The organism is Pseudomonas sp. NY8896 (assembly GCF_039634505.1).
Genome location: NZ_CP132350.1, coordinates 6,302,501 through 6,417,843, shown reverse-complemented (window position 1 = coordinate 6,417,843; position 115,343 = coordinate 6,302,501). Strand labels below are relative to the sequence as shown.

General features: G+C 62.4%; 98 protein-coding genes, 1 tRNA gene and 1 pseudogene (2 of these 100 running past the window's edge). 44 read left to right on the top strand and 56 right to left on the bottom strand.

Annotated features, from left to right (window positions below; all coding sequences use genetic code 11):
• The 3 genes from Q9451_RS29065 to aceE all read right to left on the bottom strand — a co-directional run.
• On the bottom strand, positions 1-1,382 hold the 5' portion of the coding sequence (locus tag Q9451_RS29065; RefSeq protein ID WP_012270135.1) for an EAL domain-containing protein. It extends 1,309 nt beyond the left edge of the window; 1,382 of the gene's 2,691 nt are visible here — the first part of the coding sequence; it begins with the start codon at positions 1,380-1,382; its stop codon lies off the left edge, out of view.
• A 272-nt stretch (positions 1,383-1,654) separates the two neighbouring features.
• On the bottom strand, positions 1,655-3,292 hold the full coding sequence (aceF, locus tag Q9451_RS29060; protein ID WP_012270136.1) for a dihydrolipoyllysine-residue acetyltransferase: 1,638 nt from the start codon (positions 3,290-3,292) through the stop codon (positions 1,655-1,657).
• Between the two features lie 13 nt (positions 3,293-3,305).
• Complete coding sequence (gene aceE, locus Q9451_RS29055; protein WP_012270137.1) at positions 3,306-5,951, bottom strand: pyruvate dehydrogenase (acetyl-transferring), homodimeric type; 2,646 nt, start codon at positions 5,949-5,951, stop codon at positions 3,306-3,308.
• Between the two features lie 383 nt (positions 5,952-6,334).
• Between aceE and glnE the strand changes: the two genes are divergently transcribed.
• The 8 genes from glnE to Q9451_RS29015 all read left to right on the top strand — a co-directional run bounded on the left by glnE (position 6,335) and on the right by Q9451_RS29015 (position 16,362).
• Positions 6,335-9,268, top strand: a complete 2,934-nt coding sequence (gene glnE, locus Q9451_RS29050) for a bifunctional [glutamate--ammonia ligase]-adenylyl-L-tyrosine phosphorylase/[glutamate--ammonia-ligase] adenylyltransferase (RefSeq protein WP_012270138.1) — start codon at positions 6,335-6,337, stop codon at positions 9,266-9,268.
• A 133-nt stretch (positions 9,269-9,401) separates the two neighbouring features.
• Positions 9,402-10,451 carry a lipopolysaccharide heptosyltransferase II gene (gene waaF / locus Q9451_RS29045; RefSeq protein ID WP_012270139.1) on the top strand — a complete coding sequence of 350 codons (1,050 nt, stop codon included), beginning with the start codon at positions 9,402-9,404 and terminating at the stop codon, positions 10,449-10,451.
• Entirely contained in the window at positions 10,452-11,510 is a 1,059-nt protein-coding gene (waaC, locus tag Q9451_RS29040) for a lipopolysaccharide heptosyltransferase I (RefSeq protein WP_012270140.1), read from the top strand. It abuts the gene before it with no gap.
• The gene (locus Q9451_RS29035) at positions 11,510-12,634 is read left to right on the top strand and encodes a glycosyltransferase family 4 protein (RefSeq protein ID WP_012270141.1); all 1,125 of its coding nucleotides are present in this window, start codon (positions 11,510-11,512) and stop codon (positions 12,632-12,634) included. The genes waaC and Q9451_RS29035 overlap by 1 nt, the downstream gene beginning before the upstream one ends.
• The gene (gene rfaP, locus Q9451_RS29030; protein WP_012270142.1) at positions 12,631-13,437 is read left to right on the top strand and encodes a lipopolysaccharide core heptose(I) kinase RfaP; all 807 of its coding nucleotides are present in this window, start codon (positions 12,631-12,633) and stop codon (positions 13,435-13,437) included. The genes Q9451_RS29035 and rfaP overlap by 4 nt, the downstream gene beginning before the upstream one ends.
• Positions 13,437-14,171 carry a lipopolysaccharide kinase InaA family protein gene (locus tag Q9451_RS29025; RefSeq protein WP_012270143.1) on the top strand — a complete coding sequence of 245 codons (735 nt, stop codon included), beginning with the start codon at positions 13,437-13,439 and terminating at the stop codon, positions 14,169-14,171. Before rfaP ends, Q9451_RS29025 begins: the two co-directional genes overlap by 1 nt.
• Positions 14,168-14,920 carry a lipopolysaccharide kinase InaA family protein gene (locus Q9451_RS29020; protein ID WP_012270144.1) on the top strand — a complete coding sequence of 251 codons (753 nt, stop codon included), beginning with the start codon at positions 14,168-14,170 and terminating at the stop codon, positions 14,918-14,920. The genes Q9451_RS29025 and Q9451_RS29020 overlap by 4 nt, the downstream gene beginning before the upstream one ends.
• Positions 14,920-16,362, top strand: a complete 1,443-nt coding sequence (locus Q9451_RS29015) for a lipopolysaccharide kinase InaA family protein (RefSeq protein ID WP_012270145.1) — start codon at positions 14,920-14,922, stop codon at positions 16,360-16,362. The genes Q9451_RS29020 and Q9451_RS29015 overlap by 1 nt, the downstream gene beginning before the upstream one ends.
• 44 nt (positions 16,363-16,406) lie before the next feature.
• Here the strand turns inward: Q9451_RS29015 and Q9451_RS29010 are convergent, their stop codons facing one another.
• From Q9451_RS29010 to Q9451_RS28980, 7 genes are all read right to left on the bottom strand, one after another.
• Positions 16,407-16,583, bottom strand: coding sequence for a hypothetical protein (locus Q9451_RS29010; RefSeq protein ID WP_012270146.1), 177 nt, complete (start codon positions 16,581-16,583; stop codon positions 16,407-16,409).
• Entirely contained in the window at positions 16,580-17,692 is a 1,113-nt protein-coding gene (locus Q9451_RS29005; RefSeq protein WP_012270147.1) for a PepSY-associated TM helix domain-containing protein, read from the bottom strand. Before Q9451_RS29005 ends, Q9451_RS29010 begins: the two co-directional genes overlap by 4 nt.
• Before the next feature lie 56 nt (positions 17,693-17,748).
• Positions 17,749-20,181, bottom strand: a complete 2,433-nt coding sequence (locus tag Q9451_RS29000; protein ID WP_012270148.1) for a TonB-dependent siderophore receptor — start codon at positions 20,179-20,181, stop codon at positions 17,749-17,751.
• 218 nt (positions 20,182-20,399) lie between these two features.
• Entirely contained in the window at positions 20,400-21,356 is a 957-nt protein-coding gene (locus tag Q9451_RS28995; RefSeq protein WP_012270149.1) for a FecR family protein, read from the bottom strand.
• On the bottom strand, positions 21,353-21,871 hold the full coding sequence (locus tag Q9451_RS28990) for an RNA polymerase sigma factor (protein WP_012270150.1): 519 nt from the start codon (positions 21,869-21,871) through the stop codon (positions 21,353-21,355). The genes Q9451_RS28995 and Q9451_RS28990 overlap by 4 nt, the downstream gene beginning before the upstream one ends.
• A 202-nt stretch (positions 21,872-22,073) precedes the next feature.
• On the bottom strand, positions 22,074-22,784 hold the full coding sequence (locus Q9451_RS28985; RefSeq protein ID WP_012270151.1) for a 3'-5' exonuclease: 711 nt from the start codon (positions 22,782-22,784) through the stop codon (positions 22,074-22,076).
• Entirely contained in the window at positions 22,781-24,718 is a 1,938-nt protein-coding gene (locus Q9451_RS28980; RefSeq protein WP_345960831.1) for a DUF294 nucleotidyltransferase-like domain-containing protein, read from the bottom strand. Before Q9451_RS28980 ends, Q9451_RS28985 begins: the two co-directional genes overlap by 4 nt.
• A 116-nt stretch (positions 24,719-24,834) precedes the next feature.
• On the opposite strand from Q9451_RS28980, the gene Q9451_RS28975 reads away from it, so the two are divergent.
• A complete protein-coding gene (locus Q9451_RS28975) occupies positions 24,835-25,371 on the top strand; it encodes a response regulator (RefSeq protein WP_012270153.1) in 537 nt (178 codons plus the stop codon).
• 37 nt (positions 25,372-25,408) lie between these two features.
• On the opposite strand, the gene Q9451_RS28970 is transcribed toward Q9451_RS28975, so the two are convergent.
• From Q9451_RS28970 to Q9451_RS28950, 5 genes are all read right to left on the bottom strand, one after another.
• Positions 25,409-27,586: a malate synthase G gene (locus Q9451_RS28970; protein ID WP_012270154.1), complete on the bottom strand. Its 2,178-nt coding sequence runs from the start codon at positions 27,584-27,586 to the stop codon at positions 25,409-25,411.
• A gap of 356 nt (positions 27,587-27,942) precedes the next feature.
• Entirely contained in the window at positions 27,943-29,307 is a 1,365-nt protein-coding gene (locus Q9451_RS28965) for a hypothetical protein (RefSeq protein ID WP_345960830.1), read from the bottom strand.
• 272 nt (positions 29,308-29,579) lie between these two features.
• On the bottom strand, positions 29,580-30,554 hold the full coding sequence (locus tag Q9451_RS28960) for a serine/threonine protein kinase (RefSeq protein WP_012270159.1): 975 nt from the start codon (positions 30,552-30,554) through the stop codon (positions 29,580-29,582).
• 157 nt (positions 30,555-30,711) lie between these two features.
• A complete protein-coding gene (locus Q9451_RS28955; RefSeq protein WP_345960829.1) occupies positions 30,712-31,476 on the bottom strand; it encodes a TOBE domain-containing protein in 765 nt (254 codons plus the stop codon).
• 58 nt (positions 31,477-31,534) lie between these two features.
• Complete coding sequence (locus Q9451_RS28950; RefSeq protein WP_012270161.1) at positions 31,535-32,266, bottom strand: ComF family protein; 732 nt, start codon at positions 32,264-32,266, stop codon at positions 31,535-31,537.
• Between the two features lie 89 nt (positions 32,267-32,355).
• Between Q9451_RS28950 and bioB the strand changes: the two genes are divergently transcribed.
• The 9 genes from bioB to Q9451_RS28905 all read left to right on the top strand — a co-directional run bounded on the left by bioB (position 32,356) and on the right by Q9451_RS28905 (position 42,718).
• The gene (gene bioB / locus Q9451_RS28945) at positions 32,356-33,414 is read left to right on the top strand and encodes a biotin synthase BioB (protein WP_012270162.1); all 1,059 of its coding nucleotides are present in this window, start codon (positions 32,356-32,358) and stop codon (positions 33,412-33,414) included.
• A gap of 1 nt (position 33,415) precedes the next feature.
• Positions 33,416-34,588, top strand: coding sequence for an 8-amino-7-oxononanoate synthase (gene bioF, locus Q9451_RS28940; protein ID WP_012270163.1), 1,173 nt, complete (start codon positions 33,416-33,418; stop codon positions 34,586-34,588).
• Positions 34,581-35,312, top strand: a complete 732-nt coding sequence (locus Q9451_RS28935; RefSeq protein WP_012270164.1) for an alpha/beta fold hydrolase — start codon at positions 34,581-34,583, stop codon at positions 35,310-35,312. The genes bioF and Q9451_RS28935 overlap by 8 nt, the downstream gene beginning before the upstream one ends.
• Positions 35,305-36,123, top strand: coding sequence for a malonyl-ACP O-methyltransferase BioC (gene bioC, locus Q9451_RS28930; RefSeq protein ID WP_012270165.1), 819 nt, complete (start codon positions 35,305-35,307; stop codon positions 36,121-36,123). Before Q9451_RS28935 ends, bioC begins: the two co-directional genes overlap by 8 nt.
• Positions 36,124-36,133: 10 nt before the next feature.
• Positions 36,134-36,814: a dethiobiotin synthase gene (gene bioD, locus Q9451_RS28925; protein WP_012270166.1), complete on the top strand. Its 681-nt coding sequence runs from the start codon at positions 36,134-36,136 to the stop codon at positions 36,812-36,814.
• A gap of 142 nt (positions 36,815-36,956) precedes the next feature.
• On the top strand, positions 36,957-37,253 hold the full coding sequence (locus Q9451_RS28920) for a hypothetical protein (protein WP_012270167.1): 297 nt from the start codon (positions 36,957-36,959) through the stop codon (positions 37,251-37,253).
• A gap of 289 nt (positions 37,254-37,542) precedes the next feature.
• Complete coding sequence (locus Q9451_RS28915; RefSeq protein WP_012270168.1) at positions 37,543-39,348, top strand: phenylacyl-CoA dehydrogenase; 1,806 nt, start codon at positions 37,543-37,545, stop codon at positions 39,346-39,348.
• Between the two features lie 183 nt (positions 39,349-39,531).
• A complete protein-coding gene (locus tag Q9451_RS28910; RefSeq protein WP_012270169.1) occupies positions 39,532-40,815 on the top strand; it encodes a GGDEF domain-containing protein in 1,284 nt (427 codons plus the stop codon).
• A gap of 124 nt (positions 40,816-40,939) precedes the next feature.
• The gene (locus tag Q9451_RS28905; protein ID WP_012270170.1) at positions 40,940-42,718 is read left to right on the top strand and encodes an acyl-CoA dehydrogenase C-terminal domain-containing protein; all 1,779 of its coding nucleotides are present in this window, start codon (positions 40,940-40,942) and stop codon (positions 42,716-42,718) included.
• A gap of 368 nt (positions 42,719-43,086) precedes the next feature.
• Here the strand turns inward: Q9451_RS28905 and Q9451_RS28900 are convergent, their stop codons facing one another.
• Positions 43,087-44,010 (bottom strand): LysR family transcriptional regulator, encoded by a 924-nt coding sequence (locus Q9451_RS28900; RefSeq protein WP_012270171.1) that lies wholly within the window; start codon positions 44,008-44,010, stop codon positions 43,087-43,089.
• A gap of 209 nt (positions 44,011-44,219) precedes the next feature.
• Between Q9451_RS28900 and Q9451_RS28895 the strand changes: the two genes are divergently transcribed.
• Complete coding sequence (locus Q9451_RS28895) at positions 44,220-45,500, top strand: aminotransferase class III-fold pyridoxal phosphate-dependent enzyme (protein WP_012270172.1); 1,281 nt, start codon at positions 44,220-44,222, stop codon at positions 45,498-45,500.
• A 151-nt stretch (positions 45,501-45,651) separates the two neighbouring features.
• Entirely contained in the window at positions 45,652-45,810 is a 159-nt protein-coding gene (locus Q9451_RS28890; RefSeq protein WP_003177654.1) for a YqaE/Pmp3 family membrane protein, read from the top strand.
• 33 nt (positions 45,811-45,843) lie between these two features.
• Here Q9451_RS28890 and Q9451_RS28885 read toward each other — a convergent pair whose 3' ends face one another.
• The 10 genes from Q9451_RS28885 to Q9451_RS28840 form a co-directional block, all read right to left on the bottom strand.
• Positions 45,844-47,667, bottom strand: a complete 1,824-nt coding sequence (locus Q9451_RS28885; RefSeq protein WP_060493148.1) for a S9 family peptidase — start codon at positions 47,665-47,667, stop codon at positions 45,844-45,846.
• The gene (gene pqqE / locus Q9451_RS28880) at positions 47,633-48,793 is read right to left on the bottom strand and encodes a pyrroloquinoline quinone biosynthesis protein PqqE (RefSeq protein ID WP_012270174.1); all 1,161 of its coding nucleotides are present in this window, start codon (positions 48,791-48,793) and stop codon (positions 47,633-47,635) included. The genes Q9451_RS28885 and pqqE overlap by 35 nt, the downstream gene beginning before the upstream one ends.
• Positions 48,765-49,040 (bottom strand): pyrroloquinoline quinone biosynthesis peptide chaperone PqqD, encoded by a 276-nt coding sequence (pqqD, locus tag Q9451_RS28875; RefSeq protein ID WP_012270175.1) that lies wholly within the window; start codon positions 49,038-49,040, stop codon positions 48,765-48,767. Before pqqD ends, pqqE begins: the two co-directional genes overlap by 29 nt.
• Positions 49,037-49,792, bottom strand: coding sequence for a pyrroloquinoline-quinone synthase PqqC (gene pqqC / locus Q9451_RS28870; RefSeq protein ID WP_012270176.1), 756 nt, complete (start codon positions 49,790-49,792; stop codon positions 49,037-49,039). The genes pqqD and pqqC overlap by 4 nt, the downstream gene beginning before the upstream one ends.
• Before the next feature lie 9 nt (positions 49,793-49,801).
• Positions 49,802-50,713, bottom strand: coding sequence for a pyrroloquinoline quinone biosynthesis protein PqqB (gene pqqB, locus Q9451_RS28865; RefSeq protein WP_012270177.1), 912 nt, complete (start codon positions 50,711-50,713; stop codon positions 49,802-49,804).
• A gap of 79 nt (positions 50,714-50,792) precedes the next feature.
• The gene (gene pqqA / locus Q9451_RS28860) at positions 50,793-50,864 is read right to left on the bottom strand and encodes a pyrroloquinoline quinone precursor peptide PqqA (RefSeq protein ID WP_003243383.1); all 72 of its coding nucleotides are present in this window, start codon (positions 50,862-50,864) and stop codon (positions 50,793-50,795) included.
• 159 nt (positions 50,865-51,023) lie between these two features.
• Positions 51,024-53,324 carry a pyrroloquinoline quinone biosynthesis protein PqqF gene (pqqF, locus tag Q9451_RS28855; RefSeq protein ID WP_012270178.1) on the bottom strand — a complete coding sequence of 767 codons (2,301 nt, stop codon included), beginning with the start codon at positions 53,322-53,324 and terminating at the stop codon, positions 51,024-51,026.
• Between the two features lie 62 nt (positions 53,325-53,386).
• Positions 53,387-54,181, bottom strand: coding sequence for a carbon-nitrogen hydrolase family protein (locus Q9451_RS28850; protein WP_012270179.1), 795 nt, complete (start codon positions 54,179-54,181; stop codon positions 53,387-53,389).
• Between the two features lie 14 nt (positions 54,182-54,195).
• Positions 54,196-55,878 carry an NAD(P)/FAD-dependent oxidoreductase gene (locus Q9451_RS28845; protein ID WP_012270180.1) on the bottom strand — a complete coding sequence of 561 codons (1,683 nt, stop codon included), beginning with the start codon at positions 55,876-55,878 and terminating at the stop codon, positions 54,196-54,198.
• Between the two features lie 169 nt (positions 55,879-56,047).
• A complete protein-coding gene (locus Q9451_RS28840; RefSeq protein WP_012270181.1) occupies positions 56,048-56,509 on the bottom strand; it encodes an Lrp/AsnC family transcriptional regulator in 462 nt (153 codons plus the stop codon).
• Positions 56,510-56,643: 134 nt separating this feature from the next.
• Here Q9451_RS28840 and Q9451_RS28835 point away from each other — a divergent pair, with 134 nt between their 5' ends.
• A complete protein-coding gene (locus Q9451_RS28835; protein ID WP_012270182.1) occupies positions 56,644-57,198 on the top strand; it encodes a serine acetyltransferase in 555 nt (184 codons plus the stop codon).
• 179 nt (positions 57,199-57,377) lie between these two features.
• Complete coding sequence (locus tag Q9451_RS28830; protein ID WP_012270183.1) at positions 57,378-58,055, top strand: hypothetical protein; 678 nt, start codon at positions 57,378-57,380, stop codon at positions 58,053-58,055.
• A gap of 290 nt (positions 58,056-58,345) precedes the next feature.
• Here Q9451_RS28830 and Q9451_RS28825 read toward each other — a convergent pair whose 3' ends face one another.
• From Q9451_RS28825 to rpsU, 7 genes and pseudogenes are all read right to left on the bottom strand, one after another.
• Positions 58,346-59,110: a hypothetical protein gene (locus tag Q9451_RS28825; RefSeq protein WP_223296395.1), complete on the bottom strand. Its 765-nt coding sequence runs from the start codon at positions 59,108-59,110 to the stop codon at positions 58,346-58,348.
• Between the two features lie 253 nt (positions 59,111-59,363).
• A pseudogene (locus Q9451_RS28820) lies at positions 59,364-59,686 on the bottom strand (site-specific integrase); the annotation flags it as partial.
• 125 nt (positions 59,687-59,811) lie between these two features.
• A tRNA-Ile gene (locus Q9451_RS28815) sits at positions 59,812-59,888 on the bottom strand.
• 16 nt (positions 59,889-59,904) lie between these two features.
• Entirely contained in the window at positions 59,905-63,648 is a 3,744-nt protein-coding gene (locus tag Q9451_RS28810; RefSeq protein ID WP_012270186.1) for a bifunctional diguanylate cyclase/phosphodiesterase, read from the bottom strand.
• A gap of 127 nt (positions 63,649-63,775) precedes the next feature.
• Positions 63,776-65,626 (bottom strand): RNA polymerase sigma factor RpoD, encoded by a 1,851-nt coding sequence (gene rpoD / locus Q9451_RS28805; protein WP_012270187.1) that lies wholly within the window; start codon positions 65,624-65,626, stop codon positions 63,776-63,778.
• Positions 65,627-65,693: 67 nt separating this feature from the next.
• Positions 65,694-67,676, bottom strand: a complete 1,983-nt coding sequence (gene dnaG / locus Q9451_RS28800) for a DNA primase (protein ID WP_012270188.1) — start codon at positions 67,674-67,676, stop codon at positions 65,694-65,696.
• A 303-nt stretch (positions 67,677-67,979) separates the two neighbouring features.
• Positions 67,980-68,195: a 30S ribosomal protein S21 gene (gene rpsU, locus Q9451_RS28795; protein ID WP_003255575.1), complete on the bottom strand. Its 216-nt coding sequence runs from the start codon at positions 68,193-68,195 to the stop codon at positions 67,980-67,982.
• A gap of 204 nt (positions 68,196-68,399) precedes the next feature.
• Here rpsU and tsaD point away from each other — a divergent pair, with 204 nt between their 5' ends.
• Entirely contained in the window at positions 68,400-69,425 is a 1,026-nt protein-coding gene (gene tsaD, locus Q9451_RS28790; protein ID WP_012270189.1) for a tRNA (adenosine(37)-N6)-threonylcarbamoyltransferase complex transferase subunit TsaD, read from the top strand.
• Between the two features lie 17 nt (positions 69,426-69,442).
• Here tsaD and plsY read toward each other — a convergent pair whose 3' ends face one another.
• On the bottom strand, positions 69,443-70,012 hold the full coding sequence (gene plsY / locus Q9451_RS28785; RefSeq protein ID WP_012270190.1) for a glycerol-3-phosphate 1-O-acyltransferase PlsY: 570 nt from the start codon (positions 70,010-70,012) through the stop codon (positions 69,443-69,445).
• Positions 70,013-70,086: 74 nt separating this feature from the next.
• Here plsY and folB point away from each other — a divergent pair, with 74 nt between their 5' ends.
• Positions 70,087-70,443 carry a dihydroneopterin aldolase gene (gene folB / locus Q9451_RS28780; protein WP_004375185.1) on the top strand — a complete coding sequence of 119 codons (357 nt, stop codon included), beginning with the start codon at positions 70,087-70,089 and terminating at the stop codon, positions 70,441-70,443.
• Positions 70,434-70,943: a 2-amino-4-hydroxy-6-hydroxymethyldihydropteridine diphosphokinase gene (folK, locus tag Q9451_RS28775; protein WP_012270191.1), complete on the top strand. Its 510-nt coding sequence runs from the start codon at positions 70,434-70,436 to the stop codon at positions 70,941-70,943. Before folB ends, folK begins: the two co-directional genes overlap by 10 nt.
• Positions 70,944-71,061: 118 nt before the next feature.
• Here folK and Q9451_RS28770 read toward each other — a convergent pair whose 3' ends face one another.
• From Q9451_RS28770 to Q9451_RS28720, 11 genes are all read right to left on the bottom strand, one after another.
• Entirely contained in the window at positions 71,062-72,168 is a 1,107-nt protein-coding gene (locus Q9451_RS28770; protein ID WP_012270192.1) for a multifunctional CCA addition/repair protein, read from the bottom strand.
• A gap of 55 nt (positions 72,169-72,223) precedes the next feature.
• The gene (locus Q9451_RS28765; protein ID WP_012270193.1) at positions 72,224-73,792 is read right to left on the bottom strand and encodes a SpoVR family protein; all 1,569 of its coding nucleotides are present in this window, start codon (positions 73,790-73,792) and stop codon (positions 72,224-72,226) included.
• Positions 73,789-75,063: a YeaH/YhbH family protein gene (locus tag Q9451_RS28760; protein ID WP_012270194.1), complete on the bottom strand. Its 1,275-nt coding sequence runs from the start codon at positions 75,061-75,063 to the stop codon at positions 73,789-73,791. Before Q9451_RS28760 ends, Q9451_RS28765 begins: the two co-directional genes overlap by 4 nt.
• 141 nt (positions 75,064-75,204) lie before the next feature.
• A complete protein-coding gene (locus Q9451_RS28755; protein ID WP_012270195.1) occupies positions 75,205-77,127 on the bottom strand; it encodes a PrkA family serine protein kinase in 1,923 nt (640 codons plus the stop codon).
• 283 nt (positions 77,128-77,410) lie between these two features.
• Positions 77,411-77,743 (bottom strand): thiosulfate sulfurtransferase GlpE, encoded by a 333-nt coding sequence (gene glpE / locus Q9451_RS28750; protein WP_012270196.1) that lies wholly within the window; start codon positions 77,741-77,743, stop codon positions 77,411-77,413.
• Positions 77,744-77,757: 14 nt separating this feature from the next.
• On the bottom strand, positions 77,758-78,624 hold the full coding sequence (locus Q9451_RS28745) for a symmetrical bis(5'-nucleosyl)-tetraphosphatase (RefSeq protein ID WP_012270197.1): 867 nt from the start codon (positions 78,622-78,624) through the stop codon (positions 77,758-77,760).
• Positions 78,624-79,004, bottom strand: a complete 381-nt coding sequence (apaG, locus tag Q9451_RS28740) for a Co2+/Mg2+ efflux protein ApaG (protein WP_012270198.1) — start codon at positions 79,002-79,004, stop codon at positions 78,624-78,626. The genes Q9451_RS28745 and apaG overlap by 1 nt, the downstream gene beginning before the upstream one ends.
• Positions 79,005-79,149: 145 nt before the next feature.
• Positions 79,150-79,950 (bottom strand): 16S rRNA (adenine(1518)-N(6)/adenine(1519)-N(6))-dimethyltransferase RsmA, encoded by an 801-nt coding sequence (gene rsmA / locus Q9451_RS28735; RefSeq protein WP_012270199.1) that lies wholly within the window; start codon positions 79,948-79,950, stop codon positions 79,150-79,152.
• Positions 79,947-80,936 carry a 4-hydroxythreonine-4-phosphate dehydrogenase PdxA gene (gene pdxA, locus Q9451_RS28730; RefSeq protein WP_012270200.1) on the bottom strand — a complete coding sequence of 330 codons (990 nt, stop codon included), beginning with the start codon at positions 80,934-80,936 and terminating at the stop codon, positions 79,947-79,949. Before pdxA ends, rsmA begins: the two co-directional genes overlap by 4 nt.
• Positions 80,933-82,258 carry a peptidylprolyl isomerase SurA gene (gene surA, locus Q9451_RS28725; protein ID WP_012270201.1) on the bottom strand — a complete coding sequence of 442 codons (1,326 nt, stop codon included), beginning with the start codon at positions 82,256-82,258 and terminating at the stop codon, positions 80,933-80,935. The genes pdxA and surA overlap by 4 nt, the downstream gene beginning before the upstream one ends.
• Entirely contained in the window at positions 82,233-85,031 is a 2,799-nt protein-coding gene (locus Q9451_RS28720) for an LPS-assembly protein LptD (RefSeq protein WP_012270202.1), read from the bottom strand. Before Q9451_RS28720 ends, surA begins: the two co-directional genes overlap by 26 nt.
• Before the next feature lie 130 nt (positions 85,032-85,161).
• Between Q9451_RS28720 and Q9451_RS28715 the strand changes: the two genes are divergently transcribed.
• The 3 genes from Q9451_RS28715 to Q9451_RS28705 are packed head-to-tail and all read left to right on the top strand — an operon-like array spanning position 85,162 to position 87,618.
• The gene (locus Q9451_RS28715; protein WP_012270203.1) at positions 85,162-86,181 is read left to right on the top strand and encodes a phosphotransferase; all 1,020 of its coding nucleotides are present in this window, start codon (positions 85,162-85,164) and stop codon (positions 86,179-86,181) included.
• A complete protein-coding gene (gene murU / locus Q9451_RS28710; protein WP_012270204.1) occupies positions 86,178-86,849 on the top strand; it encodes an N-acetylmuramate alpha-1-phosphate uridylyltransferase MurU in 672 nt (223 codons plus the stop codon). Before Q9451_RS28715 ends, murU begins: the two co-directional genes overlap by 4 nt.
• A gap of 1 nt (position 86,850) precedes the next feature.
• The gene (locus Q9451_RS28705) at positions 86,851-87,618 is read left to right on the top strand and encodes a TerB family tellurite resistance protein (RefSeq protein WP_012270205.1); all 768 of its coding nucleotides are present in this window, start codon (positions 86,851-86,853) and stop codon (positions 87,616-87,618) included.
• 101 nt (positions 87,619-87,719) lie between these two features.
• Here the strand turns inward: Q9451_RS28705 and Q9451_RS28700 are convergent, their stop codons facing one another.
• Complete coding sequence (locus Q9451_RS28700; RefSeq protein WP_012270206.1) at positions 87,720-88,718, bottom strand: alpha/beta hydrolase family protein; 999 nt, start codon at positions 88,716-88,718, stop codon at positions 87,720-87,722.
• 95 nt (positions 88,719-88,813) lie between these two features.
• Between Q9451_RS28700 and Q9451_RS28695 the strand changes: the two genes are divergently transcribed.
• The 9 genes from Q9451_RS28695 (at position 88,814) to trpE (ending at position 99,693) form a co-directional block, all read left to right on the top strand.
• On the top strand, positions 88,814-91,201 hold the full coding sequence (locus Q9451_RS28695; protein WP_012270207.1) for a sensor histidine kinase: 2,388 nt from the start codon (positions 88,814-88,816) through the stop codon (positions 91,199-91,201).
• A gap of 10 nt (positions 91,202-91,211) precedes the next feature.
• On the top strand, positions 91,212-91,841 hold the full coding sequence (locus Q9451_RS28690) for a response regulator transcription factor (protein WP_003255549.1): 630 nt from the start codon (positions 91,212-91,214) through the stop codon (positions 91,839-91,841).
• A 304-nt stretch (positions 91,842-92,145) separates the two neighbouring features.
• Positions 92,146-93,270, top strand: a complete 1,125-nt coding sequence (locus Q9451_RS28685; protein WP_012270208.1) for an ABC transporter ATP-binding protein — start codon at positions 92,146-92,148, stop codon at positions 93,268-93,270.
• A gap of 40 nt (positions 93,271-93,310) precedes the next feature.
• Positions 93,311-94,345, top strand: coding sequence for an ABC transporter substrate-binding protein (locus Q9451_RS28680; RefSeq protein ID WP_012270209.1), 1,035 nt, complete (start codon positions 93,311-93,313; stop codon positions 94,343-94,345).
• A gap of 66 nt (positions 94,346-94,411) precedes the next feature.
• On the top strand, positions 94,412-95,659 hold the full coding sequence (locus tag Q9451_RS28675; protein ID WP_012270210.1) for an ABC transporter permease: 1,248 nt from the start codon (positions 94,412-94,414) through the stop codon (positions 95,657-95,659).
• 10 nt (positions 95,660-95,669) lie between these two features.
• On the top strand, positions 95,670-96,497 hold the full coding sequence (locus tag Q9451_RS28670; RefSeq protein WP_003260880.1) for an ABC transporter permease: 828 nt from the start codon (positions 95,670-95,672) through the stop codon (positions 96,495-96,497).
• A gap of 155 nt (positions 96,498-96,652) precedes the next feature.
• On the top strand, positions 96,653-97,327 hold the full coding sequence (rpe, locus tag Q9451_RS28665; RefSeq protein ID WP_003255539.1) for a ribulose-phosphate 3-epimerase: 675 nt from the start codon (positions 96,653-96,655) through the stop codon (positions 97,325-97,327).
• On the top strand, positions 97,324-98,142 hold the full coding sequence (locus tag Q9451_RS28660; protein WP_012270211.1) for a phosphoglycolate phosphatase: 819 nt from the start codon (positions 97,324-97,326) through the stop codon (positions 98,140-98,142). Before rpe ends, Q9451_RS28660 begins: the two co-directional genes overlap by 4 nt.
• A gap of 69 nt (positions 98,143-98,211) precedes the next feature.
• Entirely contained in the window at positions 98,212-99,693 is a 1,482-nt protein-coding gene (gene trpE / locus Q9451_RS28655) for an anthranilate synthase component I (protein ID WP_012270212.1), read from the top strand.
• A gap of 32 nt (positions 99,694-99,725) precedes the next feature.
• Here the strand turns inward: trpE and estP are convergent, their stop codons facing one another.
• Positions 99,726-101,606, bottom strand: coding sequence for an esterase EstP (gene estP / locus Q9451_RS28650; RefSeq protein WP_012270213.1), 1,881 nt, complete (start codon positions 101,604-101,606; stop codon positions 99,726-99,728).
• 367 nt (positions 101,607-101,973) lie between these two features.
• Here estP and Q9451_RS28645 point away from each other — a divergent pair, with 367 nt between their 5' ends.
• The 4 genes from Q9451_RS28645 to Q9451_RS28630 all read left to right on the top strand — a co-directional run bounded on the left by Q9451_RS28645 (position 101,974) and on the right by Q9451_RS28630 (position 105,330).
• Entirely contained in the window at positions 101,974-102,567 is a 594-nt protein-coding gene (locus Q9451_RS28645; RefSeq protein WP_012270214.1) for an aminodeoxychorismate/anthranilate synthase component II, read from the top strand.
• A gap of 9 nt (positions 102,568-102,576) precedes the next feature.
• Positions 102,577-103,626, top strand: a complete 1,050-nt coding sequence (gene trpD / locus Q9451_RS28640) for an anthranilate phosphoribosyltransferase (protein ID WP_012270215.1) — start codon at positions 102,577-102,579, stop codon at positions 103,624-103,626.
• Positions 103,623-104,456: an indole-3-glycerol phosphate synthase TrpC gene (gene trpC / locus Q9451_RS28635; protein ID WP_012270216.1), complete on the top strand. Its 834-nt coding sequence runs from the start codon at positions 103,623-103,625 to the stop codon at positions 104,454-104,456. Before trpD ends, trpC begins: the two co-directional genes overlap by 4 nt.
• Positions 104,457-104,625: 169 nt before the next feature.
• Positions 104,626-105,330, top strand: a complete 705-nt coding sequence (locus Q9451_RS28630) for a lipoate--protein ligase family protein (RefSeq protein WP_012270217.1) — start codon at positions 104,626-104,628, stop codon at positions 105,328-105,330.
• On the opposite strand, the gene crp is transcribed toward Q9451_RS28630, so the two are convergent.
• The gene (gene crp, locus Q9451_RS28625; RefSeq protein ID WP_012270218.1) at positions 105,327-105,971 is read right to left on the bottom strand and encodes a cAMP-activated global transcriptional regulator CRP; all 645 of its coding nucleotides are present in this window, start codon (positions 105,969-105,971) and stop codon (positions 105,327-105,329) included. The two genes, Q9451_RS28630 and crp, sit on opposite strands and share 4 nt — an antisense overlap.
• A gap of 191 nt (positions 105,972-106,162) precedes the next feature.
• Here crp and Q9451_RS28620 point away from each other — a divergent pair, with 191 nt between their 5' ends.
• Complete coding sequence (locus Q9451_RS28620; protein ID WP_004376171.1) at positions 106,163-106,585, top strand: OsmC family protein; 423 nt, start codon at positions 106,163-106,165, stop codon at positions 106,583-106,585.
• Between the two features lie 94 nt (positions 106,586-106,679).
• Here the strand turns inward: Q9451_RS28620 and Q9451_RS28615 are convergent, their stop codons facing one another.
• The 6 genes from Q9451_RS28615 to hemJ all read right to left on the bottom strand — a co-directional run bounded on the left by Q9451_RS28615 (position 106,680) and on the right by hemJ (position 111,106).
• Positions 106,680-107,720, bottom strand: coding sequence for a DUF2157 domain-containing protein (locus Q9451_RS28615; protein WP_345960828.1), 1,041 nt, complete (start codon positions 107,718-107,720; stop codon positions 106,680-106,682).
• Between the two features lie 10 nt (positions 107,721-107,730).
• Positions 107,731-108,378 carry a 2-polyprenyl-3-methyl-6-methoxy-1,4-benzoquinone monooxygenase gene (gene coq7, locus Q9451_RS28610; protein WP_012270220.1) on the bottom strand — a complete coding sequence of 216 codons (648 nt, stop codon included), beginning with the start codon at positions 108,376-108,378 and terminating at the stop codon, positions 107,731-107,733.
• Between the two features lie 65 nt (positions 108,379-108,443).
• A complete protein-coding gene (locus Q9451_RS28605) occupies positions 108,444-108,782 on the bottom strand; it encodes a histidine triad nucleotide-binding protein (protein ID WP_003255518.1) in 339 nt (112 codons plus the stop codon).
• 63 nt (positions 108,783-108,845) lie between these two features.
• Positions 108,846-109,628 carry an SDR family oxidoreductase gene (locus Q9451_RS28600; protein WP_012270221.1) on the bottom strand — a complete coding sequence of 261 codons (783 nt, stop codon included), beginning with the start codon at positions 109,626-109,628 and terminating at the stop codon, positions 108,846-108,848.
• A 67-nt stretch (positions 109,629-109,695) separates the two neighbouring features.
• Complete coding sequence (locus Q9451_RS28595; protein WP_012270222.1) at positions 109,696-110,652, bottom strand: nitronate monooxygenase family protein; 957 nt, start codon at positions 110,650-110,652, stop codon at positions 109,696-109,698.
• Between the two features lie 28 nt (positions 110,653-110,680).
• The gene (gene hemJ / locus Q9451_RS28590) at positions 110,681-111,106 is read right to left on the bottom strand and encodes a protoporphyrinogen oxidase HemJ (RefSeq protein WP_012270223.1); all 426 of its coding nucleotides are present in this window, start codon (positions 111,104-111,106) and stop codon (positions 110,681-110,683) included.
• 142 nt (positions 111,107-111,248) lie between these two features.
• Between hemJ and argC the strand changes: the two genes are divergently transcribed.
• On the top strand, positions 111,249-112,283 hold the full coding sequence (gene argC, locus Q9451_RS28585) for an N-acetyl-gamma-glutamyl-phosphate reductase (protein WP_012270224.1): 1,035 nt from the start codon (positions 111,249-111,251) through the stop codon (positions 112,281-112,283).
• Positions 112,284-112,430: 147 nt separating this feature from the next.
• Positions 112,431-112,781 (top strand): iron-sulfur cluster insertion protein ErpA, encoded by a 351-nt coding sequence (gene erpA / locus Q9451_RS28580; protein WP_003255511.1) that lies wholly within the window; start codon positions 112,431-112,433, stop codon positions 112,779-112,781.
• 59 nt (positions 112,782-112,840) lie between these two features.
• Here erpA and Q9451_RS28575 read toward each other — a convergent pair whose 3' ends face one another.
• A complete protein-coding gene (locus Q9451_RS28575) occupies positions 112,841-113,932 on the bottom strand; it encodes an anhydro-N-acetylmuramic acid kinase (RefSeq protein WP_012270225.1) in 1,092 nt (363 codons plus the stop codon).
• Between the two features lie 3 nt (positions 113,933-113,935).
• On the bottom strand, positions 113,936-115,343 hold the 3' portion of the coding sequence (locus tag Q9451_RS28570; RefSeq protein WP_012270226.1) for a peptidoglycan DD-metalloendopeptidase family protein. 14 nt of this gene lie beyond the right edge of the window; the window shows 1,408 of its 1,422 coding nt (coding positions 15-1,422); its start codon lies beyond the right edge, outside the window — the gene reads right to left on this strand; it ends in the stop codon at positions 113,936-113,938.

The following is a 115,343-nucleotide window of genomic DNA, read 5'->3' as shown; positions in this document are numbered from 1 at the left end:
TGGGCCAGCTTGGTCTGGGTGACGTCTTCGTAGATGCCGATGTAGTGGGTCAGCTCACGGTTGTCACCGTACACCTTGGAAATCGACAATTGCCCCCAGTACGGCTCCAGGTTCTTGCGCCGGCTCTTGAACTCGCCCTGCCAGCTGTTGCCCATGGCCAGGCTCGACGGCGAGTCGAACAGCAGTTCGCTGAGGTTTTCCAGCGCCGGCAGCTCAGCCAGCTGGCGGCCCTGCACTTCGTCGGTGCTGTACTGGGTGATGGCGGTGAAGCTTGGGTTGACGTACTCCACCCGGCCGTCGCGGTTGACCAGCAGGAAGGCGCTGGCGCTTTGCTCGACCGCACGTTGGAACAGGTGCAGGGCGTTGGTGGCGGCGCGGCGGTTGTGGTTGGTGATGACCTGGGCGAACTGGTCGGCCAGCTCGCCGGCAAAGGCAATTTCGTCCGACTGCCAGGCCCGTGCCTGGCCGGTCTGCTCCAGGCACAGCACGCCGACCACCTGGCCATCGACGCGGATACTGGCGTCGAGCATGGCCTTGTTTTCCGGGCGCATGCTTTGCGCCAGGGCGCGGGTGCGTGGGTCGTGGCCGGCGTTGTGGGCGTCGATGGCGCGGCTGGCGTGCAGCGCGTCGAGGTAGTCGGGGAAGCGGCTGGCATCGATGGCTTCGGGCTGGCGATGCTCCTGCGCATCGCGGTACCAGGCGATGATCGGTTCCAGGCGCTGGTCTTCCAGGTGCCAGATACTGGCGCTGTCGACCTTGTAGATTTCGCAGGCACTCTGGGTAATCAGCTGGGCCGCTTCCAGCAGCGAGTTGCCGGCGCTGTAGCGCTGGCGGGCCAGGCGCAGGATAAGGTCCTGCTGGCCACGCACACGCTCCAGGTGTTCCAGTTGTTCTTGCTGGGCGCGCTGGTTCAGTTGCAGGGCCAGTTGCAGGCGGTTGTTGCGTGATTCCAGGTCGCTGGCGCCGGGTTCGCCGGTGTCGTCCTGTTGGTCGTCGAGCACGCTCAGGTAGCCGCGCAGCAACTGGCGGTTGTGCTGCTTGTAGGCTTCACCGGCCTCCAGCAAGCGCATCGACGCACTTGGGGTGTGCAGGGTATAGCGCACGCGGTAGTAGCCGCGCTGGGCCAGCTGCAGCTGGATCTCGTCGTGCAGCCGGTAGCGTGCTTCGGGCTCCATCAGGCTGGCGTACGGGGCGTCTACCAGGGCGCACAGGTCGCCGGCCTGCAGGCCGAACTGGCGCTCGCAGGCCGGGTCCAGGTAGAGCATGGCCCAAGTGGCTTCGTTGAGCCTTTCGAAACGCAGCATGCCCAGCCGCGAAGGCACGGGTAACTGCGTCACGACCTCGGCCGCCACACGGCTGGCGGCATCGGGTTGGCTTTTCATCGAAGACTCGCTTGAAGAGGGAACGCGGCCCTTGGGCGGCGTTGGATCTGGCAAGGTTGCATCATGTCCCGAGGGCTGGCAAGCGGCCATGTGCGATGCTGTGGACGGGTTATCGGCTGTCTGGTCGGGAATATTAGTTCGCCTTGAGATTTTTGGCGTCCGGGGATCCCAATCGGCGGACAAAAAAAAGCCCCGCCAATCGACGGGGTTGAGGTACGAGCGTGGCAGCTCGAAAAGGGTACTGCCCCTGCACGCAGGGGCAGTGGGCAGCTTTACAGCAGCATGGTGCGGATATCGCCCAGCACGTCGCCCAGGCGCTTGGTGAAGCGCGCAGCGGCAGCGCCGTTGATCACACGGTGATCGTAGGACAGCGACAGCGGCAGCATCAGCTTCGGCTGGAACGCCTTGCCATCCCAGACCGGCTGCATGGTCGCCTTGGAGACGCCCAGGATAGCCACTTCCGGCGCGTTGACGATCGGCGTGAAGCCGGTGCCGCCAATGTGGCCGAGGCTGGAGATGGTGAAGCAAGCGCCTTGCATCTCGTCGGCCGACAGCTTCTTGGTGCGGGCTTTTTCAGCCAGCGCCGCGGCTTCGGCGGCCAGTTGCAGCAGGCTCTTCTGGTCGACGTTCTTGATCACAGGGACCAGCAGACCATCCGGGGTGTCCACGGCGAAGCCGATGTTCACGTACTTCTTGCGGATGATGGCCTTGCCGCTTGGCGCCAGCGAGCTGTTGAAGTCCGGCAGTTCCTTGAGCAGGAAGGCGCAGGCCTTGAGCAGCAGTGGCAGCACGGTCAGCTTCACGCCAGCCTTCTCGGCCACGGCCTTCTGCGCAACGCGGAAGGCTTCCAGCTCGGTGATGTCGGCGGAGTCGAACTGGGTCACGTGCGGCACGTTCAGCCAGCTGCGGTGCAGGTTGGCGGCACCGACCTGCATCAGGCGGGTCAGGGCCACTTCTTCCACTTCACCGAACTTGCTGAAGTCCACGGCAGGGATCGGCGGGATGCCAGCGCCGCCGGTTGCACCAGCAGCTGCCGGCGCTTCCTTGGCCTTCTGCATCATCGCCTTGACGTAGACCTGCACGTCTTCTTTCAGGATGCGGCCGTGCGGGCCAGTGGCCGCGACTGCGCCCAGGTCGACACCGAATTCACGGGCCAGCTGACGAACAGCCGGGCCTGCGTGAACCTTGGCGTTGCTGCCTGCGGCCGGTGCGGTAGCAGCCGGTGCAGGGGCTGCAGCCGGGGCGGCAGCGGCAGGTGCGGCGGCCGGAGCAGCCTCAGCCTTGGCCGGGGCAGCAGCTGCGGCAGGTGCCGGAGCGGCAGCAGGTGCAGCGCCAGCAACCTTGAGCTTGAAGATCAGGTCGCCAGTGCCGACTTCGTCTTCCAGCTTGCACAGGACTTCTTCGACCACGCCGGCAGCCGGCGACGGGATTTCCATGGAGGCCTTGTCGGACTCCAGGGTAATCAGCGACTGGTCGGCTTCGACGGTGTCGCCGACCTTGACCAGCACTTCGATGATCTTGGCCTTGCCCGACGAGCCGATGTCCGGCACGTGGATGTCCTGCACGCTGGCGGCAGCCGGAGCTGCGGCGGGAGCAGGGGCGGCTTCGGCAGCAGGCGCTGGAGCAGCAGCCGGCGCAGCGGCAGCGGCCGGAGCCTCAGGGGCCGCAGCAGCGGCGCCCTCGGCTTCCAGAACCAGCAGCTCGTCGCCTTCTTTCAGGCGATCGCCCAGCTTGACCTTCAGTTCCTTGATGACGCCGGCCTTGGGGGCCGGGATTTCCATGGAGGCCTTGTCGGACTCCAGGGTCAGCAGGCTCTGGTCAGCCTCGATACGGTCACCGACCTTGACGAACAGCTCGATGATTTCACCTTCACCGCTGCCGATGTCAGGTACGCGAATGAGTTCGCTCACTTAAAAATACTCCTCAGCAGTCCAGTGGGTTGCGCTTGTCCGGGTCGATACCGAACTTGACGATAGCGTCTGCAACAACCTTAGGTTCGAGCTCGCCACGGTCAGCCAGGGCTTCCAGGGCAGCCAGCACCACGAAGTGGCGGTCGACTTCGAAGAAGTGACGCAGCTTCTTGCGGCTGTCGCTGCGACCGTAACCGTCGGTACCCAGGACTTTGAACTCTTTGCTCGGTACCCACTGGCGAATCTGCTCGGCGAACAGCTTCATGTAGTCGGTAGAGGCAATGACCGGGCCTTTGCGGCCGTTCAGGCATTCTTCGACGTAAGTCTGCTGTGGCTTCTGGCCAGGCTTCAGGCGGTTGGCGCGTTCCACGGCCAGGCCGTCGCGACGCAGTTCGTTGAAGCTGGTGACGCTCCACACGTCGGCACCGACGTTGAACTCTTCACGCAGGATCTTCGCCGCTTCGCGGACTTCGCGCAGGATGGTGCCGGAGCCCATCAGCTGTACGTGGTGCGCGGCTTCGCGGGTGTCTTCTTCGAGCAGGTACATGCCCTTGATGATGCCTTCCTCGACACCGGCCGGCATGGCTGGCTGCTGGTAGGATTCGTTCATCACGGTGATGTAGTAGAAGATGTCCTGTTGCTCTTCGGTCATCTTCTTCATGCCGTCCTGGATGATCACCGCCAGCTCGTAGCCGTAGGTTGGATCGTAGGTGCGGCAGTTCGGGATGGTGCCCGCCATCATGTGGCTGTGACCGTCTTCGTGCTGCAGGCCTTCACCGTTGAGGGTGGTACGGCCGGCGGTACCGCCGATCAGGAAGCCACGGGTGCGGCTGTCGCCAGCGGCCCAGGCCAGGTCGCCAATACGCTGGAAGCCGAACATCGAGTAGAAGATGTAGAACGGCAGCATCGGCTGGTTGTGGCAGCTGTACGAGGTACCGGCAGCGATGAACGACGACATGGCGCCGGCTTCGTTGATGCCTTCCTCGAGGATCTGGCCCTTCTTGTCTTCGCGGTAGAACATCACCTGGTCTTTATCGACTGGCTCGTAGAGCTGGCCGACCGAGGAGTAGATGCCCAATTGGCGGAACATGCCTTCCATACCGAAGGTACGGGCTTCGTCCGGGATGATCGGGACGATGCGCTGGCCGATTTCCTTGTCCTTGACCAGCTGCGCCAGAATACGCACGAAGGCCATGGTGGTGGAGATTTCACGGTCGCCCGAGCCGTCCAGGATCGCTTTCAGCGTTTCCAGGGATGGGGTCGGTACGCTGAAGCTCTTGGCACGGCGCTGCGGCACGAACCCACCCAGGGCTGCGCGGCGCTCGGCCAGGTACTTGGCTTCGGCGGAACCTTCTTCCGGCTTGAAGAACGGCAGGTTCTCAAGGTCGGCATCCTTGACCGGGATGTCGAAGCGGTCACGGAAGTGACGCAGGCTGTCGACGTCGACCTTCTTGGTGTTGTGCGCGGTGTTCTTGGCTTCGCCAGCACCGGTGCCGTAACCCTTGATGGTCTTGGCCAGGATGACGGTCGGCTGCTCTTTGTGGTTAACAGCCTGGTGGTAGGCCGCGTAGACCTTGTACGGGTCGTGGCCGCCACGGTTGAGCTTCCAGATCTCTTCGTCGGACAGGTCTTCGACCATGGCCTTGAGCTCTGGGGTGTTGAAGAAGTTCTCACGAACGTACGCGCCGTCTTTGGCTTTGTAGTTCTGGTACTCGCCGTCGATGACTTCGTCCATGCGGCGCTGCAGGGCACCGTTGGTGTCCTTGGCCAGCAGTGGGTCCCAGAAACGGCCCCAGACGACTTTGTTGACGTTCCAGCCACCGCCACGGAACACGCCTTCGAGTTCCTGGATGATCTTGCCGTTGCCGCGAACCGGGCCGTCGAGGCGCTGCAGGTTGCAGTTGATGACGAAGATCAGGTTGTCCAGCTTCTCGCGGCCGGCCAGGGCGATTGCGCCCAGGGATTCCGGCTCGTCGCACTCGCCGTCGCCCATGAAGCACCAGACCTTCTGCTTGCCGGCCGGGATGAAGCCACGGGCTTCCAGGTACTTCATGAAGCGTGCCTGGTAGATAGCCTGGATCGGGCCCAGACCCATCGATACGGTCGGGAACTGCCAGAAGTCAGGCATCAGCCATGGGTGCGGGTACGAAGACAGGCCGTTGCCGTCCACTTCCTGACGGAAGTTGTTCATCTGGTCTTCGTTGATGCGGCCTTCCATGAAGGCACGGGCGTAGACGCCTGGCGAAGCGTGGCCCTGGAAGAAGATCAGGTCGCCACCGTGTTCTTCGGTCGGGGCCTGGAAGAAGTAGTTGAAGCCGATGTCGTACAGGGTGGCACTGGAGGCGAAGCTGGAGATGTGTCCGCCCAGGTCCGAGTCTTTCAGGTTGGTGCGCATGACCATGGCCAAGGCGTTCCAACGCACCATCGAGCGAATGCGGCGTTCCATGAACAGGTCGCCAGGCATGCGTGCTTCGTGGGTGACAGGGATGGTGTTGCGGTATGGCGTGGTGATCGCATACGGCAGCTGGGAGCCACTGCGGGTGGCCAGCTCGCCCATACGGGTCATCAGGTAATGAGCGCGGTCTTCGCCTTCTTTGTCGAGGACCGACTCCAGGGCATCCAGCCATTCCTGGGTTTCGATTGGATCGAGGTCTTGCATGGCTTGCTCCAGGGCGGAAAGGCAACCAGAATCGATTGCCTGAGATTGCGACTGGCCTTATGGGCAGACGTCGTGAATTCTTGGATTACCGGGGTGTCTTCCGGCGCGTTGTAGTTTTACTACATTTGCGTTCGCATTTCATGCTTTTGCACGACGCGAGTAGTAGTAAAACTACATTTGTGCGACGTTTGGTCGCACCTTGGCTTGTGAGGAAAAACGTTCATGTTGGTTGGCATTGTGTCGCGAACGGGTGGTTCTTGATGTTTGTTGCCAAGTTTTCTTTTTTTTCAGCTATTTCCAACTTTTGTACGACAGTCCAACCGTGGTCCGGCTTCCCCTTGGCCGCTTTTCCCCCTCTATTTCACGCCGATCAAGGATAGACCATGCGCCTACCTTTGCCCTCCGATCTGCCCGTCACCCTGCAACCACTGGTCGTTCGCAACCGGCAATTCATCAGCGATGCCGTGGCTGCCCACCCCGATCTTGACCTGAACGGTTGGAGCCCAGCCCATCGGCAACAGTTCGATCAGGTTGCCGCCGCCAGCGATTATGTCCTGGGGGTGGCCCAGCGCGACCCGGCCATGCTGTTTGCCCTGCTGGCCAGTGGCGAGTTGGAGCGGCGTTACGCCCCGGGTGAGTTGCGCGGGCAAATTGCCGAGGCTGCCCAGGCGGCGCAGAGCGAAGACGAACTGGCGCGTAACCTGCGCCGCGCGCGCAACCGCCAGCAGCTGCGCATCATCTGGCGCGACATCACCCGCCAAGCCGAGCTGGGCGAAACCTGCCGCGACCTGTCGGACCTGGCCGATGCGGCCATCGACGAAGCCTACCAATGGCTGTATCCGCGCCATTGCCAGCAGTTCGGCACGCCCATCGGCAACCGCAGCGGCCAGCCGCAGCACATGGTGGTGCTGGGCATGGGCAAGCTTGGGGCGGTGGAGCTGAACCTGTCGTCGGACATCGACCTGATCTTCGGCTTCCCCGAAGGCGGCGAAACCGAAGGGGTGAAGCGCTCGCTGGATAACCAGGAGTTCTTTACCCGCCTTGGCCAACGGCTGATCAAGGCACTGGACCCGGTGACCGTCGACGGCTTCGTGTTCCGCGTCGACATGCGCCTGCGCCCGTATGGCTCGGCTGGCGCGCTGGTGCTCAGCTTCAACGCACTGGAGCAGTACTACCAGGACCAGGGCCGCGACTGGGAGCGCTACGCGATGATCAAGGCGCGGGTCGTGGCGGGCGACCAGGCCGCCGGCGCGCAGTTGCAGGAAGTACTGCGCCCGTTCGTGTACCGCCGATACCTGGATTTTTCCGCGATCGAAGCGCTGCGCACCATGAAGCAACTGATCCAGCAGGAAGTGCGGCGCAAGGGTATGGCCGACAACATCAAGCTGGGTGCCGGTGGCATCCGAGAGGTGGAATTCATCGCCCAGGCCTTCCAGCTGATCCACGGCGGGCGCGACCTCAGCCTGCAGCAGCGGCCGTTGCTCAAAGTGCTGGCCACGCTGGAAGGCCAGGGTTATCTGCCGCCGGCAGTGGTCGCCGAGCTGCGCGAGGGCTATGAATTCCTGCGTTACACCGAGCACGCCATCCAGGCCATCGCCGACCGCCAGACGCAGATGCTGCCCGAGAGCGAGACCGACCAGGCGCGGGTGGCGTATATCCTTGGCTTTGCCGACTGGCAGAGCTTCCACGACCAGCTGATGTACTGGCGTGGCCGTATCGACTGGCACTTCCGCCAGGTCATCGCCGACCCGGATGATGAGGACGGCGAAGGCGAGCTGGTGGTCGGTGGCGAGTGGTCGCCGCTGTGGGAGCAGGCGCAGGATGAAGAAGCCGCTGGCCGGCAGCTGCAGGAAGCCGGCTTCAAACAGCCCGTCGAGGCCTTGCGGCGCTTGGCCGGGTTGCGCTCCAGCCCACAGCTGCGCTCGATGCAGCGCATTGGCCGTGAGCGCCTGGACGCATTTATTCCACGGTTGCTGGCCCAGGCGGTGGAGCATGACAACCCCGACCTGGTGCTGGAGCGGGTGTTGCCGCTGGTCGAGGCCGTGGCGCGGCGCTCGGCCTACCTGGTGCTGCTGACCGAAAACCCAGGTGCCTTGCGCCGCCTGCTGACCCTGTGCGCTGCCAGCCCATGGATTGCCGAGCAGATCGCGCTCTACCCGCTGCTGCTTGATGAGCTGCTCAATGAAGGCCGCTTGTTCAGCCCGCCCTTGGCGCCAGAGCTGGCCAGTGAGCTGCGCGAACGCCTGACGCGTATCCCCGAGGACGACCTCGAGCAGCAGATGGAAGCGCTGCGCCACTTCAAACTGGCCCATAGCCTGCGCGTAGCTGCTTCGGAAATCAGCGGCAACCTGCCGCTGATGAAAGTCAGCGACTACCTGACCTGGCTGGCCGAAGCCATTCTCGACCAGGTGCTGGCCCTGGCCTGGCGCCAGACCGTGGCCCGCCACGGCCAGCCCAAGCGCAGCGACGGCAGCCTGTGCGACCCCGGGTTCATCATCATTGGTTACGGCAAGGTCGGCGGCCTGGAGCTTGGCCACGGTTCGGACCTGGACCTGGTGTTTATCCATGACGGCGACCCGCAGGCCGAAACCGACGGCGCCAAGCCGATCGACAGCGCGCAGTTCTTCACGCGCCTGGGCCAGCGCATCATTCACTTGCTGACCACCCAGACCAACTCGGGCCAGCTGTATGACGTGGACATGCGTTTGCGCCCGTCCGGTGCCTCTGGGCTGCTGGTCAGCTCGCTGGGCGCGTTCGAGCGTTACCAGCAGAACGAGGCCTGGACCTGGGAACACCAGGCGCTGGTACGGGCGCGGGTGCTGGTGGGCTGCAAGCAGGTCGGCACGGCGTTCGAAGGTGTGCGCGCCAAGGTGCTCGGCCAGGCCCGCGACCTGGAAAAACTGCGCGGCGAAGTGAGTGACATGCGCGCCAAGATGCGTGACAACCTGGGTACCAAGGCGACGGCTGCCGGTACTGCGGCCAACGCCTTCGAGGCCGGTGTGCCCTTCGATATCAAGCAGGATGCAGGCGGTATCGTCGATATCGAATTTATGGTGCAATACGCCGCTTTGGCCTGGTCCCACGACCACCCGGCCATACTCCGATGGACCGATAACATCCGCATTCTGGAAGAGCTGGAGCAGGCGAACTTGATGCCGGCCAGTGACGCGGTGCTGTTGCGTGAAGTGTACAAGGCGTTCCGCTCGGCCTCGCACCGCCAGGCTTTGCAGAAGCAGGCCGGGGTGATCGATGCGGCGCAGTTTGCCGACGAGCGCCGCGAAGTGCGGCGGATCTGGGGTGAATTGGGGTTGGCTTGAAGGCCCCGCAGGGGCCGCGATCAGCCATGGACCTGCCTGAGTGGTACACTGTCCGCCACATAGCCTGAATATAAAGAGGGGAGGCCAGGCTGTACCACAGCCTGTAGCCTCCCCGAGCGTTTCTGGACTAAGCATGAGAATACTGATCATTGGCCCCAGCTGGGTCGGCGACATGGTGATGGCGCAGACCCTGTTCCAGTGCCTGAAACAGCAGCACCCCGACTGCGTGATCGACGTACTGGCCCCCGAGTGGAGCCGGCCGATCCTGGAGCGCATGCCTGAAGTGCGCCAGGCCTTGAGCTTCCCGCTCGGCCACGGCGCGCTGGAGCTGGCCACGCGCCGGCGCATCGGCAAGTCCCTGGCCGGCCAGTATGACCAGGCCATTTTGCTGCCCAACTCGCTGAAGTCGGCATTGGTGCCGTTCTTTGCCGGCATCCCCAAACGCACCGGCTGGCGCGGCGAAATGCGCTTCGGCCTGTTGAACGATGTGCGCAAACTGGACAAGGCCCGCTACCCGCTGATGATCGAGCGCTTCATGGCCCTGGCCTACGCCCCCGGCGCTGAGCTGCCGCAGCCGTACCCGCGCCCCAGCCTGCAGATCGAAGCGCAAAGCCGTGACGCCGCCCTGGCCAAGTTCGGCCTGGAGCTGGACCGCCCGGTGCTGGCGCTGTGCCCTGGCGCCGAGTTTGGCGAGGCCAAGCGCTGGCCCGCCGAGCACTATGCCGCCGTGGCCGACGCGATGATCCGCCAGGGCTGGCAGGTGTGGCTGTTCGGCTCGAAGAACGATCACCCGGTCGGCGAGCAGATCCGTGACCGGCTGATCCCGGGGTTCCGTGAAGAATCGTCCAACCTGGCCGGTGAAACTTCGCTGGCCGAAGCCATCGACCTGATGTCCTGCGCCCATGCCGTGGTGTCCAACGACTCCGGCCTGATGCACGTGGCCGCAGCCCTGAATCGCCCATTGGTGGCGGTGTACGGCTCGACCTCGCCCGGCTTCACCCCGCCGCTGGCCGAACAGGTAGAAGTAGTGCGCACGGGCATCGAGTGCAGCCCATGCTTTGACCGCACCTGCCGCTTCGGCCACTACAACTGCCTGCGCCTGCTGGAACCGGGCAAAGTCATCGCCGCCCTGCACAGCCTGAGCGGGCCGGACCTGATCGATACCGTGGCCGAGGTCGACTAAGTGCGGGTACTGATCATCAAGACCTCGTCGCTGGGTGATGTGATCCACACCCTGCCGGCACTCACCGATGCCGCTCATGCCATTCCGGGTATCCGTTTCGACTGGGTAGTTGAAGAAGGCTTCGCCGAAATCCCCAGCTGGCACCCGGCGGTCGACCAAGTGATCCCGGTGGCCATCCGCCGCTGGCGCAAGAACGTGTGGCAAACCATCAAGAGTGGTGAGTGGAAGGCGTTCAAGCAACGGGTGCGCGAGCGCAAGTACGATCTGGTGATCGATGCCCAGGGCTTGGTCAAGTCGGCCTGGCTGACCCGCTACGTGAAGGCCACGGTCGCCGGCCTGGACCGTTATTCGGCACGCGAAGGCTGGGCAAGCCGCTTCTACGACCGACGCCTTTCGGTTGCCACCGGCCAACACGCCGTGGAACGGGTACGCCAGCTGTTCGCCATGGCCCTGGCCTACGACCTGCCGGAGGGCATTGGCAACTACGGCCTGGACCTAGACCGCCTGCAGTTGCCGCCGGCTGCGCCTTATGTGGTGTTCCTGCACGGTACCACCTGGGCGACCAAACATTGGCCCGAAGCCTACTGGCGCGAACTGGCCGAGCGCATGGGCCGGCGTAAGCTGGAAGTGCGTCTGCCCTGGGGCAACCCGGCCGAGAAGGCGCGGGCCGAGCGTATCGCCCAGGGCTTGAACAACTGCCAGGTGCTCCCCAAATTGAACCTTGCCGGCGTCGCTCGCGTACTGGCGGCGGCAAAAGCCTGCGTGGCGGTCGACACCGGCCTTGGCCACCTGGCGGCGGCACTCGATGTGCCCACCATTTCGCTGTTCGGCCCGACCAACCCGGGCCTGACTGGCGCCTACGGACGGACCCAGATTCACCAGGCCAGTGACTGGCCATGCGCTCCCTGCCTGCAGAAGAAGTGCACCTACAAACCGAGCGCCGACGACCTGCGCCGGTTCGATCTGAAACGCGAGTGGCCGCTGTGCTTCACTCGCCTGAATCCCGAGCATGTGGCGGGCCGCTTGAGCGCGTTGCTGCTGGCTGAGGATGTCCGTTGATGCAACTGGCTTTCGTGCTTTACAAATATTTCCCCTTCGGCGGGCTGCAGCGCGATTTCATGCGCATTGCCCTGGAATGCCAGAAGCGGGGCCACCAGATCCGTGTGTACACGTTGATCTGGGAGGGTGACATTCCGCCGGGCTTCGAAGTGCTGGTGGCGCCGGTGAAAGCGATTTTCAACCACCGCCGCAATGAGAAACTCAGTGCCTGGATGGCCGCCGACCTGGCCAAGCGCCCGGTCGACCGCCTGATCGGCTTCAACAAAATGCCGGGCCTGGATGTGTACTACGCTGCCGACGGCTGCTTCGAGGACAAGGCGCAGACCTTGCGCGGTGGCTTGTACCGCCGCTGGGGCCGCTACCGGCACTTTGCCGAGTATGAGCGCGCGGTGTTCGCCAAGGACGCCCATACCGAAGTGTTGATGATTTCCGAAGTGCAGCAGCCGCTGTTCATCAAGCACTACGGCACCCCGGTGGAACGCTTCCACCTGCTGCCACCGGGTATTTCCCAGGACCGCCGTGCGCCGGCCAATGCCGCCGAGATTCGCGCCGAGTTCCGCAAGGAATTCAACCTGGGCGAGGATGACCTGCTGCTGGTGCAGATTGGTTCGGGCTTCAAGACCAAGGGTGTGGACCGCAGCCTCAAGGCCCTGGCCGCGCTGCCGTCGGCCCTGCGCAAACGCACGAAGCTGATGGTGATCGGCCAGGACGACCCCAAGGTGTTCCAGCTGCAAAGCGCCACCCTGGGCCTGGGCGACCAGGTGCAGTTCCTCAAGGGCCGCAGCGACATTCCGCGCTTCCTGCTGGGTGCCGACCTGCTGATTCACCCGGCGTACAACGAGAACACCGGTACAGTGCTGCTCGAAGCGCTGGTGGCCGGTCTGCCGGTGCTGGTGTCCAAGGTGTGCGGCTACGCCCACTACATCGCCGAGGCCGACAGTGGCCTGGTGCTGGACGAGCCGTTCGAGCAGGAACAGCTCAACGGTTACTTGCAGCGCATGCTCGAAGACCCGCAGGCCCGCGCCAGCTGGTCGCGCAACGGCCTGGCATATGCAGAAACCGCCGATCTGTACAGCATGCCGCAGCATGCTGCCGACGTGATCCTGGGGCAGAAAACCGCATGAAGCTGATAGTGGCCGAACCCTTCAAACGCCTGTGGGCCGGGCGTGATGCCTTCGACGCCGTAGAAGCGCTGCAAGGCGAGGTCTATCGCGAACTGGAAGGGCGCCGCACGCTGCGTACCGAGGTGGAGGGCGAGGGGTTCTTCGTCAAGATCCACCGCGGCATTGGCTGGGGCGAAATCTTCAAGAACTTGTTCACGGCCAAGCTGCCAGTGCTCGGCGCCGGCCAGGAGTGGCGGGCCATCCAGCGCCTGCATGAGGTGGGTGTGCCGACCATGACCGCCGTCGCCTACGGCGAGCGCGGCAGCAACCCGGCCACGCAGCACTCGTTCATCATCACCGAAGAACTGGCGCCAACCATCAGCCTTGAAGACTACAGCATCGACTGGGTCAAGCAGCCGCCCGAGCCGCGCCTGAAGCGCGCGCTGATCGCCGAAGTGGCGAAGATGACTGGCGGTATTCACCGCGCTGGGGTCAACCACCGCGACTGCTATATCTGCCATTTCCTGCTGCACACCGACCGACCGGTGACGGCGGATGACTTCAAACTGTCGGTGATCGACCTGCACCGCGCGCAAACCCGGGCGACAATCAGCCGCCGCTGGCGTGACAAGGACCTGGCCGCGCTGTACTTCTCGGCGCTGGACATCGGCCTGACCCAGCGCGACAAGCTGCGTTTCCTGCGCGGTTACTTCCAGCGCCCGCTGCGCCAAGTCCTCAAGGACGAAGCCGCGTTGCTCGCCTGGTTGGAGCGCAAGGCGCAGAAACTCTACGATCGCAAGCAACGCTATGGGGATGCACTCTGATGGCGAGTTGGACACTGGCGCCGGGTTACGAACACCTGGCGACGGACTTCGGCAGCCTCGATGCGGTATTTGCCATCCAGGGCGAACGCCTGACCCGCGACCCGCTCAGCGAAGTGGTCCGTATCGAACGCAGCGGGGTCAACTACTACGTCAAGCGCTACACCGGGGCCGGCAAGCACATGCGTCGCTACCTGGGCCGGCCGCGCATCAAGGCCGAATGGCAGAACCTCAAACAGTTCGCCAAGTGGGGCATCCCCACTGCTGAGGTGGTGGCCTGGGGCCTGGAGCGCAACGGCCTGGCCTTTGGCCGTGGGGCGATGATCACCCGTGAACTGCCGCGCACCGAAGACCTGTCGGCACTGGCCGAGCGCCACGATGCGCGCCTGGCCGACCGTGCCTGGGTCGACCATGTCAGCCGTCAGCTGGCGCGCCATACCCGGGTAATGCACGAGCACCGTTTCGCCCACAACGACCTGAAGTGGCGCAACCTGCTGGTCGATGACCAGGGCACGCTATTCTTCATCGACTGCCCCACCGGCGACTTCTGGCGCGGTTTCATGTGGCGACACCGGATGATCAAGGACCTGGCATGCCTGGACAAGGTGGCCAAATACCACCTGTCCGCCACCCAACGCCTACGCTTCTACCTGCAATACCGTGGCCGCGACCGGCTGAATGTGCGCGACAAGAAGCGCATTCGCCAGGTATTGGGCTTTTTCGAGGGAAGGGAATGACCGATTACCTGGCCAGCGCGGACCTCGCGCTGCTCAAACGCCATGGCCTGGACGACTTCGAGGCGCTGTGGGCGCTGCAACTCGAGGCTGTGGACGAACCCAACACCGGCCGTGGCGGCTGGAGCAGCGTGTTTCGCCTGGAACTCGAAGGCAAGGGCTACTACCTCAAGCGCCAGAGCGACTACCTGACCCGCACCCTGCACCGGCCGTTCGGCGAGCCGACCTTTGCCCGTGAGTTTCGCAACATCAGCCGCTACCAGAAGCTGCACATTCCTGCGTTGCAGGCAGTGTTCTATGGTGAGCGCAAGCAGGGCGGCAAGCACCGGGCCATCCTGATGACCCGCGCTTTGGACGAGTGGGCCGACCTCGACGGCCTGCTGGCCCAATGGCCACAGCTGGGCGACGCCGAACGCAACGGTATCCTGCAGGCCTGCGGCCAGCTGGCGCGCACACTGCACAGCGCCGGCCAGGTGCATGGCTGCTTCTACCCCAAGCACATCTTCCTGCGCCAACGCCGCGACGGTTGGGACGCGCAGTTGATCGACCTGGAAAAGACCCGGCCATTGCTGTTCGGCATGCGCGACCGCCTCAAGGACCTGGAGCCGCTGCTGCGCCGCGCCCAGGCCTGGAGCGAGCAGGATGTGCGTACCTTGCTGGCCACGTACCTGGCACAGCCGGCCGATGGTTCGCTGGTGAATACCTGGCTGCAACGCCTGACGCAACGCCGTCGTGAAAAAGAGGCCCGCTGATGCGTTTGTCTGAATTGAAAGATGCCGGCCGCAACCCGTCGTTGCCGCTGAGCATCACCCTGGCCGATGCCGCTGGCAGCGCTGACCTGCAACTGCTCAGCTTGCTGCGCGTGTTGCCAGGCCAGCGTTATGTGGGCGCTGGTGTGTGGCGCGGCACCCCGGTGCTGGCCAAGTTGCTGGTAGGCGGCAACGCGGCTAGGCATTTCCAGCGCGAGCTGCAAGGTGTGAAGTTGCTGGCCGAGCAGGGCCTGACCACGCCCAAGCTGCTGGCCGACGGCCTCAAGGAAGGCGAAGGCGGCTGGCTGCTGTTCGAATTCCTCGACGGTGCCGAAAGCCTGGCCGATGCCTGGGCCGCAGTTGAAAACCTGCCCGTGCTGGCTGACGAACAGCACCTGGTGCTAGGCGAAGCGCTCACCGCCGTTGCGCACATGCACGCCCAAGGCCTGTGGCAGGAAGACTTGCACCTGGACAACCTGCTGCGCCATGGCGGCAAGTTGTACTTGATCGACGGCGCTGGCATCAAGGCCGAAACACCTGGCCAACAGTTGTCGCGTCCGCGTGTGCTGGAAAACCTCGGCGTGTTCTTCGCCCAATTGCCCAAGCGCCTGGAGCCGTTCATCGAAGAGCTGCTGGTGCACTACCTGCTGGCCAATGCCGAGCATGCGCTACCGCTGGAAGCCCTGCAGAAACAGGTAGACAAGGTGCGCAACTGGCGGCAGAAGGACTACCTGGAAAAGGCCGGCCGCGAGTGCAGCTTGTTCAGCGTCCAGCGCAGCCTCTCGGGGTTGCAGGCGATCCGCCGCAGTGAAGTCAGCGCCATGCAGCCGGTGCTGGCGCAGGCCGATACGCTGATCGACAAGGGCCATCTGTACAAGACCGGTGGCGCCGCCAGTGTGGCACGCATCGAAGTGAACGGCCGTCAGCTGGTGCTCAAGCGCTACAACATCAAGAACACCGCGCATTGGTTCAAACGCTTTTGGCGCCCGAGCCGTGCCTGGCATTCGTGGATCGAGGGCCATCGTCTGGAATTCCTCGACATTGCCACACCCAAACCGTTGGCGGTGCTGGAGCAACGGGTCATGGGGCTGCGCAGCCGTGCTTACCTGGTGACCGAGTACGTCGATGGCCCGGACCTCACCGCGTGTTTCGCACCGTTCGTGGAGAACGGCGATGCACCGGAGGAACAGGTAGACGCCCTGGTGCATGTGATGCAGCAGCTGATCCGCGAACGCATCAGCCATGGCGACTTCAAGGGCCATAACCTGTTCTGGGACAACGGCCGGTGGTCGCTGATCGACCTCGACGCCATGTGCCAGCACGCTACCCAGCTCAGCTTCGCCCCGGCCTACGCCCGTGACCGGGCGCGGCTGCTGCGTAACTGGCCGAGCGGCAGTGCCTTGCATCAGCGGCTAGACCGGCTGCTGCCCAAGCTGGCCGAATGATCCGCGGGTAATCGTTCGGCAACACCCGGTTTCAGCGGGCTACCTCAGCGGCGCCACAGGCCGCGTATCGAGAACCACGCAGGTAGCCCAAGGCCAAGCCAGGACAGCCCGTCCCACCCGCCGTCACCGAGCAAGGCGGCGAACAGCCCCAGGGCCCCCAACAAGGCGATCAGCGCCGGCCAGGCGAAAATGCGCGCAGTGGTTTGCGACTTGTGGCTCATGCACGCGCCTCCCTGGGTTTGCGCTGCTTGCCCCACCACAGGTACAGGCCGCTGCAGAGCACGATGATGGTCAGCACGTCGAGCACAGCCCAGAGGATTTGCATCGGCCGCCCGCCGTAGTCGCCGAAATGCAAGGGTTGCGACAGGCCCATGGCGTCCATGTACCAGGGGCGCTCGCCGACCGCTGTCACCTCAAGGGTGCGGGCATCGATCAGTACCGGCGTGAACAGGTGCGAGCTCAGGTGCGTGGCACCGTTCATGAACACCGCATAGTGGTGCTCGCTGGAGAAGCGCGTGCCGGGGAAGGCGATGAAATCCGGGCGCATGCCGGGGGCGGCCTGTTCGGCAATTTCCAGCAGGCGTGTGGCGGGTGCGCGCTCGGTGAGCGGCGGGGCGTCGCGGTAGGGGGCAACCATGGCGGCCAGGCTGTCGTTGCGCCAGGCCGCGATGACCAGGTCGGACAGGGCGCTGATCACACCGGTCACGCCTACCGTCAATGCCCAGGCCAGGGTGACCACGCCGATCAGGTTGTGCAGGTCCAGCCAGCGCAGGCGGCGGGACTTTTCGTGGCGCACGGTGCCGAAGTCCAGGCGGCGCATGAACGGCGCATAGAGCACGGTGCCAGAAACGATCGCGACGATGAACAATACGCCCATGAAAGCCAGCAGCAGTTTGCCGGGCAAGCCGGCGAACATGTCCACGTGCAGGCGCAGCATCACCATCATGAAGCCGCCATTGGCGGCGGGCATGGCCACTGCTTCGCCGGTGCGGGCGTCGAGCATGAAGGTGTGCGACAGGTTGGGGTCGGTGCCAGCGGTGGCGGCGGTGATGGCCACCACGCCGTTGGGTTCGTCCTCTTCGTAGCCAAAGTACTGCATGACCTCGCCGGGTCGGTGCTGCTGCGCTTTGAGTACGAGCTGCTGCAAATCGAGGTGTGGGGTGCCTGCTGGCATTTCACGCAGTTCGGGGGCGTCGCCGAGCAGGTGTTCGAGTTCGTGGTGGAAGATCAGCGGCAGGCCGGTGATTGCCAGTAACAGCAGGAACAGGGTACAGACCAAGCTGCTCCAGGTGTGGATCACGGACCAGCGGCGGATGGTTGGGCTTTTCATCACGGTACCGATTGTTGTCTGTTGGAGCCTGGGGCCGCTAAGCGGCCCCAGCTCACTCAGAACTTGTAAGTGGCGCTGGCGACAACGCTGCGCTCATCGCCGTAGTAGCAGTAGTACGAGTCACAGGTAGAGAGGTAATCCTTATTCAACAGGTTGGTGGCAGTGACCGCCACCGACGCGCCCTTCAGGCTGGTGTCCAGGCGACCCAGATCGTAGTGCACGGATGCATCGAACACCGTGTAGGCCTTGGCCTTGCCCAGGTAGGTATTGCCTTGGTCGCCATAGGTATTGCCGGTGTAACGCGCGCCTAGGCCAATGCCAAAGCCGTCGAGCACGCCGGAGTGCCAGGTGTAGTCACCCCATACCGAGGCTTGCTGGTTCGGCATCAGCTGGAGGCGGTTGCCTTTGTACAGGCCGTCCTGTACTTCAGATTTTGCCAGGGTGTAAGCGGCAATCACTTTCAGGTTTTCGGTAACGTCGGAAACCGCTTCAAGCTCCAGGCCGTGAACTTTCACTTCGCCGGTCTGGCTGGTGACGGTTACGCCACCGACGTTGTTGGTGACCGAGACGTTCTTCTGGGTCAGGTCATACACGGCTGCCGACAGCAGGGTGTTGGAGCCCGGTGGTTGGTACTTGATGCCCAGCTCCCACTGCTGGCCTTCGGTCGGCTTGAGCGACTCGGTCGCTGAAGCGCTGGCATTGCTGGTAGGTTGGAACGACTCGGCATACGACAGGTACGGCACGAAGCCCGAATCGAAGACATAGCTGATGGCCGCGTTGCCGCTGAACTTCTTGTCGCGCTGGGTATTGGTGGCATCGCCCTGGTTGAAGTACTTGGTACCGGTATGCACCCAGTCCTCACGACCGCCCAAGGTCAGGCGCCAGTTGCCAAGCGCCATCTGGTCCTGGACATACAAGCCGGTCTGACGGGATTTCTGGTTGTAGTCGTAGAACGCCGTGGAGCGGTCCGGGCGAGTGATTGGCACCCCGTAGACCGGGTTGATGACATTGCTGTCCGGCACGTTGAAGCCGAAGATCGACAGGTAATTGGTGTTGATGCGCTGGTGGTCCAGGCCGAGCAGCAGGGTGTGGCTGATGTCGCCAGTGGTGAAGTCGGCCTGGAAGTTGTTGTCCACGGCGAACTGGCTGATGTCTTCGTCCGTGTTGGTGGACATGCGGCTGACCGTGCCATCGTCTTTCACCGGGCCACCGGGCTCGTAATAGCTGCCGGGCGTGATGGTCTGGAACGACAAGTCCGTCTTGGTGTAGCGCAGGTTCTGACGGAACTGCCAGACGTCGTTGATACGGTGCTCGAAGGCATAGCCCAGCGCGTAATAGGTGCGGTCGTAGAACTCGTAGTCCGGGTCACCGAGGTTCTTGTGGTGCGAGATCTTGCCGAATGGCATGTCGATCTTGGTGCCCTGGATAGGGCGGAACTGGCTGGTGGCACCGGTATCGTCGCGGGTGAACTGGGTGAGCAAGGTCAGCGTCGTGTCCTCGTCGATGTTCCAGGTCAGGCTCGGGGCAATGTTGTAGCGCTTGTCGTCGATGTGGTCGATCTGCGTGCCGCCGTCGCGGATTACCCCACTGACGCCATACAGAAAGCGGCCATCATCGTCGATTTTGCCGGTGCTGGCGAAGTTGATCTGGCGATGGTTGTCGCTGCCGTACTGCAGTTCGATCTCATGCTCGCTTTCTGCTTGTGGGCGACGGCTGACCATGTCCAGCAGGCCGCCGGGTGGGGTCTGGCCATACAGCGAGGACGCCGGGCCGCGCAACAGGGCAAGGCGGTCGAGGTTCCAGGTTTCGGCTTTCGGGTTGGCGTACACACCGCGTGGCAGTGGCAGGCCGTCGAGGAACTGAGTGGGCTCGAAACCGCGCACGCGCATCCAGTCGTAGCGCGTGTCGCTGCCGAAGCTGGCGGACACGATGCCAGGCATGTAGCGCACGGCATCATCCAGGCTGTGCACGCCGCGGTCTTTCATCTGCTCGCGAGTGGCGACGGAAATGGAGCGAGGGACTTCGACCAGCGCGGTATCGGTCTTGGTGCCAGCGGCGGTGCGCTTGGCCAGGTATCCGTCTACCGGGCCCCAGGCGCTTTCAGAAACGCTCGCCGCGTCTACTGTGGTTTCTGGTAGCGCCAGGGTGCCATCCGGGACGGCCACCAGGCTGTAGCTGCCCGCGCTGCTCTGTTGCAACTGCAGGCCAGTACCGCGCAGGGCGGCTTGCAGGGCGCCGAGGCCGTCGTACTGGCCGCTTACCGGGGCCGAGGAGCGGCCGCTGACCAGTGCCGGGTCGATGGCCAAGGCAATACCGGCCTGGCTGGCGATCTGGTTGAGGGTGGTGGCCAGTGGCGCGCTGGGCAGGTTGTAGGCGCGCGGAGCGGACTGCTCGGCGGCGAACAAGGCAGTGCTGGCCAGCGGTGCGGCCACGGCGATGGCCAGGGCCATCAGGCTGGGGCGCAGGATACGATCTACGGCACGGGACATGCGGCGGTTCCTCGACGGGTAAGTGCTTGCTGCTTCCTTGCCGAGCGAGATTTGAAAAGTGACAGGGTGAATCTGAAAAAAAGTGAGAATTATTTGAAATTGGTTTTTGCCTGCATTGGCCGCTTCGCGGTTAACCCGCCCCCACAGGTGTTTCACACGGCCTGAAACGGGTGGGGGGCTGTGGGAAAGGGGTCACCCGCGATGAGGGCGGTGCGGGTTTATTTGGGAACGACGTTGACCCACCACTGGGTATGCCGCTCGATCTTCACCGGTAATGCCGGCACTAGCGATGCCAGCGCCAGATCGGTGTCGGTCAGCGGGAAGCTGCCGGTCACGCGCAGGTTGGCGACCCTGGCGTCCACCCCGAGGTAGCCGCTGCGGTACTGGCCCAGCGCGGCCAGCAGGTCGCCCAGGCGCACGTTGTCGACCACCAGCATGCCGCGGGTCCAGGCATCGGCACCGGCTGGCACCGTGCCGACCTGGCCGAGGCCGTTGGCATTCATCAGCACTTGCTGGCCTTCACGCAGCACGTGTTCGTCGCCGCTGTTATGCGGCATGGCGGCGACCGAGGCTTGCAGCACTTCCAGGCGTGTACCTTCAGCTTCGCGGCGTACCAGGAAGCGTGTGCCCAATGGCCGCAGGCGACCGTCGTCGGTGCGCACCAGCAGCGGGCGCGGGTCCTGGTGGCCGGTTTCGACCGAGATTTCGCCCTGGTGCAGCACAATCACCCGTTGTTCGCCGGCATAGTCGATATCCACGGCGGTGTGGGTGTTCAGGCTCAGCAGTGTGCCGTCTTCCAGGCGCAAGGTACGCAGTTCGCCCGTGGCGGTGCGCTGGTCGGCCAGCCAGTAGCTGGGCGCCAGCGACGGGGCACCGACCCAGGCCAGCAGCGAACCGAGCAGGAACATACCGGCCAGCCCGCCGCCAACCTTGCCGATGCGTCGCCGCAGGCCGACACGCGATTGCAGCAGGGCCTGGCGTGCCGGGCCGGCCGCAGCACTGACACGTTGGTCCATGGCGCCCAGCTGGCGCCAGGCACGCGCGTGTTCTTCGCTGGCGGCATGCCAACGCATGAACGCGTTGCGCTCATCCGGTGTGCCGCTGGCGTCGTCGAGGCTGAGTTTCCAGGCGATGGCGGCTTCCAGTACCCGGGACGAAACCGGTGCGTTGCTCACGTCGGCTCCCCGTACAGGGCCACGTAGCACTGGCGCATGCCTTGGGCGATGTACTGGCGCACACGCGATACCGAAACGCCCAGGCGCTCGGCGATTTCGGCATGGCCCATGCCGTCCAGCCGGTTATGCAGGAACGCCGCGCGGGCCTTGCTCGACAGCTTGCCGAGCAGGCGGTCGATGGCCTTGAGGTCTTCGAGGATCAGGTGCTGCACTTCTGGCGAGGGGTGTTCGGCTTCCGGGATCAGCGCCAGCTCGGCCAGGTAGGCCTGTTCCAGCGCGGCGCGGCGAAAGTGGTCGAACATCAGCCCCTTGGCCACGGCGGCGAGAAAGGCGCGGGGTTCGCGGGGTGTGTCCAGTCGCTCGCGGCCCAGCAGGCGCACGAAGGTGTCCTGGCTCAGGTCTTCGGCACGTTGGCGGCAGGCCATGCTGCGTTGCAGCCAGGCGAGCAGCCAGCCGCGATGGTCGCGGTACAGCGAATCGACCAGATCGGCGTGTGGGCTCTGTGCAGAAGACAAGCAGTGTCCCCCCGGAACGAATGTATTAACTAACGATAATTATTCGCGATTGTTGCAGAGGGGAGGGGGTGGGTGCAATGGACGCTTATCGGATTGCCATCATGGGGAAGGGTGATGGGATTGGCTTGAGTGTTTTAGCGCCTGTGAAATCGAGCGCCGCCCGGGCGGCGCTCGATTTCACAGGCCCCGCCGCACTCAAACCCTACAAACCGTGACTTTGCACGTTGCGCCGCCGCCACCTGCGCAGTCGCTGTTCCAGCTGCAACGGGCTGTCCAACTGCTGGCGCCGGGCCTGGCTGAACAGGATCAGTGCCAGCTCTGCAGTCACCTGGGCATCGGCGCTGGCGTGGTGGCGCTCTTCCACTTGCAAGCCGAAGCGCGCCACCCAGTCATCCAGCCCGGCTTCGCGCAACACCGTGTCGGGGTTGAGCATCGGCGCAAGCTCGGCAACGTCGAGAAAAACAGATTGCAAGCGATGACCAAGGCTTTCTTTCAACGCCCGTGCCAGCATGCGCTGGTCGAATGGTGCGTGAAACGCCAGCACCGGGCTGTCGCCCATGAAATCGAGCAAATCCAGCAAGGCCTCGGCTGGGTCGCAACCGGCAGCCAGAGCGCTGGGGCCCAAGCCGTGGATCAGCACGCTGGCGTTGGTTTTCTGCAACGGCCGGTGCAAGGTGCGCTCGAACTGCTGGGCAAAGTCGATGGCACCGTCCTCGATGGCCACCGCCCCGATCGACAGCACCTGGTCACGGTTGGGGTTGAGCCCGCTGGTTTCCAGGTCCAGCACCACCCAGCGCTGCTCGCGCAAACTGCACACACCCAGGGGCGCCGGCTTGGCGTGTCGGGCCAGGCGCTGGCGCGTGATGGAGTCCAGCTCGGGCGCACTGGGGCGCAGCCAGGCGAACAGGCTCATAGCTGATACCGCAAGGCCAGACTGCTTTGCAGGCGCTGGGCCTGACGCAGGGATTCGCGCAGGATGCGCCGGTCCAGGTGGTTGAGGTTGTCCGGGTCAAGCCGGTTGGAGTACGGCAGGTTGTCGCGGGTCTGGCGCTGGTGCTGCTGCATGCGGGTCTGCTGGATGAAGTGGTAGGCCTCTTCATAGGCGGCGCCGTCCAGCGGCTCGATCACGCCCTTGGCCACCAACTGGCGCAGGCGTTCCAAGGTATTGCAAGCGCCAATGCCATTGGCCAGGGCCAGCAAGCGGGCGCCATCGACGAAGGGCGTCAGGCCCTGGACCTTGAGGTCGAGTGTGGCGGCCTTGTCATTACCTTGGCGGGTCAGCACGAACTCGCGCAGGCGGCCTACCGGCGGGCGCTGGCGCAGAGCGTTATCGGCCAGCATGCGTTGGAAGATGCGGTTGTCGGCGACCTGCTGAAGCAGGCCCTGGCGCAGTTGCTCGCAGCCTTGTTCGTCGCCCCACACCACCCGCAGGTCGAAGTAGATGCTCGAACCCAGCAGGTTTTCCGGGCTGGCTTCACGGACGAAACCGGCAAAGCGCCGCGCCCATTCGTTGCGCGACAGGCACAAGTCAGGGTTGCCGGCCATGACGTTGCCCTTGCACAGGGTAAAGCCGCACTGGGCCAGACACTGGTTGATGTATTGCGCCAGTGGCAGCAGGCGGGCGCGGATGGCGTCGGCCTCGGCATTGTCGGCGGCTTCGAAGAGGATGCCGTTGTCCTGGTCGGTATGCAGGGTCTGTTCGCGTCGCCCTTCGCTGCCAAAGCACAGCCAGCTGAATGGCACGCCCGGGTCGCCACGCTCGGCCAGGGCCAGTTCGATTACCCGGCACACGGTGTGGTCGTTGAGCAGGGTGATGATCTGGGTGATCTGGGTCGACGATGCGCCATGGGCCAGCATGCGCTCGACCAGTTGGCTGATTTCACCGCGCAGCGAGACCAAGGTATCCAACCGAGGCGCATGGCGAATAGTGCGGGCCAGGTGTACCAGGTCGACCCGTTGCAGGGAGAACAGGTCGCGCTCGGAAACCACCCCGCACAGACGCCGGTTTTCCACCAGGCAGACATGGGCGATATGCCGCTCGGTCATGGCCATGGCCGCGTCGAAGGCGCTGGCCTGGGGGCTGAGGTAGAACGGCTTGGCGGTCATGTGACGGTCGATGGGCGCTCCCAGGTCGGCATCCTCCGCAGCCACCACCTGGCGCAGGTCGCGCAGGGTGAATATGCCGATGGGGTAGCGCTGCGGGTCGACCACCACGATGCTGCCAACCTGTTGCTCGTGCATCAGCCGCACGGCTTCGCGCAGGGACGTGTCGCCGCTGCACACCACCGGGTGACGCATGGCCAGTTCGCCCAAGGGCGTGTTCAACGAGTACTGGGTACCGAGGGTTTCCACCGCACGCTGGCGTACCTGTTGGTTGACCTGGTCAAGCAGGCTGCTGACCCCGCGCAGTGCAAAATCCCGAAACACTTCAGACATCGAGAACACGCGGATGAAAGCGGCCTTGTTCAACTGCAGGCAGAAGGTGTCCTCACCGGCCAGGTGCTCGGTGCGGGTTGCCCGCTCGCCCAACAGGGCGGCCAGCGGGAAGCATTCGCCACTGGTGATTTCGAAGGTGGTCTCCACGCCAGGCTTGACCAAGTGCTGGCGCTCGCCAACCACGCGGCCCTGCTTGACGATGTAGAAGTGCTCGACCGGCCCGTCGGCAGGTTTGACGATGCTTTCTCCACAGGCGTAGAAGCGCAGCTGGCACTGCTCGACCAGGTAGGCCAGGTGGTTGTGCTCCATCTGGTTGAACGGCGGAAAGCGCTGCAGAAACTGCAGGGTGCCTTGAATGTTCTGCAGTACTGCTGTCCTGCCCGCCTGGCTGTAGGCGTCCTTTTTGCTCATGAAACTGACCGTATCGCTACGCCGAACTATATATATCTATATATAGGTGCCGGCCCTGTTGTTTTCTGCCTCCATGGTCGGCTTGCGGCGGGGTGGTGCCCATTGGACGTAAGTCTATGAGTACCCCTGTCAGAGACCCGACGAAAGGCGAAACGGGTTACGCAAGTAATGCGGTCCTAATGCTGAAGCAGAATTTTTTTGACGAGATGGCCATGCCTGAGCAAACCGACATCCTGAGCGACGCCGAACGCGAGGCATTGGCCGTGGTGAGTGCGCCTGTCGCGCCCAGGCCGTTGGTGCTGGTGGTGGATGACAACGCGGTGAACCGTGAGGCGTTGATCCTGTACCTGAAAAGCCGGGGCATCGATGCGGTAGGGGCCGACGGGGCGGAGGAAGCCAGGTTGTACCTGTATCACCAGCCGCGCATCAGTTTGATGATCACGGATTTACGCATGCAGCCCGAGGATGGCCTGGACTTGATCCGGACGATTCGTGAGTCGGAGCGGGCGGCGTTGTCGATCATCGTGGTGTCGGGCGACACCGATGTGGAGGAGGCGGTGGACGTGATGCACCTGGGGGTGGTGGACTTCCTGCTCAAGCCGGTAGACCTGGGCAAGCTGTTGGAACTGGTGAAGAAAGAATTGAAAATGTAGAGATGTAAAAAGGGGCCGCAATGCGGCCCCTTGTGGTTTACAGCCCGTTACGCGCCTTGAACTCGCGGCGACGGCGGTGCAGCACCGGCTCGGTATAGCCGTTCGGCTGCTTGCCACCTTCCACTACCAGCTCCACGGCCGCCTGGAACGCGACGTTGTCGTCGAAGTTCGGCGCCATCGGACGGTACAGGGCGTCGCCAGCGTTCTGCTGGTCAACCACCACGGCCATGCGCTTGAGGCTTTCCAGCACCTGCTCCTGGCTGACCACGCCGTGGCGCAGCCAGTTGGCCAGCAGCTGGGCGGAGATGCGCAGGGTGGCACGGTCTTCCATCAGGCCGACGTTGTTGATGTCCGGCACCTTCGAGCAACCCACGCCCTGGTCGATCCAGCGCACCACGTAGCCGAGGATGCCCTGGGCGTTGTTGTCCAGCTCGTTGCGGATTTCTTCGGCCGACCAGTTGGTGTCGGCGGCCAGCGGGATGGCCAGAATGTCGTCCACCGAGGCCGGGGTACGCGAAGCCAGTTCACGCTGACGCGCCTGCACGTCCACCTTGTGGTAGTGCAGGGCGTGCAGGGTGGCGGCAGTCGGCGACGGCACCCAGGCGGTGTTGGCACCGGCCAGTGGGTGGGCGATTTTCTGCTCGAGCATGGCTGCCATCAGGTCAGGCATGGCCCACATGCCCTTGCCGATTTGCGCACGGCCTTGCAGGCCGGTGGCCAGGCCAACGTCGACGTTGTTGTTCTCGTAGGCGCCGATCCATTTCTCGTTCTTCATGGCGCCCTTGCGCACCACGGCGCCGGCTTCCATCGAGGTGTGGATTTCATCGCCAGTGCGGTCGAGGAAACCGGTGTTGATGAACGCCACGCGCTCGGCGGCCGCCTTGATGCAGGACTTGAGGTTGACCGTGGTACGGCGCTCCTCGTCCATGATGCCGACCTTGACGGTGTTGCGCGGCATGCCCAGCAGCTCTTCGACCTGGCTGAAGATTTCGGCGGCGAAGGCCACTTCTTCCGGGCCGTGCATTTTCGGCTTGACGATGTACACGCTGCCGCTGCGGGTGTTCTTGCGGCTGGTGTTGCCGTTGAGGTTGTGCAGGGCGATCAGGTTGGTGAACAGGCCGTCCTGGATACCTTCGGGGATTTCGTTGCCTTGGGCATCGAGTACCGCCGGGTTGGTCATCAAGTGGCCAACGTTGCGCACGAACAGCAGCGAACGGCCGTGCAGCGTCACGCTGCCACCGTTGGGCGCGGCGTACTCGCGGTCCGGGTTCATGGTGCGGGTGAAGGTTTTGCCACCCTTGCTCACGGTTTCGGCCAGGTCACCTTTCATCAGGCCCAGCCAGTTGCGGTAGACAACGACCTTGTCGTCGGCGTCGACGGCGGCAACCGAGTCTTCGCAGTCCATGATGGTGGTCAGTGCCGACTCCATCAGGATGTCTTTCACGCTGGCGGCGTCGGTGCTGCCGACCGGGGTGTTGGCATCGACCTGGATTTCGAAGTGCAGGCCGTTGTGCTTGAGCAGCACAGCGGTCGGTGCGGCGGCGTCACCGTGGAAGCCGATCAGTTGGGCGTCGTCGCGCAGGCCGCTGTTGCTGCCGCCTTTGAGGGCAACAACCAGCTTGCCGCCTTCGATGCGGTAGCCGGTGGAGTCGACGTGCGAGCCAGCGGCCAGTGGCGCGGCTTCATCGAGGAAGGCGCGGGCGAAGGCGATGACCTTGTCGCCACGGACCTTGTTGTAACCCTGGCCTTTTTCGGCGCCGCCTTCATCACTGATGGCGTCGGTGCCGTACAAGGCGTCGTACAGCGAACCCCAGCGGGCGTTGGCGGCGTTCAGGGCGAAGCGGGCGTTCATCACCGGAACGACCAGCTGCGGGCCGGCCATGTGGGCGATTTCTTCGTCCACGTTCTGGGTGGTGGCCTGGAAATCGTCAGCTTGTGGCAGCAGATAGCCGATTTCCTGGAGGAATGCTTTGTAGGCTACGGCGTCGTGGGCCTGGCCTTGGCGTGCCTGGTGCCAGGCGTCGATCTTGGCTTGCAGCTCGTCGCGCTTGGCGAGCAGGGCTTTGTTCTTTGGAGCGAGGTCATTGATGATCTTCTCTGCACCCGCCCAGAACTGCTCGGCGACGATGCCGGTCCCTGGGATGGCTTCGTTGTTCACGAAGTCGTACAGGACCTTGGCGACCTGAAGGCCACCGACTTGAACGTATCCAGTCATTGCTTGCCTCACTCTGCTCAGCTATTTCGCTCTTCTGTATTAAGCCTGTAGCGCTTCTCTAAACACGGCACCAGTGCGTGCTCCCGGGTTGTCGGGCGCGGCTGGGTGCGGCCTGCCAGGGTGGCTGGCGGGCAGTGTGCGTATTTTCACAGGCGCCTTGGCAGACATCCAAACGACGTTTTGTAGTCCGCGCCACGGGATACTACATGAAGCAGTAGGCGGGGCAAAATCAGACTAAAAGCGCCGTTCTGCGACCCGTTGGTCGCGTATGGTCACGCTGGGAGTGGGTATGTTCGCAAAAAACAGGTGGATTGTTCCAGATAAATCTTGAAACAGTACACGATTCGTTGTGCGGATTACCGTTCGTAGCAAAGGCGGTATACTCTTTCGCCATAATGCACGTGTTTCCCAAGGTCTCCGGTGGCCATCAAGTTATAGGTGTAGTCCTGTTTGGTTTTTTCGAGTGCCAGCGAATGCTTGCCTTCAATTGTTTCAATGGTGAACTTGTATTCAAGGCGTATGCTCCAGCTGTTTACAAATTCGCCGTCCTCTATAATCGGATCGAGACCCGAGCGCGGTGTATATGCCCTTCCAGCTGCGCGATGTTCGTCGTTCCAATCGACGATCATTAGGTCGTTTTTGAAAGTTATTCTAAAATTTTTGGCTGTGTCATGTTCGGGGGGGCAGGTGTAGGTGGCGTTGTATTTGGTGAATGTTGTGACGTTTGGCCCAGCGTTGTCATAAAATTCAAAGCCATCAATAGAGAGTTCTCCCGTTGCCCTGTAGCCTAAGCCGCCTGTAAGTAGGGGTGCCCAGTCAAGTAGACTGATACCCGAAGCAGATTCCTTCAGTTGTTTGATTATCAGATTTTTCGTTATGAAATCAGAGTTGATCAGCACGTTTGCACTGTAACCGTCTGGCAAGAGGTATGGCAGCTTGTCGTTTCGATCGGGTGGGATGGCATTCGAACTGTCGAACCCTTCGAGCTCTACAAATAAAACAACGGCCCCGTCACCAAAGGACGCCTGGTTTCTAAGCCGTGTGCCGGGTGCGCCGTGGGTGCGAATCTTGAAATCCTTTGGCTTGAGTATAAGGTCTGCTAGATTAGCCAGTTCACCCAGTGTGTACTCGATGATTTCTCGCTGTCCGGGTTGTACCGTGTAGGCTTCAAAGTATTCTTTGAAATGCAACCCCAGTTTGTCTAGTTCGAATTGTGTTGTGCCACCGTAGAAGGCATAGTTAGTACCTGCAGCATAGCTGAAGTAAACTCTGCCATTCTCCGATACTGCATTCCTAGTGTTTTTCAACTCGATATCGAATACAAGCGATGGCCCATTGATAGGGGAAGCCTTCGCCAAGCGTGTGACCTGCCGGCGCGTGCTGCCTACCGCTTGACTTAGCTGAAGCTGCTTGCCTCTGACCGTTCGCATCATCAGCGTAGCTTTAGAATCGCTGAGGTCTGCATTCTCAAATGTCAGCCTTGGCTGGTCCAGGCAGAAGTCACTCAACTGATGATAAGAAACGCCTTGTTCGATATCGACCTCACTGTTCATCGGGTCCAGGAATAGCTCTCCCGTGTAGCGCTCAATAAACTCCTGTTTCAGTACATTGTTTGCTGTTTTTCTATCGAATGCCACGATCACGGGGTAGCCAAAATTTTTCCGTGCTTTGGCTATCTCGTTCAGAAAATCTTCAAGTGACTGGCGTACAAAATTATTCATCGTCTTCTCTCTTTAATTAAGCTGCCTGCAAGGCGCCCCGTTCCAGCCTGGTTATGAGGCGGCCAGTGGTAGCCGACAGGGGGCGCTAGTTGGCTTGCCAACATTAATTTGAGTGGTCCGCTTAATATTTTCTACGCCTGCTTTAATTATTTGCCTACTGGCAAAAATGCTAGGTGTTCAGCCCATAGAGAAGTTTCAGGTGGGGTGCCGGCATCTCGCCTGCCGGCTGGCGTGTCAGGGTATTGCTAGCTAAATCATTTCTGATGCAAGCACTAGAACAACTTCAGCGGTGGTTCGTCCAACGCGGCCATCTGCTCGCGCAGGGCAAGAATCTGGTCGCCCCAGTAACGTGGCTGGCCGAACCACGGGAAGCTGGGTGGGAATGCCGGGTCGTCCCAGCGCCTTGCCAACCAAGCGCTGTAGTGCAACTGACGCAGGGCGCGCAGGGGCTCGATCAAGGCCAGTTCGCGCGGGTCGAAGTCGTGGAACTCGTTGTAGCCGTCGATCAGCTCGGCCAGCTGCCCAAGGCGCTCCTCGCGGTTGCCGGCCAGCATCATCCACAGGTCTTGTACCGCCGGGCCCATGCGGCAATCGTCGAGGTCGACCACGTGGTACACCTCGTCGCGGTGCATCAGGTTGCCGGGGTGCAGGTCGCCGTGCAGGCGGATGAGCTGATGCGGTGTACGGGCGTAGATGTCCTCCACCCGCTTGAGCAGGTCGCGTGCCACGGACTCGAAGGCCGGCAACAGTTCGCGAGGGACAAAACCACCTTCCAGCAGGGTGTTCAGCGAGGCGTGGCCGAAGTTGTCCACAGCCAGGGCTTCACGGTGCTCGAATGGCCTGCTGGCACCCACGGCATGCAGACGGCCGAGCAACTGGCCAAGGCGGTAAAGCTGATCGAGGTTGCCTGGCTCCGGGGCATGGCCGCCGCGGCGGGGGAACAGTGTGAAACGGAAGCCCTGGTGTTCGAACAGGGTGCGGCCGTCGTGCTGCATCGGCGCAACCACCGGCACTTCACAGTCGGCCAGTTCAGCGGTGAAGCTGTGTTCCTCAAGAATGGCCGCATCGCTCCAGCGGCCTGGGCGGTAGAACTTGGCGATCAGCGGCTGCGCGTCTTCGATGCCCACCTGGTAGACGCGGTTCTCGTAGCTGTTCAGCGCCAACACGCGGGCATCGCTGAGGAAGCCCAGGCTTTCCACGGCGTCCAGGACCAGGTCGGGGGTGAGGGTGTCGAAGGGGTGGGACATGATGGCTCCGGGGATAGGCGGCATGGAGCCCATGGTACAGCGTTATACCTGTACCGGCCTCTTCGCGGCTAAAGCCGCTCCCACAGGTTTTGTGAGCATCCTTCAGGCGACGCGGTCCCTGTGGGAGCGGCTTTAGCCGCGAAGAGGCCCGCCCAGGCTATGCAGGTACCCCGATCAGCACAACGGACGGATTAAACTGCACCCGCACCGAACTACCAGCCGCCACTTGTAGCCCGGCCAACCAATCCGCTTCGGCAATGGCACACAGCGTCTGCCCATTACTAAATGCCAGTCGGACCTCGCTGGGCCCGTCATCCGCTGCCAACACTTCTTCCACCGTAGCACTCAAGCAGTTGCTGCCGACCTCGGCTTGCTCCCCCTGCGCCAACAACCGCACCCACCCGGCCTTGAGCAGCGCTACTACCATCGTCCCCAGCGTCAGCTCCAGCCGCGCGGTACTGTCGTGTGTGATCAGCGCGTCGATCTCCAGCCCGCCGCCCAATGCCAGGCTGACGCGGTCATACCGGCCTTCGCGGCGCAGGCCGCTGACCTGGCCCTGCAGCTGGTTGCGCGCGCTGGTGCGCAGCATCAGGCGCCCGAGCAGGTCGAGGTCGCTGGACTCTTCGGCGGCTTCGAGGATTTGCGCCTGCAGGGCCTGCAGCCTTTGATACAGGCGCAGCACCCGCTCGCCTTCCGGCGACAAGCGCGCACCGCCGCCACCTCGACCACCGGTGCTGCGCTCGACCAGGGGTTGGCTGGCCAGGTTGTTGAGCTCGTCGATGGCATCCCAGGCCGCCTTGTAGCTGATGCCCGCTGCCTTGGCGGCGCGGGTGATCGAGCCTTGTTCGGCAATGTGCTGCAGCAGCGCGATGCGCTGGGGGCGGCGGGCGATGTGCTGGGTAAGCAGAGTAGGCAGCGGCATGAGCATTGAGTCGTTGTAGGTGATGGGCCTGAAGGTGAATTGTGTAGGACTGCACAGGTCATGCATACCCTGGTTTGGGCGTGCGTGCCAGGCAATACACATCTACCTGTCGCGCTCCGGCCTTGCGCAGCACCTGAGCAATGGCCTGCGCGGTGGCACCGGTGGTCAACACATCGTCGACAACAGCGACATGCTTACCTGTCAGCTTGCCAGTGACCGCAAACGCCTGACGCAAGTTGCGTCGCCTTGCCTTGGCAGTCAGCTGTTGCTGCGCAGTCGTTTCGCGCGTGCGCATCAGCAATCGCTCATCGCAAGGTAGCCGCAGTTGCGAAGACAACCAACGCCCAAGCATCCCCGCCTGGTTGAACCCTCGTTCCCGCAGTCGACGGCTTGCCAGGGGCACAGGCAACAGCAGGTCTGGGCGGGGTAGCCCTTCGGCAAAGCGGTGCAGCAGCCCATGCCCGAGTAACTCGGCCATCAAACGCCCCACTGGCCATTGACGATTGTGCTTGAAGCGACTGATCAACGTGTCCACCGGAAAGCCGTAGTGCCACAGGGCAATGACCTGATCGAAGGCCGGCAAGCGGCGGCAGCACTGGGCGCAAGTCAGCCCGGCCATGGGCAAGGGCAGGGCACAATGCTGGCAGTGATCACCCAGCCAGGGCAGTTCCTGCTCGCAGGCGGTGCACAATGGGTAGCGCTGCTCGGCAGGCTCATCGCACAGTAAACACGTTTGATTAATAAGTGAGCACTTGTAAACCAGCCTTTTCCAGTGTGGTTGACAGTTCATAGGCCTTCCATGACTATGCGAGCTATCCGTGATGCGCTGGCGGGCTTTCCTGTCCCGGCGCCAGCTACAGCCTAAACAAGGAAACGCCGATGAGCGCCAGCACAACTGCAACAACACGTCACGACTGGTCCCTGGCCGAGGTCAAGGCGCTGTTCCAGCAACCGTTCAATGACTTGCTGTTCCAGGCGCAGACCGTACACCGCGCGCATTTCGACCCAAACCGCGTGCAGGTTTCGACTTTGCTGTCGATCAAGACCGGTGCCTGCCCGGAAGATTGCAAATATTGTCCCCAGTCCGGCCACTACAACACCGGGCTGGAAAAACAGAAACTGATGGAAGTGCAGAAGGTGCTGGAAGAGGCCGCCCGGGCCAAAGCCATCGGTTCTACCCGCTTCTGCATGGGCGCGGCTTGGAAGCACCCGTCGGCCAAAGACATGCCCTACGTGTTGGAGATGGTCAAAGGTGTGAAGGCCATGGGCCTGGAAACCTGCATGACCCTCGGCAAGCTCGACCAGGATCAGACCCTGGCCCTGGCCCAGGCTGGCCTGGACTACTACAACCACAACCTCGACACCTCGCCGGAGTTCTACGGCAGCATCATCACCACCCGCACCTATGGCGAGCGCCTGCAGACCCTGGCCTACGTGCGCGATGCTGGAATGAAGATCTGCTCCGGTGGCATCCTGGGCATGGGCGAGTCGCTGGACGACCGCGCCGGCCTGCTGATCCAGCTGGCCAACCTGCCCGAGCACCCGGAATCGGTACCGATCAACATGCTGGTCAAGGTGGCCGGCACACCGCTGGCCGAGGAAGAAGACGTCGACCCGTTCGACTTCATTCGCATGCTGGCCGTGGCCCGTATCCTCATGCCCAAGTCGCACGTGCGTCTGTCCGCAGGCCGCGAGCAGATGAACGAGCAGATGCAGGCCTTGGCCTTCATGGCTGGCGCCAACTCGATTTTCTACGGCGAAAAACTGCTGACTACCGCCAACCCGCAGGCCGACAAGGACATGCAACTGTTCGCACGCCTGGGCATCAAGCCCGAAGCGCGGGAAGAGCACGCCGATGAAGTGCATCAGGCGGCGATCGAGCAGGCGCTGGTCGAACAGCGCAGCAGCGAGATGTTCTACAACGCTGCATCGGCCTGATATGGCCTTCGACCTGGCAGCGCGCCTGGCCGAACGGCGCGCCGCAGACCTGTATCGGCAGCGGCCACTATTGGAAAGCCCACAGGGGCCGGAAGTAGTGGTCGATGGCCAACGCCTGCTGGCCTTCTGTAGCAATGACTACCTGGGTTTGGCCAACCACCCCGAGGTTATCTCTGCCTGGCAGGCCGGCGCCGAGCGCTGGGGTGTGGGCGGCGGTGCCTCGCACCTGGTGGTCGGCCACAGCACGCCGCACCACCAGGTTGAAGAGGCGCTGGCCGAACTGACCGGGCGTCCGCGCGCGCTGTTGTTCTCTACCGGCTACATGGCCAACCTGGGCGCCATCACCGCGCTGGTGGGGCAGGGTGACACGGTGCTGCAAGACCGACTGAATCATGCCTCGCTGTTGGATGGCGGGTTGCTCAGCGGTGCGCGCTTCAACCGCTACTTGCACAACGACTCAGCGAGCCTGGCCAGCCGCCTGGACAAGGCCGTCGGCAATACCCTGGTGGTGACTGATGGTGTGTTCAGCATGGACGGCGACCTGGCCGACCTGCCGGCGCTGGCCGATGTCGCCCGTGGCCGTGGCGCCTGGTTGATGGTCGACGATGCCCATGGCCTGGGTACCTTGGGCGCACAAGGCGGCGGTATCGTCGAGCACTTCGGCCTGGGCGTGGCTGATGTACCGGTCTTGATCGGCACGCTGGGCAAGGCCTGCGGTACCGCAGGTGCCTTTGTTGCCGGCAGCGAAGATCTGATCGAGGCACTGGTGCAGTTCGCCCGGCCCTACATCTACACCACCAGCCAGCCACCGGCGCTGGCCTGCGCTACGCTCAAAAGCCTGGAGCTGCTGCGCCGCGAAACCTGGCGCCGTGAGCACCTGGCCGCGTTGATTCGCCAGTTCCGCGAAGGCGCGCAGCAGATCGGGCTGCAACTGATGGACAGCCCGACGCCGATCCAGCCCATCGTGATCGGCGACAGTGCGCAGGCCTTGCGCCTGTCACGCATGCTGCGCGAGCGCGGCTTGCTGGTGACGGCTATCCGTCCGCCTACCGTGCCGGCGGGTAGCGCCCGTCTGCGGGTAACCTTGAGCGCCGCGCACAGCGAGGCGCAGGTGCAGCTATTGTTGAATGCATTGGCCGAGTGTTATCCACAACTGGAGAACGCCGATGCGTAATCGACTTGTTCTGCTGCCTGGTTGGGGCCTGGGCATTGCTGCCCTTGAGCCGCTGGCAGCCAGCCTGCGCGCCCAGGACGCCCGCCTGCAGGTAGAGCTGATGCCCTTGCCGGAATTGCCTCACAGCGATGTGGAGGGCTGGCTTGACCACCTCGACCGCAAGTTGCCGGCGGATGTCTGGCTGGGCGGCTGGTCGTTAGGCGGCATGCTCGCCAGCGCCCTCGCGCACAAGCGTGGCGACCACTGCTGCGGCCTGCTGACCCTGGCCAGCAACCCCTGTTTCGTGGCCCGCGCGGACTGGCCGCATGGCATGGCCGAAGACACCTTCGGCACCTTCCTCGACGGCTGCCGCAGCCATACCCAGGTCACCCTCAAGCGCTTCCGTACCTTGTGCAGCGATGGCGCCCTGCAACCACGCACCTTGCTGCGCCAACTGGGTGTCGGCGTGCCGGACACCGACCCGCTGTACCTGGCCACCGGCCTTGAGGTGCTGGCCAAGCTGGACACTCGCGAAGCCCTGCAGGCCTATGGCGGCCCGCAGTTGCACCTGTTCGCCGGCAGCGATGCGCTGGTGCCGGCAGAGGCGGCGAAGGCCTTGAGCGAGCTGTTGCCCGATGTGGAAGTGGGCCTGGTCGAAGACAGTTCCCACGCCTTCCTGTTGGAGTACCCGCAGGAGTTGGCGGCGGGCATCAAGAGTTTCCTGCATGAGAGTGGCGATGACTGATCTTTCCCGTCCGACCCTACCCGGTGCATTGCCCGACAAACGCCAGGTAGCGGCTTCGTTCTCCCGCGCGGCAGCCAGTTACGACAGCGTGGCTGCCTTGCAGCGTGCGGTAGGTGCGAACCTGCTGGAGCAGTTGCCTGCAGGCCTGCAGCCGTTGCATTGGCTGGACCTGGGCAGCGGCACCGGCCACTTCAGCCGCATGCTTGCTGAGCGTTTCGCCCAGGCCAGCGGCGTGGCGGTGGATATCGCCGAAGGCATGCTGCGCCATGCACGCCATGAACAGGGCGGGGCGCAGTATCACGTGGCTGGCGACGCCGAGCGCCTGCCGCTGCGTGATGGCAGTGTCGACCTGGTGTTTTCCAGCCTGGCGGTGCAGTGGTGCGACCAGTTCGCCAGTGTGCTGGCCGAGGCGCAGCGCGTGCTGCGCCCAGGCGGTGTGCTGGCCTTCAGCAGCTTGTGCGTGGGCACCCTCGACGAACTGCGCGCCAGTTGGCAAGCGGTAGATGGGCTGGTGCATGTGAACCGCTTCCGCCGGTTCGAAGACTACCAACGCCTGTGCGCGGCCAGCGGCTTCGAACAGCTTGAGCTGCAGCGCCGCCCGCATGTGCTGCATTACCCGGACGTTCGTAGCCTGACCCACGAGCTGAAGGCTTTAGGGGCACACAATCTGAACCCTGGGCGCCCTTCCGGCCTCACCGGCAGGGCGCGCATGCAGGGCTTGTTGCAAGCCTATGAGGCATTTCGCCAGCCTGCGGGGCTGCCAGCTACCTATCAAGTGGTCTATGGTGTGTTGCGCAAGCCACAGGCGTAAGGGGAACACGATGAGCCAGGCCTATTTCATTGCCGGCACCGACACCGATGTCGGCAAGACCACCATCGCCGCCGGGCTGTTGCATGCGGCGCGCTTGCAGGGCATGAGCACGTTGGGCGCCAAGCCGGTGGCCTCTGGCTGCACGATGACGCCCAAAGGCTTGCGCAATAGCGATGCCCAGGCGCTGATCGACGAAAGCACGATCAAGTTGCCCTACGAGCAGGTCAACCCGTTTGCCTTCGAGCCTGCAATTGCCCCACATGTGGCCGCGCGCGAGGCGGGGGTGACGCTGGCGGTGCCAGAGCTGTTGGCGGCTATGCGTAATGTGCTGCAACAGCATGCCGATTTCACCTTGGTGGAAGGGGCCGGTGGCTGGCGCGTGCCGCTGTCGGGCCTGGAGAACCTGTCCGACCTTGCCATTGCCCTGCAGTTGCCGGTGATTCTGGTGGTAGGCGTGCGCTTGGGTTGCATCAGCCATGCCTTGCTCAGCGCCGAGGCCATAGAACGTGACGGGTTGCAGCTGGCGGGTTGGGTGGCAAACATCATCGAGCCGCGTACTTCACGGCTGGAAGAAAACCTGGCCAGTCTGGCTGAACGCTTGCCGGCGCCTTGCCTGGGGCGGGTGCCCAAGTTGAAGCAGGCCAGCGCCGATATGGTGGCTGAGCATTTGCAGTTGGACCTGCTGGATTAGCCGTTTCCAGGCCTGGTTCTTTTGCGGGAATACCCCAGGCCTATCGACTGGCACCAGGCCATTAGGGATTTAAACGGGCCTTTTCACGCCTGGCCTGCTTTAATTGGGGCTGTTCGTCATCCAGCGTCAATGGAGTCCTGACATGGAAATCACCGGTAGCTCCGCTTATTACGCGGGCCTGAGCGCAATCCAGGCCGGCCAGAGCCGCGTTGATCAGGCCGCCGCCCAGATCGCCAACACCACCGCCGAACGTACCGCCACCAGCCAGTCCAGCGATTTTCAGGCCGAACGCCTGCGCGCGGTCGACCGCAGCCAGCAGATGGACATGGCCACCAGCATCGTGCAACAGGCAGTGGGCAAAACCGAAGTCGAACTTGGCGCAAAAGTGGTCAAGGCATCCGACGAAATGCTCGGCCGGATCATCGACACCTACGCCTGAATTCTCGGCGTTTCCCCTGCATCGCGACCCACCCCTGTGGGAGCGAGTTTGCCCACGAATGCGTTTGACCAGATACCTCTGTTTTCTGGGCGGGCCTATTCGCGGGTAAACCCGCTCCCACAGGGGTTTTTGTCATGCGATGGCATATTTGCCATTTTTCGCGGCGTAAATGGCACCATAGTCCAACCTTGACAGAACGCGGTGCTAAACGTAAGTTTCAAACAACTGTTTGATAGACGGCCGCCAAGAGCTGGTCACCCCCACAGAACTGACCCAGAGGTTCATCGCAATGCCTGATTACAAAGCCCCCTTGCGTGATATCCGCTTCGTTCGCGACGAGCTGCTTGGCTATGAGGCGCACTATCAGAGCCTGCCGGGCTGCCAGGACGCCACGCCCGACATGGTCGACGCGATCCTCGAAGAAGGTGCGAAGTTCTGTGAACAAGTGCTGTCGCCGCTGAACCGTGTGGGTGACCAGGAAGGCTGTACCTGGAGCGAATCGGGCGTTAAAACCCCGACCGGCTTCAAAGCGGCCTACGAGCAGTTCGTCGAAGGCGGCTGGCCGAGCCTGGCGCATGACGTAGAACATGGCGGCCAGGGCCTGCCGGAATCGCTGGGCCTGGCCCTGAGCGAAATGGTCGGTGGTTCGAACTGGTCGTGGGGCATGTACCCAGGCCTTTCGCATGGCGCGATGAACACCATTTCTGCGCATGGCACCCATGAGCAGCAAGAGACCTACCTGACCAAGCTGGTGTCCGGTGAGTGGACCGGCACCATGTGCCTGACCGAACCCCACTGCGGTACCGACCTGGGCATGCTGCGCACCAAGGCCGAACCACAGGCCGACGGCAGCTACAAAGTGTCGGGCACCAAGATCTTCATTTCGGCCGGTGAACACGACATGGCCGACAACATCGTCCATATCGTCCTGGCCCGCCTGCCGGACGCACCGGCTGGCACCAAAGGCATTTCGCTGTTCATCGTGCCGAAGTTCCTGCCTAACGCCGAAGGCGGCGTGGGTGAGCGCAACGGCGTGAGCTGCGGCTCCATCGAACACAAAATGGGCATCCACGGTAACGCTACCTGCGTGATGAACTTCGATGCTGCCACGGGCTACCTGATCGGCCCGGCCAACAAAGGCCTGAACTGCATGTTCACCTTCATGAACACGGCTCGCCTGGGTACCGCGCTGCAAGGCCTGGCCCACGCCGAAGTGGCGTTCCAGGGTGGCCTGAAGTACGCCCGCGAGCGCCTGCAGATGCGCTCCCTGACCGGCCCGAAAGCACCGGACAAGGCTGCCGACCCGATCATCGTCCACCCGGACGTGCGCCGCATGCTGCTGACCATGAAGGCCTTCGCCGAAGGCAACCGCGCCATGGTGTACTTCACTGCCAAGCAGGTGGACATCGTCAAGTACAGCCAGGACGAAGAAGAGCGCAAGAAGGCCGATGCCCTGCTGGCGTTCCTGACCCCGATCGCCAAGGCGTTCATGACCGAAGTCGGCTTCGAAGCCGCCAACCACGGCGTGCAGATCTACGGCGGCCACGGCTTCATCGCCGAGTGGGGCATGGAGCAGAACGTGCGCGACAGCCGTATCTCCATGTTGTACGAAGGCACCACCGGTATTCAGGCCCTCGACCTGCTGGGCCGTAAAGTGCTGATGACCCAGGGTGAAGCACTGAAGGGTTTCACCAAGATCGTGCACAAGTTCTGCCAGGCGCAGGAAGGCAACGAAGCGGTCAAAGAGTTTGTCGAACCGCTGGCGGCCATCAACAAGGAGTGGGGCGAGCTGACCATGAAAGTGGGCATGGCCGCCATGAAGGACCGCGAAGAAGTCGGTGCGGCCTCGGTCGATTACCTGATGTATTCCGGCTACGCCTGCCTGGCCTACTTCTGGGCCGACATCGCCCGCCTGGCGGCTGAGAAACTGGCTGCAGGCACCAGCGAAGAGGCGTTCTACACGGCCAAGCTGCAGACTGCGCGCTTCTACTTCCAGCGCATCCTGCCGCGTACCCGTACCCATGTGGCGACCATGCTGTCGGGTGCCAACAACCTGATGGCAATGGACGAAGAGCACTTCGGCTTGTCGTACTGATCCATCGGCTGTACCAAAAACCCGCCTGCCTTCACCGGCAGGCGGGTTTTTTGCTTTTGGGGTGCTACTGCGAATCCTGTGTAGGCGTGGCCTTGTGTCTGAACTGAATTCAACTGTTCATGTGCACTGCCGATGAAGTAGGGGCACAATGCCATTATTGATCTGCCGGGTTGGAGATTACCCTTGTTTCGTCTTAACGCTGTTCGCGCAAGCCACTTCCTGCCTTCGCTGTTCCTGTTGCTGGCAGGGCTCGCCGCAGCCTATGTGAGAGACCTCAGCGTCTTTTTCACATCGCTGTTCAATGTCTTGCCTACCTTGGTTCTGCTGCTGGGCGGCGCCTACTGCGCGGTGTACCGCCGCCAGCGTGAGCTGTTCATGATGCTTACGGTGTACATCGCCTACTTCCTGCTCGACACCCAGACCGACTTCTACCGTGACCATGGCCGCGTGCGCGAGGACGCAGCGGTAATCTTCCACCTGGTGTGCCTGCTGCTGCCGGCGCTGTTCGGGCTGTATGGCGCCTGGCAGGAACGCACTCACCTGCTGCAGGACCTGGTGGCCCGCGGTGCCGTGCTGTTTGCCGTGGGCAGCGTGGCAGTAGCCCTGGAGCAAAGTTACCCCGAGGCGTTGCTGACCTGGTTGGCTGAAATTCGCTGGCCGGCCTTGCATGGCCAGTGGATGAGCCTGATTCAGATGGTATACCCCTTGTTCATCGGCGTGTTCATCCTGCTGGTGGTGCAATACCTGCGCGCACCGCGGCCGCTGCACGCCGCGTTGATAACGGGCCTGCTGGGCATTTTCTGGATGCTGCCGCAAACCTTCATCCTGCCGTTTACCCTGAACATCATGTGCAGCCAGGTGATGCTGATGATCGCCGCAGCCGTGGCGCACGAGGCTTATCAGATGGCTTTTCGCGATGAGCTGACCGGCCTGCCGGGGCGTCGTGCGCTGAACGAACGCATGCAGCGCCTGGGGCGCAACTATGTGATCGCCATGACCGATGTCGACCACTTCAAGAAATTCAACGACACCCACGGCCACGATGTGGGCGACCAGGTGCTGCGCCTGGTCGCCAGCCGCTTGTCCAAGGTCACCGGCGGTGGTCGCGCCTACCGTTATGGTGGCGAGGAGTTCGCCCTGGTCTTCGCTGGCAAGACCGCCGAAGAATGCGTACCGCATGTGGAAGCCGTGCGTGAAGTCATCGCCAACTACGTGATGCATCTGCGCGACCAGCATAACCGCCCGCAGGACGATACGGCCGGGCGTCAGCGCCGCGCTGGCAGTGGCGGCGGCACGGTCTCGGTCACCATCAGTATTGGCGTGGCCGAGCGCCATGCCGATCATCGCAACCCCGAGGCGGTGCTCAAATCCGCCGACCAGGCGCTATACAGCGCCAAAGGTGCGGGGCGCAATTGTGTCATGGTGCATGGGCAACAATCGCAGCGTGGGGCCGTGCGGACGGCGTGACCGAATAAGACTGTATGGTCGAGTGATGACCCTATGTCTCGTAAAAGTTGTTCGGTTACACTGCCAGTAACCCCAGTGTCGCGGTTCCCCGAGACCGCCCCGACCCGACTAGCGAGAGGTTGTCATGGCTGACTATAAAGCGCCCCTGCGCGACATGCGCTTCGTACTGAATGAAGTCTTCAACGTGGCCGAGCAGTGGGCGCAATTGCCCGCGCTGGCCGAGGTTGTCGACGCCGACACGGCCATGGCCGTGCTGGAAGAAGCCGGCAAAGTCACCGCCAAAACCATCGCGCCGCTTAGCCGCGCCGCCGATGAAGAGGGCTGCCACTGGGACAATGGTGCAGTGCGCACCCCAGCTGGCTTCATCGAGGCCTACAACACCTATGCCGAAGGCGGCTGGGTGGGCGTGGGCGGCGACCCGCTGTTCGGTGGCATGGGCATGCCCAAGGCCATCTCGGCGCAGGTCGAGGAAATGGTCAACGCTTCCAGCCTGGCCTTCGGCCTGTACCCGATGCTGACCGCTGGCGCCTGCCTGTCGATCAACGCCCACGCCAGCGAAGCCTTGAAGGAAAAATACCTGCCGAACATGTACGCCGGTGTGTGGGCAGGTTCCATGTGCCTGACCGAGCCACATGCCGGTACCGACCTGGGCATCATCCGCACCAAGGCCGAGCCCCAGGCTGATGGCAGCTACAAGGTCAGCGGCACCAAGATCTTCATCACCGGTGGCGAGCACGACCTGACCGAGAACATCATCCACCTGGTGTTGGCCAAGCTGCCAGATGCACCGGCGGGGCCAAAAGGCATTTCGCTGTTCCTGGTGCCGAAGTTCCTGGTCAATGAGGACGGCAGCCTCGGCGCGCGCAACCCGGCCACCTGCGGTTCGATCGAGCACAAGATGGGCATCCAGGCCTCGGCTACCTGCGTGATGAACTTCGACGAGGCGGTCGGCTACATCGTCGGTGAGCCGAACAAGGGCCTGGCGGCCATGTTCACCATGATGAACTACGAGCGCCTGGGTGTTGGCATCCAGGGCCTGGCCTCGGCCGAACGCTCCTACCAGAACGCCGTGGAGTACGCCCGCGACCGCCTGCAGAGCCGCGCCCCGACCGGCCCGCAAGCCAAGGACAAGGCCGCCGACCCGATCATTGTCCATCCAGACGTGCGCCGCATGCTGTTGACCATGAAGGCGCTGATCGAGGGTGGCCGCGCCTTCTCCACCTACGTGGCCATGCAGCTGGACAGTGCCAAGTACAGCGAAGACGCCAACGTACGCAAACGCAGCGAAGAGCTGGTGGCACTGCTGACGCCGGTGGCCAAGGCGTTCCTCACCGACCTGGGCCTGGAGTGCGCGGTGCACGGCCAGCAGGTATTCGGCGGGCATGGCTATATCCGTGAGTGGGGCCAGGAGCAGCTGGTGCGTGATGTGCGTATTACGCAGATCTACGAAGGCACCAACGGTATCCAGGCGTTGGACCTGATGGGGCGCAAGGTGGTGGCCAGCGGTGGGGCGTACTACCGCTTGTTCTCCGACGAGATTCGCCAGTTCATTGCCAGCGCAGATGGCGCACTAGACGAATTTGCCAAGCCTTTGGCGGTCTGCCTCGACCAGCTCGACGGGTTGACCGAATGGGTGCTGGAACAGGCCAAAGGTAACCCGAATGAAATTGGCGCGGCTTCGGTCGAGTACCTGCATGCTTTTGGCTATGTCGCGTATGGCTACATGTGGGCACTGATGGCGCGGGCGGCCAAGGCGGGTGAGGGCGATGAGGCGTTCTACTCGGGCAAGCTGGGGACGGCGCGGTTCTACTTTGCGCGCTTGCTGCCACGGGTGGATTCGCTGGTGGCTTCGGTGAAGGCGGGGAGTGAGTCGCTGTACCTGCTGGATGCTGAGCAGTTCTGACAGATCTTGGGGCCGCTTTGCGGCCCATCGCGACGCAAGTCCGCTCCTACAGGGCGCAAGGCTTACGCGGTCCTTGTAGGAGCGGCCTTGTGTCGCGATGGGCTGCGCAGCAGCCCCAATTCCCGGTGTATCTGGGAATAGGCTCTCTTTGTAAGCTTTTTCCTACACGACGTGGTGACTTTTCACCACTGGTCTCAGATTGGATCCACGGTTAATCTTTACCACATGGACGTTGCGCAGGAAGCGCAAAGGACAGATCAAGGAAGACGACGAAGGACCACCTGCCAGGATGGCGGGGCGATACGGATGTCACAGGGAAACAGTCTGGAAAACCCCGCTTCGGCGGGGTTTTCTTTGTGCGCGTTTTTTCAGGCCAGCACATCCAGCGGTGACGCCCCCAAAAGGCGGGCATCGGTCTCTTCCTCCAGCAGCGTGCGCAACAACTCCACAGAGGCCTGCTGGCGCTGGGCATCGCGGAACACCAGGCCAACCTTCAGCGGCACGCGCGGCTCGCTCAACGGCTTCCACAGCAGCCCCTGGTCATCTTCGGCGGCCTCCTTGGCCCGCCCCGGCAGAATAGTGGCCAGCGCCGTGTGCGCCAGGCTGTCGAGAATCCCCGCCATGTTGTTCATCTCGGCCTGTACCTGCGGCCGTCGGCCCTGACTGGCCAGCTGCGCCTGCCAGATCTGTCGGATCTGGAACTCCTCGCCCAACATCAGCATGGGCAGCTCGGCGGCCTGGCGGATGGACACCTTCTTGAAGTCCTTCAATGGGTGGGTATCGGGGATCACCAGTTGCAACTCATCTTCGTACAGCAGCAGGCCATGCAGCCCTGGCTGGCGCGGCGGCAGGTAGCTGATACCGATGTCCAGGCTGCCGTTGAGCAAGCGCCGCTCGATCTCCAGCCCTGACAATTCGTAAATCTGCACCACCAGATGAGGCTGAGCCTTGCGCAGCCGTTCAAGCAGCTGCGGTACCAGGCTGGGGCGCACGGTTTGCAGCACACCGATGGCCAAGGTACGCAGCGACTGGCCTTTGAAATTGCGCATGGCCTCGTGAGCACGCTGCAGGCCGTCGAGCAACGGCAAGGCATGGTTGTACAGGGTGTGGGCGGCCAGGGTCGGTAGCAGGCGCTTGTTGCTGCGCTCGAACAGGCTCAGGTCGAGGCTGTGCTCCAGCTGACGGATCTGTTGGGAAAGCGCAGGCTGGGACAGCGACAGGCGTTCGGCGGCACGGCCCACGTGGCCTTCTTCATACACCGCGACGAAATAACGCAGTTGGCGGAAATCCATAAGTAACGCTTATCGAAAATGCTGGAAAAACGAAATGGTCGAAAACCCTTGTGAAGCCTAGTCTATCGCCGTATTCCAAAGGGTTACAGCGATGAATAGGTCGATTGTTACCCCGGATGAAAAACACTTTTGATAGGCAAGGCAAAATATCGAGTGTCGGCGACAAGACCGCACCGTGCCGCCCTTTACCGTGATTGGTTGGAGCCCTGATGAACCTGTTCAACCTGCGCCGCTCGGCCCCTGCCGCCGTCGCCGAGCCTAAGCGTGCGCCGGTGATCGTGCCGCAAGCTTCCGAGCTGTCGCGTGATCGCCTGATGCCCAGTGCCGAGCGTGCGGCGCAGGTATTCGTGCGTGGCCAGGGCTCCTGGTTGTGGGACAACGAAGGGCACGCCTACCTGGACTTCACCCAAGGCGGCGCGGTCAACAGCCTGGGCCATAGCCCCAGTGTGCTGGTAAAGGCATTGGGTAACCAGGCCCAGGCGCTGATCAACCCAGGCTCGGGTTTCCACAGCCGCGGCCTTTTGGACCTGGTCAATCGCCTGTGCCAAAGCACCGGCAGTGACCAGGCCTACCTGCTCAACAGCGGTGCCGAGGCCTGCGAAGGTGCGATCAAGCTGGCGCGCAAGTGGGGCCAGCTGCACCGCAACGGTGCCTATCACATCATCACCGCCAGCCAGGCCTGCCATGGCCGCAGCCTGGGTGCGCTGTCAGCATCCGACCCGCTGCCGTGCAATCGCTGCGAACCGGGCCTGCCCGGTTTCAGCAAGGTGCCGTTCAATGACTTGGCGGCGCTGCACGCGGCGGTGGACTCGCGCACCGTGGCAATCATGCTGGAGCCGATCCAGGGCGAGGCGGGCGTTATTCCGGCTACCCAGGAATACCTCAAGGGCGTGGAAACGCTCTGCCGCGAACTGGGCATCCTGCTGATCCTCGATGAGGTGCAGACCGGTATTGGCCGCTGTGGTGCGCTGCTGGCAGAAGAGACCTATGGCGTGCGCGCCGACATCATCACCCTGGGCAAGGGCCTGGGCGGTGGCGTGCCGCTGGCCGCCTTGCTGGCCCGGGGCACGGCGTGCTGCGCCGAGCCTGGTGAACTGGAAGGCAGCCACCACGGCAATGCGCTGATGTGCGCCGCCGGCCTGGCTGTGCTGGGCACCGTGCTGGAGCCTGGCTTCTTCGCTCAGGTGCAGGACAACGGCCGCCACCTGCGTGAAGGCTTAAGCCGCCTGGCTGGGCGTTATGGCCAGGGCGAAGTACGCGGGCAAGGCCTGCTGTGGGCCTTGCAACTGAAAGAAAACCTGGCCCGCGAACTGGTGGCGGCCGCCCTGTACGAAGGCCTGCTGCTGAACGCACCGCAAGCGGATGTAGTGCGTTTTTCGCCAGCGCTGACTGTGAGCAAGGGCAACATCGATGAAATGCTGTTGCGCCTGGCCCGCGCCTTTGCCCGCCTGCATGCCCAGCAGCAGGCCCGCCGCGAGATGCCGGCGTAGCTGTTTAGCAAGACCGAGAATTCTACGAACCGTCTGGCGTTCCTGCGCATCGCCCCTGGCCTGTTTCATTCGGCCCGGGGCGTTTTTTTTGCCTGTGGAACCTCTGTGGCGCGCGGCTAGTCTTTGATGTAACCCTTCAGGAGAGACTCGCATGGACTTTATCCGCATCATTATCGCAATCCTTCTGCCACCGCTGGGTGTGTTTCTGCAGGTGGGGTTCGGCGGAGCATTCTGGCTGAATATCCTGCTGACGTTGCTGGGTTACATTCCGGGGATCGTGCACGCGGTCTATATCATCGCCAAGCGATGAGGTTTTCCGGGGCCGCAAAGCGGCCCCAAACTCTCAGTGCTTCAACACCCGGCAATAGAATTTCCACTCTTCTTCCAATGCATGCGCCAGGTTCTCCGCTTTGCGGAACCCATGCCGCTCTCCGGCATAGAAGTGCCCCTCAGCCTCGATCCCGTTAGCCTGCAGCGCCGCCAGCATCGCGCGGGTCTGTTCCGGCACCACCACCGCATCCAGCTCGCCCTGGAAGAAAATCACCGGCACCTTGATCTGCCCTGCATGCAGCAAAGGCGTGCGCTGGCGATAACGCTCGGCGTCCTGCTGCGGGTCGCCGATCAGCCAGTCCAGGTAGTCGCCCTCGAACTTGTGGGTGGCACGGCCCAGGGCCACCGGGTCGCTGACCCCGTACAGGCTGGCGCCGGCACGGAACACATCATGGAATGCCAGGGCGCACAAGGTGGTATAGCCACCGGCGCTGCCGCCGCGGATGAACGCCTTGTGTTTGTCGACCCAGCCCTGAGCCGCCAGGTATTCGACCGCTGCGCAGGCATCGGCCACATCGCTTTCGCCCCAGCGCAGGTGCAGTGCCTGGCGGTACTCCCGGCCATAGCCGGTGCTGCCCCGGTAGTTCAGGTCGGCCACGGCAAAGCCGCGCTGGGTCCAGTACTGGATGCGTGGGTCGAGCACGGGGTAACAGGCCGAAGTCGGCCCACCATGGACGAACACCACCAGCGGTGCGGCGCCTTGCGACTGCACTGGCGGGTAGAAGAAGCCATGGGCCTGCTCGCCGTCACTGCCATAGTGGATGGGCTGCGGCAGGCTGATGCGCCCTGCCGGTAGCACCTCGGCACCACCGGCCAGCACACGGACCTCGTGGTTGCCGCGGTCGATGGCAATCACTGCCGGCGGGCTGATAGGCGAGGCGGCAATGGCATAGAGGTGTTCGGCATCCATGGCCAGGTTGCGAAAACGAGTATAAGCACTGGCAAACCGCGCCATGCGGCCATCTTCGCCACGCAGCCCCAATTGCCCGAAGCCATCCTGGAACCAGCTGGCCAGGTAGCTTTGCGGCCCCAGTGGCAGCCAGGTGCAGGTGCCCAACTGCCAAGGCGCTGCTGCATGGTCCGCCGACTTGGCGGGCAAGGCTTGCCAGTGACCCTCGACCTCTCCCCAGGGCTGCCAGAAGCCGTTGCGGTCGGATAGGCAGTAGAGCCGGCCTTCGGCATCGAAGCGTGGTTGTTGCAGCGATTCGTCAGCGGCGGCTACACACTGCGGCGGCCCCCAGTGGCCGCTGGCATCCCGTGTGCGGCTCATCAGGCGGGTCACGGTCCAGGGCTGTGCAGGGCGGTCCCATTCGATCCACGCCAGGCGTTGGCCATCGGCACTCACGGTGGGTGCGGCGTAGAAATCGGCACCCTCGGCGAGTACCTCACGGCGGCTTTCGCCCAAAGCGACGAGGCGATGCTCCACCTGCTCGGCATGGCGCTCCTCGACGGCCAGCACCTGGCTGTCGTGCCACTGCACATCGCCATAGCGGCAGCTGGCATCGCGGGTCAGAGCACGCGGTAGCAAATCGTCCAGCGGTTGGGTGTAGACCTGCTGGTCCTTTTCGTTGACGAACACCAACCCGTCGCCACCCAGGCAGAAGCTGCCACCGCCATACTCGTAGGCCCGGCTGCGCACGCTGAAACCATCTGGCGTCAGGCAGCGGGCCTGGTAGTGCAGCCAGTGCCAGATACGGCAAGCACCATCGGCCGGGCGAAATTCGATCCAGAACAGCCCGTCGGCACTGACTTTGAGTTCGGCGAAGTCGGTGCCGGCGGCCACCGCCTGGGCCGCGCTGAATTCAGCCGCGGGCGATGACACGTGAGTTTCGATCATTGCGGAAGGTCATCTGTTCAATGGCGAGCTGGGCGGTTTCTGCCTCCTCGCGGGCCTTGAGGATGATGCCGTGGTCGGCCGACTTGGCGCATACCGGGTCGGCGTTGCTGGCATCGCCGGTCAGCATGAAGGCCTGGCAGCGACAGCCGCCGAAGTCCTTTTCTTTCTCGTCGCAGGAGCGGCACGGTTCGCGCATCCACTCATAACCACGGAAGCGATTGAAGCCGAACGACTCGTACCAGATATGGTGCAAGTCATGCTCGCGCACATTGGGGAATTGCACCGGCAGCTGGCGCGCGCCGTGGCAGGGCAGGGCGGTGCCGTCCGGGGTGATGGTGAGGAACAGGTTGCCCCAACCATTCATGCAGGCCTTGGGGCGTTCTTCGTAGTAGTCTGGGGTAACGAAGATCAGCTTGCACGGGTTGCCCTCGGCCTTGAGTTTGTCCCGGTATTCGTTGGTGATGCGTTCTGCCCGCTCGAGCTGCGCGCGAGTCGGTAGCAGGCCCAGGCGGTTGAGGTGCGCCCAGCCGTAGAACTGGCAGGTGGCAAGCTCGACGAAGTCGGCCTCCAGGGCAATGCACAGCTCGATGATGCGGTCGATCTTGTCGATGTTGTGCCGATGGGTGACGAAGTTGAGCACCATCGGGTAGCCGTGGGCTTTCACCGCGCGGGCCATTTCCAGCTTTTGTGCAAAGGCCTTCTTCGAGCCAGCCAGCAGGTTGTTCACCTGCTCGTCGCTGGCCTGGAAGCTGATCTGGATATGGTCCAGGCCGGCCTTCTTGAAGTCGGCGATGCGCGCCTCGGTCAGGCCAATGCCCGAGGTGATCAGGTTGGTGTAGTAACCCAGCCTGCGAGCCTCGCCAATCAGCTCGGCAAGGTCCTGGCGCACCAGCGGTTCACCGCCAGAGAAGCCGATTTGCGCGGCGCCCATTTCCCGTGCTTCAGCCATCACCTTGAACCACTGTTCGGTGCTCAGCTCTTGGCCCTGGGCGGCGAAGTCCAGCGGGTTGGAACAGTACGGGCACTGCAGCGGGCAGCGGTAGGTGAGCTCGGCCAGCAGCCACAGCGGCAGGCCGACCGCAGGCGTAGGCGGCAACTCAGGCGAGGACGATCCAGTGTTCGGCACGGGCCACCTCCATGAATTGCTCGATGTCATCGGCCACTTCCGGGACATCGGGGAATTGCTGTTCGAGTTCGCTGATGATCGCTGCCACGTCACGCTGGCCGTCGATCAGGCCACCGATCAGGCTGGCGCTTTCGTTGAGCTTGATCATGCCCTCGGGGTACAGCAACACATGGCCCTTTTGCGCCGGCTCGTACTGGAAGCGGTAGCCGGGGCGCCAGTTCGGCACTTGATTGCGATCAAGACTCATAGGGTGATCCCCTTGTGCCACACCCGGTCCTGGGTGACGGAGTGATAAGGCGGGCGGTTCAGCTCGTAGGCCATGCTCATGGCGTCGAGCATGCTCCAGAGGATATCCAGCTTGAACTGCAGGATCTCCAGCATACGCTCCTGGCCCGCGCGGGTGGTGTAGTGCTGCAGGGTAATCGCCAGGCCGTGCTCCACGTCGCGCCGGGCCTGGCCAAGGCGGGTGCGGAAGTACTCGTAGCCGGCCGGGTCGATCCACGGGTAGTGCTGTGGCCAACTGTCCAGCCGCGACTGGTGGATTTGTGGGGCAAACAGTTCGGTCAGCGAGCTGCTGGCGGCTTCCTGCCAGCTGGCGCGGCGGGCGAAGTTGACGTAGGCGTCCACGGCAAAGCGTACGCCGGGCAGTACCAGCTCCTGGGAGCGCAGCTGGTCGGGGTCGAGGCCGACGGCCTGGCCCAGGCGCAGCCAGGCTTCGATGCCACCGTCCTCGCCGGGTGCGCCGTCGTGGTCGAGCAGGCGCTGGATCCACTCTCGGCGCACTTCGCGGTCCGGGCAGTTGGCCAGGATCGCGGCATCCTTCATCGGGATGTTGACCTGGTAGTAGAAACGGTTGGCCACCCAGCCCTGGATCTGCTCGCGGGTGGCGCGGCCTTGGTACATCGCCACATGGTACGGGTGATGGATGTGGTAATAGGCGCCTTTGGCGCGCAGAGCCTGCTCGAATTCGGCAGGGGACATGGGCAGTGCGTCGCTCATCGGGCCTCCTTACAACTCGATGCTCATGCCGTCGAAGGCAACTTCCACACCGCGGCGCAGGACTTCGGCGCGCTCGGGGGAGTCTTCATCGAGAATCGGGTTGGTGTTGTTGATGTGGATAAGCACTTTGCGCTGGCGCGAGAAGCCGTCCAGCACTTCGAGCATGCCGCCAGGGCCATTTTGCGCCAGGTGGCCCATCTCGCGGCCGGTGCGGGTGCCGACACCACGGCGCTGCATTTCATCGTCCTCCCACAGGGTGCCGTCGACCAGCAGGCAGTCGGCGTCGTGCATCATCGCCAACAGCTTGCCGTCGACCTGGCCCAGGCCTGGGGCGTAGAACAGCTTGCCGCCGGTACGAGTGTCCTCGACCAACAGGCCCAGGTTGTCGCCTGGGTGCGGGTCGAAACGGTGCGGCGAGTACGGCGGTGCAGCGCTGCGCAGGGGGAAGGGGGTGAACTTGAGGTTGGGACAGGCCTCGATGACGAAGCTGCCTTCCAGCTCGATGCGGTTCCACTGCAGGCCACCGTTCCAGTGGCTGAGCATGTTGAACAGCGGGAAACCGGTGGTCAGGTCCTGGTGGACCATGTCGGTGCACCACACTTGGTGCGGGCAACCTTCGCGCAGGCTGAGCAGGCCAGTGGTGTGGTCGATCTGGCTGTCCAGCAGGACGATGGCGTTGATGCCGGTGTCGCGCAGGGCCCGGGCCGGTTGCATGGGCGCAAAGGCCTGCAGTTGGGCGCGGATGTCGGGCGAGGCATTGCACAGAACCCAATGCACGCCGTCGTCGGACAGGGCGATGGACGACTGGGTGCGTGCCGTGGCGCGCAGGGTGCCGTCACGGTAGCCCTTGCAGTTGACGCAGTTGCAGTTCCACTGTGGGAACCCGCCACCGGCGGCGGAGCCGAGAACCTGGATGTACATGGCCACTCTCTATGCAAAAAACCGGATCGGAAAAACGAAAACGCCCCGGCAGGCCGAGGCGTGAAACCCTAAGCCGGGCTTAGCGGTTAGCGAAGTACATGGTGACTTCGAAGCCGATACGCAGATCAGTGTATGCAGGTTTGGTCCACATGGAATTACTCCTTCCGGATGAGGGTTGGGATGCTCAGCTACTACTTGGGTACCGCCACGCGTCGGCAGTTCCCTGAAACTGGGATTGCGCTATCTTACAAGAAAAATTTGTACCGAAAGGTTAATTATTCGAAAAGCGCCGTTGCAGTTCGCGTAACAATCATCGTGCAGCGCCTTGCCAGGAAGGGTTTGGCGCGGCAGCGTTGGCCAGGCATAGCCAAGTGGAACCTGTGTCGAGCAGGTTGCTCAGCAGGTGGTCCAGATCCGTCTGCCGCGTGTTCAGGATAGTCCTGCGCAGTGCATCCAGCCTGCCGGGTTGTGTAGCCAGGTGTGTCTGCCACGCCCATTCGGCGACGTCGGCATTGGCCATGGCGGGCTCGTCGAATTGCTCGGCCAGGGCTTGGCGGGCGGCCGGGTCCAGGGTGACACCCTGGCGCAACAGGGCGAGCAGGTGGTCGAGGACCTGCGCTTGGCCGGTGTGGGGGGACTGCACGCCGAACAGTAGACCGCCGACCCCCTCGACCTGACGAAAGGCGCTGAACACCGCGTAGCCGAGTTGCAACTCTACCCGCAGGCGTTGGTAAACCGGCCCCTGCAGCAGTTGCGCTAGCAGGCGGCCTGCGGCTTCGCTGGCGGGAGGCAGCGGGCAGAACAGCAGCAGGGCATATTCGCTGCCAGCCACTTCGGCATGCTGCCAGCGACGGTTGGCCCATGTGGGCAGGGAGCCAGGCCGTGCGCCTTGCCCGGGGCAGTGCTGCAACGCGGTAGCCAAGGCGTTCAGCGCGGCATCGTCGAAGCCCGCAGCCAGGCCATGCCAGTTTGCGTGCTGCCACAGGCTGTCGAGTTGCTGCTGTTTCAGCGTGCCGGCCGGTGCCGCTGTGGGCGGGGTATGCAGCACCGTGTCTGGCAGTTGCTTGAGCAAGGCCCTGATAGGGATCAGTGCCGGGGGCGGCGCCGCGCTGGGCAGCCAGCAACTGGCAGGGGGGGTGAGCATCAAAGCCAAGGCCTGCGGCACTGCGCGCAGCACCGCGGCCGGCAGCCCGGCGCAGCGCAACTGCCAGTATTCCCCTGCGGTGGTGTATTGCAGTTGCACCGAGGCGCGTTCACATCGCTCCTGCAGCGGCGCGAGGGCCTGTTCAAGCACGCCCTGCAAGCGCTGGCGCACAGGCGAAGGCACGTGCCAGCGTAAGTAGAGTGCCGCATATTGGCGGGTGCCGGGGAGCTGGTCACTGATCTTCAGTGCGTTCGGTAGAGGCTGCGCCATGGCGGTGGGTAAGTCAGCCATCAGCAACGGCTCGACCGTGGGTATCTGCCATTGCCCATGATTGCTGCATGGCAGGTCATCCAGCAGGGCACGAAGGGCCTGCAAACCTTGTGTATCCAACTGGCTGAACGGCAACCCGGTACTGTCCCGGCGGGCCAGTTCAAGTGCGCTGGCACTGCGTTCGCCGCTGTGCTGCAGCAAGCCGAAGTCACGGTTCAGCTGTGCGAGATCGGCTTGTCGGATGAAATTGAACCAACCGTGCAGCAGGTCATTGGCTTCATCTGGGCAGGCGTTGGCGCTGAGCTTCAGGTCCAGGTGCCACAGCAACTGCCCGGCGAAGGCATACAGCTTTTCGGCCTTGAAACCTTGCAGCCAGCCACGCTCGCGCAGTGTACCCAGCCAGGTACCTGGGCGGCTGTCATTCAGGCAGGCAATCAGCAGTTCCAGCGCCTGCTCGGCACCTGCCGGAAGGTGCTCGTGGATAAAAGCCAGTGGCATAGTCGCTGCCGACAGGGGCGGTGGCTGAAGGTGCGGTACTCGCGTGCCCGTGGCGAACTGCTGAGCATGCTGCCGGCCCAGTTGCTCCAGTTCATCCAGCGGTTGCGGGCCGCATAGGCTCAAGACGATCTGGCCGCCTTGGTAAAAGCGCCGGTGAAAGCCCCCAAGCGCTTGCTGGAAGGCCGGGTCCTGCAGGGCCAGGGTGTATCGGTTGCCGGCATGAAAAGCGCTCAGCGGATGAGCGGGCGACAGCGTCTGCAGCAAGGCGAATTGCTGCTGGGCCTGTGGGTTGCGCGACCAGGCGATGAACTCGGCGTGAATCACTTCGCGCTCGCGGCGTTGGCGCGCGATGCCCAGGTCAGGCTCGGCCAGCATCTGGCACAGGCGCTCGAGGCCTGCGGCCAAGGCATTAGGCGGGACTTCGAAGAAAAAATCGGTGGTGCGTTCACGGGTACTGGCGTTGACCTGGCCACCGAGGGCCTGCACGTAGCGCATCAGGCCATCGTCCAGGGGGAAGCGCGGGGTGCCGAGGAAGAACAGGTGCTCGAGGAAGTGGGCCAGCCCTGGCCATTTTCCCGGCGCGTCATGGCTACCCGCGTGCACCCGCAATGCGGCGGCCGCGCGCTTCAGGCGCGGGGCATGGCGCAGGGTAAGCTGCAGGCCGTTGGCGAGGGTGAGGTGGCGGGTGGCGTCAGGCATGGGGGCTCCGGTTGCTGCTGTCCATGCTAACCCATTTGTGTAGCGGGCCCGCGAAAGGGCTATCAGCCTTTACGCAGGTGAAGCTCCTGGCGCAAATCGTTCAGATAAGGAAACGCCAAGCGCCCCTGCACCACCTGATCATGTTCAAGCTCCGCCAATAACTGGCATTCATCCTGCCCGGCCATGGCTAGCACACTGCCATCCGGCCCGATGAGGCTGCTCTGCCCGCAGTAGTGAATCTCGTCTTCCGCACCGCAATAATTGGCATACACCAGGTAACACTGGTTCTCCTGCGCCCGCGCCCTCACGGTCACCTGGCAGGTAAAGTCGTACGGCGTCATGTTCGCGGTCGGCACCAGTATCAGCTCTGCGCCATCGAGCGCCAGGCGCCGAGCGTTCTCCGGGAACTCGATGTCGTAGCAGATCAGCAGGCCGACTTTCCAACCGTCAAATTCCACCACCGGGGACAGGTCGGCGCCTGGGCTGAACATCGAGCGGTCCAGGTCACCGAACAGGTGGGTCTTGCGGTAGTTGCTGAGGCTGCGGCCATGCGCATCGATCAACTGTACGCTGTTGTAGATTGCCCCGTCGTCGCCGCGCTCGGGGTAGCCATAGACGATAGCGATGCGCTGCGCCTGGGCGATCTCTACCACCGCCATCGCCGCCGGGCCATCGTCGGCTTCAGCCAGGCGCTCGACCTGGGCCAGGCCGATGTTGTAGCCCGTCAGGAACATTTCCGGACACACCAGCAACTGTGCGCCGCGTTCGGCCGCCAGCTGCGCCTGGTGGCGCAGCCGTTGCAGGTTGCCGGGCACGTCCAGTGGCTTGGGTGCACCCTGGAACAGAGCGATGCGCATGGTGCCTCCTTGTCTCAGTCTGCCAGGGCGATCGGGCCGATTTCGTCGAACACGTCGCCTGGGCCGGGGTTGTCCGGGTGGGTGTGGCCACCGAAGTGGTTCATGATACCCCACACCGCATTCAGCGACGTTTGCACCGCGCCTTCCACCCAGGCCGGGGTCCACGACACGTCGTCACCGGCAATGAACATGCCGCGCTGCTCGGCGGGCATGTCCTGCTGCATGAAGTGCGCGTACATGCGCTGGTTGTAGCGGTAGTGGCCCGGCAGCGCCCCCTTGAAAGCGCCAAGGAAGTGCGGGTCGGCTTCCCAGGAAATGGTGATCGGGTCGCCGATGATGTGCCCTGCGATGTCGGTTTTCGGGTAGATCTTCTTCAGCGCATCCAGGGCCAGCTGCACGCGCTTTTCCACCGGGTGCGGCAGCATCTTCAGCGCATCGCTCATCCAGGCGTAGGACAGGCAGATCACCCCCGGCTTGTCGTCACCGTTGTCGAACAGGTAAGTGCCGCGGGTAAGCCGGTCGGTGAGGGTCATGCTCATCAGGTCGCGGCCGGTTTCCGGGTCCTTGTCCTTCCAGAACGGCCGGTCGACCATGACGAAGGTCTTCGACGACTGCATGTAGCGGGTGCGGTCCAGGGCCATCCACATTTTTTGCGAGAACAGCGATTCCTCGCAGTCGATCTGGGTGGTCAGCAGCCAGGTCTGGCAGGTGGCGAGTACCGCGCTGTAGTGGCGGGTGTCGCCCCAGTTGTCGGTGACCGCCAGGCGTCCATCGGAAGCGCGGGCAATGCGCTTGACCCCGGTACGCGGCGCGCCGCCGTGCAACGTGCTCAGGCTGGTGCCCTGCGGCCAATGCACGCAGCGCTCCGGTACATGGCGCCAGATGCCTTGCGGCACTTGTTCCACACCGCCGACCACCAGGTGCTGGTGGTCGTCGCAGTTGGTCATCACCACGCGGAAAATTTCCAGCATCGAGTTGGGGAAGTCCGAATCCCAGCCACCGGTGCCGAAACCGACCTGGCCGAACACTTCGCGGTGCTGGAAGCTCAGCTTGGCAAACGAGCGCGAGGTGGCGACGAAGTCGTAGAAGGTGCGGTCGTCCCACAGCGGCACCAGCTTGTTCCACAGTGCCTTCAGGCGCGGTACGTCGCGGTCGCGGATGGCTTGCTGGATTTCGGCGAACTGGGCGCCGCTTTCCAGCGCATCAGCCCAGGCATCGGCCACTTCATGAAACAGCTTGGGCAGGTCGCTGGTTTTTTCGGCGTAGTAGGTCTGGCCTTCCAGGTCGATCACCGTGCTGCCCGAGGCCGGGGTCAGCGGGTTGGGGAAAGGCTTGGTTTCCAGGCCCAGCTTGTCCACGTAGTGATAGAAGGCCGTGGACGACACCGGGAAGCGCATGCCACCCAATTCGGCGATGATCCCATCGGTGCCGTTGAAGGCTTGCGAGCGCAGCCGGCCACCCAGCTTGGAAGCCTCGTACACCACCGGTTTGAGGCCCAGCTTCATCAACTCGTAGGCCGCCACCAGGCCGGCGATACCGGCACCTATGATGGCTACTTCTTCACCCTGGCGATCAACCGGAATGCTGCCCAGGCCCGCGGGGTGCTCCAACCAGTCGTCGAAAGCGAACGGGAAGTCCGGGCCGAAGATGGTGATCGGCTTCTTGCCGTCGGCGGGGTGGCGGTTTTTCTTGTTCATGAAGTGACCTTGCCAGAGAGGCTGCGCGGGGAGCGGAGCCTGAGTATAGGAGATGCCTGGGGGTCATTTTAGGGCGTGGGGTTTTCGTAATTAAGGCGCAGAGTGGTGTCTGAATGTAGTTTGTTTCGTCGGAATAACATGCGTCATATACATTACGACGACTTAGAAATCAGAGCGGCTGCCCGCGATCTACCTTGCTACTGAGAATGATCGACGTGGTGGTCTTCTCCACGCCGTCGACACTGCCGATCTGGTCAAGCAACTGGTCAAGCTGTTCGGGCGAGTCCGTACGCAGCCAGGCCACGTAGTCGAATTCTCCGCTTACCGCACACAGCTGCTGCACTTGCCCCATGGCACTCAGGCGCCGCACCACTTCCTTGCCGGAACGCGGCTGCACCTTGATCCCCACGTACGCCTGCAGCCCGCCGCCTATCACACTCTGGCCCAGGCGTACGCCATAGCCGGAAATGACCTTGTTCTTCTCCAGCCGTTCCAGGCGCGAGTTGACCGTGGTGCGGGCGATGCCCAGCTGGCGGGCGAGGGTGGCGACGCTTTCGCGGGCGTTGATCTGCAACAGGGCAATCAGCTGGCGATCGATCTCATCCAGCGTGATGGAGCGGGAATCCGACATGGCGAGTCTCTGCGGTTGGCCCGCTAGCCTAGCCAGCCAATGCCGATGAGGGCAAGGGCCGTCACAGCTGACCAGGCTGGCCCGATGACTTTGCCTTCGGCATGATGAAGCGCTAGTCCAACGAGAACCTCAGTGTGAACCTCGACCACCTGCTCGAATGCTGGCGACTGGAAGTCTCCAACAAGAAAAGGCCCGGACGCCGTATCAGTTTGCTGTTCAACGTGCTGCGCCGCGCCCGCAAGGACAACAAACTGCGTTTTCTCTTTGCCTACCGCCTGGCCCAGTACCTCGACGCCCATGGTGGCCTGGCACGGCGTCACGCCCGGCGCATGCAGCAGCGGCTAAACCTCAAGTACGCTGTGGACATCGATATAGGTGCACACATCGCGCCCGGCCTGCGCATCGCGCACCTACCGGGGGTAGTGATCACCCGGCACGTGCGCATCGGGCGCAATTTCTTCATCCGGCAGAACTGCTCGATCGGCATCAAGACCCTTGGCCTGGAGGAATACGCGCTGCGCATTGGCGACAATGTGAGCATGGGCGCCAATAGCTGCATTGTTGCCGATCGCATCGATATTGGCGACGACGTGGTGATTGGCGCTATGTCGCTGGTTACGCGGGATATTCCGGCTGGCATGACCTTCTACAACCAGCGGCAGGTAGTGATGCGGCCGAGTGCGCAGTAGTTATCAGATTAAAGTTTTTGCAGCGGTGGGCGCCGTGGATGTTGGGGCAGAGTGGGAGTGCTCCCAAGGGTTCTTCTAGCACTGGCTAGCGAGGCGGATGGCGCCTGGACGCTATGGTGGCTGGTTGATATCTTTGCCGCCGCCACCCACCCGGGAACGCTCTCGCACAAGGACTCGCAATGAACAAGATGATGGTAAGCCCCTGGTTGATGGTCTCGCCTGATGGGCCGGTCACCTGTGCTTTCGATGACGACCAACAGGTGCATCTACGCCAAGGCGGCCTGGATGGCGCTTGTGGGCCCTACAGTGTTGTCATGGCGCTTATCACGTTGGGCGTAATGCGGTATGACGAAGCTACAGAAATGCACCAGTGGCATGGCAACAGTCGAGAAGGGCGGTTTCGGAACGAAATTCGCAATCTAGGGGCGTTGGTCTCTGGTGGTACCGATCATAAAGACATGATTCGGCTCGTCGATTGCTTCAGTGGTCTCGGTGTCGGTGCCGAGTATGTGAGTGGCAGTAAAAAGGAAATCGTAGAGCAGGTTGAGCATGCCATCGATAGCCAATGCGCTCCGATTGTCGGTGTTCGCTTCAGTGGCGGCGGTGGGCACTGGATGATGGTAGTGGGTTACCAAGGTTATGAAGATGAGGATGGTTTCCAGCTGACTCACATCCTCTGCCTGGACCCCGCAAGCGAAACGCCTCGGACCAGTTTGTGGAACGCAGTCATCAATGTGTACGAAGAGGATGGCAGCTCGGTGGGAAGTGGGCCGCTGCCTTCTACCTATTGGGGCTACGATGGGCAGCGCGTGAGTTGCCGGGTTGAAGATGCCTTGGTGATTTGCGGGGCAGATTGATGTCTGGCACAAAAAAGCCGCGCAACTGCGCGGCTTTGTCGTATCTGGTGGGCCCACACGAACTTGAATCGTGGACTAAAGGATCAGAGTTAGCTTGCTACATGTGATAGTGGCAGAAATCTACTGTAAGCAAGAAAAGGTACAGTAACATTAAGCCAGCATCGCAGCGATATTTGAGCGAAATTTAAGGTAAGTCAGCGAATCTTTTCAGTGTACCTCCATTGTACCTCGAAGCCCTCCCAGGTATTAGCTAGCACGACGGCCTGCAGCCCGTATTGAGCTGTTCGTGCCTAGGCTCTCTGAGCTTCCAGCCAAATCAGAATTTTTTCACCTAAGATTTGGATGTAGCGGGAGATGTAATTGCAGAGCAGGTGAGGATAATCATGCTCGATTGAGACTTTCTCGCCAACAAAGTAAAATCTAATTGACACTAGTTCTGTTTCGCTGCTTTTTGTGTAACGACCTCTGTCTTCACTGCAGAGATAAGATTTCCGCTCTACTATGGTTCTAATTGTGTCGGCGTCTTTTGATAGCTGAAGCAGTCCGCCTGCATGCATTAGACAATTTCGAATCTTCTGTGCGCACTTGATAGGCTCGTGCACTGCAATGGTTTCAAGAGGTATTCCTAGCTTCCTGAAGTAATTGAATATTTTTTCGACGCCCGCGCCATTTATGGATGACAGTTGGATTTCGGATGCTTGTTCAGTTGCGATTGCAAGCCGCAAAATATAAGCTTCGAATAGTGAAAGCGTAGAAAATAGGTTGCCAGATGAAATCATATATGGATAGGTGTTGTCCCATCGACGCTTATGAATCGCCGCGCGTGCGGCGATTATTTCTGCATGCTTTTCGATGTCAGGAAAGTAGTGAGTGACTTTTTCTGCTTCAATAGCTTGCTCATGCGTAATGGTATAATGGCTTTTCCAGACAAAATCCATTATATCAACCCATTCGGTCGCGGCGCTGTTTAATATTTGAGAAATCTCGTATGAGCACCTTTCAGATGGTGACATGTTTTTCTTTGCGAGCAGTTCTTGTACGAAGGCATCTATCAAGTTTTCCCTAACCATTCGAGTGTTCTACCAGTGTCAGCTGAGGATTTAAATTTGATATTAATTGGTTTTGTTCTGGTTCTGGTTCTGGATCAGGAAGAGCATAAGTATTTAGCTGGTCGATAACTAATTCCGCATATTGTGTTATTAACGACCTTGTGTAATCAATTAGCTCGTTCAATTCGCGACTGCCTGGGGCTGTGAAAGACGCTCCGTGCCCGATAGCGTTTCTCATTCCTACGAGCCTCAGGGAGCCCAGGCGTGTATCGCGATAGTTGGCGATCACCTCGGATGATAGAGCTGCGAGCGAATATTTTCCCTGGTCGCCTCGGCCTTTTGCGCGGTGGGCTTCTTGGTAGGGCTGACTTCGCGCAGATGTCGCTGCAGCGCATTTTCGAGTGTCAGCCGCTCGGACCCGCTGCGCTGGATATACACACCCCGCACCATTTCATCTTCGGTGCGCCGTGACCAATCCTCGGCGTCGCGTTTGGTGCGGAAGGTTTTGGCGTTGGTCGGCCATCCGGTTTTGCGGATGACAGCCTTCCAGGTGCCGGCAGGGTTTTTGACGATTGTAGCCATCTGAAGGACTCCAAAGGCGTGCAAGCGAAGCCGCACTGTACCTAATTTGTACCTTTAGACCATAGGACTGTACTGAGGTGGTTCCACCAAAAACACGAAAGCCGCGTAGTACGCGGCTTCAAGGTTGGTGGGCCCACACGGACTCGAACCGTGGACCAAAGGATTATGAGTCCTCTGCTCTAACCGACTGAGCTATAGGCCCTCAGTAAGTGGCCGGATTATAACGAGGGTTTCGCACCTGTGCCATCTGAAAGATCTGATAGTGCTATGCGAAGGAACGCGGCCGCGAACTCGTCTGGTGGCAGCGGCAGGCTGACGATGTAGCCCTGGATCTGCTCACACCCTTCCGCTGCCAGAAAACGCTGCTGGGCCTGGTTTTCCACGCCTTCGGCAATGATCGTCAGCTGCATGCTGCGGCCAAGGGCAATGATCGCGCGGGCGATGGCGGCATCGTGTGGGTCGTCGGGCAGGCCGCGGATGAACGACTTGTCGATCTTGAGAATATCCAGCGGCAGGCGTTTGAGGTAGCTCAGCGAGGAATAGCCGGTGCCGAAGTCATCGATAGCCAGTTGCACGCCCAGTTTCTTCAACTGGTACAGCACGGCCAGGGCCTCTTCTGCCTGGCTCATGATGAAGTTCTCGGTAATTTCCAGCTGTAGGTCACCGGCCTTTAGCTGGTAGTGCTTTAGCAACTGTTCGATGCGCCGGGCCAGGTGCGGGTGGCGCAGCTGGGCGCCGGCAAGGTTGATCGACAGCGGGCCGAAGGGTTGATAGTGCTGTTTCCAGGCCTGCATCTGTCGGCAGGCTTGCTCCAGAACCCAGTCACCGAGTTGGAGAATGGTGCCATTCTCTTCCGCCAGGTGGATGAAGTGCTCTGGTGGCACCTCCCCAAAGGTTGGGTGGCTCCAGCGGATCAGCGCCTCGGCGCCTACCAGCTTCTGGGTCTTGAGGCTGAGCTTGGGCTGGAAGCACAGGCTCATTTCGTTGCGTTCGACAGCGCGGCGCAGTTCATGCTCCAAGGCGATGCGCTCGCTGGCCTGGGCGGTGAGGTCGCGGGTGTACGCTTCGACGCGGTTGCGGCCTTTGGCCTTGGAGCGGTACATGGCGGCGTCGGCGTTGCGGATCAGTGTGGCAACGTCGGTGCCGTCCTGTGGATACAGGCTGATGCCGATGCTGGCGCTGGTGAAGAACTCGTGTTCACCGGCCTGGAACGGCGCGGCGAAACAGGCCAGCAGCTTGTTGGCGATGGTACTGGCATCACTGGGCTTGTGCAGGCCGGGTAGCAGGATGATGAACTCGTCGCCGCCCAGTCGGGCCACGGTGTCGACGTCGCGCACCTGCTCCTTCAGGCGCTGGGCGATGCCTTTAAGCAGCAGGTCGCCGACTGGGTGGCCGAGGCTGTCGTTGATGTGCTTGAAACGGTCGAGGTCGAGGAACAGTACCGCGCCCTGGCGGTTGGAGACTTGCGCGCAGGTGAGTACAGCCTGCAGGCGGTTCTCGAACAGGGCGCGGTTGGGCAAGCCGGTCAGCGGGTCATGGTGGGCCTGATAGTCGAGTTTGGCCTGGGCGTGCTTGATGCTGGAGATGTCTGCGAAAACCGCCACGAAGTGAGTGATCTCGCGTTCACTGTTGCGCACGGCGCTGATGGTCAGCCAGCTTGGGTAAAGCTCGCCGTTCTTGCGCTTGTTGTAGATCTCGCCCTGCCAGTGCCCTTCGTCGGTCAGCTGGTGCCACATGGCCGCATAGAAGGCGCTGTCGTGCTGGCCGGACGCGAGCAGGCGCGGGGTCTGGCCGAGGGCTTCGATTTCGCTGTAGCCGGTGATTTCGCTGAAGGCGCGGTTGACAGCACTGATGTGCTGGTCAATGTCGGTGATCAGTACGCCTTCGGCAGTGTTCTCGAACACGGTGGCGGCCAGCTGCAGTTTTTCCTGCATCAGGTGGCGCTCGGTGATGTCGCGGGCGATGGTCAGCATGCAGTCGACGCCGGTAATCGGCAGGGGCCGGGCGGACAGCTCGCAAAGGCGGATCTGCCCGTCGCTGCGGCGGATGTGGCAGGTGAAATCACGCACGAAGCCGTCGCGGTTGAGCTGCTCGACCAGGCGCTTGCGCTCGTTGAGGTCTACCCAGATGCCCAGGTCCAGCGAGGTCTGGTCGATGGTCGGGTTGAGGTCATAGCCGGTCAGGCGGCAGAAGCCCTCGTTCACCTCCAGCAGCAGACCGTCGCTCTGGCGCGACAGCAGCAGGCCGTCGGGGGAGGCGTGGAAGGCTTTGGCGAATTTCTCTTCCGAGGTTTGCAACTGTTGCTGGGTTTCCTTGAGCTGGCTGATGTCGCGCACCGCCACTACCAGCGCGGGGGTGCCGTCGAGTTCGAAGGTTTCGGCCGAGGTCAGGCCGGTGAACAGCTGGCCATTGCTGCGGCGGAAACTCATTTCCAGGTTACGGATGCCGCCCTGGTGCAGGTGTTCGAGCACTCGTAGGCCGCTGCCTTCGACGCCCCACAGGTTCAGGTCGGTGGCGGTACGGCCAATCACCTGGCTTTGGGTCAGGCCGATCTGCTCTTCGAAGGCTTCGTTCACCTCCAGAAGGCAGCCATCGCTGTGGCGGGCGATCAGCAGGATGTCTGGGCATTGCTGGAACACCGAGGCGAACTTCTGCTCGGACAGGCGCAGGGCGTCCTCGGTGTGCTTGGTTTCGCTGATGTCGATCATCAGGCCGCGCATCACCGGTTGGTGGCCGTGTTCGATCATGCTGACGATGTTGCGTACCCAAAGGGGCTGGCCGTCGGCGCGGATCACTCGGTAGTCCAGGCTGTGGTCGCGTCCGGCTGCGGTTTCGCTGTCGCAGTACGCCTGGGCCCAGAGGGCGTCCTCTGGGTGCAGGATGCTGCGCCAGAAGCCGGGCCGGAGCCAGTCACTCAAGGGGTAGCCGAGCAGGTCTTCGGCATGCGGTGAAACGTAGCTGTAGGTGAAGTCGTTGGCATCGGCTTCCCAGGCGATGGCTGACAGGCTCTCTACAAGGCCTCGGTAGTGGTATTCGCTGCTGCGCAGCTCTTGCTCCAGGGCGATGCGCCTGGAAATTTCCGAGCTGAGGCGGCGGTTGATGCGGATGACCACGGCCAGCACGGCCATCAGTAACAGCACCGTTGGCAAGCCATATACCAGCAGGTCAGACCAGAACATCCGCTGGTCGACTACATTGCCCACCCAGCGCTGCTGGATCTGGCTGATTTCGCTGCTGCTCATGTCGGCCATCACTTTGTCGAGAATACCGACCAGCACGGCCTTGTCGCGGGGGACGGCCATCGCCAGCTGGTAGCGGTAGGGTGTTTCGCCGCTGACGTACAGGCCGTCGAGTTTGAGCTGGCGCAGGCTCCAGATGCTGGAAGCCAGGTCGCCGACCACGGCGTCCACCTGGTCGGTGGCCAGGGCCTGCAGCGTGGAGCTGACATTGGGCAGCGCCACCAGGTTGAGGTCGGGGTGGTGGGTGCGCAGCAGCTCGTGCGGGGCGTAGTTCTCGACCACGGCGATTTTCAGGCCGTACAGGTCATCCAGCTTGCGTGGTTGTGCGCCGCCTTTGTGGGCCAGGATGACAATGGGGAAGTCGAGGTACGGGCGGGTGAAGGCCAGATAGCCCTGGCGTTCGGGGGTGGACATGATGCCGGGCAGCAGGTCGATGCGGCTTTCCCGTGCCTGTGCCAGTACCTCGGTCCAGCTGCTGGGTTCGACCGGCTTGAGTGTCACGCCCAGGCGCTGCTGGATCGTGGCGATGTAATCGGCGGCCAATCCCTGGTACCGGCCCTCCTGGTCGCGAAACTCGAACGGTGGCCAAGAGGCGTCTACGCCCAGGCTCAACTGCGGGTGAGCAGCCAGCCAGGCTTTCTCCTCATCTGTCAGGGTCAGGGCGCCGGCCGTTGTGTTCCATAAAATCAGGAGCAGCAACAGAATGGCCGGCTTCAAGGGCATGGCAGCCTCGCATTCAGGTGGTCTGAAGTCGAGTGTAGACGGGCATTGCGGCAGGTGTGCTGTGGAAGGCGGGCTTTATGTTACGGGCCGCTAAAGAAAAACCCCGGCCTGGGCCGGGGTTTTGTCATCACTCGTCGAGGAAGGAGCGCAGGTGCTCGCTGCGAGTCGGGTGGCGCAGTTTGCGCAACGCCTTCGCTTCGATCTGACGAATCCGCTCACGGGTTACGTCAAACTGCTTGCCCACCTCTTCGAGGGTGTGGTCGGTGTTCATGTCGATACCGAAACGCATGCGCAGCACCTTGGCTTCGCGTGCGGTCAGGCCCGAGAGCACGTCGCGGGTGGCTTCCTTGAGGCTTTCGACCGTGGCCACGTCAATCGGGGACTGCATGGTCGAGTCCTCGATGAAGTCGCCCAGGTGCGAATCTTCGTCGTCACCGATCGGGGTTTCCATGGAGATCGGCTCTTTGGCGATCTTCAGTACCTTGCGGATCTTGTCCTCAGGCATTTCCATGCGCTCGCCCAGCTCTTCCGGGGTCGGTTCGCGACCCATTTCCTGCAGCATCTGGCGGGAAATACGGTTGAGCTTGTTGATCGTCTCGATCATGTGCACCGGAATACGGATGGTGCGTGCCTGGTCGGCGATCGAGCGGGTGATCGCCTGACGGATCCACCAGGTGGCATAGGTCGAGAACTTGTAGCCGCGGCGGTATTCGAACTTGTCCACCGCTTTCATCAAGCCGATGTTGCCTTCCTGGATCAGGTCGAGGAACTGCAGGCCACGGTTGGTGTACTTTTTGGCGATGGAGATCACCAGACGCAGGTTCGCCTCGACCATTTCTTTCTTGGCGCGGCGGGCCTTGGCTTCACCGATCGACATGCGACGGTTGATTTCCTTGATCTCGGCAACGGTCAAGCCGGTTTCGGTCTCAAGGTCGATCAGTTTCTGCTGGCAAGCGACGATGGCTGCGTCCTTTTCACCCAGGGCAGCAGCCCACTTGGTGTTGCGCTTGGCCAGGTCACCGCTCCAGGTCTGGTCGGTTTCGTTGCTCGGGAACATGCGCAGGAAGTCGGCACGCGGCATGCGGGCGTCACGGACGCACAGCTGCATGATGGCGCGTTCTTGCTGGCGCAGACGGTTCAGGGCGTCACGTACACGCTCGACCAGTACCTCGAACTGCTTCGGTACAAGCTTGATCGGCATGAACAGGTCAGCCAGGGCCTGAAGGGCCTCGATGCTTTCCTTGTGGCCACGACCGTTTTTCTTCAGGACCTTGGAGGTTGCCTGAAGTTGATCGGATACCGCACCGAAGCGTTGAGCCGCGACTACCGGGTCCGGGCCGCTCTCGGCCTCTTCCTCGTCGTCACCGCTTTCGGACTCTTCCTCTTCGTCGTCGGACTCTTCCTTCGCAGCAGCGGCCTTGGTGCCTGGGATCGGCACTTCTTCGGTCGGCGCAGCAATGTTGTCGTCAGGGTCGATGTAGCCGCTGAGAACGTCGGACAGGCGGCCACCCTCGGTGGTGACGCGGTCATATTCGCCGAGAATGTAATCGACAGTGCCCGGGAAGTGGGCGATGGCGCCCATGACTTCACGAATGCCTTCCTCGATACGCTTGGCGATTTCGATCTCGCCTTCACGGGTCAGCAGCTCGACAGTACCCATTTCGCGCATGTACATGCGCACCGGGTCGGTCGTGCGGCCGATATCGGTTTCAACGGCCGCCAACGCAGCAGCGGCTTCTTCGGCCGCGGCTTCGTCGGTGTCGGCTTCCGCCAACAGAAGGGCATCCGCATCCGGAGCACTCTCGAATACGTTGATCCCCATGTCGTTGATCATGCGGATGATGTCTTCCACCTGTTCCGGATCTGAAATATCCTCAGGCAGGTGGTCGTTGACCTCCGCGTAAGTCAGGTAGCCCTGCTCACGACCGCGGGTGATCAACTCTTTGATACGAGACTGCTGTTGCGCTTTTCCGGACATAACACCCTATCCACTGAAGGTCTTGGCGGGCAAAAAACAAGCCGAGGATTATACCCGAGCATGGGCCTCACGCGCCAGATGAGGTCGGCGTTTGTGCGGGAACATTCCGGCTCAGCAGGGCGAGGAGCTGGGTTTTTTCCTCGCTGGTCAATTCGCTTTGACGTGATTTCCTGAGCAGTTGTTCCAGGCTGCGCTCGCGTTGGCGGGCGGACAAGCTAGTTATAGTGTCGAAAAACTGTTGTTCAAGGTTGTCGGCCACGATCAGCCATTCCTTTTCCGCCAGGGCCCGCAACAGGCGACCCTGCTCGGTGCCATGCCAGCGTGCGATCAACTGCATTGAGCTTAGCCCAGGATTTTTCTGTGCGGCTTCGATCAATGCCACCAGCAGCTGGCTGTACAGGTGTTCTTCGTCGGCGAAGTGGCTGGCATCTTCTACCCTGCCGGCCAGCAGCGGGTGGTGCAGAAGGGTGCGCAGGGCGGCCAGGGTTGGTGGCTCGACCGGCGCCGGCACGCGGGGTGGCGCTTCGTCACGTTGTTGCCACGGCTTGCCACCCTTGCGGTTCTTGTCCCAGGGCTTGTCGCTCCATGGCTTCTTACCGCCGCTCTTGTTGGGCTTCCAGGCCTGCTCCTGATGAACGGGGGCGAAGTCGTGTTGCGGCATGTCGCCGTAATCGGGGGTGTAGCTGGCCATGGCGTCGTAGTCGTAGCCAGGGTCGTAGTCCGGCACGCTGCTAACCGTGGGTGCTTGTTGCGCCAGTTGCTCGACCTGCTGCGGGTCGAGGCCGGTGATTTCCTTCAGGCGGTTGCGCATGAGCTGGCGCAGGTTGGCGCCAGGGATCTTTTCGATCAACGGTGCCGCCAGGGTCGCCATGTGTGCCTTGCCTTCCAGCGAGCGTGGGTCGGCTTCGACGCTCAGTTGCTCGAAGAAGTAATCGGCCAGCGGCTGGGCGTGCTGGTTGATACGGGCCATGAAGGCGTCGGTGCCTTCGGCGCGTACCAGGCTGTCCGGGTCCTCGCCTTCGGGCAGGAACAGAAAACGTGCGCGGCGGCCATCCTGCAGGTTCGGCAAGGCCGATTCCAGTGCGCGCCAGGCGGCCTTGCGCCCGGCCTGGTCGCCGTCGAAGCAGAACAACACGCTGGGCACCACGCGGAACAGGCGCTTGAGGTGCTCTTCGCTGGTGGCGGTGCCGAGGGTGGCCACGGCATTGCGCAGGCCTTGCTGGGCCAGGGCGATGACGTCCATGTAGCCCTCGACGACGATGATCTCGTCGAGGTTGCGGTTGTGCTTGCGTGCCTCGTACAGCCCGTACAGCTCCTGGCCCTTGTGGAACACCGGGGTTTCAGGGGAGTTCAAGTACTTGGGCTTGTCGTCGCCGAGTACCCGGCCGCCGAAGGCGATGATGCGCCCGCGGCTGTCGCGGATCGGGAACATCACCCGGTCGCGGAAACGGTCGTAGCGCTTGCCGCTTTCGGCGTTCTCGATCAGCAGGCCGGCATCGATCATCACTTTCTGCTGCAGGGTGTCGGCACCCAGGTGCTTGAGCAGGTTGTCCCAGCCGGGCGGGGCAAAACCCAGGCCGAAATCGCGGGCAATCTCGCCGGACAGGCCGCGGCCCTTGAGGTAATCCACCGCCGCCTTGCGGGTCGGGTGGTTGCGCAGGGCCTGGCGGTAGAACTCCGAGGCAGCGTCCAGTAGCGGGTACAGCGGCGAATCGGTGGGCTGGCGCGGCTTCTGGTCGCGGCGGCCTTGTTCGCGGGGCACTTCCATGCCAGCGGCGCGGGCCAGCTCCTCGACGGCCTGGGGGAAGTCCAGGTTGTCGTGGTCCATGACGAAACCCAGGGCGTTGCCACCGGCGCCGCAGCCGAAGCAGTAGTAGAACTGCTTGTCGGGGCTGACCGTGAAGGAAGGGGTCTTTTCCTTGTGGAACGGGCAGCAGGCGGAGTAGTTCTTGCCGGTTTTTTTCAGTTGGACGCGCGAACTCACCACGTCGACAATGTCGAGGCGGTTGATAAGGTCGTCAATGAAGCTCTGGGGAATCAGCCCGGCCATGGCAGTCTCGTCATCTGGCAACTGGCAAGTCTAATCGCTCACGCGCCGAATGGGGCGAGTGTTGCTTGGGGAAGTGCGAGGGGGTGTGTGCTCGTCGCCAGCCCCTAAGGGCCCGTCAGTCGGACGTGCACGTCTGGTCATACAGCAAGAAAGACCAGCTCTGACGTTTCAGGCAGGTTGCCCATGAGCAGTTCGCATGAAGCTTGTGCAGGGCCTTGAGCTAGCTGCTCAAGTGTGAAGCGACCACTGCCATCGCCCGGCGGTTAGCCGGGCAGGGCAGAAGCTTTGCGTTGAACGCCTGTATTAGTACAGACGAACGGCGCGGCGCTGTTCGCGCTGAACTTTCTTGGCGTGACGCTTAACAGCAGCAGCTGCTTTACGCTTACGCTCGGCGGTCGGCTTCTCGTAAAACTCGCGGCTACGAACTTCAGCCAGTACACCGGCTTTTTCGCAGGAGCGCTTGAAACGACGCAGAGCTACGTCGAAGGGTTCGTTCTCTTTAACTTTGACGGCTGGCATCCAGGGCTACCTTAATTCATTACCGGGGTAGACGTGCTCCTGGCAAAACAAAGGTGTGCTGGAGAACGTCGGTTTTCAAGGGTTGCGGATGTTAACCCTTAGCAAGCAGGAATGCAAAGCCTCTGATCGAAAACCGCTGGTCGGCATCCGACACGGGGACTATCATGCGCGGCTTCGAATTCAGCCCCCACAAGGGACGAACCCATGCTAGTACTGGGATTGGAAACATCCTGCGACGAAACTGGCGTCGCATTATACGACAGTGAACGCGGTTTGTTGGCCGACGCACTGTTCAGCCAGATCGACCTGCACCGCGTGTTCGGCGGCGTAGTGCCCGAGCTTGCCTCGCGTGATCACGTCAAGCGCATGCTGCCGCTCATTCGCCAGGTGCTGGACGAGGCTGGCTGCGTCGCCACCGAGATCGACGCCATCGCCTATACCGCGGGCCCTGGCCTGGTCGGTGCCTTGCTGGTCGGGGCTTCCTGCGCCCAGGCGTTGGCCTTTGCCTGGGACATCCCGGCGATAGGTGTGCACCACATGGAAGGCCACCTGCTGGCGCCCATGCTGGAAGAAAACCCACCCGAGTTTCCGTTCGTCGCTTTGTTGGTTTCCGGTGGTCACACGCAGTTGGTTCGGGTCGATGGCATCGGCCAGTACGAACTGCTGGGCGAGAGCCTGGACGACGCTGCCGGCGAGGCGTTCGACAAGACCGCCAAGTTGATCGGCCTCAATTACCCAGGCGGCCCGGAAATCGCGCGCCTCGCAGAGCAGGGCGTACCTGGGCGCTTCGTTTTCCCAAGGCCGATGACCGATCGTCCGGGTCTTGAGTTCAGCTTCAGCGGCCTCAAGACCTTCGCCCTCAACACCTGGCAGCAATGCAAGAATGCTGGCGACGACGGTGAGCAAACCCGTTGCGACGTGTCCCTGGCATTCCAGCAGGCGGTGGTGGAAACTTTGACCATCAAGTGCAAGCGAGCCCTCAAGCAGACTGGCCTCAAGCGCCTGGTCATCGCTGGTGGCGTGAGTGCCAACAAAGCGCTGCGTGCCTCGCTGGAAGAGATGCTGGCCGGAATGAAGGGCAATGTGTACTACGCGCGCCCACAGTTCTGTACCGACAATGGCGCGATGATCGCCTATGCCGGTTGCCAGCGACTGTTGGCCGGGCAGCAGCAGGACCTGGCGATCAGCGTGCAGGCACGCTGGCCGATGGAGCAGTTGCCGCCACTGTAAGGTTTACCGCCGAAGGTTCAGAAGTGCCGTTCGCGCCCTGCAAACAGGTCGCGCAGGTTTTTACGGTGGCGCCACACGATCATCGCTGTCAGCACGGTGATCGGCAGCAGGGCCTCGGGCTCGCGCCAGGCCAGCAATGGCAACGTCAGTGGTGTGGCGATCAGTGCCGCCAGCGAGCTGGTGCGGGTGAGGTAGAAGGTCAGCAGCCAGGCACCGATAGCCAGCAGTGCGGCCGGGAAATACAGGCCCATGAGCATGCCGGCAGCTGTCGCCACGCCTTTGCCGCCCTGGAAACGGAAGTACAGGGGGAACAGATGGCCCAGCACCGCGCACACGCCCACCCAGGCCTGCGCATGCAGGTCCAGCCCGGCAGCGCGGGCGAGCAATACCGGCAAAAGGCCCTTGCACAGGTCGCCAAGCAGGGTCAGGATCGCCAGTTTACGGCCTGCCAGGCGTAGCATATTGGTGGCGCCGGCATTGCCTGAGCCGCTGGAACGCGGGTCCGGGCTGCCTGAAAGGCGGCTGAGGACAATGGCGAAGGACAGCGAGCCGAGCAGGTAGGCGAGCAACGCCAGTAACCAAAACATGCTAACTATTCCGGGCGAGGACGCCCTGATTCTAACGGCGCCAGTCGCCCTTGTCGTGCTGTGGAGAGAAGTGCTTGGACAGAGTGTTCATCGAAGGCCTGGAAGTCGATACCGTCATCGGTGCCTATGACTGGGAGCGGGATATTCGCCAGTGCTTGCGCCTGGACCTGAGCTTTGCCTGGGACAACCGCCCGGCTGCCGCCGGTGACGACCTGAACCTGGCGCTGGACTACGCCAGTGTCTCGGCACGCATCCAGGCGTTCGCCGAGCAGGCCCGTTTCGAGCTGGTGGAAACCTTTGCCGAGCGCCTGGTGGCAACGCTGATGGAGGAATTCCACATCCCTTGGGTACGGTTGAAGCTGACCAAACCGGGTGCGGTGCCGGCGGCCCGTGGTGGTGTAGGCGTGGAGATCGAGCGCGGATGTCTCTGAGCACGGTTTACCTGGGGCTCGGCAGCAACATCGACCGTGAAGCGCATTTGTGCGCCGGGCTCGATGCGTTGGCCGGTATCCTGACGGACATGCATTGCTCGCCGGCGTTCGAAAGCCAGGCGGTGGGGATCAAGAGCGGGCCGTTCATCAACTTCGTGGTGACCGGCAAAACCGCGTTGCCGTTGATCGAGCTGGACCGTCGACTGAAGTTCATCGAGGCCGACAACGGCCGCTATGCCCCGGACCGCAAAGGCTTGCCACTGGATATCGACGTGCTGATGTATGACGATTTGCACGGTACTTTCGACGGGCTGGTGCTGCCTCGCGCCGAGATCTTGAAAAACGCTTTTGTGTTGTGGCCGCTGTCGCTGCTGGCCCCCGAACTGGTACATCCGGCGGCGGGCAAGGGCATGGCGCAGTTATGGCAGGAGGCGCAGATCGATCAGGTGCTGGCCCCGGTAGCCTTCGAGTGGCGCGGGTTGCAGCTGACGCCTATCTAACTAACGGATTTCGCGGTCATTGTGGGAGCGGGCGTGCCCGCGAACACCGGCATAGCCGGTGCCATCCACCGCATTGGGTTCTTCGCGGGCGCGCCCGCTCCCACAGGTACCGCGCTGGTCAACTGCGTTTGTAAGCCTCGACAGCCTTCAGCCGCTCACGCTTGAGCGCTTCGCCCAGCGCCTGGCCCGTCAGCCCGGCTTGCACCAGCGGCTTCACATCCACCGCTCGCGCCGCTGCTGCTGCGCCACGCAGATAATCGGCTTGTGGATAACTCGACTTGCCATCGCCCAGCGCCGCCATCTCGCACACGACAATGAAATCCTCGAACCGCTGCGGTCGCCGGTACACATCGAATTTCTGCAACAGCTCCAGCAGTGCCGTGGCTGGTAGCTCCTGCGCCTGGTTACCCTGCGCCAGGCACTCTCCGGTAAGTAAGGCCAGTTCCTGGCATTCCCGTGGTGCCTTGAGGCGCTGGTTGACGGTTTTGATCGGCGCCGGTGCCAGCCCTCGCAACAGGCAGGCCCAGCGCACGTGCAGCGGCTGTTCGTGCGCTGCGGCTTGCTCCAGCGCCGCCAGGGCCTGTGTATCGTCGACAAGCTCAGGCAGTAGCTCGTGCAGGGCGCCGCAAGCGCCCAGCACTTGGAAGAACACCTGGGGGCGAGCCTCCATCAGCGCGCGCTCGATTTCCTTCCAGCTGCGCTCGGCGGTCAGTGCCTGCAGTTCGCCTGAGGCACTGATCTGGCGCATCAGTTCCAGGGTCTCGTCGGCAACCCGGAAACCCAGAGGCGCATAACGAGCAGCAAAGCGCGCGACGCGTAGTACGCGCAGAGGATCTTCGGCGAATGCCGGGGAAACATGGCGCAAAAGGCGTTGATCGAGATCGTCCTTGCCATGGTAGGGGTCGTACACCGTGCCCGCTTCATCTTCAGCCATCGCATTGATGGTGAGGTCGCGGCGGATCAGGTCTTCTTCCAGGGTGACGTCGGGGCTGGCATGAAAGGTAAACCCACCGTAGCCGCGCCCACTCTTGCGCTCGGTGCGCGCCAGGGCGTACTCCTCGCCGGTTTTCGGGTGCAGGAACACCGGGAAATCGGCACCGACCGGCCGGTAGCCCTTGGCAAGCATTTCTTCGACGGTAGCGCCAACCACCAGCCAGTCGATATCGCTGACCGGGCGGCCGAGCAGGCGGTCGCGCACGGCGCCGCCGACTTTGTAGATGTGCATGTGCAGCTCTCCATAACTGCCGACAGGATAACCTGTCGGCAGTTATGGGGTTGCATCAGAGATGGTGGATAACGGCCAGGTCCATGCGGCCATAGTCGGCGCTTTCGCCGTGCTCGCCGCGCGGGGGCATGTGGTGGGTTTTCATCACTTGCTCGCCCTGTACGGTCTCCAGGTGAATATCGAAGCCCCACAAGCGATGCAGGTGCTTGAGCACTTCATCGGTCGAGTCGCCCAGTGGTTTGCGGTTATGTTGCTGGTGGCGCAGGGTCAGTGAGCGGTCGCCGCGACGGTCGACGCTCCAGATCTGCACGTTCGGCTCACGGTTGCCCAGGTTGTATTGTGCTGCCAGCTGCTCACGAATCACCCGGTAGCCGGCTTCGTCATGAATGGCAGGCACCAGTAGGTCGTCGCGCTGGTCGTCATCGAGGATGCTGAACAGCTTCAGGTCGCGCATTACCTTGGGTGACAGGTACTGCAGGATGAAGCTCTCGTCCTTGAAGCTGCTCATGGCGAACTTGATGGTAGAAAGCCAGTCACTGCCGGCAATGTCGGGAAACCAGTGGCGATCTTCCTCGGTCGGGTTTTCGCACATGCGGCGGATGTCGGTGTACATCGCGAACCCCAAAGCATAGGGGTTGATGCCGCTGTAGTAGGGGCTGTCGAAACCGGGCTGGAACACCACGCTGGTGTGCGACTGCAAAAACTCCATCATGAAGCCTTCGGTGATTAGCCCCTCGTCGTACAGGTCGTTCATCAGGGTGTAATGCCAGAAGGTTGCCCAGCCTTCGTTCATCACCTGGGTCTGGCGCTGCGGGTAGAAGTACTGGGCGATCTTGCGCACGATGCGCACCACTTCACGCTGCCAAGGTTCGAGCAACGGCGCGTTCTTTTCGATGAAGTACAGGATGTTTTCCTGCGGTTCGGCGGGGAAGCGCCCATCATCGCGGTCGTTGCCCTTTTCCGCGCTTTTCGGAATTGTCCGCCACAGGTCGTTGATCTGGCGCTGAAGGTGCTCTTCGCGCTCCTGTTGCCGGCGCCGCTCCTCCTCGGCGGAAATAGGGTAAGGCCGCTTGTAGCGGTCGACGCCGTAGTTCATCAGCGCGTGGCAGGAGTCAATCAGGTCTTCCACCGCATCGATGCCGTGGCGCTCTTCGCATTGGGCGATGTACTGCTTGGCGAACACCAGGTAGTCGATGATCGAACTGGCGTCAGTCCAGGTGCGGAACAGGTAATTGCCTTTGAAAAAACTGTTATGGCCATAGCAGGCGTGAGCGATCACCAGTGCTTGCATGCACATGGTGTTTTCTTCCATCAGGTAGGCGATGCACGGGTCGGAGTTGATCACGATCTCGTAGGCCAGGCCCATCTGGCCGCGACTGTAGGACTTTTCGGTACTGAGGAACTGCTTGCCGTAGGACCAGTGGTGATAGCCCAGCGGCATGCCGACCGAGGCGTAGGCGTCCATCATCTGCTCGGCAGTGATGACCTCGATCTGGTTGGGGTAGGTGTCCAGGGCGTAACGCTCGGCCAGGCGGCTGATTTCCCGGTCGTAGGTCTGGATCAGCTCGAACGTCCACTCGGACCCGGTGGAAATGGGTTGGCGTCTCTGTGCTCTGGCGGTCATGTGGCTAACCTGCGTTGGAAGAGTTCACGGAAGACCGGGTAGATGTCGCCGGCCGATACCAGCTGCTGCTGGGCGAACGTGTCGGGGTAGGCTTCGCCGATGCGCTCGTATTCATACCACAGCGCCTGGTGTTCACGGGGGGTGATCTCAACGTAAGTGTAGTACTGCACATGCGGCATGATCTGCTTGGAGAGGATGTCGCGGCAGATCGGCGAGTCGTCGTTCCAGTTGTCGCCGTCGGAGGCTTGTGCGGCGTAGATGTTCCAGTCGCTGGCCGGGTAGCGTTCGGCCATGATCTCCTGCATCAACTTCAGGGCGCTGGAGACGATGGTGCCGCCGGTTTCCCGCGAGTAGAAGAACTCTTCCTCATCGACTTCACGGGCACTGGTGTGATGGCGAATGAACACCACTTCGATGCGGTCGTAGTTACGCTTGAGGAACAGGTACAGCAGGATGAAGAAGCGCTTGGCGATGTCCTTGGTGGCCTGGGTCATCGAGCCGGATACGTCCATCAGGCAGAACATCACCGCCTTCGAGCTGGGGTTGGGTTGTTTGACCAGCAGGTTGTACTTGAGGTCGAAGGTATCGAGGAAGGGCAGGCGGTTGATGCGCGCCTTCAAGCGTTCGATTTCCTGTTCGACTTCCTGGATATCGGTGAAGTTGTCTGGCTCTTCGACCCGCAGGCGGTCCAGTTCCTTTTGCGCTTCACGCAACAGGGCGCGGCTGCTGCCGGTCAGGGCGATGCGCCGGGCGTGGGCCGAACGCAGGGTGCGCACGATGTTGATACGCGACGGGTTGCCTTCGTTGGCGATACCGGCGCGCACGGTCTTGAAGGTGTCGGCGCCCGTCAGGTGACGCTTGACCAGGTTGGGCAGCTCGAGGTCCTCGAACATGAATTCGAGAAACTCTTCCTGAGTGATCTGGAAGACGAATTCGTCCATGCCCTCGCCGGAGTTGCCCGCTTTACCGCGACCGCCGCCGCCACCTCCACCGCCTTGCGGGCGCGGGATGTGTTCACCGGCGGTGAATTCCTTGTTGCCAGGGTGCACGATGGTCTGTTTGCCCCCGCGACCATGGTGCAGCACCGGCTCGTCGATGTCGCGGCCGGGAATGCTGATTTGCTCGCCGTGTTCCATGTCCATGATGGAACGGCGGCTCACCGCCTCTTCGACGGCTTTCTTGATGTGTTCGCGGTACCGCCGCAGGAAGCGTTGGCGGTTGACCGTGCTCTTGTTCTTGCCGTTCAGGCGTCGGTCTATAACGTAGCTCATGGTCCCTCCGGTAGCTGGGAGCAGCTGCAAGCCACAAGCTTCTGGCTGCAGGAAAGAGCAGCCACCGCTGCTGCAAGCTACAGCGCCGGGCTTGCGCTCGGCGCTAGGCAGCTTGAAGCTTGCGGCTTGTAGCTTGCCGCTTTATTGCGATTTCCTGACCCGCAGGTACCATTCCGACAGCAGACGTACCTGTTTGTCGGTGTAACCACGCTCCACCATCCGGGTGACGAAGTCGTTGTGTTTCTTCTGATCCTCTTTGCTGGCCTTGGCGTTGAAGCTGATGACAGGCAGCAGGTCTTCAGTGTTGGAGAACATTTTCTTCTCGATCACCACCCGCAGCTTTTCATAGCTCAGCCAGCTTGGATTCTTGCCGTTGTTGTTGGCGCGTGCGCGCAGTACGAAGTTGACGATCTCGTTGCGGAAGTCTTTCGGGTTGCTGATGCCGGCCGGTTTCTCGATCTTCTCCAGCTCCTCGTTGAGGGCGATACGGTTGAGGATCTCGCCGGTTTCCGGGTCGCGGTATTCCTGGTCCTGGATCCAGAAGTCGGCATACAGCACGTAGCGGTCGAAGATGTTCTGGCCGTATTCGCTGTAGGACTCCAGGTAGGCTGTCTGGATTTCCTTGCCGATAAACTCGATGTAGCGCGGCGCCAAGTATTCTTTCAGGTAGCGCAGGTAGCGTTCGCGGACCTCGGCCGGGAACTGTTCCTGCTCGATCTGCTGCTCCAGCACGTACAGCAGGTGCACTGGGTTGGCGGCAATTTCGTGTGGGTCGAAGTTGAACACCTTGGAGAGGATCTTGAAGGCGAAGCGAGTGGAAAGGCCGTTCATGCCCTCGTCAACGCCTGCCGAGTCGCGGTATTCCTGGATCGACTTGGCCTTCGGATCGGTATCCTTGAGGTTTTCTCCGTCGTAGACACGCATCTTCGAGTAGATGTTGGAGTTCTCTGGCTCTTTCAGGCGTGAAAGCACCGTGAACTGGGCCAGCATCTTGAGCGTATCCGGTGCGCAATGAGCCTTGGACAGCGAGCTGTTGACCAGCAGTTTGTCGTAGATCTTGATTTCATCGCTGACGCGCAGGCAGTACGGCACCTTGACGATGTAGATACGGTCGATGAACGCTTCGTTGTTCTTGTTGTTGCGGAAGGTATGCCACTCCGATTCGTTGGAGTGCGCCAACAGGATGCCGGTATAGGGAATCGCCCCCAGGCCCTCGGTGCTGTTGTAGTTGCCTTCCTGGGTAGCGGTGAGCAAGGGGTGCAGCACCTTGATCGGCGCCTTGAACATTTCGACGAATTCCATCAGGCCCTGGTTGGCCCGGCACAGTGCGCCCGAGTAGCTGTAAGCATCGGCGTCGTTCTGTGGGTATTCTTCAAGCTTGCGGATATCCACCTTACCGACCAGGGCAGAGATGTCCTGGTTGTTCTCGTCGCCGGGTTCGGTCTTGGCAATGGCGATCTGGTTGAGAATCGACGGGTAGAGTTTCACCACCTTGAACTTGGAGATATCGCCGCCGAACTCCTGCAGGCGCTTGGTGGCCCAAGGCGACATGATGGTATTCAGGTAGCGCCGTGGGATACCGAACTCTTCCTCGAGAATGGCCCCATCTTCGGTAGCGTTGAACAGTCCCAGCGGTGACTCGAATACCGGCGAGCCCTTGATCGCATAGAACGGCACCTTTTCCATCAGCTGCTTGAGCTTTTCCGCCAGCGACGACTTGCCGCCGCCTACCGGGCCCAGCAGATAGAGGATTTGTTTCTTCTCTTCCAGGCCTTGGGCGGCGTGGCGGAAGTACGACACGATCTGGTCGATGCACTCTTCCATGCCATGGAAGTCGGCAAAGGCCGGATAGCGGCGGATAACCTTGTTGGAGAAGATTCGCGACAGCCTGGAGTTGGTAGAGGTGTCGATCAGCTCTGGCTCACCGATGGCCAGCAACAGCCGTTCGGCCGCCGATGCGTAGGCACTGCGATCCCCTTTGCACAGCTCGAGGTACTCCTGCAGCGAGAGTTCTTCCTGGCGCGTAGACTCGAAACGTTGTTGGAAGTGGCTAAAAATACTCATGACGTCACCTCGCTCGATACGTGGAGACGACGCCGGATCAGTCAGCTGATGCTGGCATGCAACCGGGTTCGCCGATTGCTGTATACCCCCCAGAACACCCTGTAACGCTACCGATGACCCGCACGCCGGTGTACCGGCTCTCCCCTTTTTTGGATGGCCTGAGCTTAAGCGTAGTTGGTTATCTGCAAGGTCAAGGGGCGAGGAGGGCAGAAGTTACCAACTACCGTTCGTCAGATAACCCGCCAGCCCGTACGGGGCGCGGGCTGCGGGAAAAATGAAAAAATTATTCGGCGGCGCCTTGGGCGGTCTCGGCCGGGTAGGTGGCGCGCCACAGTTCGAAGCCGCCGTCCACGCTGTAAACGTCGGAGAAGCCCTGGCCGACCAGGTAGGCGGCAGCGCTCTGGCTGGAATTGCCGTGATAGCAGACCACCAGGGTCGGGGCGTCGAGGTTGGCGCCGCGGATGAAATCGGCGACCGAATGGTTATCCAGGTGCCGGGCACCGGTGATATGGCCGGCAGCGAAGGCTTGTGCGTCGCGAATGTCGACGACAACCGCACCTTCTTGCTTGCGAAGCTCCAAGGCCTGCTCGGGAGGGATGCGCTTGAATTCGCTCATGGGTACTACTTCCTTCAGGTGTGGTCGTTGAGTGTAGTGGGTTGTGCCGGTTGGCGCAGGGTGCCGTCGTCGGCGCAATCGCAGCGGTGGTATTCGCCACTGTCGACGTTGTACAGGGTCATGGCGCCGCCCCACACGCAGCCGGTGTCCAGGGCAATGATGCCCGGTTCGTCGACGCGGCCTTCGAGGGCGGCCCAGTGGCCGAAGATGATTGTCACGTGCCGCGAGCGACGGCCCTTGTGTGCAAACCAGGGCTTGTAACCCTTGGGCGCGGTACCCAGGCCTTCCTTGCTCTTGAGGTCAAGCTTGCCCTCGGCGGTGCAGAAGCGCATGCGCGTGAGGTAGTTGGTGATGACCCGCAGGCGCTCGACACCGGTGAGGTTCTTGCTCCACTTGTTCGGCTCGTTACCGTACATGCCGTCCAGGTAGAGCTTCAGGCGGCTATCATCGCGTAGCGCTTCTTCCACCTCGGCCGCATAGCCAAGGGCCTGGCCGAGCGTCCACTGCGGTGGAATGCCGGCGTGGGCCATGGCGATGCCGCGTGCCTCGTCGTAATGCAGCAGCTTCTGCTGGCGCAGCCAGTCGAACAGCGGGTCGGCGTCCGGCGCTTCGATGATTTCGCGCAGGGTGTCGCTTTTCTTGAGGCGCTCTACGTTGTGCCAGGCGGCCAGCAGATGCAGGTCATGGTTGCCCAGCACGCAGACCAGTGACTGGCGGATCGAGTAGAGGAAGCGCAGGGTTTCCAGTGACTCGGGGCCGCGGTTGACCAGGTCGCCGACCAGCCACAGGCGGTCGACGGCGGGGTTGAAGCTGACGCGCTCGAGCAGGCACTTGAGTGGCTGCAGGCAGCCCTGCAGGTCGCCGACGGCGTAAGTGGCCATCAGTGCAGCGCCCCCGGTACCGCCAGGCGGAACGGGGCGATCTCGGCGTCGAAGCGTTTACCGTCTTCGGCAAACATCTGGTAGCTGCCCTGCATGGTGCCCACGCGGGTACTGATGACGGCGCCGCTGCTGTAGGTGTGGCTCTGGCCCGGGTCGATGTTGGGCTGTTGGCCGACCACGCCGGCACCGCGCACTTCCTCGACTTCGCCGTCACCGTTGGTGATCAGCCAGTGGCGTGACAGCAGCTTGGCTTTGAGCGAGCCGTTGTTCTGCACGGTAATGGTGTAGGCGAAAGCGAAACGACTGTTTTCGGGGTCGGATTGTTCTTTCAGGTAGCGGGTCACGACGCTGACGTCGATTTGATAGCGGGGGTCGGACATGCAAGGGCCTTGGGCGAACTGACGCAATAACGCAGTCTAGGCCATTGGGAGGGGCGAGGGCCAGCGGTGCAGGGGCTTGGGGTTTTCTGTTGTCGGTGCCGGTCTCTTCGCGGGTTTAACCGCGAAGAGCTCGGTACAGGTGATATCAGGCTTGCTGATCAGCCAGTTGGTCGGCCAGGCGCACGAAGGCTGCCAGGTCCAGCTGTTCAGGACGCAGGCTGCCATCCACACCAGCGGCCTCGATGGCCGCGCTGTCGAGCAGGCCCTTCATGGTGTTGCGCAGGGTTTTGCGACGCTGGTTGAACGCCTCGCGTACCACCTGCTCCAGCAGCTTCGCATCCTTGGCCGGGTGGGGCAGCACTTCGTGCGGCACCAGGCGGACGATGGCTGAATCGACTTTTGGCGGTGGGTTGAAGGCGCCAGGGCCGACATTGAACAGGTGCTCCACGCGGCAGTGGTACTGCACCATGATCGACAGGCGCCCCCAGTCACCCCCGCCAGGGCCGGCTGCCATGCGCTCGACCACTTCCTTCTGCAGCATGAAGTGCATGTCGCGGATAAGCCCGGCATGGCTGAGCAGGTGGAAGATCAGCGGGGTGGAGATGTTGTAGGGCAGGTTGCCCACTACCTTGAGGCTGCGTGGCGGCACGCCCAGCTGGTTGAAGTCGAACTTCAGGGCGTCGCCCTGGTGCAGGCGGAAGTTGCCGCGATCAGCGAACTTGTGCTGCAGGATCGGTACCAGGTCCTTGTCCAGCTCCACCACGTCCAGTTGTGCGCCGCTGCCCAGCAGGCCTTCGGTCAGGGCGCCCTGGCCCGGGCCGATTTCCAGCAGGTGTTCGCCGGCCTTGGCGTTGATGGCACGCAGGATGCGGTCGATGACGCCGGCGTCGTGCAGGAAGTTCTGGCCGAAGCGCTTGCGCGCCCGGTGTTGGTATTGCTCGTTCATGGTCGGTTCTCGGCCATCTGGTAGGCGGTTTCCAGCGCGACGCGAAGGCTGCCGGTGTCGACCTTGCCGGTGCCGGCCAGGTCCAGGGCGGTGCCGTGATCGACCGATGTACGGATGATCGGCAGGCCCAGGGTCACGTTCACTGCAGCGCCGAAGCCTTTGTACTTGAGTACGGGCAGGCCCTGGTCGTGGTACATCGCCAGCACCGCATCGCAGTGCTCCAGATATTTGGGGGTAAACAGGGTATCGGCCGGCAGCGGCCCGCGTAGGTCCATGCCTTCGGTGCGCAGGCGGGCCAGGGTCGGCTCGATGATGTCGATTTCCTCGCGGCCCAGGTGGCCGCCCTCGCCCGCATGCGGGTTGAGGCCACACACCAGAATACGCGGGTTGGCAATGCCGAACTTGTCGCGCATGTCGGCATGCAGGATACGGGTTACACGTTCGATGCGCTCGGCTGTGATGGCGTCGGCAATATCACGCAGCGGCAGGTGCGTGGTTACAAGCGCCACGCGCAGGCCACGGGTCGCCAGCATCATCACCACTTGCGCGGTATGGGTCAGTTCGGCAAGGAACTCGGTATGCCCGGAAAAGGCGATACCGCTTTCATTGATCACACCCTTGTGCACCGGGGCGGTGATCATCCCGGCGAAGTGCCCGTCCAGGCAGCCTTTGCCCGCGCGGGTCAGGGTTTCCAGCACGAACGCGGCGTTGGCTTTGTCGAGATGGCCTGATGTTACGGGCGCTGCCAGGGGGGTATCCCAAACGTACAGGCTACCGGCTGGCGCCGGCTGCTCAGGCCATTGGCCTGGGGCTACTGACAGCAGGTTGACGGCCAGCCCCAGCTGCGTGGCCCGCTCGGCGAGCAGGTCACGGCTGGTGATGGCGATCAGGGGATGAGGCTGGGCGTCTGCGGCGAGCAGCAGGCACAGGTCGGGACCTATGCCGGCCGGCTCGCCGGGCGTGACGGCGAAGCGCAGGGGCTTCACTGGGCGGCCTGGTCAGCGCCAGGCAGCTTGATTTCAACGTAGGCTTCGTCGCGAATCTGGCGCAGCCAGGTTTGCAGCTCTTCGTCGTACTTGCGGTTGCGCAGTACGCTCAGGGCCTGCTGCTCACGTGCTTGCTCAGTGCTGTCGGTGGCGCGGCGGCCCAGCACTTCCAGAACGTGCCAGCCGTACTGGGTTTTGAACGGTTTGGTCACGACGCCTTGCTGGGCGTTGGCCATCTGTTCACGGAACTCCGGTACCAGGCTGTTCGGGTCTACCCAGTTGAGGTCGCCGCCGTTGAGCGCAGAACCTGGGTCTTCCGAGAAGCTCTTGGCCAGCTCGCCGAAATCTTCGCCGTTCTTGATGCGGTCGTACAGGCGCTCGGCCAGTTGCTCGGTGGCTGCTTCGCTGCGGATCTCGCTTGGCTTGATCAGGATGTGGCGTACATGCACTTCGTCACGCAGCACGTTCTCGCTGCCACCGCGCTTCTCCTCCAGCTTGAGGATGATGAAGCCGTTGGGGATACGAATGGGCTGGGTGATCTCACCCACCGGCATGCTGCTGAGCATCTTGGCGAAGTCAGGTGGCAGCTGGCCGGCTTTACGCCAGCCCATCTCGCCGCCTTCCAGGGCGTTTTCGCTGGCCGAGTTGGCAATCGCCATCTGGCCGAAGTCGGCGCCCTGGCGCAGCTGCTGGTACACGTCACCGACCTTGCGCGCAGCCTTCTGGATATCATCCGAGTTGGCGGCTTCCGGGGTAGGGATGAGGATGTTGGCCAGGCGGTACTCTTCCGACATCTGCATCTTGCCCATGTCGGAGTTGAGGAAGTTCTTCACTTCCTGCTCCGACACCTGGATACGCTCGGCCACGCGGCGCTGGCGCACACGGCTGATGATCATCTCGCGCTTGACCTGCTCGCGAGCGTCGTCGAACGATAGGCCGTCATGGGCCAGGGCGGCGCGGAACTGGTCCAGCGACATGCCATTGCGCTGGGCGATGGTGCCGATGGCCTGGTTCAGTTCCTCGTCGGTGATGCGGATACCGGAGCGCTCGCCGATCTGCAGTTGCAGGTTCTCGACGATCAGGCGTTCCAGTACCTGCTGTTCCAGGGCGCCAGTGGGTGGCACGCCGCCGCCACGCTTGGCGATGGTTTGCTGCACCTCGTGGACGCGCTGGTCCAGCTGGCTTTGCATGACCACGTCGTTGTCGACGATGGCCACCACGCGATCAAGAGGTTGTACCGCGGCATGCACCGCGCCACTCAGCAAAGCGGCGCCCAGCAACACTGGGCGCAGACGATCAATAAGCTTGGTCTTCACGTTCACGGTAACCTTGAATGCCTTGGTCGAGGAAAGACTCGACCTTGTTGCCAACTACGCCACCGAGGCCTTTCAGGACGATCTGAAGGAAGACACCGTGGTCGCCTTTTTCGTTCGCCGGGAGGGCTTGGCTGAAGTCGTCGTAATCGATCCAGTAGCGGTTGATCAGGCGCAGCTTCCAGCAGCAGTTGTCGTACTCGAAACCGCCCATGGCTTCCAGGGTGCGGTTGCGGTTGTAGTCATGCTGCCAGCGAGCGATGACGCTCCACTGCGGAACGATCGGCCAGATGACCGAGAAGTCATGCTGCTGGATCTTGTAGTAGTCCTTGATGTAGTTCGGGTCGCCTGGGTTGCCATAGCTGCCACCCTCTTTCCACGTACCTGTGGTCGAGTCGTAAATAATGGTGTCATTACGATAGCGGTAGCCGAGGTTGACCACTTTATTCGGGTTGTCTTCAGGCTGGTAATGGAACATCGCGCTGCCTGATCGGGTGCTGCGGCTGTCCGGATCCCAGTTGAAGTCCGAGTTGAAGCGCCAGTCACGGTTAAAGTAGTAGTTATATACAAGCGCGTACGGCGAGGTATCGGACTGAGCGGACTGTCGGTCTTTATAGTAGATGCCGGGCAACTGAACCTTTCGGTCCTTGAAGTAGTAAGCTTGGCCGATGCTGAAGTTTTGCCGCTCGAACCCGTTATCCTCGATCCAGCGAGTAGTTACGCCAAGCGACAATTTGTTCTCATCGCCGATGCGGTCCGTGCCGCTGAATCGATTGTCGCGGAACAGTGAGTCGTAACTGAACAGCGTTTCGCTTGAGTCGAAGATCGGGATATCTCTCTGGTCCTTGTAAGGGACATTGAGATAGAACAGGCGCGGCTCGAGGGTCTGCTTGTAGTTCGTGCCGAACAACGACGTGTTGCGGTCGAAGTACAGGCCGCTATCCACGCTGAAGATCGGTACGTCGCGGTTCAGCGAGCTGTTATAGCTGCCATACGCCGGGTTGGCGGACTGCGCGATTGCCTGCGCCTTGCCCTGGCTGTCCAGGTCTAGGTCGTAGTGGGTGTACGCATACTTCAGCTTAGGGGTCAGGTAGCCATAGCTGGCTTCCATCGGCAGGCTGATCGACGGCGCGACGTTGAAGCGGTTGCCGTTGGCGCGGGCAATACCGCTGACGTTCTGGTCCAGACGACGGCCGGCTGCACCTGCCGAGAAGTCAGGGTTGCCATCTTTATCCCGTACGAAGTCGTCCTTCAGGTCGCGGTCGAAGCGTACCGCCTCGCTCTCGTAACCCATAACCAGGCCGCCCGGATTGTAGGGCAATACGCCATTGAGCGTGATCTGCGGCAGGCGATCATACGGTGTGATCTGCGAGATGGTCGCCATCTCGTAGGCATGCACGTTCAATCGCGCGGTGTAGTTGTCGCCACGGTAGGTCAGCGCACCCTGCTGGTTCAGCAGGTCACGGCTTTCCACGCCGATCTGGTCGGACTCCAGGTCCTGGAAGTAGAACGGGTCGCTGATGTCGGTGTAGTCCACCTCAGTCATCAGGCGCTCGTCCAGCCCACCTTTGTGCTGCCAGTTGACCATCCAGCGCTGATCTTTGTAGTCAGTCTGCTCTTTACGGTCGTCATCCTTGTCGTTCAGGTACGCACCGCCAAACTGACCTTCGCTCGAAGGCGTCAGGTAGCGGAACTCGCCTTCCATCAGCAGGCCGCGCTTGGCCATGTAACGCGGGTACAACGTGGCGTCGTAGTTCGGCGCCAGGTTGAAGTAGTACGGCGTGACCAGCATGAAGCCGGTATCGCTGCTGGTGCTGAACGATGGCGGCAGGAAGCCGGACTGGCGACGGTCGTCGATCGGGAAGTAGATGTACGGTGTGTAGAACACCGGGAAATCCTTGACCCGCAGCGTAACGTTGGTCGCGGTACCGAAGCCGGTGGCCGGGTTCAGGGTGATGTTGTTGCCCTTCAGCTGCCAGGCGTTGCTGCCCGGTTCGCAGGTGGTGTACGTACCGTCCTTGAGGCGGATGATGGCGTTCTCGCCACGCTTGGCGTACAGGGCACTGCCGCGGATGTGCGACTTGTGCATCACGTATTCGGCGTTGTCGACCTGGGCTTCGCCGGTGTCGAGCTGGATTTGCGCCTCGTCACCGACCACCAACGACCCGTTGTCACGGATCTTGACGTTGCCCTTGAGCTCGCCACGGTTTTCGGTCTGGTAGAGGTTGGCCTCGTCGGCCTCGGCCTGCATGCTGCCCTGGCGCATCACCACGTCACCGGCGAGGGTAGCGATCTGCTGCTCCTGCTGGTACTTGGATACCTTGGCGTTGATGTAGGTCGGCGACTCATCCTTCGGCGTGGTGTCGGCCATGCCCGGGCGGGTTGGCTCGACATAGGCGCCACCGCAGTACGGGCCGGTTTCGGCCAGCTGCGCGGCGGTGAGCTTTTCACGCGGCACCCAGTCCAGGTGGCTGTAGTCTTCGCTGCGCGACTTCAGGGCACGGCCCTTGGCCTCGGTAACCAGCATCGGCCGGTCCGCGGTTTCGCCTTCGCTGGCGGCTTCAGTGCCGGAGCTGACGGCCGCACCTTCGTGCACCGGGCGTGGCGGCAGGTTGTTGACTGGGGCCTTGGGCTTGCAGTCCCAGCCACCGGCGGCGGACACTTGGCAGTCGAACTGTTCGGCTGCCACTGCATATGAGGTGGCCAGAGGTTGCAGGGCCAGCAGACCGCCGGTTACCAGCAACGGAAACTTTCTACGAAACGCGGGGGATTTCAATGCCATCTTATTAGTCCGGGCTTCCTGCGTGCCATCTGCCCGCGTGTGGGGCCGCACGCCTCTCGATGGTCTGAAAAAGATGCTGGATAATAAAGCATGACCCGCTTGACGGCTAGGGCCGTCGGAGACCCTTGTAATGCCTGAACACGATGTACGCCTGCAACAACTGACGGTCTGGCTCGAAGAGCAGCTCAATGAACTTTTCCGCAACAATGCCTGGGGCGAAGTGCCTGCAGGCAGCTTGACGTCTGCCAGCAGCGACGCGAGCTTTCGCCGCTACTTCCGCTGGCAGGGGGCTGGCCACAGCTTCGTGATCATGGATGCGCCACCCCCGCAGGAAAACTGCCGACCGTTCGTCGCCATTGACCACCTGCTGGCCAGCGCCGACGTGCATGTGCCGCTGATCCACGCCCAGGACCTGGAGCGTGGCTTCCTGCTGCTTGGGGATCTCGGCACTCAGACATACCTTGACATCATCAATGCCGACAACGCCGATGGCCTGTTCGCCGATGCCATCGATGCGCTTTTGAAATTCCAGCGTTTGCCGATGGACGCCCCGCTGCCCAGCTACGACGATGCCCTGCTGCGCCGCGAAGTGGAGCTGTTCCCCGAATGGTACGTGGGGCGTGAGCTTGGCCTGGCCTTGAGCGAAGCGCAGAAAGCCACCTGGCAGCGCGTCAGCCAGCTGCTGATCGACAGTGCCCTGGCCCAGCCCAAGGTGCTGGTGCACCGTGACTACATGCCGCGCAACCTGATGCAGAGCACCCCAAACCCCGGTGTGCTGGATTTCCAGGATGCGGTGTATGGCCCGGTCACCTACGACATCACCTGCCTGTTCAAGGACGCCTTTGTCAGTTGGCCGCAGGCGCGGGTCGAGACCTGGCTGCGTGACTACTGGCAGCAGGCGCAGGTTGCCGGCATCCCGGTGCACGCTGAGTTCGAAGCTTTCCAGCGCGCCAGTGACCTGATGGGCGTGCAGCGCCACCTGAAGGTGATCGGCATCTTCGCCCGTATCTGCCACCGCGACGGCAAACCGCGTTACCTGGGCGACGTGCCGCGTTTCTTCGCCTATATAAATGAAGTGATCGGTCGCCGGCCCGAATTGGCGGAGCTGGGTGAGCTGATTGCGCAGTTGCAGGCCGGAGCGCGTGCATGAAGGCAATGATCCTGGCAGCGGGCAAGGGCGAGCGCATGCGCCCGCTGACCCTGCACACCCCCAAACCGTTGGTCCCGGTCGCCGGCCAGCCGCTGATCGAATACCACCTGCGCGCCCTGGCGGCAGCGGGCGTCACTGACGTGGTGATAAACCACGCCTGGCTCGGCCAGCAGATCGAAGACCATCTGGGTGACGGCAGCCGCTTCGGCCTGAGCATCCGCTATTCACCTGAAGGTGAGCCGCTGGAAACCGGCGGCGGTATCTTCAAGGCCCTGCCTTTGCTGGGTGATGCGCCTTTCCTGTTGGTGAACGGCGATGTCTGGACCGATTACGATTTCGCGCGTCTGCAGGCTCCCCTGCAAGGCCTGGCTCACCTGGTGCTGGTTGACAACCCTGGCCATCACGGGCGCGGTGACTTCCGTCTGGTGGGTGAGCGGGTGGTCGATGGTGACGACGCGCCGGGCACCTTGACGTTCAGTGGCATTTCGCTGCTGCACCCGGCGTTGTTCGATGGTTGCCAGGCGGGCGCCTTCAAGCTGGCACCGTTGCTGCGCCAGGCCATGACGGCCGGCAAGGTCTCTGGCGAACACTACCGTGGGCACTGGGTGGATGTCGGTACGCTCGAACGCCTGGCCGAGGTTGAGCGTTTGATTGGCGAGCGCGCCTGACATGTGGTGGCCAGGCACGGTGATTGGTGTGGGTGCCGGCTTTGCTGTCGCGAGCATACCGGGTGCCTTGCTCGGTGCGCTGCTTGGGCAGGCCATGGACCGCCGGCTGCGCTTGCAAGGCTGGGACGATATGCGCGAACGCCTGGGCGGGCGCTCGGCCTTGCGCGACGACGAGTTGCTGTTCGTGATGCTCGGGCGCCTGGCCAAGTGCGATGGTCGGGTGGGTGAGCTGCATATCCAGCAGGCGCGTCAGGAAATGGTGCGCCTGGACCTGGCCGAGGCAGCCCGGCTGCGCGCTATCAATGCGTTCAACCGCGGCAAGGCAGGCAAGGACCGGCTGGGCGGGCACCTGCGGCGTATCCGCCAGCAGCCGCATGCCGCGGAAGGCACCTTGCGTGCCTGTTGGCGCATGGTTTGGGCCGACGGCAAGATGGGCAACAAGGAGCGTGAGTTGTTGCTGGACTGGGGGCAGAAGCTGGGCATGAGCAGGCGCCAGGTGCAGGCCATGTCGCTGGAGTACGAGCCGCGCAAGGCGACGGCAGCCGAAGGCGTCCCCATGACCTATGCGGCAGCGTTGCGCTTGCTGGCGGTGGAGGCGGATACCGATAGTGACAAGGTCAAGCAGGCGTATCGTCGGCTTGTCAGTCGGCATCACCCGGACAAACTGGCGGGTACCGGTGCCAGCGACGCGCAGGTGCGTGAAGCGACCGAGCGTACCCGTGAGTTGCATCAGGCGTATGCCATGATCCGCAAGCGGCGGGGGCTGTAAAAACGGGGCCGCTTTGCCGCCCATCGCGACACAAGGCCGCTCCCACACTTGTGCGGCCTCGCGCCGCGAAAGGGGGGCGAAGCACCCCCGTCGATTTCAGCTCAACCCTGCGGGCTCATCCATCCTCGCACGCGGCGGAACAACTGCTCTTGCTCCGCAGCCTTGTTGCCCGGCATGGCAATCAGCGACAACTGCCGGTACTGGCTGTCTTTCTGCCGTTTGCTGGCCTGCAGGCGCTGCTCGGCTGCATTGCGGTCCTGGCTGCGGGTAACGTAGTAGATATCGGCAGTCGGCACCTTCAAGGTTGGCGCCAGGCTCTCCAGGTCATGCTCCACGCGAGCCGGTGTCTGTGCGGCGACCATCACCAGTTTCTGTACCTGCGGCGGTTGCTTCTCGCTCAGGTAGCGGGCCGCCCAGTACGCGCCGCTGCCATGGCCGATCAGCACGATGCTGCGTGCGTTGTGCTGCTGGGCAAACGCCACTGCGGCGTCCAGGCGGGCGAAAATGCGCTCGGCGTCGGCTGGGTCGGCCTGTTCGCTGGCCTGTTCGGCGTCAGTGTTTTGCGCCGCGTCGGCATCGGCCGCGGTGGCTTGGGCGATATTGGCATTGGCGTCGGCGGGTACATCCTTGGCCGGCGCACTTTCGCCCTTGGCTTTTTCTGGCTCGGCAGCGGGTTTGGCTTCGACCCTCGCCTGGGGGCTGTCGGCGAGCAGATCTGGCAGGCTGACGCTCAGGCTGTGCCAGCCGACATCAGGGAATTTTTGCCGCAGCGGGCCAACTGCATTGGGCCAGTCGGCCGTTTCGCCAGCACCGGGAACAATGATCACCGCCCCTTGCGGGTCGCTGTCGTTGGCCGGCTTCCACAGGGCCAGGAAGCTGTCGGCGCCCGCCTGCAGGGTCTGCTGTTCGGCCTTGGGCACCAGCCTTTCGAGCGCCTGGGCATCCTCCTGGCTGCGCTCCAGCAAGGGCGGGCGTGGGGGCTCGACAGCAGGCGTCGCGGTAGTCGCGGGTGGTTTTTCGGCGTCGGCGGCCAAGGCACCGAGTGGAAGGAGCGAAGCCAGGCAGCACACTGCCAGCCCCGTGCGATAAAGTGTGGACATGCGTCAACCCAAGGCCAGAATGATACCGGCAGCCTAATAGTATTTGCCCGTGACGGCCATGCTGCATGGCCGCCTTTGCCAAGACGAGCGTGTAGATGAAGCGAGTGCGTCGCCTGTTGGTTATCGGCTGTTTGTGGCTGCCCTTGATTGCATTGGCCAGGCCCGAGGCGCCGCCCGCCGTGGTATTGGAGCCCGCTCAGCAGCAGTGGCTGGATACCCATCGCAGCCTGCGGGTGGGCCTGGTGCTGCAGGTGCCGTACGCCCAGTTCGACCGGCGCTTGCAGCAACTGTACGGGGCCAACGTAGAGCTGGTGAGCAGCCTGGCGCAGGTGCTGCGGCTGGACCTCACCTGGCGCAACTTCAGCGACCAGGCCAGCCTGGAGCATGCCCTGCAGAGCGGCGAAATCGACTTCGCCCCTGGGCTTACGCAGACGCCGGCCAGCCTGCGCCTGTGGTTGTTCAGCGACCCATACATGCGTGTGCCGCAACTGGTGGTGGGGCCGCGCACCGGGGCCATGGCCGTGGAGCTGGAAAAACTCGAAGCCGAACAGCGGGTGGCCGTGCGCATGCCCAGCCAGCTGGCGGACTACCTGCGCGCCAACTACAGCAACCTCAACCTGCAGGGGGTGCCCAACGAGCGTGAGGCCCTGCAACTGGTGGTAGGCGGCCAGGCCGCCTTTGCGGTGCTGGATGAAGCGCAGCTCAGCCGTCTGTCACGCGAAAGCGAGTTCAGTGAGCTGGCAGTGGTCGGCGATATCGGCCTGCCGCAATTGCTGCGCATTGGTTCCCGGCGCGACTGGCCACTGTTGGCCGATGTATTGGAGCGTGGCTTGCAAGCGCTGCCAGCCAAGGAGCTGGAACAACTGCATCAGCGTTGGTTACAGCCCAAATACCCACGGCTGAGTGAATCGCCGGGCTTCTGGCAGAACCTGGCCTTGTTGTTCGGCATGCTGCTGCTGTGCGCGTTGGCCACATTGCTATGGCAACGCCGGCAGCAGCGCCAGCTGGAGCGCAGCCTGTTGGCCACGCGAGAAAGCCTTGTGGAACGGCAGGTGCGCGAAGAGGCGTTGCGCTTGAGCCAGTTCGCCATCGACCAGAGTACGGTGGGTATCCTTTGGGTCAATTGGGACAGCCACGTGCGCTACGCCAACCACGCTGCCGAGCGCATGCTGGGTTATGCCGAGGGCGAGCTGCTGGAGCGGCCGCTGAGTACCTTCGAACCAAGCCTGAACATGGACCGCTGGCTGGAGCTGTGGAAGGGCGCGCGTACGGGGGCAGGGGGTACCGGCCAGTTCGAGGCGCAGTGCCGGCGGGCCGATCACAGCGTGCTGCCGGTGGAGCTGTCGCTGAGTTTTCTGCGCTTTCGTGATTCCGAATATCTGGTGGTCTATCTCGCCGACGTCACCGAGCGCCACCGCGCCCTGGCGGCCTTGCGCGAGAGCGAGGCACGGCTCAAGGGCATTGCCGGTAACGTGCCGGGGCTGGTGTTTCGTCTGGAGCGCGACCCAGCCGAGGGCGACCTGGAGTTCCCCTATATCAGTGAGGGCAGCGAGGCCCTGGTGGGCTATGCGCCCAGCGAGATTCAGCACCCGCAGATGGGCCTGCGCAACCTGGTGCACCCCGAGGACCGCGCCGATTACCATCGGGTACAGGACCTGGCCCTGGCCAGCGACCAGGACTGGTCCTGGCAGGGGCGCATCCTCACTCGCCAGGGTGAACAGCGCTGGGCCGACATCAAGGCCAGTACTCGGCGCCTGGGCAACGGCCAGGTGGTGTGGGACGGTGTGGTGTGGGACATCACCCAAGGCAAGCGGGCAGAGTTGGCCCTGGCGAAATCTCAGGAGCAGCTGCGCGAACTGTCGGCCCACCTGGAGAGCGTGCGTGAAGAAGAAAAGGCCCGTATCGCCCGGGAAGTGCACGACGAACTGGGGCAGATGCTGACCGTGCTCAAGCTGGAAGTGTCGATGTGCGAGCTGGCATTCGCCGAGCTGGACCCAGGCCTTAACGAACGCCTGAGCAGCATGAAGCGCCTGATCGCGCAGCTGTTCCAGCTGGTGCGCGATGTGGCCACCGCTTTGCGCCCGCCGATTCTCGATGCCGGTATTGCCTCGGCCATCGAATGGCAGGCGCGGCGCTTCGAGGCGCGCACGCAAATCCCCTGTCTGGTGCAAGTACCGGATAATCTGCCAGCATTGAGCGATGCCAAGGCCACTGGATTGTTTCGTATCCTGCAGGAGGCGCTGACCAACGTGATGCGTCACGCCCAGGCGCACAGCGTGGAGATCGAGCTGGTACGCCAGGACGGTCAGTTGCGCATGACGGTCAGTGACGACGGCCAGGGCTTTTGCCGCGACCAGCCCCGGCCCACCTCGTTTGGCCTGGTGGGTGTGCGCGAGCGCGTGCTGATGTTGGGTGGCAGCATGGCGCTGGACAGTCAACCGGGCGAGGGCACCAGCCTGAGCGTGGCCATTCCGTTGGAGTAGGAGAGCGAGCGTGATTCGAGTGCTGGTGGCCGAAGACCACACCATTGTCCGTGAAGGTATCAAGCAGTTGATCGGCCTGGCCAAGGACATGCAGGTGGCGGGGGAGGCCGGTAATGGCGAGCAGTTGCTCGAAACCCTGCGGCACACGCCGTGCGAGGTGGTGTTGCTGGATATCTCGATGCCGGGGGTGAATGGGCTGGAAGCGATCCCGCGGATCCGTGCGTTGCACGACGCTCCGGCAATCCTGATGCTGTCGATGCACGACGAGGCACAGATGGCGGCGCGGGCGTTGAAGGCTGGCGCGGCGGGTTATGCCACCAAGGACAGCGACCCGGCGCTGTTGCTGACCGCGATTCGCCGGGTGGCGGGTGGCGGGCGTTATATCGACCCGTCGCTGGCCGACCGTATGGTGTTCGAAGTGGGCCTGACCGAGTCTCGGCCATTGCACACGCTGCTGTCGGAGCGGGAGTTCTCGGTGTTCGAGCGCCTGGCTCAGGGCGCCAACGTCAACGACATTGCCCAGCAACTGGCGCTGTCGAGCAAGACCATCAGCACCCACAAAGCGCGCTTGATGCAAAAACTGAAGGTGAACTCGCTGGCGGAGCTGGTGAAGTACGCCATGGAGCACAAGCTGGTCTGATTGCGACAATGAGTGGTTTCGCGGTCCTTGTGAGAGCGGCCTTGTGTCGCGAAAGGGCCGCATAGCGGCCCCTTTGTTTCAGCGCTTTCGCTTGAATTGTGGGGGGGCTTCGTAGCCCTTTCGCGGCACAAGGCCGCTCCGGCAAGGACTGCGGCAGTGTCCTGAAAGCGTCATCTTTGTAGGGCAATCCCTACAGCGAATCTTCCATCCGGATGATGGCATTCTCTCAGCACCCCCGATTTTCGGGCGCTTGCGCCTCTTCTACTCTTTTGCCTACGCAGTCATCCAACAAGAAGGTGCAGGCATGAGCGAGGCGAAGTCGAACGCTGCAACCAGCGAAACGCTGGTCAGCTTCCGTGGTGTGCAGAAGAGCTACGACGGCGAGTCGCTGATCGTCAAAGACCTCAACCTGGATATCCGCAAGGGCGAGTTCCTTACCCTGCTTGGCCCGTCCGGCTCCGGTAAAACCACCAGCCTGATGATGCTGGCCGGTTTTGAAACCCCCACCGCCGGTGAAATCCAGCTGGCCGGGCGCTCGATCAACAACGTGCCGCCGCACAAGCGCGATATCGGCATGGTGTTCCAGAACTACGCGCTGTTCCCGCATATGACCGTGGCCGAGAACCTGGCCTTTCCGCTGACCGTGCGCAATCTGAGCAAGACCGACATCAGCGAGCGGGTCAAGCGCGTGCTGAACATGGTCCAGCTCGATGCCTTCGCCAAACGCTACCCCGGCCAGCTGTCCGGCGGCCAGCAACAGCGTGTGGCGCTGGCCCGGGCGCTGGTGTTCGAGCCGCAGCTGGTGCTGATGGACGAACCGCTTGGTGCGCTGGACAAGCAGCTGCGTGAACACATGCAGATGGAGATCAAGCACATTCACCAGCGCCTGGGTGTGACCGTGGTGTACGTGACCCACGACCAGGGCGAAGCGCTGACCATGTCCGACCGCGTGGCGGTGTTCCACCAGGGCGAAATCCAGCAGATTGCCGACCCGCGCACGCTGTATGAAGAGCCCTGCAATACCTTCGTCGCCAACTTCATCGGCGAAAACAACCGCATCAACGGCACCCTGCTGGCCAGCGATGGCAAACGCTGCCAGGTGCAGTTGCCGCGCGGTGAACGGGTCGAGGCGCTGGCGGTGAACGTCGGCCAGGCCGGCGAGCCGGTAACCCTGTCGATTCGCCCGGAGCGTGTGCGCCTGAACGGCCACAGCGAAAGCTGCGTCAACCGCTTCTCTGGCCGGGTGGCCGAGTTCATTTACCTGGGCGACCACGTGCGGGTGCGCCTGGAAGTTTGCGGCAAGGGCGACTTCTTCGTGAAACAGCCGATTGCCGAGCTCGACCCGGCATTGGCCGTGGGCGATGTGGTACCGCTGGGCTGGGAGGTGGAGCACGCCCGCGCGCTCGATCCGATTGCCGAAGCCCATTGATGGATTGCTTCACCAACCCTGTACTGTGGAGAGAATAATAATGCGCAAGCAGTTGAAACTGACCGCCCTGGCCCTGGGGCTGTTCGCCGCTGGCCAGGCCATGGCCGCGGACCTCACCGTGATCTCGTTCGGGGGCGCCAACAAGGCTGCCCAGGTCAAAGCGTTCTACGAGCCATGGGAAAAGGCGGGTAATGGCAAGATCGTCGCAGGCGAGTACAACGGCGAAATGGCCAAGGTCAAGGCGATGGTGGACACCAAGAGCGTGTCGTGGAACCTGGTAGAGGTCGAGTCGCCGGAGTTGGCGCGCGGTTGCGATGAGGGCATGTTCGAAGAACTCGACCCGGCACTGTTCGGCGATGACGCCGACTATGTACCTGGGGCCATCCAGCCTTGCGGCGTAGGCTTCTTCGTATGGTCCACGGTCATGGCCTACAACGCCGACAAGCTCAAGACCGCCCCCACCAGCTGGGCCGACTTCTGGGACACCAAGCAGTTCCCGGGCAAGCGTGGCCTGCGCAAGGGCGCCAAGTACACGATGGAATTCGCACTGATGGCCGATGGCGTTGCGCCCAAGGACGTCTACAAAGTGCTGGCCACCAAGGAAGGCCAGGACCGCGCCTTCAAGAAGCTCGATGAACTCAAGCCCAACATCCAGTGGTGGGAAGCTGGCGCGCAGCCACCGCAGTTCCTGGCCTCCGGTGACGTGGTCATGAGTTCTGCCTACAACGGCCGTATTGCCGCTGTGCAGAAGGAAAGCAACCTCAAAGTGGTGTGGAACGGCGGTATCTACGACTTTGATGCCTGGGCGATTCCTAAAGGTGCCAAGAACGCCGAAGAAGCCAAGAAATTCATTGCCTATAGCGTCAAACCCGAGCAGCAGAAGATCTACTCCGAGAACATCGCCTACGGCCCGGCCAACGCCAAGGCCGTGAGCTTGCTGTCGGAAGACGTGAAGAAGGACATGCCGACCACGCCTGAAAACATCGCCAACCAGGTGCAGATCGATGTGGCCTTCTGGGCTGACAACAGCGAGCAGCTGGAGCAACGCTTCAACGCCTGGGCGGCGAAGAAGTAAGGCGCATCAAAGGGGCGCTGGCCGCTGGGTCCGCGCTCCCCGTTTCCCTGTTTCGCGGAGTTCGCCATGGCCATTGCAGTGCCCCTAAAAGAAGGCGCAGGTCCAAGTCTCAAGCAGCGCCTCAAACACGCCGAGCGGGTCAACCGCTGGAAGGCGCAGGCGTTGATCGCGCCGTTGGCGCTGTTTCTTCTGCTGGTGTTCCTGGTGCCGATCGCGGCGCTGCTGTACAAGAGCGTCGGCAACCCGGAAGTGGTCGGTGGCTTGCCACGCACGGTAGACATCATCACCCAGTGGGACGGCAAGAGCCTGCCGGGCGAGGATGTGTACAAGGCACTGAGCCAGGACCTGGCCGAATCGCGCAAGAACCAGACCCTTGGCGACCTTTCCAAGCGCTTGAACATGGAGCTGGCTGGCTACCGCAGCTTGTTGACCAAGACAGCCCGGGCACTGCCATTCAAGGCTGAGCCTGCCTCTTACAAAGACGCTTTGCAGGCCGTTGACGAGCGTTGGGGCGACCCGGCCTACTGGCAGGCCATACGCCGCAATACCAGTTCGGTGACTTCTTTTTACCTGCTGGCCTCTGTCGACCACCGTATCGACGACCTTGGCGAACTGGCCAAGGCCACCCCGGACCAGGCCATTTACCTGGATATCTTCGCCCGCACCCTGTGGATGGGTGTGGTGATTACCGCCATCTGCCTTGTGCTGGCCTATCCGTTGGCCTACCTGTTGGCCAACCTGCCGACCCGCCAGAGCAACCTGCTGATGATCTTGGTACTGCTGCCGTTCTGGACCTCGATCCTGGTGCGGGTGGCGGCGTGGATCGTGCTGCTGCAGTCGGGCGGCCTGATCAACAGTGCGCTGATGGCCATGGGCATCATCGACCAGCCGCTGGAACTGGTGTTCAACCGCACCGGTGTGTACATCTCCATGGTGCACATTCTGCTGCCGTTCATGATTCTGCCGCTGTACAGCGTGATGAAGGGCATTTCGCCCAGCTATATGCGCGCGGCGATCTCGCTGGGGTGCCACCCGTTCGCCAGCTTCTGGCGGGTGTACTTCCCGCAGACCTATGCCGGCGTTGGCGCGGGGTGCCTGCTGGTGTTCATCCTGGCCATCGGCTACTACATCACCCCGGCGCTGCTCGGCAGCCCGAACGACCAGATGGTCAGCTACTTCGTCGCTTTCTATACCAACACCAGCATCAACTGGGGCATGGCCACCGCGCTGGGCGGGCTGCTGCTGCTGGCGACTGTGCTGTTGTACTTGATCTATAGCTGGCTGGTCGGCGCCAGCCGCCTGCGCCTGAGCTGAGGAGCCTGTCATGCTGAGCCCATACATGTCGCCCGTGGAACGGGTCTGGTTCTATAGCCTGCGCATTCTTTGTGGCTTGATCCTGCTGTTCCTGATCTTGCCGGTGCTGGTGATCGTGCCGCTGTCGTTCAACAGTGGCAGCTTCCTGGTGTACCCGCTGCAGGGCTTCTCGCTGCAGTGGTATCAGGACTTCTTCGGCTCGGCCGAGTGGATGCGGGCGTTGAAGAACAGCATCATCGTCGCCCCGGCGGCCACGGTGCTGGCCATGGTGTTCGGCACCCTGGCGGCCATCGGGCTGACCCGTGGCGACTTCCCCGGCAAGTCGCTGGTGATGGCGCTGGTGATATCGCCAATGGTGGTCCCGGTGGTGATCATCGGGGTCGCCAGTTACCTGTTCTTCGCCCCACTGGGCATGGGCAACAGTTTTACCTCGCTGATTCTGGTGCATGCGGTGCTGGGTGTGCCGTTCGTCATCATTACCGTGTCGGCAACCTTGCAGGGCTTCAACTACAACCTGGTGCGTGCGGCGGCCAGCCTGGGTGCCTCGCCGCTGCTGACCTTCCGCCGAGTGACCCTGCCACTGATTGCACCCGGTGTTATCTCGGGCGCGCTGTTCGCCTTTGCCACTTCGTTTGACGAAGTGGTGGTAACACTGTTTCTGGCCGGGCCGGAGCAGGCGACCCTGCCGCGGCAGATGTTCAGCGGTATCCGCGAAAACCTCAGCCCGACCATTGCTGCGGCGGCAACCTTGCTGATTGCTTTCTCGGTGGTGTTGCTGCTGACCCTGGAGTGGCTGCGTGGGCGCAGCGAGAAGCTGAGGACCCAACAGCCGGCCTGATGAGGAGGTGCCTGTACCGGCCTCTTCGCGGCGTTAGCCACGAAGAGGCCGGTACAGGTTGAAACAGCTGGTCGACATGGATTGATACCAATCAGCCTCTATCCGTTTCCCTGAGTTACAATGCGCGCCACCGTGATTCTGCCAACAGGTGCGCCATGCAGCCCTACGCTATTGCCCCCTCCATTCTCTCCGCCGATTTTGCCCGCCTGGGTGAGGACGTCGACAAGGTATTGGCTGCGGGTGCAGACATCGTTCACTTCGATGTCATGGACAACCACTATGTCCCCAACCTGACCATTGGTCCGATGGTTTGCACCGCCCTGCGCAAGTACGGCGTCACCGCGCCGATCGACGTGCACCTGATGGTCAGCCCCGTCGACCGTATCATCGGCGACTTCATCGAAGCCGGCGCCACCTACATCACCTTCCACCCGGAAGCCACACAGCACATCGACCGTTCGCTGCAACTGATCAAGGACGGTGGTTGCAAGGCTGGCCTGGTGTTCAACCCGGCCACCAGCCTGGACGCCCTGAAGTATGTGATGGACAAAATCGACATGGTGTTGCTGATGAGCGTCAACCCAGGCTTTGGCGGGCAAAAGTTCATCCCCGGCACCCTCGACAAACTGCGCGAAGCGCGTGCGCTGATCGACGCCAGTGGCCGTGATATCCGCCTGGAAATCGACGGCGGCGTGAACGTCAACAACATCCGCGAGATCGCTGCCGCTGGCGCTGACACCTTCGTGGCTGGCTCGGCGATCTTCAACGCCCCGGACTACCAGGAAGTCATCGCCAAGATGCGCGCCGAACTGGCCCTGGCCCGCCCATGAGTGGCTTCGAGCAGCTGTTCCCGGGGACGCTGCCGAGGCTGGTGATGTTCGATCTGGACGGTACCCTGATCGACTCCGTGCCAGACCTGGCCGCCGCCGTGGACCGTATGCTGCTCGAACTGGGGCGCCCGCCTGCAGGCCTTGAGGCCGTGCGCCACTGGGTTGGTAATGGTGCCCAGGTGCTGGTGCGTCGGGCGTTGGCCGGAGGCATCGACCACACCACAGTGGACGACGCCCTGGCCGAGCAGGCGCTGGCGCTGTTCATGGACGCCTATGCCGAAAGCCATGAGCTGACGGTGGTCTACCCCGGCGTGCGGGACACCCTGCGCTGGCTGCGCAAGCAGGGTGTGGAGATGGCGCTGATTACCAACAAGCCTGAGCGCTTCGTTGGCCCGCTGCTGGACCAGATGAAGATCGGCAACTACTTCCGCTGGATCATCGGCGGTGACACCCTGCCGCAGAAGAAGCCCGACCCGGCGGCGCTGCTGTTCGTCATGCAGATGGCCGGTGTTACTCCGCAGCAGTCGCTGTTTGTCGGCGATTCGCGCAGTGACGTGCTGGCCGCCAAGGCAGCTGGTGTGCAATGCGTGGGCCTGACCTACGGCTACAACCATGGCCGGCCGATCAACGACGAATCCCCCAACCTGGTGATCGACGATCTGCGCGCTTTGCTGCCTGGTTGCGCAGACCCGGCCACTGGGATAACGTTGGCGAACCTTCAAGCCTCACAAGACAGAGAGCCCACCGTGGTGGTTACCGGCAAATTCTGGATGAAAGTCATCAAGGCCCTGGCCCGTTGGCGTTGGCGCGCCTGACTTTTGCCTGCCGGCGCGTGCCGGCCCGTCCGTTTGCCTGACCTACTGCTGCTTGCCACGAGGCTACTCATGAACCGCGAAGAATTCCTGCGCCTGGCCGCTGCCGGCTACAACCGCATTCCTTTGGCCTGCGAAACCCTGGCCGACTTCGACACGCCGCTGTCGATCTACCTGAAACTGGCTGACCAACCCAACTCGTACCTGCTCGAATCGGTGCAGGGCGGCGAGAAGTGGGGCCGTTACTCGATGATCGGCTTGCCGTCGCGCACGGTGATGCGTGTGCATGGCTACCACGTCAGCATCCTGCAGGATGGCGTGGAAGTGGAAAGCCACGATGTCGAAGACCCGCTGGCGTTCGTTGAAACCTTCAAGGACCGCTACAAGGTTGCCGACATTCCCGGCCTGCCGCGTTTCAACGGCGGCCTGGTCGGCTACTTCGGCTACGACTGCGTGCGTTATGTGGAAAAGCGCCTGGGCGCCAGCCCCAACCCGGACCCGCTGGGCGTGCCGGATATCCTGCTGATGGTGTCCGACGCGGTGGTGGTATTCGACAACCTGGCGGGCAAGATGCACGCCATCGTGCTGGTTGACCCGGCCGAGGAGCAGGCCTTCGAACAGGGCCAGGCACGCCTTCAAGGCTTGCTCGAAACCCTGCGTCAGCCGATCACCCCGCGCCGTGGCCTGGACCTGAGCGGCCCACAGGTCGACGAACCGGAGTTCCGCTCCAGCTATACCCGTGAGGATTACGAGAACGCGGTCGGCCGTATCAAGGAATATATTCTGGCCGGTGACTGCATGCAGGTGGTGCCGTCACAGCGCATGTCGATCGACTTCAAGGCTGCGCCTATCGACCTGTACCGCGCGCTGCGCTGCTTCAACCCGACGCCGTACATGTACTTCTTCAACTTCGGTGACTTCCATGTGGTCGGCAGCTCGCCCGAGGTGCTGGTACGTGTCGAGGACAACCTGGTCACCGTGCGCCCAATCGCCGGCACCCGCCCGCGCGGCGCCACCGAAGAGGCCGACCGCGCCCTGGAAGACGACCTGCTGTCGGACGACAAGGAAATTGCCGAGCACTTGATGCTGATCGACCTGGGCCGCAACGACGTGGGCCGTGTGTCTTCGACCGGCAGCGTGCGCCTGACCGAGAAGATGGTCATCGAGCGTTATTCCAACGTGATGCACATCGTCTCCAACGTCACCGGCCAACTGCGTGAAGGGCTGACGGCGATGGATGCACTGCGGGCGATCCTGCCGGCTGGCACCCTGTCGGGTGCACCGAAAATCCGCGCGATGGAAATCATCGACGAACTGGAGCCGGTCAAGCGTGGAGTTTACGGTGGTGCAGTCGGCTACTTTGCCTGGAACGGCAACATGGATACCGCGATTGCCATCCGTACTGCCGTGATCAAGGACGGTGAACTGCATGTGCAAGCCGGTGGTGGCATTGTTGCCGACTCGGTACCGGCGCTGGAATGGGAAGAAACCATCAACAAGCGCCGAGCGATGTTCCGCGCGGTGGCGCTGGCCGAGCAGACGTTGACCAAATAAATGGATTGGGGCCGCAATGCGGCCCCATCCATTCAGAAGTCCACGCTCACCCCCAGGCTCACCCCCTGCTGCGTCAACTCATCACTCTTGCGCCAGTTGTAGTTCCCACGCACATGCACCCCCGCCACCAGTTCATGGCTCACCCCAAGGCTCGCTCGGGTCAGGTCGCTGTGTGGCGTATACCCGGTCAGGGTGAAGTCATTGGCCGGCAAGCGGGTCAGGTGCATCGTCACATCCTGCTGGTCGTCCTCGAACTCGTGTTCCTGCGCCACCTCGGCGAACAACCGGGTACTTGGCATTACCTGCACACTACCCAGCAACCCCACGCCTAGCCGACGTGACGTGCGTTCCTGGTCATCGAAGCCCAGTGCCGTCGAGCGCCCGCTTTTCTCGTCGTAGCCATCCACTTTCACCCGCGCATAGTCGGCACTGATGAAGGGTGCCAGCTGCCAGTCGCTGCTGTCGGCCGCCAGGTTGTAGCCCAGGCGCCCGGACATCGCCCAGGCCTCGCCGTCGGTGTCGCCCTTTTCGCTACGGCCATTCACGCCCAGGGCGAAGGTGCGTTTCAGGTCACTGTAGTCCAGGTGCCCGGCGGTCAGCGCGGCATCGGCCCACCAGCGGTCCTGGCGGTATTGGGCAAAGGCACTGGCCAGGTAGCTGTTCAGTTTGTAGTCCGAGTCTTGGTCGCCGACTTCCAGCTTCTGTCGGTATGCACCACCGGCGAGGCCCACGCGCCAGGCGTCGTTCAGGCGATAGCTGCCGCCCACAGTCAGGTTGTAGCCACGTCCATCGCCGCTGGCCGCGCTGTGCTGGCCGTCGAAGTCCAGGTCCTGGGCGCCAGTGGCGACAAAGGCTTGCCACTGACCTACGGCTTGCCAGGGTGTCTGCCACTGGTTGCGCAATTCATCCTGGTGGGCGCGCAGGCTGGCATGGGCCATTTCTGGCAGCAGGGTCAGCTCCCAAGGTGCGGAAATGATCGAATAGGCGTAGTCGGCAATCAGTTGCTGGCCCGCGATGGTCGGGTGCACCGAGTCGTTGAACAGTAGTTTGGTTGGGTCGGGGGTGGTGCCGGTGATGCCATATACCGGGTTGGCCACACAACCTTCGCCGCTGTAGCAAGTACCGACCAGGTTCTGATCGCTGGCGAGGCCGAACTGGTTGGGGCTGGCCAATGCCTCGCTCAGCAGCAAGGGAACGTTCAGCGGGATGATCTCGGCATCGATCTGCCCCAGTCGGCTGAGCAGCGACTGGTTGAAGGCGCCAGACAGCAATGACAGCGGGTTTTGTTGTGGCGTACCACTGAAGTTCGGTGTTTGGCCGAGGTCGGGCAGCAGCCAGACCATGATGTAGCGGGCGCCGCCTTGTTGCAGGGCCTGGGCGCTGGCAGCCAAGCGGGCGCCAGCGGCGATGGCATCGGCCGGGCTGTTGACCAGGCCCTGCAGGAAGTCATTGCCGCCGCCGGTCAGGTAGTACAGCGCGTTGGGGTCGGCACGCAGGCCATTGGCCAGGTAGCCCGGCTTTTCACGCAGTACCTGCCCGGCGCCGGTGCGCCCCGGTGGGATGACTGTTTCGGATGTGCTGGTGATCGAGTCCAGGATCTGTTGGGTCGTGTAGCCGCCGACTGCCCAGTTGTTGCCGTCGGGAAGCCCTAATGCCGGGTTGAGAGGCGAGGTAGAAGGACCCAGCTCGATCGGGCTCACCCCCAGCCGTCCGCCCAGGATCATTGGCGACACGGGGGCATAATTGCCATCGGCATCGCGGTTGGTAAAGCGCATGCCGCCGAACTGCCCGGCGTCACTGAGGCTGTCACCAAACACGATCAAGGTGGAATAGGGCGAGGGGGCAGCGAATGCCTGGCTGCAAGCTAAGGCCAGTGAAGCGAGAGTAAAGCGCAATAACGGGGCTTTTCGCATCAGGGAACATCCTTTTCTTTGTTTTTATTGGGACAACCCCATCGACCTTAGCAAATCGCTGTGCATCGCTCCCAAGTCCATTCGTTTCCCCGTGTTTACGGGCATATTGCGCCCGTCGCCCCGGTAGGCTACTGTGCCGGGACGTATGAGCGAGACCTATCCTGTGTTGATCGTCAGCAAACTCTTGATGCGCGTAATCAAGGCCCACGCCCGTTGGCGTTGGCGCGCCTGACTTTATCCCCTGCCGGCCCGTCCGGCCCGCCCCCGTTTGCCTTCCCGTTTACCGCCCTTTGTGGCAAAGCCGCGCCTGTGGCTGGTGCTGGAAGGTTCGAATTCTGAAGTCAGTAGATTCAAGAGGTTTAACACCATGTTACTGATGATCGACAATTACGACTCATTCACTTACAACGTCGTTCAGTACCTTGGCGAGCTGGGCGCCGAGGTCAAGGTCATTCGCAATGACGAAATGACCATCGCCCAGATCGAAGCCCTCAACCCTGAGCGCATCGTCGTATCCCCAGGCCCGTGCACGCCAAGCGAGGCGGGCGTGTCCATCGAGGCTATCCTGCATTTTGCCGGTAAGCTGCCGATCCTCGGCGTATGCCTGGGTCACCAGTCCATCGGCCAGGCTTTTGGCGGCGACGTGGTACGTGCACGCCAGGTCATGCATGGCAAGACCAGCCCGGTACATCACCGCGACCTGGGCGTGTTCGCCGGCCTTAACAACCCGCTGACCGTGACCCGTTATCACTCGCTGGTGGTAAAGCGCGAGACCTTGCCCGACTGCCTGGAGGTGACCGCCTGGACTGCCCATGAGGACGGTTCGGTCGATGAGATCATGGGCCTGCGCCATAAAACGTTGAATATCGAAGGGGTACAGTTCCACCCCGAGTCGATCTTGACCGAGCAGGGCCACGAGCTGTTCGCCAACTTCCTCAAGCAGACCGGCGGCCGCCGCTAAGGATCGAACATGGATATCAAGAGCGCGTTGGCCCGTATCGTCGGCCACCTGGACCTCTCTACCGAAGAAATGCGCGATGTCATGCGCCAGATCATGACCGGCCAATGCAGCGAGGCGCAGATCGGCGCCTTCCTGATGGGTATGCGCATGAAAAGTGAAAGCATCGACGAGATTGTCGGTGCGGTGTCGGTGATGCGTGAGCTGGCCGACAAGGTTGAACTCAAAAGCCTCGATGGTGTGGTCGACATCGTCGGCACCGGCGGCGATGGCGCCAATATCTTCAACGTCTCCACTGCTTCCGCGTTCGTCCTGGCGGCGGCGGGTTGCACGGTCGCCAAGCACGGTAACCGCGCGGTGTCCGGCAAGAGCGGCAGTGCCGACTTGCTGGAAGCGGCCGGCATCTATCTGAACCTGACGCCAACCCAAGTGGCCCGCTGCATTGACAGCCTGGGCATCGGCTTCATGTTCGCGCAAAGCCATCATTCGGCGATGAAGCATGCCGCTGGCCCGCGTCGCGAGCTGGGGTTGCGCACCCTGTTCAACATGCTCGGCCCGCTTACGAATCCGGCCGGAGTGAAGCACCAGGTGGTCGGCGTGTTTGCCCAGGCCCTGTGCCGCCCGTTGGCCGAGGTACTGCAGCGTCTGGGTAGCAAGCATGTGTTGGTGGTGCACTCGAAGGACGGCCTGGATGAGTTCAGCCTGGCTGCACCCACCTTCGTTGCCGAACTGAAGAACGACGAAATCACCGAATACTGGGTCGAGCCGGAAGACCTCGGCATGAAGAGCCAGAGTTTGCATGGCCTTGCCGTCGACAACCCGCAGGCGTCGCTGGAGCTGATCCGCGATGCGTTGGGCCGCCGCAAGACCGAAAACGGCCAGAAGGCTGCGGAAATGATCGTGCTCAATGCGGGCGCGGCACTGTATGCCGCCGATCATGCAATGACCCTGGCTCAAGGTGTGGAGCTGGCCCACGACGTACTGCACACCGGGCTGGCCTGGGAGAAGCTGCAGGAACTGGGTGCGTTTACTGCAGTATTCAAGGTGGAGAACGAAGCATGAGTGTGCCGACAGTGCTGGAAAGGATCATTGCCCGCAAGTTTCAGGAAGTGGCCGAGCGCAGCGCACGCGTCAGCCTTGCCGAGCTGGAGGCCCTGGCCAAGGCCGCCGATGCTCCGCGTGGCTTTGCCAACGCGCTGATCGAGCAGGCCAAGCGCAAGCAGCCGGCGGTGATTGCTGAAATCAAGAAGGCCTCGCCGAGCAAAGGCGTGATCCGCGAGCACTTTGTGCCGGCGGAAATCGCGGTCAGCTACGAGAAGGGTGGCGCTACCTGCCTGTCGGTGCTGACCGATGTCGATTACTTCCAGGGTGCCGATGTGTACCTGCAGCAGGCTCGCGCAGCAGTTTCCTTGCCGGTAATCCGCAAGGACTTCATGGTCGACCCTTACCAGATCGTCGAAGCCCGGGCCTTGGGCGCGGACTGCGTGCTACTGATCGTGTCGGCGCTGGACGACGTAAAGATGGCCGAACTGGCCGCCACTGCCAAGGATGTCGGCCTTGATGTGCTAGTGGAAGTGCATGATGGCGATGAGCTGGAGCGCGCCTTGAAAACCCTCGACACGCCGCTGGTTGGGGTGAACAACCGTAACCTGCACACCTTTGAGGTGAGCCTGGAAACCACCCTCGACCTGCTGCCGCGCATTCCGCGTGATCGCTTGGCGATTACCGAGAGCGGTATTCTCAACCGAGCGGACGTGGAACTGATGGCGATCAACGAGGTTTACTCGTTCCTGGTCGGCGAAGCGTTCATGCGTGCCGAACAGCCAGGCCTGGAACTGCAACGGTTGTTCTTCCCAGAACAGGTGAAGAAAACTGTACAGCCATTGGACTGATCAAACGAAGCCGGCGTTCTTGCCGGCTTTTTTGTATGCCTGTAATGGCCCTTTCGCGGGTAAACCCGCTCCCACACAGGATGTTCACCGCCTGTAGGACCTGTGATATCCCCGTGGGAGCGGTTTTACCCGCGAAAGGGCCATCAACAACAATATCAAAGGTGGATCAATGAGCGATCAACCCCTGGCCTTGACCGTCGAACAAGGCCTGCACGCCGAACAGGAACTGCTGGCCGCCGTCTGCCGTGGCGAACGCGAGAGTGGCGTGCTGTTCTGGCGGCCGACCGATCACGCTCTGGTCATGCCTCGACGCATGAGCCGGCTGGACAACTTCGAGGCCGCCTGCGCGGAGTTGGCAATTGCCGGCTGGCCGGTACTGTTGCGTGAAACGGGTGGTGAGCCGGTGCCGCAGTCGCATTCGACGGTAAACGTTGCACTGGTCTACGCCGCCCCGCGCAGTGAAGGCGACCACGGTCGCATCGAAAATGCCTACGAGCGCCTGTGCCTGCCGCTGTGCGATGTGCTGCGCGAGTGGGGCGGGGTAGCATCGGTGGGGGAAATCGACGGGGCCTTCTGCGATGGCCGCTACAACGTCAACCTCAATGGCCGCAAACTGGTGGGCACCGCCCAGCGCTGGCGCCAGGGTTTGGGGGGCAAGCGCCCGGTGGTGCTGGTGCACGGTGCGCTGCTGCTGGACAACGAGCGTGAGTCGATGGTGGCGGCGGTCAACCGCTTCAACGAATGCTGCGAGCTGGAGCAACGCTGCCGCGCCGATGCGCACATTGCCTTGCACGAAGTGGCGCCCGCGGTGCCCTGGTTCGAGCGCCTTTCACAGGCCTACGCCAAGGTGCTGGCCGAGCTGCCCAAGGACTAGCGGGTACCGTAGACCACCATGGTCTTGCCTTTCACCTGTACCAGGCTGCGCTCTTCGAGGTCCTTGAGGACGCGGCCGACCATTTCCCGCGAGCAACCGACGATACGGCCGATTTCCTGCCGGGTAATCTTGATCTGCATGCCATCGGGATGGGTCATGGCGTCGGGTTGCTTGCACAGTTCCAGCAGGCAACGGGCTACTCGACCGGTCACGTCGAAGAATGCCAAGTCGCCGACTTTGCGCGTAGTGTTGCGTAGGCGCTGGGCCATCTGGCTGCCCAGGGCGTAGAGAATTTCTGGGTCCTGGCGCGCCAGTTCGCGAAACTTCTCGTAGCTGATTTCGGCCACTTCGCACTCGGTTTTGGCGCGCACCCAGGCACTGCGCTGCTGTTCGCCCTCGACGGGCTCGAACAGGCCCAGCTCGCCAAAGAAATCGCCATTGTTAAGGTAGGCGATGATCATTTCATGGCCGTCATCGTCCTCGATGAGGATGGTGACCGAACCCTTGATGATGAACGACAGAGTCTCGGCCCGGTCGCCGGCGCAGATGATGTTGCTTTTGGCGGTGTAGCGGCGGCGCTGGCAGTGCACCAGCAACTTGTCGATGTTCTTGATCTTGGCGGGTAGGGCGGAGGCAACCATCACGAAATCCTGTTCGATACGAGGCATAGGCTTTTTTTAGAGGTTGGCTGACGGCAAGCGCCAGTCATTTGGCGCCAGCTTATCAGACACTACGGGATGTTTCGGTATTAAACCGACACGTCTCGTGCTTTTCCCACAGCCGCACAAGGTCTAAGCTGACACCCTTTTCCGAAAATCAGGAGTCCGGGTAGATGAAGGCACGTATCCAGTGGGCCGGTGAAGCAATGTTTCTCGGCGAGTCGGGGAGCGGCCATGTCGTCGTGATGGACGGCCCGCCCGAGGCCGGCGGTCGCAACCTGGGTGTGCGCCCGATGGAAATGCTGTTGCTGGGCCTGGGTGGTTGCAGCAGTTTTGACGTGGTGAGCATTCTGAAAAAGTCGCGCCAGGCGGTGGAAAGCTGCGAGGCGTTCCTGGAGGCGGAACGCGCCAGCGAAGACCCGAAGGTGTTCACCAAGATTCACATGAACTTCGTGGTGAAAGGGCGTGGGCTGAAAGAAGCGCAGGTCAAGCGGGCGGTGGAGCTGTCGGCAGAGAAGTACTGCTCGGCTTCGATCATGCTCGAGCGTGCCGGGGTTGAGATTACCCATGGCTACGAGATTGTAGAACTGGGTTAAAGCTGAGATTTTGGGGCCGCTTCGCGGCCCATCGCGACACAAGGCCGCTCCTACAGGGGAACGCGTACTTCCTGTAGGAGCGGCCCCGACACTATCAGCTCCGAAGCGCGGGCAGTGCAGCTTGCACCCACCCCGGCAACCACCTTCGCATCACTTGGCTCAACCGCTCCCGCCGCTTCTGGTAAACCAGCCCCAGCCAGATAACCCCCAGCCCGATCAAGGTCACCACCACCGGGAACAGCAGCGACTCGGCAAACACCTCGTACGACAGGTACCCCAGGTAAGCCGCCACCCCCAGCGCACCAAACACCATGAACACCGGCCGGCGCAGCAGCACCGCCATGCCCATCAGCACAATGTTGATCAGGCAGTACAGGGCCTTGCCCAACTCACTGCCACTGTCCACCAGTGTCAGTCCGCCCCAGAATGCCGCCAGCCCGGACAGGTAGCCCCAGCGGGCGTAGTCCTCACGCGTGCGGCCGTCTATCACCAGGAACACCACCAGCAAGGCCAACCCGAACCACAGCGAAACCTCTCGGCGCTGCTCCCAGCTGAACGGTGAGCCGAAGAACCACTCGCTCAGGTCCATCGACATGAACCACAAGGCCACGGCTATCGGCATGACCACAAACGGGTAGGGGATCAGCCGCAGCATCAGCAACCCGGCCAGCACCGTGGCCGCTTCCATCGCCAGCCAGCCGCCTTGCACGTAGGTGTAGTACTGGTGGTAGTTGGCCTGGGCGTCGTCCAGTGGCCACCAGCCTGCCAGGCGTTCGATGGCGAACACTGCCAGCGGCACGATGCTGACCGCCAATGCTGCCAGTACCCCGGCAGCTACCGGTTGGGCGCGGCGCTGCAGGTTGAGGGCGAACAGGGTGATCAGCAGGATGTAGAGGGTGGCGATGATCAACAGCGCGCCATCACCGATGCTCATCCAGGCCTCGGTGAGCAACCAGCCCATGGCCGCCATGATCAACATGGCGCCAAAGTAGAAGGCAACATGGGCCAGCTGAAAACTGCCACGTGGTGCCGGTTGCTGGCGCAGGAATGCCAACAAGGTCTGGTCCTGGCCCGGTTGAAGAATGCCAGCGTGTACTGCGCGTGCCAGGTCCTTGGCGTCGAAACGGTCCGTCATGGTGATGCCTTCAGATGCGGTAGGTGCTCTTGGTCATGACCTTGGCCAGCAAGCTCATGCCAAAACGGACCGGAGCCGGGAAGCGATAACCACCGGCTTCCAGTGCAGACTCGGCGTGCTGCTCTTCGTCGATGCGCATCTGCTCGAGAATGGCCCGGGATTTTTCATCTTCGTGCGGGATCTGCTCCAGGTGCTCGTCGAGGTGCTTGCACACTTGATGCTCGGTAGCGGCGACGAAGCCCAGGCTGACCTTGTCGCTGACCAGCCCGGCGAGTGCGCCGATGCCGAACGACATGCCATAGAAAAGAGGGTTGAGCACACTCGGGTGGCTGTTCAGCTGGCGAATCCGCTGTTCGCACCAGGCCAGGTGGTCGATTTCTTCCTCGGCGGCATGCTCCATGGCCTTGCGCACTTCGGGCAGCTTGGCGGTCAGTGCCTGGCCCTGGTACAGCGCTTGGGCGCAGACTTCACCGGTGTGGTTGATGCGCATGAGCCCGGCAATGTGGCGGGATTGTTGCTCGTCCAGGTCGGCGTCTGGCTGGATGATGGCCGGCGATGGGCGGGCGGGTTGGCCGCTGAAGGGCAGCAAGGTGCGCATGGCGGTATCGGCCTGCAGCAACAAGCGGTCGAGCGGCGAGTAGTGACGTTCGGTAGCCATCGGGCACCTCCGCAAGAATGTGCCCGACAGTTTACCGCAATAGCAGCGGGGTCGCTTGCCGTGGATCAGCCCGGTGGCCAGTTCATCTGGCGCTGGCCAAGCACGTGCATATGGATGTGGTAGACCGTCTGGCCGCCTTTCGGGTTGCAGTTCATGACCACGCGGAAGCCCTCTTCGCAGCCTTGCTCGACCGCTAGGCGTTGGGCAGTGAAGAGGATGTGGCCAGCCAGGGCCTTGTCTTCTTCGGTCAGGTCATTGAGCGTACGAATGTGCTTTTTCGGGATGACCAGAAAATGTACCGGTGCCGCGGGTGCAATGTCCTTGAAGGCCAGGATCTGGTCGTCTTCGTAGATGATATCCGCCGGGATTTCCCGGTTGATGATTTTGAGGAATAGATCGTCCACAGCACTTGCTCCATGGTGAGGGTCGGGCCGAGTGTACTCAGCCGGGCGCCGCTCGCCCAGTGGCTATTCCATGCCGACCGGGCAATAGCGGCGGTGGATGGCCCCGGCCAGCTTGCGCACCAACCAGCGTGGCAGCAGGCGCGGGGCGAATGCCAGCCAGCGGTTGCGCCGGCCGGGCATGATCAGCGCGCGGTTCTTGTCCAGTGCGCGGACGGTGTACAGCGCTACTTCCTCGGGGCTGAGGCAGCGCGGTTTGCCGTCGAGCCGCGCAATGCGCCGGCGCGCGGAACGCACTGGGCCGGGGCACAGTACCGAGACCTTGATGCCGGTGCGCTTGAGCTCTTCGCGAAGCGCCTGGGAAAAACTCAGTACATACGCCTTGCTGGCGGTATAGGCTGCCATCCACGGGCCGGGTGCCATCCCGGCCAGGCCGGCGACGTTGAGGATCTGCCCGCCGCCCTGCACGGCCATCAGGTTGCCGATGGCGTGGCACAGGCGGCTCAGGGCCAGCACGTTGACCTCCAGCAGGTCTTGCTCGTCGGCCCACTCATGGGCCAGGAACGGCCCGTAGGTGCGTAACCCCGCGCAGTTGACCAGCAGGTCGATACGCCGTTCGCCTTCTTCCAGTTCCAGTACGAAGCCAGACAGGCGCAGCGGCTGGCTGAGGTCGCAGGCGCGGAACAGCACCTCGACCCCGAAGCGCTGGGTAAGCTCGATGGCTACAGGCTCCAGTGTTTCTCGCTGACGTGCTACCAGGATCAGGTTGCGCCCACGCCGTGCCAGCGCTTCCGCCAGGGCCAGGCCCAGGCCGCTGGAAGCACCAGTGATCATGGCGTAACGGGTCATGCAAGGCTCCTGGGGGCTAAAGAGGGCGCCTAGTGTACAGCTTGGCCGGGCAAGGTGTTGCCTTTTGCTACAAGGTGCGGATGCGCAGAACCTGGCAGCGCTCCAAGGCTTCCCGGTACTCCTTTTGGAGCCGTTCGATCAATTCAGTGGTGCTGGGCAGGTCATGGATTTCGCCGACGCCCTGGCCCGCCGACCATACGGTCTTCCAGGCTTTAGCCTCGTCGTCGATCGGCTTGAGCTTGCCTTGCTCGTGGCCGCTCTTGAGGGCATTCATGTCATAGCCGGCCTGCTCCAGGCTCGAACGCAGGAAGCTGGCAGGGATGCCGGACACTGCCGGGGTGTGGATGATGTCGGCGGCATGGGCATCGAGCAGCATCTGCTTGTAGGCATCCTGGGCGTGGCTTTCTGCGGTGGCGATGAAGCGCGTGCCCATGTAGGCCAGATCGGCGCCCAGCAATTGTGCCGCGAGGATTTCGTGGCCGTGGTTGATGCAACCAGCCAGCAGCAGGGTCTTGTCGAAAAACTGACGAATTTCCGCTGCCAGGGCGAACGGGCTCCAGGTGCCGGCGTGGCCACCCGCACCTGCGGCGACGGCGATCAGGCCATCGACACCTGCTTCGGCGGCTTTCTCGGCATGGCGGCGAGTGGTGACATCGTGGAACACCAGGCCGCCATAGCCATGCACGGCGTCGACCACTTCCTTTACCGCCCCCAGGCTGGTGATGACGATCGGCACGCGATGTTCTACGCACAAGGCCAGGTCGGCCTGCAGGCGTGGGTTGGTCGGGTGCACGATCAGGTTGACGGCATAGGGGGCTGGCGCCTGCAATTGCGTCAGGCCCGCCTCGATCTCCTCCAGCCAGGCCTTGAAACCGGCGCTGTCGCGCTGGTTAAGGGCCGGGAAACTGCCGACCACACCGCTGGCGCAGCAGGCCAGCACCAGTTTGGGGTTGGAGATCAGGAACATCGGCGCCGCGACCACAGGCAGGCGCAAGCGTTGTTCGAGCAAGGCAGGTAACGACATGGCAAGGCTCCTTGAGCGGGTGGCTATGTCAGAACGGTTTGACCACCACCAGAATTACGATACCCAGCAGGAACAGCACGGGCACTTCGTTGAACCAGCGATAGTAGACGTGGCTGCGGGTATTGGTGCCGCTGGCGAAGCGTTTGCGTTGGGCACCGCATACGTGATGGTAGCCGGTCAGCAGGATCACCAGGGTCAGCTTGGCATGCAGCCAGCCTTGGCTCAGCCAGCCGGGGGTGAGGTACAGCATCCAGGCGCCGAACACGTAGGTGGCGATCATCGCCGGGTTCATGATGCCGCGGTACAGCTTACGCTCCATGGTGATGAAGCGTTCCTGGCTGATGCTGTCCTGGCTCTGGGCGTGGTAGACGAACAGCCGCGGCAGGTAGAACAGGCCGGCGAACCAGCAGACCACGCTGACGATGTGCAGCGCTTTGATCCATAGGTAAAGCATGGAGGGAGTTCCTTCAGGTATTCACGGTCGTCAGATAGTAGTGGTCAAGCGCCCGAAGGGTCACCCGAAGAGTTGTTACAGGCGCCTTGCGCCCCTATTATCGTGCGCTTTCCAGACGGCTCGTTGATAAGGGGCAAGCGTTATGATCAAGGTCGGTATCGTCGGCGGCACGGGTTACACCGGCGTCGAACTGTTGCGTCTGCTGGCACAGCATCCACAGGCCGAAGTGGCGGTCATCACTTCGCGCTCCGAGGCGGGCGTGGCGGTGGCGGACATGTACCCGAACCTGCGCGGCCATTATGACGGGCTGGCCTTCAGCGTGCCCGACAGCAAGGCCCTGGCTGCTTGCGATGTGGTGTTCTTTGCTACCCCGCATGGTGTTGCCCACGCCCTGGCAGGTGAACTGCTGGCGGCTGGCACGAAGGTGATCGACCTGTCGGCCGACTTCCGCCTGCAGGATGCCGCCGAGTGGGGCAAGTGGTATGGCCAGCCGCACGGTGCGCCAGAACTGCTCAAGGATGCGGTGTACGGCCTGCCTGAAGTCAACCGCGAGAAGATCCGCCAGGCACGCCTGATCGCGGTGCCGGGTTGCTACCCGACCGCAACCCAGTTGGGCTTCCTGCCGCTGCTGGAAGCGGGCCTGGCCGACCCGTCGCGCCTGATCGCTGATTGCAAGTCGGGTGTCAGCGGTGCTGGCCGTGGTGCTGCGGTCGGTTCGCTGTTCTGTGAGGCTGGCGAAAGCATGAAGGCCTACGCAGTGAAAGGTCACCGTCATCTGCCTGAAATCAGCCAGGGCCTGCGCCTGGCTGCTGGCAAGGACATCGGCCTTACCTTCGTGCCGCACCTGACGCCGATGATCCGGGGTATCCACGCCACCCTGTACGCGAATGTTGTCGATACGTCGGTCGACCTCCAGGCGTTATTCGAAAAGCGTTATGCCGACGAGCCGTTCGTCGACGTGATGCCCGCTGGCAGTCACCCGGAAACACGCAGCGTGCGCGGCGCCAACGTCTGCCGCATTGCCGTTCATCGCCCGCAGGGTGGTGACCTGGTGGTGGTGCTGTCGGTAATCGACAACCTGGTCAAGGGGGCCTCTGGCCAGGCGGTACAGAACCTCAACATCCTGTTCGGCCTGGATGAGCGCATGGGCCTGTCCCATGCCGGCTTGCTGCCTTAATCACCCTGCGTTCGAAAAAGGCCCGCGTCGTGCGGGCCTTTTTGCATGTCGCGACTAAAGCCGCACAATTCTTGACCGATTTTCTCGGGAAAGCGGATAATGCGCGTCATCGAGTTTTATGGCGGCTACCGCGCCGGGAGAATCAACATGAGCGTCGAAACCTTCACCCCTACCGGTCTGGAGTTTACCCATGGGGCAGCCCAGAAGGTGAAGAACCTGGTCAATGAGGAAGGTAATGAACGTCTGAAGCTGCGGGTGTTCGTGACCGGTGGCGGTTGCTCGGGCTTCCAGTACGGCTTCACTTTCGATGAAGACGTGGCCGAAGACGACACCATTGTCGAGCGAGAGGGCGTTTCCCTGGTGGTCGACCCGATGAGCTTTCAGTACCTGGCCGGCGCCGAAGTGGACTACCAGGAAGGCCTGGAAGGGTCGCGCTTCGTCATCAAGAACCCGAATGCGGCCACCACCTGTGGTTGCGGGTCGTCGTTCTCGATCTGAGGCCTGGCCAAAACGAAACGCCGCGCAATTGCGCGGCGTTTTGCTGTCTGGCGTAGCGATTATGCCGGGTAGATTGCGCCCAGTACCCGCAGGCCCTTGGCTGCAGTGACGCTGGGGCGGTTGGCGGCGATGCCCTCCAGGCAGCAGTGGGCCAGCCAGGCAAAGGCCATGGCCTCGACCCAGTCAGGATCTACGCCATGGGCGCCGGTGCTGGCGACACGGGCCCTGGGTAGCAGCTGGGCGAGGCGGGCCATCAGGGCGCCGTTACGTGCGCCACCCCCGCACACCAACAACGCTTCGGTGCCCTGCTGGGCACTGCCGAGTGAGTCGATGATGCTGCGAGCGGTAAGCTCCAGCAACGTCGCCTGTACATCTTCGTCCTGGTAAGCGGGCAGGTGCGCCAGGTGGCCATCCAGCCAAAGCAGGTTGAACACCTCGCGGCCGGTGCTTTTCGGGCCGCTACCGGCGAAGAATGGGTCGGCGAGCAATGCGTTGAGCAAGCCAGCCTGTACCACCCCCGAGGCCGCCCAGGCACCGTCGGCATCGTAGGCCTGACCGCGCTTGCGTTCGATCCAGGCATCCAGCAGCACGTTACCGGGGCCGCAGTCGAAGCCGTGAACCGGCTTGTCCTGTTCGATCAGGCTCAGGTTGCTGAAGCCGCCCACGTTCAGGATCGCCAGGCGCTGGCCCAGGTGCCCGAACAGGGTTTCGTGAAACGCCGGTACCAGCGGCGCACCTTGGCCACTGGCAGCCACATCACGCCGCCGGAAGTCGGCAACCACGCTGATACCGGTAAGCTCGGCGAGCAGCGCCGGGTTGCCGATCTGCACGGTAAACCCGCGTGCGGGTTCGTGGCGGATGGTCTGACCGTGGCTGCCGATAGCGCGAATGGCACTGGCCTGGAGCCCCTGACGGGCCAGCAACTGGCGGATACCATCGCCCGCCAGGCTGGCCCAGCGGTTTTCTGCCAATGCCGCACGTGCGATCTCGTCAGGGCCACTGCTGCACAGGGCAAGCAGTTCCTGACGCAGGTCACTGGGCATGGGCAGGTAAAGGGTGGCGAGCAGTTCAAGCTGCTCGCTTTGTTCGATCAAGGCGATGTCCAGCCCATCGAGGCTGGTGCCGGACATTACCCCCAGGTAGAGCGCCATGGTTTAGCGCTTGTTCGCTGCGAGCAGAGTGGCCTTTTCCTGATCCATGCGGGCGATCAGCGGCTGACTCTGCTGCAGGAAGCGCTGGCGCTCGTTCTTGGCGATCGGGTCGGCCATTGGTACCTTCTGGCTCAGCGGGTCGACGTGCACACCGTTGACCTGGAACTCGTAGTGCAGGTGCGGCCCGGTGGACAGGCCGGTGGTACCGATGTAGCCAATGATCTGGCCCTGCTTGACCGAACTGCCGGTCTTGATGCCCTTGGCAAAGCCTTGCATATGGCCGTACAGCGTCTTGTAGCGGTTGCCGTGTTGGATGATCACGGTATTGCCGTAGCCACCACGGCGCCCGGCCAGTTCGATGCGGCCGTCACCGGCAGCCTTGATCGGCGTACCGCGCGGGGCAGCGTAGTCTACGCCTTTGTGGGCGCGAATCTTGTTCAGGATTGGGTGCTTGCGGCCAGCGGAAAAGCGCGAGCTGATGCGAGCGAAGTCGACCGGGGTACGGATGAAGGCCTTGCGCAGGCTGTTGCCGTCTGCGGTGTAGTAGGTACTGTTGCCCTGCTTGTTGGTATAACGCACGGCGGTGTAGGTTTTGCCGCGGTTGGTAAAGCGGGCGGACAGGATGTTGCCGGTGCCGACGACCTTGCCGTCCATCACCTTCTGCTCGTAGACCACGTCGAACTCGTCGCCTGGGCGAATATCCTGGGCAAAGTCGATGTCGTAGCCCAATACGCGAGCCATGTCCATGGTCATGCTGTGGGACAGGCCGGCACGCTGGGCCGAGGCCGACAGCGAGCTCTTGATCACACCGTGGGCGTAGGCGGTACGCACCACCGGCTTGCTGATTTCGCGGTTGAAGGCATAGCCCTTGGCGGTCTTGGTCAGGCGAATGGTTTCGAGGTTGCTGACCTTGCTGTGCAGGCTGGCCAGTTGGCCATCCTTGTCGAGTTCGAACTGCAGCACTTGACCGTGCTTGAGCTGGCTGAACTGCTTGGCCTGCTTGTTACTTGCCAGCACGTCATGCACGGCATTGGCCGGCAGCCCAACCTTGGCGAACAGCGTGGACAGAGTATCGCCACGGGCCACGGTAACCTCGCGGTGGCCAGGTTCCTTGGCGGCTTCTGCGACGGGTTCGGCGGTGGGGGTTTGCTGTTCGGCCTTCTGGGTTTCGGGGGCAGCGTCTTCGATCTGGGCGAAAGGCGAGCCTTGCTCTCCTTCTGCCTGCACCAGCGGCGCTGCGCGGGATTCGTCTTTCAGCTGCTCGGCAGGGCTTTCCAGCTCGAGGTTGAGGGTGGTTTTCTTGGCTTCCACTTCGCTGGAGGGAAATACCAGCAAAGCCAGGCTGAGCAGGGCGGCGATGCCGCTGGCGGCCAACAGATGGCTCTTCGGATAAAGCGGGGGCGCTTTAGGC

Bases quoted from the DNA above. Each gene is read 5' to 3' on its own strand.
- aceE (WP_012270137.1), bottom strand. From the start codon at position 5,951: ATGCAAGACCTCGATCCAATCGAAACCCAGGAATGGCTGGATGCCCTG.
- glnE (WP_012270138.1), top strand. From the start codon at position 6,335: ATGCGCCTACCTTTGCCCTCCGATCTGCCCGTCACCCTGCAACCACTG.
- waaF (WP_012270139.1), top strand. From the start codon at position 9,402: ATGAGAATACTGATCATTGGCCCCAGCTGGGTCGGCGACATGGTGATG.
- Q9451_RS29035 (WP_012270141.1), top strand. From the start codon at position 11,510: ATGCAACTGGCTTTCGTGCTTTACAAATATTTCCCCTTCGGCGGGCTG.
- rfaP (WP_012270142.1), top strand. From the start codon at position 12,631: ATGAAGCTGATAGTGGCCGAACCCTTCAAACGCCTGTGGGCCGGGCGT.
- Q9451_RS29025 (WP_012270143.1), top strand. From the start codon at position 13,437: ATGGCGAGTTGGACACTGGCGCCGGGTTACGAACACCTGGCGACGGAC.
- Q9451_RS29020 (WP_012270144.1), top strand. From the start codon at position 14,168: ATGACCGATTACCTGGCCAGCGCGGACCTCGCGCTGCTCAAACGCCAT.
- Q9451_RS29015 (WP_012270145.1), top strand. From the start codon at position 14,920: ATGCGTTTGTCTGAATTGAAAGATGCCGGCCGCAACCCGTCGTTGCCG.
- Q9451_RS29010 (WP_012270146.1), bottom strand. From the start codon at position 16,583: ATGAGCCACAAGTCGCAAACCACTGCGCGCATTTTCGCCTGGCCGGCG.
- Q9451_RS29005 (WP_012270147.1), bottom strand. From the start codon at position 17,692: ATGAAAAGCCCAACCATCCGCCGCTGGTCCGTGATCCACACCTGGAGC.
- Q9451_RS29000 (WP_012270148.1), bottom strand. From the start codon at position 20,181: ATGTCCCGTGCCGTAGATCGTATCCTGCGCCCCAGCCTGATGGCCCTG.
- Q9451_RS28985 (WP_012270151.1), bottom strand. From the start codon at position 22,784: ATGAGCCTGTTCGCCTGGCTGCGCCCCAGTGCGCCCGAGCTGGACTCC.
- Q9451_RS28980 (WP_345960831.1), bottom strand. From the start codon at position 24,718: ATGAGCAAAAAGGACGCCTACAGCCAGGCGGGCAGGACAGCAGTACTG.
- Q9451_RS28975 (WP_012270153.1), top strand. From the start codon at position 24,835: ATGAGTACCCCTGTCAGAGACCCGACGAAAGGCGAAACGGGTTACGCA.
- Q9451_RS28970 (WP_012270154.1), bottom strand. From the start codon at position 27,586: ATGACTGGATACGTTCAAGTCGGTGGCCTTCAGGTCGCCAAGGTCCTG.
- Q9451_RS28965 (WP_345960830.1), bottom strand. From the start codon at position 29,307: ATGAATAATTTTGTACGCCAGTCACTTGAAGATTTTCTGAACGAGATA.
- Q9451_RS28960 (WP_012270159.1), bottom strand. From the start codon at position 30,554: ATGTCCCACCCCTTCGACACCCTCACCCCCGACCTGGTCCTGGACGCC.
- Q9451_RS28955 (WP_345960829.1), bottom strand. From the start codon at position 31,476: ATGCCGCTGCCTACTCTGCTTACCCAGCACATCGCCCGCCGCCCCCAG.
- Q9451_RS28950 (WP_012270161.1), bottom strand. From the start codon at position 32,266: ATGAACTGTCAACCACACTGGAAAAGGCTGGTTTACAAGTGCTCACTT.
- bioB (WP_012270162.1), top strand. From the start codon at position 32,356: ATGAGCGCCAGCACAACTGCAACAACACGTCACGACTGGTCCCTGGCC.
- bioF (WP_012270163.1), top strand. From the start codon at position 33,416: ATGGCCTTCGACCTGGCAGCGCGCCTGGCCGAACGGCGCGCCGCAGAC.
- Q9451_RS28935 (WP_012270164.1), top strand. From the start codon at position 34,581: ATGCGTAATCGACTTGTTCTGCTGCCTGGTTGGGGCCTGGGCATTGCT.
- bioC (WP_012270165.1), top strand. From the start codon at position 35,305: ATGACTGATCTTTCCCGTCCGACCCTACCCGGTGCATTGCCCGACAAA.
- bioD (WP_012270166.1), top strand. From the start codon at position 36,134: ATGAGCCAGGCCTATTTCATTGCCGGCACCGACACCGATGTCGGCAAG.
- Q9451_RS28920 (WP_012270167.1), top strand. From the start codon at position 36,957: ATGGAAATCACCGGTAGCTCCGCTTATTACGCGGGCCTGAGCGCAATC.
- Q9451_RS28915 (WP_012270168.1), top strand. From the start codon at position 37,543: ATGCCTGATTACAAAGCCCCCTTGCGTGATATCCGCTTCGTTCGCGAC.
- Q9451_RS28905 (WP_012270170.1), top strand. From the start codon at position 40,940: ATGGCTGACTATAAAGCGCCCCTGCGCGACATGCGCTTCGTACTGAAT.
- Q9451_RS28900 (WP_012270171.1), bottom strand. From the start codon at position 44,010: ATGGATTTCCGCCAACTGCGTTATTTCGTCGCGGTGTATGAAGAAGGC.
- Q9451_RS28895 (WP_012270172.1), top strand. From the start codon at position 44,220: ATGAACCTGTTCAACCTGCGCCGCTCGGCCCCTGCCGCCGTCGCCGAG.
- Q9451_RS28890 (WP_003177654.1), top strand. From the start codon at position 45,652: ATGGACTTTATCCGCATCATTATCGCAATCCTTCTGCCACCGCTGGGT.
- Q9451_RS28885 (WP_060493148.1), bottom strand. From the start codon at position 47,667: ATGATCGAAACTCACGTGTCATCGCCCGCGGCTGAATTCAGCGCGGCC.
- pqqD (WP_012270175.1), bottom strand. From the start codon at position 49,040: ATGAGTCTTGATCGCAATCAAGTGCCGAACTGGCGCCCCGGCTACCGC.
- pqqC (WP_012270176.1), bottom strand. From the start codon at position 49,792: ATGAGCGACGCACTGCCCATGTCCCCTGCCGAATTCGAGCAGGCTCTG.
- pqqB (WP_012270177.1), bottom strand. From the start codon at position 50,713: ATGTACATCCAGGTTCTCGGCTCCGCCGCCGGTGGCGGGTTCCCACAG.
- pqqF (WP_012270178.1), bottom strand. From the start codon at position 53,324: ATGCCTGACGCCACCCGCCACCTCACCCTCGCCAACGGCCTGCAGCTT.
- Q9451_RS28850 (WP_012270179.1), bottom strand. From the start codon at position 54,181: ATGCGCATCGCTCTGTTCCAGGGTGCACCCAAGCCACTGGACGTGCCC.
- Q9451_RS28845 (WP_012270180.1), bottom strand. From the start codon at position 55,878: ATGAACAAGAAAAACCGCCACCCCGCCGACGGCAAGAAGCCGATCACC.
- Q9451_RS28840 (WP_012270181.1), bottom strand. From the start codon at position 56,509: ATGTCGGATTCCCGCTCCATCACGCTGGATGAGATCGATCGCCAGCTG.
- Q9451_RS28830 (WP_012270183.1), top strand. From the start codon at position 57,378: ATGAACAAGATGATGGTAAGCCCCTGGTTGATGGTCTCGCCTGATGGG.
- Q9451_RS28810 (WP_012270186.1), bottom strand. From the start codon at position 63,648: ATGCCCTTGAAGCCGGCCATTCTGTTGCTGCTCCTGATTTTATGGAAC.
- rpoD (WP_012270187.1), bottom strand. From the start codon at position 65,626: ATGTCCGGAAAAGCGCAACAGCAGTCTCGTATCAAAGAGTTGATCACC.
- dnaG (WP_012270188.1), bottom strand. From the start codon at position 67,676: ATGGCCGGGCTGATTCCCCAGAGCTTCATTGACGACCTTATCAACCGC.
- rpsU (WP_003255575.1), bottom strand. From the start codon at position 68,195: ATGCCAGCCGTCAAAGTTAAAGAGAACGAACCCTTCGACGTAGCTCTG.
- tsaD (WP_012270189.1), top strand. From the start codon at position 68,400: ATGCTAGTACTGGGATTGGAAACATCCTGCGACGAAACTGGCGTCGCA.
- plsY (WP_012270190.1), bottom strand. From the start codon at position 70,012: ATGTTTTGGTTACTGGCGTTGCTCGCCTACCTGCTCGGCTCGCTGTCC.
- folK (WP_012270191.1), top strand. From the start codon at position 70,434: ATGTCTCTGAGCACGGTTTACCTGGGGCTCGGCAGCAACATCGACCGT.
- Q9451_RS28770 (WP_012270192.1), bottom strand. From the start codon at position 72,168: ATGCACATCTACAAAGTCGGCGGCGCCGTGCGCGACCGCCTGCTCGGC.
- Q9451_RS28765 (WP_012270193.1), bottom strand. From the start codon at position 73,792: ATGACCGCCAGAGCACAGAGACGCCAACCCATTTCCACCGGGTCCGAG.
- Q9451_RS28760 (WP_012270194.1), bottom strand. From the start codon at position 75,063: ATGAGCTACGTTATAGACCGACGCCTGAACGGCAAGAACAAGAGCACG.
- Q9451_RS28755 (WP_012270195.1), bottom strand. From the start codon at position 77,127: ATGAGTATTTTTAGCCACTTCCAACAACGTTTCGAGTCTACGCGCCAG.
- glpE (WP_012270196.1), bottom strand. From the start codon at position 77,743: ATGAGCGAATTCAAGCGCATCCCTCCCGAGCAGGCCTTGGAGCTTCGC.
- Q9451_RS28745 (WP_012270197.1), bottom strand. From the start codon at position 78,624: ATGGCCACTTACGCCGTCGGCGACCTGCAGGGCTGCCTGCAGCCACTC.
- apaG (WP_012270198.1), bottom strand. From the start codon at position 79,004: ATGTCCGACCCCCGCTATCAAATCGACGTCAGCGTCGTGACCCGCTAC.
- rsmA (WP_012270199.1), bottom strand. From the start codon at position 79,950: ATGAACGAGCAATACCAACACCGGGCGCGCAAGCGCTTCGGCCAGAAC.
- Q9451_RS28720 (WP_012270202.1), bottom strand. From the start codon at position 85,031: ATGGCATTGAAATCCCCCGCGTTTCGTAGAAAGTTTCCGTTGCTGGTA.
- Q9451_RS28715 (WP_012270203.1), top strand. From the start codon at position 85,162: ATGCCTGAACACGATGTACGCCTGCAACAACTGACGGTCTGGCTCGAA.
- murU (WP_012270204.1), top strand. From the start codon at position 86,178: ATGAAGGCAATGATCCTGGCAGCGGGCAAGGGCGAGCGCATGCGCCCG.
- Q9451_RS28705 (WP_012270205.1), top strand. From the start codon at position 86,851: ATGTGGTGGCCAGGCACGGTGATTGGTGTGGGTGCCGGCTTTGCTGTC.
- Q9451_RS28700 (WP_012270206.1), bottom strand. From the start codon at position 88,718: ATGTCCACACTTTATCGCACGGGGCTGGCAGTGTGCTGCCTGGCTTCG.
- Q9451_RS28695 (WP_012270207.1), top strand. From the start codon at position 88,814: ATGAAGCGAGTGCGTCGCCTGTTGGTTATCGGCTGTTTGTGGCTGCCC.
- Q9451_RS28685 (WP_012270208.1), top strand. From the start codon at position 92,146: ATGAGCGAGGCGAAGTCGAACGCTGCAACCAGCGAAACGCTGGTCAGC.
- Q9451_RS28680 (WP_012270209.1), top strand. From the start codon at position 93,311: ATGCGCAAGCAGTTGAAACTGACCGCCCTGGCCCTGGGGCTGTTCGCC.
- Q9451_RS28675 (WP_012270210.1), top strand. From the start codon at position 94,412: ATGGCCATTGCAGTGCCCCTAAAAGAAGGCGCAGGTCCAAGTCTCAAG.
- Q9451_RS28670 (WP_003260880.1), top strand. From the start codon at position 95,670: ATGCTGAGCCCATACATGTCGCCCGTGGAACGGGTCTGGTTCTATAGC.
- rpe (WP_003255539.1), top strand. From the start codon at position 96,653: ATGCAGCCCTACGCTATTGCCCCCTCCATTCTCTCCGCCGATTTTGCC.
- Q9451_RS28660 (WP_012270211.1), top strand. From the start codon at position 97,324: ATGAGTGGCTTCGAGCAGCTGTTCCCGGGGACGCTGCCGAGGCTGGTG.
- trpE (WP_012270212.1), top strand. From the start codon at position 98,212: ATGAACCGCGAAGAATTCCTGCGCCTGGCCGCTGCCGGCTACAACCGC.
- estP (WP_012270213.1), bottom strand. From the start codon at position 101,606: ATGCGAAAAGCCCCGTTATTGCGCTTTACTCTCGCTTCACTGGCCTTA.
- Q9451_RS28645 (WP_012270214.1), top strand. From the start codon at position 101,974: ATGTTACTGATGATCGACAATTACGACTCATTCACTTACAACGTCGTT.
- trpD (WP_012270215.1), top strand. From the start codon at position 102,577: ATGGATATCAAGAGCGCGTTGGCCCGTATCGTCGGCCACCTGGACCTC.
- trpC (WP_012270216.1), top strand. From the start codon at position 103,623: ATGAGTGTGCCGACAGTGCTGGAAAGGATCATTGCCCGCAAGTTTCAG.
- Q9451_RS28630 (WP_012270217.1), top strand. From the start codon at position 104,626: ATGAGCGATCAACCCCTGGCCTTGACCGTCGAACAAGGCCTGCACGCC.
- crp (WP_012270218.1), bottom strand. From the start codon at position 105,971: ATGGTTGCCTCCGCCCTACCCGCCAAGATCAAGAACATCGACAAGTTG.
- Q9451_RS28620 (WP_004376171.1), top strand. From the start codon at position 106,163: ATGAAGGCACGTATCCAGTGGGCCGGTGAAGCAATGTTTCTCGGCGAG.
- Q9451_RS28615 (WP_345960828.1), bottom strand. From the start codon at position 107,720: ATGACGGACCGTTTCGACGCCAAGGACCTGGCACGCGCAGTACACGCT.
- coq7 (WP_012270220.1), bottom strand. From the start codon at position 108,378: ATGGCTACCGAACGTCACTACTCGCCGCTCGACCGCTTGTTGCTGCAG.
- Q9451_RS28600 (WP_012270221.1), bottom strand. From the start codon at position 109,628: ATGACCCGTTACGCCATGATCACTGGTGCTTCCAGCGGCCTGGGCCTG.
- Q9451_RS28595 (WP_012270222.1), bottom strand. From the start codon at position 110,652: ATGTCGTTACCTGCCTTGCTCGAACAACGCTTGCGCCTGCCTGTGGTC.
- hemJ (WP_012270223.1), bottom strand. From the start codon at position 111,106: ATGCTTTACCTATGGATCAAAGCGCTGCACATCGTCAGCGTGGTCTGC.
- argC (WP_012270224.1), top strand. From the start codon at position 111,249: ATGATCAAGGTCGGTATCGTCGGCGGCACGGGTTACACCGGCGTCGAA.
- erpA (WP_003255511.1), top strand. From the start codon at position 112,431: ATGAGCGTCGAAACCTTCACCCCTACCGGTCTGGAGTTTACCCATGGG.
- Q9451_RS28575 (WP_012270225.1), bottom strand. From the start codon at position 113,932: ATGGCGCTCTACCTGGGGGTAATGTCCGGCACCAGCCTCGATGGGCTG.